Genomic DNA, 115,343 nt, shown 5'->3' on the forward strand with positions numbered 1-115,343 from the left:
TGGGTATAATGCACATCCCTTACTTCAAAACCTGCACGATCTCTTGAGAGTCCTCCGGGTCCTAAAGCATTAAGACGCCTTTTATGCGTCAATTCAGCTAAAGGATTAACCTGATCCATAAATTGTGAAAGCTGACTAGTTGCAAAAAATTCTTTAACAGCAGAAACAATAGGCTTAACACTTATTAATTCTTGGGGTTTAAGATTAAACACTTCTTTATTAGACATTCTATCTTTTGCAATTTTCTCTACCCTTGACATTGCGCCTTTATATATATTTGTAAGCAATTCACCAACAGAACGAACTCTTCTATTTCCAAGATGATCAATATCATCAAGAACATCATGACCATCATATATTCTTAAAAGATGAGATATCGTATTTACTATATCTGTCATAGTAAGAACTGAGGTCGTTAAGTCATTAAGACCAAACTTCTTAGAAAGCTTATATCGTCCCACATGACCAAGATCATATCTCTTCTCTGAAAAAAACACAGTTCTTAAATCATTCTCAGCATTATCAATGGATATTGGCTCTCCAGGTAAAAGCACACTATAAACCGCAAGCATCACAGCTTCCCTTGAAAGCTCCTTAAATCCATCCTTTAAAGAAAAATAAGCATCTTCCTTCTCGAAACAGTTCAAAATAACATCAGAACTGATAAAATGTTTCCCAGGAACACTATCATATCCATCAAAATCAATAAGGTCTATTTCTTTTACCCCATTTTGCAAGAAATCTTCAATATCTTGCAAAGTTATTTTATCACCTGCACGATAAGTCATATTTTCTTTTATGGTAATGTTTACTGCTAAATATTGCCCTGTAATTTCTCTTTTAGTATCTTCATTTACTTCAATTTTTTTAATCTTATAAAAAGTTTCAATTATCTTTTCTCTAGTATCAAGACCTAAAGCTCTTAAGAAAAGAGTAACAAGTATTCTTTTTTTTCTGTCTATCTTAACATAAAGGTAATCTTTTTTTGAATCAATCTCAAATTCCAACCAAGAACCACGATAAGGAATAATACGAGCATAATATAAGTCTTTTTCCTTGTAAAAAACAACCCCAGGAGATCTATGAATCTGCGACACAATTACTCTCTCAGCACCATTAACAATAAAAGTTCCTCTATCAGTCATTAAAGGAATAGTCCCCATATAGACATCTTTTTGTCTTATCTCTCCTGTTGTTAGAAACTGCAAATTTAATCTTATTTTTAAAACCGCCTCATAACTTTGGCCCTTTCTTTTGCATTCCTTTTCAGTAAAACTAAGAGAATCATATTCAACATAGTATTTCTCATATTCAAGCGCAACTTCACCATTGCTACTTTTCATAGGAAAAACATCCCTAAAAACAGATTCAAGGCCTTCATTAAGCAAAGGTTTATTATTCTTTAATCTATCAAGCTGCAAAAATTTTTCATAAGAATTCAATTGTATTTCTATTAGGTTAGGTAAGTCTAAGATTTCTTCGGCTTTTCCTTGTCCTAGATGAACCCTTTTTATCATTAAAAGACTCCTTTTTTAAGACACAATAAACCACATGCCACTAAAATGACATGTGGAATAACAAATCTGGCATATTTTTAATGTTTTATTTAATTTCAACTTTTGCACCAACTGTTTCTAGTTTTTTCTTTATATCCTCAGCATCTGCTTTTGAAACACCTTCCTTAACTGCCTTAGGTGCAGCTTCAACTAAAGCTTTAGCCTCTCCAAGTCCAAGTCCAGTAACAGCTCTTACTTCTTTAATAACGTTTATTTTACTATCTCCAAAAGACATAAGCATTACATCAAATTCAGTTTGTTCTTCAGCATCAACTGAAGCAGGCCCAGATCCAGCAGCAACAGCAACTGCAGCAGCAGTAACTCCAAATTTTTCCTCAATAGCTGTTATAAGCTCAACGACTTCAGATGTCTTGGCTTCCTCAAGCCATGTTAAAATATCTTCTTTACTTAGTGCCATATTAACTTAACTCCTTTCATTTACATTATTTCAAACAGTGATAGCATGCACCGTATTAAGACTAACACTGTTCTGATTAAACTTTAACATCTTTAACATCAGACAAAGCCTTTAAAGTTCTTGCAAGTTTTGAAATTGGTGCTTTAAGCACACTCATAAACAAAGAAATAGATTCCTTTTTAGTAGGAAGTTTACTATACGCATTAAGTTTAGCTTCATCATAAACCTCTCCTAAAACAAAACCTCCCTTAACTTTTAAAGAGCTAGTTTTAACAAACTCATAAAAAATTTTTGCAATCACATTAGCCTCATCAACAGCGGTAACAACAGCTGTTGGTCCTAAAAGATAAGAATCAAGACCTTCCATATGTTTATCTTTTAGAACTCGCTTCATTATATTATTTTTTACAACCTTTAATTCACCCTTCTCATTTTCAACTCTATTTCTCAACTCAGTAAGCGTTGCTACTGTTAAACCCCTGTAATCTAGAAAAAAAACACTATCCTTACCATCTAAAAACTCTTTCAACAAATTAAACATTTCAACCTTTTTAGGATTTATCTTTGCATGCATAATTCAACTCCTAAACAAAATCAATCTTCACAGAAGGTCCCATGGTAGATGACATATACACACTATCCACAAAAGTACCTTTTAAATCGCTTGGGCGTCTTTTAAGTAATTCCTTAATAAATTCATCATAATTTTCCTTCACCTTATTGTTATCCATAGAAGACTTACCAACAGAAAAATTGATAACACCATTTTTATTTGCCCTAAACTCTGTACGTCCCTTCTTAAGACTAGCTATTGTACCCTTTAAATCATTTGTAATCGTTTGTGTCTTAGGATTTGGCATTAAACCTCTCTTACCTAATATAGGACCAAGCTTCCCCACATCTTTCATCATATCAGGTGTTGCAACAACAACATCAAAATCACTAAAACCACCTTTAACCTTATTAATAAGATCATCATCTCCAACATAAGCAGCACCAGCTTCCCTTGCTTCCTCAGCTTTATCACCCTTTGCAAAAACAAGTATTCGCTTTTCTCTCATAAACTGATTTGGCAAAACAACTGTATCTCTAACTGTATGATTCTTCTTTAAATTGAGATTAACAGATACATCTATAGTTTCATCAAATTTAACAAATTTGATCTCTTTTAATAAAGAGATTGCATCATCTATGCTGTAAGATTTAAGCTTATCTACCTTAGATAAAGCCTGAATATATTTTTTTCCACTCTTAGCCATTATTTTTCCACCTCAACACCCATAGAACGAGCACTTCCTGCAATGATTTTAAATGCAGCAAGTTCAGTTTTTGCATTTAAATCAGGCATTTTAACCCTTGCAATTTCCATTACTTTTTCTTTTGATATAGTTCCAACCTTTTCTGTATTTGATTTTTTAGAACCTGTCTCTATACCAACAGCCTTCTTAATCAAAACTGAAGCCGGAGGAGTTTTTACAATAAATGAAAAACTCTTATCAGCATAAACAGTAATAATAACAGGAACGATAATTCCTGGCTCCATTTTTGCTGTTCTCTCATTAAATTCCTTAACAAACTGAGGCCCACTAATACCATGAGGTCCAAGGGCTTGACCTATTTTAGCTCCTGGAGCAGCTTGAGCAGCTGGAACTTGAAGCTTAACCCAAGCAATTTCTCTTTTTTTCTTAGACATAAATAACTCCTTATGGTAATAACGCCTTTAAGCTCCCATTAATATACCAATTATTAAACTTTCTCTATATGCTGAAAATCAACCTCAACAGGAGTTGATCTCCCAAAAATTTGAACTGCAACCTTCAATTTCTTTTTTTCATAGTCGATAGATCCAATAACACCCTCAAAAGAATCAAAAGGACCTCCTTTAATTCTAACTCTCTCACCTTCTTCAAAATCATAAAGTATAAAAATAGATTTATCTGCCTTAATCTCGCCAGCAAGCATAAAAACACTCTTAACTTCCTCATCACTAATTGGAAAAGGTTTTTGCTCTTTATTAGTACCAACAAAATTGACAACACCGGGTATCTTAATAATATTAGCTACAGTGCTTTTCCACTCCTGTTCAGGCAAATCTAACTCAATGAGAATATAACCCGGCCAAATTCTTCTCTCCCGTATCCGCTTTTTCCCGTTTTTTATCTCTTCTACCCTTTCAATAGGGGCCTTAACATCTAAAACATTACTACCAAAAACGCCCTCACTGATCAAAAGTTTTATCTCTTGTTCTACCTTTCTCTCATACTGAGAAAAAGTCTGTAACACATACCAGGCCCTGGACATAATCTTTCCTTAAAATACATAAGTTATAGCAAGATACATGATATAATCTACTATACCTAAAAAAATAGAAATAAAAACAACCAACCAAAAAACCTGTTTTCCGCTGCCTATTACTTCACCATACTTAGGCCATGTTATTTTTTTAAGTTCCAAAACACTCTCTTTAACAAATTTAAACATTTAAAAGCCTCTCTTTAACAATACAGACAACAGGCCAGGAGGGACTCGAACCCCCAACATGCGGTTTTGGAGACCGCCGTTCTGCCCTTGAACTACTGACCTATCACTTTAATTATTTTATTTTACCTTCTTTATGAAGAGTATGCTTCCTGAGAATTGGACAATACTTCATTAATTCTAATTTTTCTTGTTTATTACGCCTATTCTTAGTAGTCGTATAATTTCTAATTCCTGTTTCCTCACATACTAAAGCTATAAGCTCAACAGCACCTTTACCTTTCTTCTTGCCCATAATAATACTCCTGACTACAAAAAGCCCTCAATCGGATTTGAACCGACGACCGCCACCTTACCATGGTGGTGCTCTACCACCTGAGCTATAAGGGCATTACTTCCCTTTATAATAAACTCTTATATCATGTTAATTTATTATCTTAAAAAAGACAAGCCCCCCAAACTATATTTTCAGACTCTTATTTAATAATAACAAGCTTACCCTCTCTTAAAAGATTAACATTATTTTTATTTGAAAATATCTTATTAATAGAATACTTATCAAGTATGATATCTGAATGATTTTTACCATAAACTCCTTTAGCAATTAACCTTAAAGGATAATTTCCAACTCTATCTTTATTCTTATAAGAGATGTCATTCGTATATTCAAACATCCCCCACTTCCTAAGTGCATCTGGCTCAACCATTTTCTTATCAAAATAAAGCTTAATATCTTCATCATAAATCCTAATAAAAAAAGCATCCGTTAATTTTACAACGCCACCTGAGGAAAATTGATAATCATCACCCGCATAAATAATGATTCCAGTATAAACAAACTGATCAACACTTGTATCCATCAATGGATAAAAAGCCATATAAGGCGTACTATGAGCTATAAACAAGTTCACAAAATCAGGAAAAAGACAAAGCTCATACCTAACAGTTATGCTTTTCAAATCTTCTGAATATTTCGTATATCCTCTCTTTAAAATGCTATCAAGTCCTGAAAAATAAAGTATTAAATGGGGATCAGAATCAAAATAATCCTTAAAAGTATTATCAGAATCAATTATCATTTCAAAAAGAGACTGTCTTATTAAAGTATCCTTAAAATCATTAACACTAAACACTAATCTAGACGTAGAATCAAGCCCAACTCTGCCAAATTTATCCTCATCTACCGGTTTAATAATATCAAAATAAATGATCTTTGTATCCCAATCAATCGTTCTCTTTATGCTAGACTTAGATAAAGAATCATTTACAATAGAGACATTAGAATAAAATAAAAATAAAAAACTCAAAAGTCTACTTAGTAAATTCACATTAAAACTCCCTACTTTTTCCCCAGATAAACACCTATCCAAGCCCAACCATTATTAATTTCTGGATCTTTTGGATAAGAAATTTTTTTAAAGACAAAATACCATTCCCAAATGTGCTCCCAACCACTAGACCCAAGATAAGATATATCATCACTAGAATCAGCCTCAAAACTACTTGCAAACTGTATCCCATTCCTTCGCCTACTTCCAAGCTTAATCATCGTTGTTAAAAAACTGTTTGTATTAATTGAATTGCTTTTACCACCCCTTTGATCCCAACTTTGAATAAAAAAATTATGCTTATCCCTTATACTCAATAATTTTGTGGTATTCCCAGAAAAAATATATCTTTTAACATCTTGAATCAAGTCATTTAAATTTCTATAAATTATAAAATCTGGATTATTATAATAATTAACCTTAGTAATCACACCAGAATAGTCTATTGAATCTATTCTTAAGTCTGACCTTGGAATTGAAAGCAATTTATTATAATAAAAATACGCCTCATCATAATTTTGAATACTCTCTAAACTTAAAGCAAGATTGTAATAATAATTACCCCTATCTGAATTAGTAAGACTTTCTGCATGATCATCAAGCAATAGCTTATAATAACGTATTTTGTGTCCAGCTTCAATATTTAAATTGATAACTCTTTTTGCAATATCTAATTTTACAGAGCTATTTTCATAAATGTAATCATCAAAATTATCAACAACATATCTATAATAGGTAAAAGCCACTAAGTCTTCCTTAATGGAAGAATATATATTACCCATCAAATAAAAATATAAAGGATAATATTCTCTACTCTCATAATGAGCAATTTCTTGATTTACAGACCTTAAAGCATCTTGATAATCTTTATTGCGCATATGAATGTCGACTATCCTATCAACAATAAGAAATCTATCTAAACCTTTTTTACTTGACTCTTCTAAAAGACTTACGAGACTTTGAATTTCGCTCTGCTTAATCTTACAACAGCTAAAAACCAGCATTAGTCCAAACACTTGAATTAATAACTTCATTATTTTTATTATATAATAAAGGTCATGTATAACAAAACATACCTTAGGGTCAATAAAAACTATCAGGATTTTAACATGAATAAAAAATTAATTTATATCTTATTGCTAATATTATTTCTATCTTGTTTTAATAAAAACAACAAATATGGTGTTGTCCTAGACTCAAAAAATAGAGAAAAATTGCCAAATGGATCACTTGTCAAAATAGAAGATGCTAATCAAGAGAAAAAAACAGTAACAATAAACTATAATGGAATAAAATTTATCATACATAAATTTACGATAGAAGAGTTTCAAACAAAAAAAGAAGCAGAAAATTTCAAGCTAAGTATTCAACCATACGTAAACAAATATGCCATAAGTAAAAAAGATCTCTTACCTTTAAGAACATCTCCAGACAGTTATAGAGAAAACATAATATATAGAATTTCGAAAGAATCTATATTGAAAATCATACACATTGGGAAAGACACAGAAGCAGGCTCACTTAAAGGAAAATGGCTATACGTTTTAACAAAAGATGGACACAAAGGTTATGTTTTTGATTATGCACTTGAGGTTTTCGATAATATTACAGGTACAATACTCACAAACCCACTAGATCAAGTCTCACAGAATGACATAATCAATACATTTAATAATATTAAATACTTAAGACCACTTTATTATGAAAAAATGATCGCCTATAACACTTATAACACTAACTTACTAAGAGAAGAGTATGGGTTGTTTTTTACTCCCAAAAATGAAATAATAATCAATATACCCGAATTAAGCTTACATTTTAAATTCGATATCGTTGAGGAAGTAAAACCTAATGGGTTTTTATTTAGATCTAAAACTTCAGAGGAAGATTTTATTCTCTTAACAAAAGAAACTCAAAATTACTACAAGTCAATCATAAAAGTTAAAGAACATAATTTTGAGTCAAAATTCGTTATTATTGAACAAAATGTCGAAAAAATTATCCTTGAATCAAAAAAACAAAATCAAAATCTAATAAATAGATTAATAGCTTATGGAACATTAATAAATACACAATACGGAAATATTGAATTTAAGAGCGATCAAACTTTCATTTGGAAAGTAGACAAAAAAATTTATAATTTTCCAAGTTCTGGAACATTTGAAATAATAGGGCTTAGTCCAAATTTACAAATTTCATATAAAAAAGCTATCAAATTAATGACTAAGGAAAGAGAAAAATATTTTTGTCTACTAGACTATACAGACAATGCCTTACAACTCATATTTATATCTCCTAAAAATGTTAAAGACGATTTAATAATAATTGATGACAAGGATAAAATTGCAGTTATACTGTTTAATAATGCTCAGTCTAATCAAGAGATAATTAAACAACAATCTCAGAAAACTATTTAAAGGTAAAAGTCAATGAAAATAATATTCATACTACTATTAACACAATTTATTACATTCTTAAATGCAAATGAAAACACAAAAATAATAAAAGAATTATCAAAAACAATTTACAATCTTAGCAATAAAGAATATGAAATAGATAAAGCAAAGCTAGACAGTTTTATAGAGTCAATAGATCTAAATAATACCAATATTTTAAAAGAGTTACAAAAAATAAAAAATGATTTTCTAATCACATCTGTATACTTCCAAAATATAAAGGGTACTTTAATAGCCCTAAACCTCTCAGCAGAAATAAATTTTCAATACAAAATATCTCCGCTATCAATTTCAATAATCAATAATGATTTTCAGACTACCAAAACATTAATAGACTACGGAATTAAAATCAACCAAATAGACGAAACAGAATATCCATCAATATTTTGGGCAATATACCTAAACAATGAAAAAATATTTAATCTTTTAAAAGAAAAAGGAGCCGACTTAAGCCTTGCTCTCAAAAATGGAAAAACACCTATACAAGCTGCAATAGAAATTGAAAATATTAATTTAATTGAGCTACTACTTAAAAAAAATGCTTATATTAAAGATAAATACAAAAAAGAAATTAAGAATTTAAAAAATAAAAATATAAAAGATATTCTAAAAAAGTACAAAATAATATAAAATGATTAATATTAACTTGACATTTTAATATTTTTATCTTTATCAAAAAACTCCTTATATACAAAAGATTTCTTACTAAACTCCTCCTTTAAATCTTTATAAAAAAGAGCATTGCAACACATTATTCCGCGAACCATCTTCTCAATTTTTTGAATTACTTTGCTTTCTTTATCTAACCAAAGAAAATAGTCATCTAAAAAGAAATTTTTAACATTACTTTTCTTAATAAATTTAAAATAGTATTCATAATACTGACTGGTTATCCCTGTTTTCATCCACCTAAAAGATGCTTGATCTTTTACAAGTTTCCAAAAAAAATCTCCAATACCTAAAATGATAGCTTTTCTTAAATCTTTAGCATACATAGGTATTAATACTTTACCTTGTCCCTTAGCTCGATTTTTGATATCAACAGGCTCCAACAAATTCCCCTCTCACCATAAGATGATATTAATATAAAATAAGAAACAATCCTTAATAAATCTCCTTTATAATTTTTATAAAAAATTCTAGGCTGAATATTTTCAATTTCTCTAACAAGCTGAATGACTCTTTTTCTACTACCAAAAAACTGGGAATCTGCAATCACATTATTTTAATAATATTGAAAAGCGATTACCCTTAGGTCCAATAGTGAGCTTATTAACCTCCATTAAAGAGCCAATCTCTTCAACTGCAATAGCAAAAGAATTAGGCATATCAATTCCTTGAATTTTATCTTTAATTTCAATAAACTCCTTATTTGCCTTCTCAATCTGAGACATTAAAGATACAATCTCCTTGTTAGCTTTTACAAACTTATCAATGTAGTAAGAAGCAAAATTTAAAGGTTTTAAAATATCATCAGAATAAATTTTGCTTACTGTACATTCATCTATAAATATTTCATCATTAAATGACGTTTCAACAAATAAAAATTTAAACATACTCTCTTGATTAGCAATAGCTTCAACCATTACCTTATCACTTTTATTAAGCGTACTCTTTGCAAAATCAATATTGGCCAAAAACCTTTCTCGCTTATTAAACAATATCCTCTTCATGTCGCAATCTTTAATGCGTTCCATCGATTCATCAGTCGCAATCTTTCTTAATTTCAATTCATTAACGCCATAAATCCATTCATCAAAATAGATAAATGGTTAATTATAATTATTGTCCCAAATGATCCTGGAAATTAAAGACTTAAGTTTACTGCCAAGAGCATTTGGAAGAAGTTGGAAGAAGTGCAGCAAATTTCAATAAAACTTTCTGTTCAATTGTCAAATTCAAAATATTTTCGGCTATTGATTTTAAAAATCTCCAATAAATATTAATTATTTGTCTATATTTGGCAATCTTGTCACCTTCTTACACTGACTGTGAACTTAAATAATCTAACAATGCTTTATGAAGCCTAAAACCAATATCCTTATCACTTGAAATAAAATTTTTATAATAATCATCCGTAAAGAAATTTTTATCATTTTCTTCTAATGAATTAATTTCTGGTAACTTTAAATTCAAATCTGTATTGACTAATTCAGGATACTTATACAAGAACTTTCCTCTCTAAAATCGGACTTACTTATATGTTTTGATAATAAATAATATTACCAAAGTTTATATTTACAAAAAAATCTAGTAAGATTTATTATGCTATAAATACTATTTTTCAAACTCGCAAAGGAACAATTTATGAATACAAAAGTAAAGTTTTCTCTAATTATACCTATTGGAATACTGCTTGGATTATTTTTTCCTTCTGGAGCTTACAACATACTCTCACATATCTTCATAAGATTAGGCTATCTTTCCTTAATTCCTTTTTTAATATTCTCAATTCCACTTGGTATAGAAAACATTATTGAAAATAAAAAATTCAGAAAATTATTTGGAAAAACAATCTATTATGGAATCTTAGTTAACATTATGGGAATAATCATATCAATTGTAATTGCAACAATATATTTACCACAAAGAATTCCAATATTAGACAAAAACATTCAAAATATATATACATTTGATCAAAAAGTATTTCTTGAAACATTTTTCCCAAAAAATATTTTTATAATATTTACAAATAACAATCCAAATCTTTTAAGTATTTATATTGTATCAATAATTATTGGTGCTAGTCTTTATTATGCAAAACAAAAGGGAAGAATTGCTAGAGAACTTATTTTAAGCTTTTCAAATCTTTTTTATCATGCAAACGGGATAGTTGTTAAAATATTACACTTCGGGATTATCTTTATTACAGCAGCATATACTACTAACTTAAAAAATTTTAAAAATTATCAATACTACATAGATAGCATAATTTTTTTATCATTATGGACAATCATTATTATCTTAATAATAATTCCAATGATTAGCTATCGATTAACCAAAAATTTTAAATTATCATATAAGAACATACTAATATCCATCCAAAATATAATATTTGCGGGTTTAACAATGGATGCTTATGCCCCTTATTCTATTTTAATAGAAGATATTAAAAATGAAAGAATAAATATAAAAAAATCGATAATCACAAACATACCAATAATCAACTTTATCTCTAAATCTGGAACAATTTTTATTGCAACAATTTCATTTTTTATTATTTTAAAATCTTACTCTAGCTTGCCTATATCAATTTACGAAATAAGTTATATGAGCATATTGGCATTTCTTTTTATTTTCGCATTCCCACATATACCAAACAGTTTGATTTATATAATTACAATGCTATGCTCAACTTATACAAAAGGAATTGAACTTAGCCACTCTAACATAATTCCAATACTTCCAATTTTAACATCTCTAGCTTTAATGATCGATTTCACCTCTAATATTGCAATAATACAAATAATAGATTCCAATGAATTAAAAGATACCTAATGTTTAGTTTTTAAATAAACTAAACATTAATAAGATCTTGCAAATAAAACAAGATGTTTGGCTGTTGTATTGCAATAAATACAAGTTAGATTATTTAAAGACCTATTTTGAAAATCTTCAGGAATGCATCGTATTGTAGCTTTTGTATCATTTTTAATAATCTCTTCACACACTTCATTTCCACACCATGAAGAAAGTACAAATCCTAAATGCTCATTGATATAAGTCTTAAAAGTGTCATAGTCATTCTCTTTAAACCCAATAATTTCTTTGGTATGCAAATTTCTAAACTCTAATGCTCTATTAAATAATTCACATTGCATAGTTTCAAGTTCATGTCTCATTTTTAATGGCAACGCTTTAACTGATACTTGATACTTAGAGTTTTTATCTTGATCCCTTCTTGCAACAGTGACACAGTCCATAAGAATATCATTAGAACCTACCTCAATTCGTATTGGGATTCCTTTAAGTTCCACAGCAGCAAATCTAAATCCTGGCGAATTTTTGATATCTCTATCAAGCTCAACTCTAAACTTTGCTTCTTTTAAGATATTAAAAATAGTAGTAGAATACTCAATAATTTTTTTATTAACTTCATCATCTCTTTTAAAAATAGGAACAATAATAATTTCAATTGGTGCTATCTTTGGTGGCAATATTAAACCCTTACTATCAGAATGAACCATAATCAATGCTCCAATTAACCTAGTCGAAACTCCCCAACTAGTAGCAAAAACATAATCCATCTCACCTTTCTTATTTTGGAACTTAACATCAAAAGCCTTGGCAAAATTTAATCCCAAATAATGAGATGTTCCTGCTTGCAAAGCTTTCTTATCTTGCATTAATGCTTCAATTGTGTAAGTAGACACAGCACCTGCAAATTTTTCTCTTTCTGTCTTTTGTCCACAAAATACAGGAATAGCTAAGTAATCTTCAATAAACCGCTTATAAAGGTTTAAAATAAACAAAGTCTCTTCCAAAGCTTCTCCAGCGGTTTCATGTGCAGTATGACCTTCTTGCCATAAAAATTCAGTGGTACGAAGGAATGGTCTTGTTCTTTTTTCCCAACGAACAATATTTGCCCATTGATTTATTTTAACAGGCAAATCTCTATAAGATTTTATCCATTTGCTATACATGTTCCAAATAATTGTCTCAGAAGTGGGTCTTAAAACCAAAGGCTCTGCTAATTCTTCACCACCAGCAGTTGTTATAACAGCAAGTTCCGGTGAGAATCCCTTAACATGTTCTTTTTCTCTCTCCAAAAACTCATAAGGAATAAGCAATGGGAAATATGCATTCTCATGCCCTGTTTCTTTAAATTTATTATCAAGTATGCTCTTAATTTGTTCCCAAATAGCATACCCATAAGGCATAATAACCATACAACCTTTAATAGGACTATAATCAACAAGTTTTGCCTTTTGTACTATATCTAAGTACCACTTATAAAATTCCTCTTCCTTTGAAGAAATAAAATTACCCATAAACCTCACCCTTTTTGAAAAATTTGAAAAATTCATCATTATAGACAAAATGTCATTAATTTATAAAATAAAAAGAGATTCTTTGCTCTTAAAGGCAAATCGTATTGTTTCTTATACTAATTATCCAAATCAATGCTATTTAGATCTCTAATATGAATATCGTAATCTTTAACTAATAAGAAAATAGTAAAATCACCAAATAAAGATCATACATTAAAATGTATCTTTAAAAACCATGCGAAAGAGCAAAGAGTAGCCTTATCAACCTGCAAATCAAATCTATACTTAAATTTATATTTATATTAAAAATATGTCAAATATATTTTTAATATAAATCTTTGCTCTAATATTTATTTTTATAAGTTACAAAAATATGTCTGTATTTCACAATAGATGTTTGAAAAAAATGTGCAGAAAAATATTTATGGGTTTAACTTTAATGGTATACCAAAAATTGACATCAATTAAAACAAATCCAATTTTTATAACTCAAAATCATTAAAAACATGTTGGGATAAAAAAATTTTTTACATTTTATGAAAAATAATTTTAAAAATTGTGCACATCTAATCGAACATAAGTTGAAGGAGAATTTATGAAGACATTGTTAAAACTGATTATGGTTTTTTTAACAAGTTTATCTGTTGCGACAACAATTAATACATCAAATCTTAATAAAATATTAAATAAGCAACAAACCCAATTTAGATCATTTGGAATAGGGTTTGGAATTGGCAACCCTATCACTAATATCATAATTAATTTCCCATATGTAGACATAGATATTGGATATGGGGGCTTTAATGGATTACATCCTAACAATTTCATACCTTATATTGTTTTTGGAACTGATATCCTACTTAAAGAAGAAATTTATCAGAGTATAATGCTCACCGGTGGGCTTGGCATAGGTATCGACTTGTCTCAAATAAAACCAGACGAACAAAATAGTTCAAACATAAAACAAGAAAATACTCAAGACAAACAAGAAGAATTTTCAATAGCCTCATCTAACAATAGGTTAGGAATTGTGTTTAGACTTCCTATTATATTAGAATACAGTTTTTTGACAAATGTTGTAATAGGCTTCAAAGCTATAACAACAATTGGAGGAACAATGATATTTCAACCTACATCAATGGAAGGAATAAGATTTGGATTTTTTGGTTTTGGATTCATAAAAATATACATTTAAAGGAAAATTGATGAAAAACAATACTCAAAAAATATTTATATTATTGTTAATATTTAATTTACACCATTTTGCGTTCTCCAAATCTAATAATAATTATTCCATCAGATGCAAACAAGAAGATGATGGAACAACCTGTATCACAAATGATAAACCTATCATTGAAGAACCTAAACTTACCCTTGAAGAGCCTAAATCCATCTTTGAAGAACCTAAACCACAAATCATTACAAATTTTCACGCAATACAAAGGGAAAAAAATCCTTACTCATTTGCAGCGGGAATAGGAACTGGGAATCCTCTTATCAATCTTTTAATCTCAGTTCCATATGTAGACATAGATATTGGATATGGTAGTTTCTTATACTTTAATCCTACAAATTTTAAGCCTTACAATTTAATTGCCATCGATCTAATTTTTAAACAACAAATAGGAGAATATTTAATAGTTGGAGGAGGCGTTGGAATTGGAACAGACTGGTCCCAAGCAAATTTAACTTCCCTTGGAACTACACAAGCCTCTCCTTATGATAGGATAGGAATAGTAACCAGATTACCTTTATCAATAGAACATAAAATTATAAAAAATTTATCATTAGGATTTAAAGTTTATCCTACACTTGGTCCAACAATATTTCTCACAAAACCAAAAATAGTATTTGAAGGGATAAGATTTAAATTCTTCGCAATCGGGTTTATTAGAGTTTTCATGTAAATGATAGTTCCTTACTAAAACCAAAAGACTAACTTCTCATTATAAAGAAAGTGCAATAAAAACTTCTCCATTTCCACAAATTAATAATTTTTCATCACAATTTCCTATAAATACGCTTTCACCCCTCTTAAGGCAAACTCCATTATTAATCTGAATTTCTCCATTCATAACCAACAATATCATTACACCATCCTTTTTAAAGCAGATCTTTTCATTTATATTTCTTTGAAATAAACTTAAATTAGTATCTGGAAGCTTAAATACATTAAAACCATCAATTTCCTTACCCCTCAATAATGAAAATACTCCCTCTTCAAATCTACCAACCTTAAGCATCTCATCTTTGTCAATATATTTAGTAGTAAGACCTGCCCTAATCACATTGTCAGAATTAGTCATAAGTTCAAGACAATCACCCTGAAGATAAGCATGAACTTCTTGACTCTCTGTATAAAGTACTTCACCTGGACTTAATTTAAAAATATACATCCCTAAAAATACCAAAAGACCAATATCTGCCCCATAAATCTTATAAATTTCATTAAACCAATAAGCTCTAAAATCATTTATGAAACTTAAATTTTTTTTCACTCGACTAATAGCATCCTCAATTTCAAACTTTTGCAAACTAAATATAATTTTTATAAATTCTTTATGGGTTGCAAAATGAAAATCTAATTTCAATTTTTTATATATACTCTTGATTTCAAAAATAGGAAGAAATCCCTTAAGAGCATAAAAATCACTTAATGCATAAACAAGTTCTATCTTTGGATTTTTATCCTTATAAATTCGCTTAGAATCATTAATATCTATCCCCTTATCATTCTCAAGTTCAAAGCCTTTTAAAGCAATATCTTTTGAAGGATGTATTTGAATTGATAAAGGCTTTTGAGCTGAGAGAACTTTCAATAAAAATGATAATTCACTCTCACAGCCCAAAAGCTCTTTATGATTTCCTAAAAAATCACAAAGAGAAACGTACTGACCATCAACTAATATTTTACTAGAAAATGTCTTATGTGCTCCAAGCCACATCTCAGCTTTAGGCAACCCATCTTCTCTTTGTCCCAAAAGAGAAGGGATGAAACTAGTTCCACCCCAATCATATTCCTTAATTTTATTTTTCATCAAAAATATATTATCAGATCTCATTTAGATTCCTTCACTTTTAAAGATTTTAGAAAAATAACCAAACTTGTTGCAACGGCAACACCAACGGCTATTGCAATAATAAAGCCCAATTTGTTATCAACAACAGGAAGAACTATTGGCCCTCCATGCGGAGCATGGTCTGCAACACCCAAAAATGCCGCAATGATACTTGCAACAGCACCTCCAAGCACTATTGAAGGCAACACCCTCGCCGGATCACTGACAGCAAAAGGAATAGCACCTTCACTAATACCAATAAACGAAATTAAGAACGATATTTTTCCAGACTCTCGCTCTTCCTCTTCAAATAATTTAGGCATAATTAGAGTAGCAAGCCCCATAGCCATAGGAGGAACAGGAATAGCTGATGCAACCATACCCATTATTTGTGGAACTTGGGGAATCATACCAACACCAAAAAGAAATGCAACTTTATTAAAAGGCCCTCCCATATCAATTGCTACCATAGCACCAAGTATTAATCCAAGAAATAATTTCCCTATAATACCATAAGTTTCTGAATTATTTTGAAGAGATTTAAGGCCATTCTCAAGCAATGCCATGAATTGGCCAATATAAACACCTACATAAATCATGAAAAATCCAACAATAACAGTACTTATTAACGGAATTACAAATATAGGCATCACGGGTCTAAGCCATTCAGGAATCTTTCTCTTTGCTATCCATTTAGCAACAAAACCCGCCATAAACCCTACAAGTATTGCCCCTAAAAATCCTGCTTTAACATCTCTGGCAAGCACACCCCCCACAAGACCTGGTGCAAGACCTGGTTTATCGGCAATTGCCATAGCAATAAACCCTGAAAGTATTGGCAACATCATGCCAAAAGCCACACCACCAATATCTGTAATTGTTTTATAAAAAGGATATTTATCAAAATTTGGACCATCAGAACCAATCCCTGCCAAAGATATACCAAGCGCTATTAAAATACCACCACTTGCCACAATTGGAATCATAGGAGAGACACCACTCATTAAGTACTTATAAAAACCAGTTCTACTACTACCAGACTTATCTTTAATAGAATGAACATTTTTATAATTCAATATGGGAGCACTAAATGCTTCTTTAATAACATTTTCTACATTGTTGATAGCCTTTGCAGTTGAGACCTTATAAACTCTCTTGCCATCAAATCTTTCTTCATCAACATCCTTATCCACCGCAAGTATTATAACATCAGCGTCTTTAATCTCTATCTCTGTTAAAGGATTATCAATACCAATAGAACCTTGGGTCTCAACTTTAAGGATGTACCCTTGTCTCTTAGCCTCAACTTCGAGCTTTTTAGCAGCAATATATGTATGAGCAATTCCCACAGGACAAGCACAAACAGCCACTATTTTTTCTGATTTAGAAACACTTGTGGTATCATCTGTAGATGACCTCTCAACATTTTCTATATAAGAATAAATTTCATCGGTACTCTTCATAACTTTTAATATATTTTTAAAATCATCACTCTCAAATAATTTGGCTATGAAAGCTATCGACTTAATATGATCATTACCTTGTTGACTTTTTGACATACAAATTAAAAATATTAAATTAACAGGGGGATTATCATCAGACCATTTTATGCCATCGCCTTTTATGTAAAGCAATGAAATAAAACTTGATTTAACAACATCTCCTATAAAATGTGGAATAGCAACTCCATTTTCCCAAGATGTATCACCAATATTTTCTCTCTCAAATAATCCCTGAAGGAATCTTGTTTTATCATGAGTATAACCTCTTTTACTCACTTGATCAACTAAAAAATTAATTGCTTCTTCCTTAGAATTTATTTTATCAGATATAAAAATAAGCTCCTTTTTTAAAAATTTTAAAAACATAACCTTAAACCTCCTAAATACTTAAATTAATTCTATCATAATACAAACATTAAACACCAATTCCCTCCTCTTCTTTATTTTCAAATTATTTTATATTATTTAAATGAATTTAATTATGAAAAAACTAATCGAATTTTGCTTTTTATTGCTATGTGCCAGCTTATATTCTTCAAATAATGAGGGACACAAAAAAAATGAAATAAATAATAAAAAAAGTATATTATTAAAAGAAAAATCAACTAATCATGAAAATGATTTTTTCTCAGTAAAGAGAGGATTTATCTATTCAACAGGAACAGGACTTGGAACAGGATTTTTTTTAAATTCAAAAGTTAATCACATAATATTTAGACCTTATTACATATTTGCCATCAACAATTTTGATTTTCTGGTTGTTTGTATGATCCTAATGATTAAAGAATATAACATCTCTAAAAAAGTTAAATATTCAAGCTCTTACATTGGCACAGGAATAAACTGGCATATCATAAATTTGTCTAAAAAAATGAAATATTTATCTTCTACCACGGGTATTGGGGGACGACTTTACCTTTCAACAAACTTAATAGGGGATTTCAAATTCTATGACAAATTACCTTATGTAATAGAACCATATATATTTTTTGAATTCTCTACAAAAAAAGCTACACCTTACTTAAACATATATTCAAAAATTGAGTGCTTATTTCTTGATACATTCAATATTTCTTTTGATTTCGGAATCAGATATAATCTTAAAAACAGCAACGAGGTAAACTCATGAACAAAAGACTAAAAATTTTATTCTGTTTTTACATATTAATCTTATTGGGCTTTTTATTCTTATATCAAAATCCTAAAATCTTAAATAACATAAAAGAAATAGCCTACAATTATTTAAGCAAACTCAAAGATAAAATTTACGAACCCGAAATCTCAACTGAATTAAAAGAAGAATACCTCTTACCAAAAGGATATCTTACTACCCAAGTAATACATAAAAAATACTACTCTTTAGGGTATGCTGAGAGTGCAAGACAATCAGAATGGGTAGCCTACCAATTAAAAAGAGAAATGGTTGAATTAGCTTTAACCTTGCTTAGAGAAAAAAAAATAACGAGAAGTAAAAATTTTTTCGAAGACCAAGATATTAAGGGAATTGCTCCCAAACTAAGTGATTACCTAAAAAGCGGATATGATAGAGGGCATATCGTCAGTTCTGCTGATATGTCTTTTTCCAAAGATGCAATGCTAGATACCTATTTTCTCTCAAATATATCTCCTCAACAAAGAGAATTCAACTCAGGAATCTGGCTCAAACTTGAACAATTAGTTAGAAAATGGGCTATCTTAAAAGAAAAAATTTATATTGTTAGTGCAGGAATTTTAACAGAAAATAAAGGATTTATTGGAAAGAATAAAATTCTAGTCCCAAAAAATTTTTATAAAATAGTGCTATCATTAAACAATAACAACTTTTATGATATATTGGCTTTTATCATTCCAAATGCAAAGGCTCAAGACTTAGAACTTAGAAATTACGTTGTAAACGTTAATTTAATTGAAGAAAAAACTAAAATAAATTTCTTTGCAAAACTTGATGCTGAAATAAAAAAAATAATTAAAATGAAAAAAGACGTACGTTCTTGGAAATTCAGATGAAAACACTCTTTGCAAAACTAAATATTTTCCTGTTAACAACCTTTGTTTTAGGAATAATTGTTATATCAATATTCATGTATTATATAAACTTTAATATAAACTTCTATACCTATATTATTAAAATATATAATAAGAATTTATTGATTTTAGTCAATAAATTTTTTATTTTCAGCATTGGAATCATAGGATCTATTTGGACATGCATCAATTATAAAAGAACAAATAATATACAATTCGTATTCTTTTATTGTTTCATTCTTTCATATATACTTGAACCTATTTCAATTTTTAAATATTATTTTTTAAGTAATATATTAAGCCTAGAATTTTATTATTTTATGAAATTTTATCACTTAATAACCGTATTTTCATTACTAAATTTATTCTTCTTAAGCCTATATATATGTGATTTTCAAATAAAATCAATAACCTACGCTATTTACTTAATTTTCACCTTTGCAATGGTCTATAACTCTTTAGCCCCTATTAATGCATATGAATACACAAAGGATTTTCTCTCTCCAACAGCAAACAATAGATTTTATGTTTATTTGTTTTTATTACTAATACCTATAAACTTTTTAGTATCATGCTTAAGGAAAAAAAACCTAAGCTACTTTTTACTTTTTATATCAATATCACTAATAGTATCAGGAATTTATCTCAATTTTATAGAAATAACCTATGCATTCATACCAATCTCAATAGGAGCACCAATGTACTTAAAAGAATCAGGAAAAGTTTTCTTCTATTGGCTATAAAACTTAAGCAATCAATACAAAAGATAAAGTCGCTACACCTAAAGGCAAAAATAAATTATCGTATTTTTCAAAATCAAAAAGCTCCACAAGCACAGCCCCCATACCAACAACTGATGCTATTATAAAGTTCGGAAAGAAGTAATAACAAACAATAAAAGCAACCAAAAAAACAGCAACACTACCTGAGAATGTTTTATTATTTACAAGTTTAAAAGATGGTATTAGTTTCCCAACAAGACTTGCAAGACCATCTCCAAGACATGCGGAAAATATCCCAATATAACTAAAAGGCTTATCTATAAGAAAATAAGTACAAAAAATACTCACTACCAAAAATATTGGGGAGAGAGATATTTTATACGAAGATACCTCCCTAGACTTTATTATTATTTCTGATATACCTCTTAAAAAGAATAAATTTATTTCCATGATTCTAAATATTTCCAAAATTAAATATGCAAACATAAAAAATAGACTAGATACAAGACCTACCCAAAAATTTAACTTATAAAAGAATAAAAATACTAAAGTAGAAATATGAAAAAATTTTCTATAAAGCTCATATTTAACATTTTCGTTATAAAAAACTTGATCAAACATTAACTAATTTTCCTTAAAATAATATTAAACTTCAAAAAAGAATTTGGTTTTATAACGTTACCAATACTTCTCTCTCCATAAGCAAGGTTTGGTGGAATTATTACTACCCTCTCCTCTTCCTCGCACATATCTGACAACATTACGTCCCAACCTTCAATCACTTGACCACTCCCAACCACAAACTCTATTGGCTTGCCTCTGTCAATTGAACTGTCAAATTTTATTCCACTTAGTAAAAATCCCTCATAGTCTACTTTTACAATATTGCCACTTTTAACATTTTTGACATTTCCTTGTTTATTTATCTTATATAAGATACCACTTTCATCTTTTTGAAAATCTTTGTAATCTTTGTCAATTATTTCAAGTTGAAAAGCCATGTATTTTTTAACCTCAGCAATCTTCTTTGCCTCATAACTTTTTTTTAATTTTAAAAATTCTTCATTGTCAACTTTAAAAGCTTTTGCATCCTCACCAACACGAATAATCCTTACTTTCTCTATTTTATCTCCTTGACGTATATTATGAACTGTATCCATTCCCGCAACTACCTTACCAAAAATTGAGTGCTTAAGATCAAGATAAGTAAGATTATCTGCAAGAGTAATAAAAAACTGACTCCCATTGGTATCAGGACCTGAATTAGCCATAGAAACAATTCCTGGTTCATTATGACTCAAATTTTTGTTTAATTCATCGGGAAAAACATACCCAGGACCTCCAGTACCCGTTCCGGTAGGATCTCCTGTCTGAATAACAAATTCATCAACAACCCTATGAAAAATAATATTTTCAAAATAAGGCTGACTTGTAACAGAATTTTTAATAGTACCTTCACTAAGACCAATAAAATTCATGACTGTCAGAGGTGCAATTTTATAGTAAAGTTCAATCTCTATATTTCCTTTATTTGTATCAATTAATGCAAATATCCCTTTTTTTTCCACTAAATCTTTCCCTTTGCTATCACAAGTTATTAGCATTAAAATCAATAAAAAATATAATAAACATCTCTTCACAAATGTATTCCTTAAATTAATATTTAAATTAAGCTATCAGTTCTAATTGTACAATTTTTCCACAAAAATTGTATAATTAATTAGTCATTTATACTAATTAAGTAATAGTATTTATTAAGGAAATTTACAAAATTTGGATCTTATAAATGTTAAATATTAGCAATGAACTTCTTCTGAAATTCTGCAATTTTATATATGAAAATAGCGGAATTCGATTTGATGAAAAAAATAAAGTTGTATTACAAGGCCGAATTAATGATGCAATACATGAGCTTGAAAATATCAATACTCCAGAACAATTATATGACTTAATAAATTCGGACAAATTTCAAAAAGAATATTTCTTAGATCTAGTTACTACTAATCTAACACGATTCTTTAGAAATGAAGCCCATTTTGCAACTTTTGAAAGATTTATAATTCCAAAATTAATAAACATTAAAACTCAAGAGGGCAAAAATAGAATTATTATATGGTCTGCTGGATGCTCAACTGGAGAAGAACCATATTCACTGGCATTTGTTCTTAAACACAATCTTCCAAAGAATTTTGACTTTATTATTATTGCCTCCGATTTAAGTTTAAAATCTCTAATGATAGCAAAAGAAGGTTATTATTCTGTAAAAAAATGCGAACACATCCCAATACAATATAAAATATATATCAAACCTCACATGAATGGTTACAAGGTAATAGATGATATAAAAAAACACATACGATTTGACTATCATAACTTAAATTTTGAAAGTGGCTTTTCAGAAATGGACGTTATTTTTTGCCGTAATGTACTCATATATTTCGATGAAAAGTCTAAAATAAGGGTCTTAAAAAAATTTTATTCCTCTATGGCTATGAAAAGTTATTTATTTATTGGTCATTCAGAATCCCTTTTTGGTCTCAATCTTCCTTTTAAATTTTTAAGAACACCCTGGGCCATAATATATGAAAAGGATGATAAGGATGTTCCCAAAAAAAAGTTTCAGTTCAAAAACAAATACAAATTATAATTTGATATAAACAGACCCATAGGAGCAAAACAGAAATGCAAATAAAAATTTATGTACTCGTCATTGAAGCTTCTTCTGTTAATAGAAAGACTATATCAGACATTATAAATTCATCTTTAAAGCTTGAAGTTATTGCAACTGCAGCCAACACAGACTTCGCCCTTAAAAAACTTAAAAAACACCCAGATGTAATACTACTCAGTTTAGAAGAAGAAACAACCAAAGAAATTACTCTCATAAAAAAAAAGGAAAATATAAACAACAAGCTCCCTGTTATTATCCTCTCATCAAACAAAGACATAGCAAAAAATGCTATCTTAAAAGGTGCTGATGACTTTATAATAAAAACTGATAACAAATTAGAAAGCATAAAAGATAAAATTATTGATTTACTCTCAATTTACGGCAATAAAACCATAACAAACAAAATCATAACTGACATCAATTTCAAATTCAAAACAAATCAATATTTGATAAATAACAAAGTCAACGAAGAAAATTCAAATACAACAAAAGCAACAGATAAAAATGAAAATACAAACCTTAATCAAGAAAAAATAATAGATGAAAAAGATTTAAAAAAACTTAAAAACAGAAAATTTGAAATAGTTGTTATTGGAATATCTACAGGAGGCCCTGCGGCACTAAAGACAATACTACCAGAAATTCCTAAAAATTTTCCTTTACCAATAATAATTGTTCAACATATGCCAAAAGGATTTACAACAGAATTCGCAAAAAGTCTTAACAATATTTGCAACTTAACTGTCAAAGAAACAAGTAATAAAGAAATACTTCAAAAAGGATTCATATACATAAGTTCTGGGGGATACCATACAAGAATTAATAAAATAAACGAAAACTATCAAATAGAAGTCTTCGATGCTGAGAATGTAAATGGACACAAACCTTCTATAGGAGTACTCTTTAAGTCAATATCAGAAAATGTGAAAGACAAAGCAATAGCTTTAATAATGACTGGAATGGGAAGTGATGGCTCTAGAGAAATTGGAGAGATTAAAAAAGCTGGTGGATTAACTATTGCACAAGATGAGAAAAGTTCAGTGGTTTTTGGAATGCCCAAAATAGCAATAGAAGAAAATAATATAGACTATATAGTTTCAATAAGTCATGTGGTAAAATTATTAAAAGCCATTCTTCTTGATGGTTAAATTTTTAAAGACAAGGATCGCATTTGGACATCAAAAAAGAGAATACTGAAGATTGTTTTTTACACGTTAGCACTCTTGACACAGACCATGACAAAATATATGTACTAGGAACAGCACATGTATCAAAAAAAAGTTCACAAGACACAGTTACTTTAATCGAAACATTAAAGCCAGACTTTATTGCCGTTGAACTTGATGAGGCTCGTTACCACGCAATCCTAAAGACAGATGAAAACGAAAAATGGCGCAATTTAGATATATATAAAGTAATCAAACAAGGAAAAGCATTTTTACTAATAGTACAAATCATTTTAAGTAATTTTCAAAAAAAATTAGCAAAAGAACAAGGAATTAATCCTGGAGAAGAGATGAAAACGGCGATTTTAAAAGCTAAAGAGCACAACATACCGTTAATACTCGCGGACAGAAAAGTTGAGACAACTCTAAAGAGAGCATGGAACTGTGTCCCAACTTTTGAAAAAGTCAAAATAATATCAAGCTTGTTTTCATTCTCAGACGTAAAAGTCACACAAGATGAAATTGAAAAACTCAAAGAACAAGATGTTCTATCAAATATGATGGAAGAACTTGCAAAAGAAATTCCTACTGTAAAAAAAGTTTTAATTGATGAAAGAGATGAATTTATAGCAAGTAAAATACTTGAGGGTTCAGGAACAATTCTTGCAGTTGTTGGAGCTGGTCATGTAAAGGGCATAATAGCAAATTTAAAAGAAATTAAAGAAAACAAAAAGATTGTCAACATTGACAATCTCAATACCATACCTAAAAATACTTTCTCGGTGAGTAAATTAATATCTTACTTTATAGCAATCTCAATTGTCATACTGATGGCAAGTTCATTCTACTTTAAAGGCTTTGATTTTGCATACAAAAATTTAGAGTTTTGGATAATATGTAACTCTTTATTTGCGGGTCTTGCTGCTCTTTTACTAAGAGCTAATATTATAACGATAATAACAGCATCAATTGGTGCTCCAATATTTTCCCTAATTCCATTTATTGGAACAGGTATGGTTGCAGGTCTTGTTGAAGCTTACATAAATAAACCAAAAATAAAAGATTTTGAAAAACTACAAGAAGATTTGGAAAACATAAAAGGATATTTTAAGAACAAAGTTACAAAAATTTTATTAATAGTATTTTTCGTAAACATTGGGTCTGCAATTGGAACAATTGTTGGATTTAAATTCTTGTTAAATATCTTTAGCTAAACCAAAAAGAAAAATAAGAGCATACAGGAGTTACATTATGAAACTTGTTTTTTTAGGACCTCCGGGTTCTGGAAAAGGCACAATTGCCAAGATCTTATCAGGCAAACTAAATTACTATCATATTTCAACAGGAGACCTATTTAGAGCAAACATATCAAATGCTACACCTCTTGGTAAGGAAATCAAACAAATAGTTGAAAATGGACAATTAGTACCCGACTCAATTACAATCAAAATTGTTGAAGATAAAATTAATACCCTTGCAAATAAGGATAATTTTATTCTTGACGGATTTCCTAGAAACATCAATCAAGCTAAAGCTCTAGATACGTTCTTGCAAAATATTCAAATAATAAACTTTTTACTTGATGAAGCGATACTAATAAAAAGGCTTTCTGGAAGAAGAATATGTCAATCCTGCGGCGGAATATTTAACATATATACACTTCCTACAAAAGAAAAGGGTATTTGTGATCTTTGCAAAGGAAGCCTTTACCAACGAAAAGATGACGTAGAAGAGTCTTTAAAAATCAGACTTCAAGAATATCATTTACAGACAAAACCTCTAATAGATTTTTACTCAAAAAACAACAGGCTTAATAACATAAATGCATCAAAGGATATTGATGGAGTAGAAAAAAGCTTAATAGAAATAATATCAAAGTATTAAAAAATATTAATTTAAAATAATAATGATAATTATTTATAAATAATTTATATTTAAAAAAAATAAGGTATAATGTGAGAAAGTATTTTATGGAAGAAAAAATTTATATGATAAAAAAACTATTCATGGTATTGATATTTTTACAGACTATCTTAATCTATTCAAAAGAAAATCAAGATGAAATGGGATATTTTTATGTCAACTCTCAAATGGCTTATTATCCACCACATGCACTAGGAACTTCAGGAAGCAAATTTTCTCCAAGCTTCATATCCCCTCAATTTAAATCAGTATCACCAAACAATCAGATTTCACCTAGTTCTTGGGGAAGTATAAAACTAATATCAAATTTAGGTTACTATAAATTTTTTAAAATCTTAAAAAATCCCGATCCACATTCACTTTTACTTCAAAACACTGGAATAGACGTTGATTTTAAAATCGGACTCTCACCTGTTGTTGCACTACTTAAAGGAAACATCGGTTTCACTCCCATTGCATTTATTAATCTATATACAGGAATTGAAATTGGAATAGGTTGGCAAGGATTTGGATTTAAAGGTATTGGGATACACGTGGGCAATGGGCGATACTCAAGTAAACCTGAACTTTATTCTGAGGTAACAATGGGAGGTAGGCTACAATTTGATCTAAATGCTGTGTTTGGTGGAGACTGGACTCACATTATTACAGTAGTTGGAAATAATATTCTTCATATAAAAAATCCACATGCTAAGGACAATCAACTTTGGAAATATAAAGCTGATGAAGGTAAAAATATAAATGGATTTACAATAAACCCTTATGCACTCCTAGCTTACAAAATGCCAATACCTCTTAATATAATTGGGCTGTTATACGAAGGCCAAACATACATTGGACATGCAAGAAACGTAAGCACAACACAAAATCAAGGATGGGGCAGTGATTTCTTTTATCACAATTTCTCCCTTATTTCAAAAATTGAAATCATAGAAAATTTAACACTAGACATGCAATTCAAATTCTCAACAGCACCCATTTACACAGTAAACACAATGGGAATGGCCGATATCTCAAAAAGAATAAGTACAAATAATTCATATATTTACTACGATTCTATTGGATTTTCTTTAACTTATAAGATCTAACTTTAATATTTACATTGATTGCGACCAGAAATCTTAGCTTCATATAATTTGTCATCAGCAAGTTTAATAATATTGGTAAAATTGGAATCATAAGGAATTTGTTCAGCAAGACCAATTGAAACTGTAACAAAATTAGAAATATTACTGTACTCATGAACTATTTCCAAATTCCTAATATCTTCAATTAAAATACTAACAATCTTAATCACTTCGTTCAAACTCTTATTTACAGAAAATAAAATAAATTCCTCACCACCATAACGAGCAATATCTATCTTATATTTAATGGCAATTTTATTCAAACTCTTTGCAATCAACCTAAGACATTCATCACCATTGGTATGTCCATAGTTATCATTATATTTTTTAAAATAATCAATATCTAACATTCCCACAATAACGTTCTTTTTATGCTCCAAAGCTTGCATCCAAGACTTAGCAAACTTATCTGTAAAAAACCTTCTATTAGGAATTTGAGTTAGACCATCAATTCTTGCAAGATTCTTAAAATAGTCCCTAAGTCTTTTAAGCTCAAGATGGGTTTTAATTCTTGCATCAATTATCCTGCCATTAAAAGGTTTTAAAATATAATCCACCCCACCAACACTAAATCCTTCAAGTTGAGCATCAGTAGAATCGCTTGAACTGATAAAGATTACAGGAATATCTTTAGTCTCAGGATCATTTTTAAGCCTTTTGCAAACCTCATAACCGCTAACATCTGGAAGCAATACATCAAGAAGGATCAAATCAGGACTAGCAATCTCAACCTGTTTTAAAGCATCAAACCCATTTAATGCAACCCTAATCTCATACTTATGTTGCAATATATCTATTAATAAATCTAAATTTGTGGGTGTATCATCCACAAGTAGCAATTTCTGAGGTTCAACTGAAATTTCCTCAAAATTATCCAAAATCATACCCTTAGTCATGACTTCCCTATTTATCTAAGATTCATCATACGTTTAACAATATTAGCGCTCTCTTTGAAATTATATACTCTTAAATATTTAATAAGAGAATCAAATAATATAATATTATTGTCATCTAAACTATACCTTTTAAGCACCTCAAGCACTTCCTTATATTCTTTTGGATTTCTATCTTCTATGCCATTTAAAAGCTTTTGCATAAGACTCAAAAATTCATCATTGCTTTTAAATTTTAATTTTTCCTGATCGTAAGTTTCGATAACATCTAAAATCTGCTCCCTTATGTTCTTAATAAGTACAATCAAACCCTTACGCGCTTCAGAATACAATATTTTTAATTCATGTATTGAACCTGTATTTATCTCAATCTGTTTAAAATTCCCAAATAAGTTACTACGCATATTACCAAGAGCTCCAGCTATTGAATGTACTAATTCTTTTACTAATTTTATATTATTTAAATTAAAAGCCTCATCCAAATCACGTATCAAACTATCGCTCATGTCAACAAATCCCCTGCATAAATCAACATACATATCATATGAGATATTTAAATCTTTTAAAGCATTATTAATATCTAAATTGGGTAAATTAGAAAACCCATCGAATGTCTTATCTGCTATAATTTTATTATCTTCAACCTCAATATGTAAATATTTTTTTAATATATACTTAATCGAACTAATGTGTATCGGTTTCGCAAGATAATCATTCATTCCATTTTTTAAACACCTATCTTTATATTCTCTTAATGCATGTGCAGTAACAGCTATTAATACACATGGATTTAAGTTATTCTGACTTTCAAATTTGCGTATTTCTTTAGATACCGTCAATCCATCACAATTTGGCATTCTTATATCAATAAAAGCCATATCATATTTATTAGTTTTTAAGAATTCAATAGCCTTAACACCATCATCAACAATATCAATAGAATCTTCTTTGACACCTATAACAATCAAAACATTTTTTAAAATCTTTTGATTAATTTCATTATCCTCAGCTATTAAGATACCAACATTATTTTTAAGCTTAAGAGCATTAGACTCATTTATTATTGGAACATCTACAATTGCACCATTTTTAATCCAATCAGAATAAAAATCCCACCTTTGAAAAGGTTTTTGCATGTATTCATATTTAAAATCAATGATCTCATCACTCTTTAAACAATAAAACACAAAAACTATTCTTACATTAGAATTCAAACTTTCAATCTTCTCAGCAAACTTAAGACCTTCTTGTAAACCAAAATCGTCGACATTTATAAAAACAAAATCATAATAAGGATACCTATAAAAGGCCTTATAAGCATGCTCATAAGAATAAAAATAATGTATATCCTTATAATCAAATATCTTACTTATGTCCCTTAATACTTCAACGGTCTTTTTACTTAAAAATAAACTTAAAATCTTTTTATTTGTCACCAATTCCAATTTATTTACTTCTTTATCTTTAATCTTATGACCTAAAACAAAAGGCAACATAAATGAAAAAGTTGTTCCCTTGCCTACCTCACTCTCAACTGCGATACCAGGACCGCCCATTAAACTAACAAGCTTCCTAGATATTGCAAGTCCAAGACCGCTTCCCTCATACTTTTTTGAATCAGAATCATTGCCTTGTCTAAATAACCCAAATATTACAGGTATATTACTTTTTTTAATTCCTTTACCAGTATCAGTCACTTTAAACTCAATAGTAATTATTTTATTACCATCATTATCTTCTGTACTACAGATGGAATCATAGTTTAAAACTATGATTCCATCTGTAGTAAATTTAAAAGAATTTCCTATTAAATTAATCAGTACCCTCTTAAGTCTAGCTCTATCCCCTATTAAGTAATTTTCTAAATCTGATTTTGAATAAAAAATTAAATCAATATTTTGTTTTGCACTTTGCGACTGAAAACCTTTCAAAACACATTCAATTTCATGCTCCAAATCTATTTCATTATTGTCAATATAGATTTCATTCATATCTATTTTAGAGATATACAATATTTCATCAATTAAAGAGAGTAATGAAATAGATGAATAATTTATCATCTGCACATACTCTTTTTGCACACCCAAAAGATCAGTATTTTCCAAAAGTTCAGTAGCTGCTATTATGCCATTAATGGGGGTACGAATATCATGGCTCATACTTGCTAAAAAAATAGTTTTGGCAGCAATAGCATTCTCAATAACCTTTTTCTCACTGATTGCAGAAGAATACATTTTTTTCCTAAATCCTATCTCCTTCCACAAATTAAATAGGCAAAACATAAAAATAGTAAAAACAAACATACCCATGGTTAATACTGCTATACCAGACTTTTTTAGCCTTAGATCTTTAAAACTTTCATGAACATTGAATACCCAATCATCAAAATATAATTTATTATTAACATTTGTACGAAATAAAATCTTTTGTATAATTCTTCTTAAAATATAATCCTGGTTATAAACTGCAATATTTAAATCAAATGTTAGATTCGGAACAGTAAAAATTTTCTTAATATCCCTAATATTTAAGTCTTCAAAATTAATAGTAGCAGTATATTCATCGCTAACAATCCCACTAACCTTGCCCCTATAGAGAAGATCCAAAGCATCTGTAAAGCTATCCACTTGCACCAGTCGTGTGCCTATTTTGGTTTCCAATTTTTTGGTATACAAAAACTTAAGTACCGCAATACTATTAAACGACCTAGAAGTAAATAGTCTAGTTTTATTTGAAAAAAGATGTAGTGGAATTCCTGATACTGCTTTGATGTTAAAAATATAATCTGAATTCGCATCATCTAAATTAGCAGACAATATATCTATTTTCCCTAATTTCATTAATTCTTCAATATCTCTCTCATGCACACTTATAATATTGAAATCCAAATTTGTCAATCTTTTTATTTTCTTAATTAACCACTCATTTACTCCCTTATAACGACCCGAATTAAAATAATCAATAGGATACCAATCTTTAACAGCAAGGGTTAACCTATTATTGTTTTGTAACCAAATTTTTTCCTCAATATTAAAGTTACCGCTATTTATATGCCCATAAAAATTATTTTGATAATCTTCAATCTCATCTTGTCCAAGCCAATTTTTACCTATTTGTAACAAAGTGTCGAATAAAATGTTTTCTGTCAACGCATTAAGCATATATGAAAACAATTGCAATCTCTTATTATTAACAGCTAATACCAAAAATTTACCTTTACTTAAACTTGAATCCTGAAATTTCAATATATTATTGTATCCGTGCAATTTTAATAAATAGTTTACGGTAATTGAATTTTCTACAAATCCATACGAATGATTGACTATATCTAAAAAATTATTTACTATGTCTGTATTTTTATCTAATTGAATATCATTTAAACTTAAACCAATAACTTGTGAATTTATAACTTTATTACTATTTTTAGCATTTGTAAAATACAAATTAAAATTAAGTGAACATATCGGAGCAGTTGCTTTATACTTTTTAGAAGTCAAAATATTATCATCTTCAATAATTCCACCCCAAACAGACACATCCTTATCATCCAGGCTTCCTTTAATGCTCTCCTTTGGAAATCCTACAAATTTAACTGAAAAACCATATTCTCTAGCAAGAGTATTCCACAAATCAACTAAAATGCCTGCAAATTGACCTTTAGAATTAATAAAACTAAAAGGGGGATAATCATTATATATTCCAACATCCAGCTTAAATAAAAAATCGAATTCTTTAAAAGAAGCATATTCCTCTCTAGAGAGAGATTGCATATAACTTAAAAGATCAACATTTAAGTCTCTTAGTTGACTAATAGCATTCTTGCTAATAGCAGCTCTTATGCCAAAACTATAAAAATACTCAGAATTAAAAACTTTCATAAAAGATGGATAAAAAGAACTATACCATACACAAGATAATGACTTATAACTCCCATATACTAAATCAATCTTATTACCTCTTAATGCCAAGAGTAATTTTTCAGTATCTGGAAATAAAAAAATATTATCATTATGACCATGAAATCTTAAAATATCTTCATATATAGTATTCTTTACAACACCTACACGTAATTCGTTTGAAAAAAATAAATTGGAAGGTTTTTGCTCTTTTTCTGAATCATAAATCAATGCGGTTACACATTTGCCAATCTCATTCTTAAAATAAAGGTATTCATTTAAGTCTGAATTATAAGTTAATCCCAAATAAACTACATCATCTTCAATTTTATCTTTATTAAGATAATCAATAGCTTCTATACTAATGTCATAATCATTATCTTGTGCCCACTTGTCTAGAAGATAAAAAATCATACCAACCATTTTATTTTCTTGATTTTTATAATAAAGCGGATAATATTGATCTACAAGTTTAAATTTCAAGGTTTCTTTAGCGGGTAAACTGACATGAGAGACAAAAAATAAAAACAAAAATAAACTTAAACCACGCATAATTCATAATATATGTCTAATACATATTAAATATATCAAAATGCAAACAAAAAAACCCTGGCAATAACCTACTCTCCCGCGAACTCGCAGTACCATCAGCGAATAAGAGCTTAACTTCTGTGTTCGGAATGATAACAGGTGTTTCCTCTTTTCTTTAATCACCAGGGTATATAAGGAAGACAAAAATATGGTCAAAGATTTGGGTAATTAGTATTAGTCAGCTTAATATATTACTATACTTACACTTCTAACCTATCAACCTGGTATTCTCCCAGGACCCTAATAGGATATCTCATCTTGAGGAAGGCTTCCCACTTAGATGCTTTCAGCGGTTATCCCTTCCGAACGTAGCTACCCAGCACTTACCCTTGGCAGGATAACTGGTACACTAGAGGTTCGTCCATCTCGGTCCTCTCGTACTAGAGATAGCTCCTCTCAAATATCCAACGCTTGTGGCAGATAGGGACCAAACTGTCTCACGACGTTCTGAACCCAGCTCGCGTACCGCTTTAAATGGCGAACAGCCATACCCTTAGGACCTGCTCCAGCCCTAGGATGCGATGAGCCGACATCGAGGTGCCAAACCCTTCCGTCGATGTGAACTCTTGGGAAGGATAAGCCTGTTATCCCCGGAGTACCTTTTATTCGTTAAGTGACGGTGCTTCCACTCGCTACCGCCAGATCACTAAGACCTACTTTCGTATCTGCTCGACTTGTCAGTCTCACAGTTAAGCTACCTTATGCCTTTACACTTACAGAGTGATTTCCAACCACTCTAAGGTAACCTTTGCGCACCTCCGTTACTCTTTGGGAGGCGACCGCCCCAGTCAAACTACCCACCTGGCACTCTCCTCATATCACTATGAGTTAGAAACTTAATTAAACAAGGGTGGTATTTCAAGTGCGACTCCACTATCCCTAACGAGATAGCTTCAAAGTCTCCCACCTATCCTACACATATTTAATCAAACCTCAATACCAAGCTATAGTAAAGGTTCACGGGGTCTTTCCGTCTAACCACAAGTAATCGGCATCTTCACCGATACTTCAATTTCACCGAGCTCCACGTTGAGACAGCGTCCAAATCGTTACACCATTCGTGCGGGTCGGAACTTACCCGACAAGGAATTTCGCTACCTTAGGACCGTTATAGTTACGGCCGCCGTTTACTGGGGCTTAAATTCAATGCCTCGCTTTTACACTAACATCTCCTCTTAACCTTCCAGCACCGGGCAGGTGTCAGTCCCTATACTTCTCTTTACAGATTTGCAGAGACCTGTGTTTTTGGTAAACAGTCGTTCGGACCATTTTTATGCTACCTAATCTCTTAGGTCATACTTATCCCGAAGTTACGTATGTATTTTGCAGAGTTCCTTAACGTGGATTCTCTCGCGCGCCTTAGAATTTTCATCCCACCTACCTGTGTCGGTTTGCGGTACGGTCCCTTATAGCCTAACCTTAGAAGTTATTTCTTGGCACCTTGACTACCTACATTTCATGTTGCCTAAACAACACTCATCATCACATCTCAGCTCTTTTAGCGGATTTTCCTACTAAAATCAACACCTTAATGCTTAAACTAGGACTACCATCGCCTAGCAGTAGTTAACCTCATGCGTCACTCCAATCGAAACTATAAGAGGTACGGGAATATTAACCCGTTTCCCATCGACTTCACTTTTCAGCTTTGCCTTAGGGGCCGACTAACCCTGGGAAGACGACCTTCACCCAGGAAACCTTAGGTTTTCGGCGAATGGGGATCTCACCCATTTTTTCGTTACTCATACCTGCATTCTCACTTCTGATACCTCCATCAAACTTCTCAGTTTAACTTCTCAGGCTTACAGAACGCTCCTCTACCATTCTAACATAAATTAGAATCCAAAGCTTCGGTAATGTGTTTAGCCCCGTTACATTATCGGCGCTTAAGTACTCGACCAGTGAGCTATTACGCACTCTTTAAAGGTATGGCTGCTTCTAAGCCAACCTCCTGGATGTTTACGTACCTAAACCTCCTTTTCCACTTAACACATTTCTGAGACCTTAGCTGTTGATCTGGGTTGTTTCCCTCTCGACTATGGACCTTATCGCCCATAGTCTCACTCCTATTCATCATACAATAGCATTCGGAGTTTAACTGAGTTTGGTACCCTTTGACAGGCCCTAGCTCAATTAGTGCTCTACCTCTATTGCACTAAAATAAGGCTGAACTTAAATCCATTTCGAGGAGAACCAGCTATATCCGAGTTTGTTTAGCCTTTCACTCCTATTCACAGCTCATCCCTGCCTTTTTAAACAGACTAGGGTTCGGCCCTCCACTTGGTTTTACCCAAGCTTCAGCCTGGCCATAAATAGATCACTCGGCTTCGGGTCTACCACATCTAACTAAATCGCCCGTTTAAGACTCGCTTTCGCTCAGGCTCCAGCACTACAATGCCTTAACCTTGCTAGACATGATAACTCGCAGGTTCATTATGCAAAAGGCACGCCATCACCATGAATAATCATGGCTTTGACTGCTTGTAAGTCCACGGTTTCAGTTCTATTTCACTCCCCTCCCGGGGTTCTTTTCACCTTTCCCTCACGGTACTCTTCACTATCGGTAGCTTTATAGTATTTAGCCTTGGAGAGTGGTCTCCCCAGATTCAGACAAGGTTTCTCGTGTCCCGTCCTACTTAGGAACATCTTTAAGAAGATATTTACATTTAAATTACAGGGCTATCACCTTCTTTGGCTAACTTTTCCAAGTTATTCTTCTATATAAATATTTTGTAACTTCTCAGCTTATTGCAGACTAAGCTTCAAGCGTCCTACAACCCTCTAAATGCAATGCTCTGCAGCTTGACACATTTAAAGTTTAGGCTACTCCCCTTTCGTTCGCCACTACTTAGGGAATCTCTTTGATTTCTTTTCCTCAGGGTACTTAGATGGTTCACTTCCCCTGGTATAGCCTTTACTACATACGCAGTAAATAATTAGCATCTAGCTAATTGGATTACTCCATTCGGTGACCTTGGGATCATAAAATGTTTGCTTCTCCCCCAAGCTTTTCGCAGCTTACCACGACCTTCTTCGCCTTAAAGCTCCTAGGCATTCACCATAGACTCTTTATTACTTTGACCATATTTTTATCTTCCATCTCTAACTTGCCAATCGTTTATACAATATAGAATAATATATACTTTTCACTTTACTATGTCAATACCATTATTACACTTTTTATTAAATAATTTTTCCAATAATTAAAGGACACAAAAAAAATACCAGATTAATTGTTAATACGAAAAATAATCATACAATTTACACACAAAATGACCATGAAAACACATAATTCAGGAAATAAGCAAATAAAATACTTATCTTAGACAAAGTAAAGCAAATATTAAAAACCCAAATGATTTAGATAAAATATAAGAAAAAGATTAATTAAAATTGAATGTCAAGATTAAAAAACTCAATTAAAAACTTTGCAACTCCATCTTCATCATTATTGAATTTTGTAACCTCGTTGTTTGATAAATTATTCTTAACAAACTTGTTTGCATTTTTCATGAGAATACCTTTTCCAGCATTTTTTAACATCTCATAATCATTGCCATTATCTCCAAATGCTAAAATAGCATCAATAGAAATACATTCAAATAAAGCAATACTTTTAATAGCATTATATTTACTAGCATCAATATTTGTAATTTCTAAAAGATCATTAGCAGAATAAAATATACTTATATCTTTAAAATTTTTATCTCTGATTTTATTTGCAAAGTCTTCAAGCTTAGAAAAATCATGAGAATAATAAACTATTTTAGAACAAGAATCTATCTCAAGTTCAGATAAATCAGTAATAATAGGTTGTATTCCTAAATTTTCAATAAAATAATTCATAATTGGACTTCTAATCTCTCTATCAGAATACCAATCATTAAGAGTATAAAGATTAATATCAATATCCCCTCGCTTTACTTTAAGAAGTTCTCTTACTATATCATAATTAATCTTATATCTCAAAATCAGATTATTTTTTAAAAATATCTCAGCACCATTAGCCGTTACAATATAACTCTCATCAATTTGCAAATCTTTAAGTTGCATTAAAACATCCTTAATTTCATATAACCTCCTACCAGTAGCAACAATTATATGAAAATCATTCTTTAATCTTAAAAGTACTTTAAGAGTCAATGGCGCAATTTCATGATTGTTATTAAGCAATGTTCCATCAAGATCAAAAACCAACATCTTATACTTTTCACAATTGGCATTCATTATAACATCCTCTTTTTAAATAAATGATATCACATTAAACTCATGACTTATAATCTCTAACTTGAATTAAATTAATAAAAAAAATATAATAATTAATGTCAAAAGTTGAAGAGAGAGTTAAATGAAAAGCTGAATGAGTGATAAAATTTCAACTTTATTCACGGAAGAAAAAATAAAAAGCAAAATTAAAGATCTAGCGCAAAACATTAAAAACTATTATGAAGATAAAAACAATGTGGTTTTTATATCACTTCTTAAAGGCTCTTTTATATTTTTTGCAGATATTACAAGAGAAATTGGATTAAACGTAAAAATAGATTTCCTTCAAGCTTCAAGTTATAAAAATAAAACTCTCTCTTCATTAAATGTACTAATAAAAAAAGATATCGATATTAATATACAAAATAGTTACGTAATCATCTTTGATGATATCATAGATACTGGGCTTACATACAAAAAAATCGTTGAGCACTTAAAAACCAAAAATCCTAAAGAGATTAAAATTTGTACTCTTTTTAACAAACCATCCAGAAGATTAATAGAATTAAAGATAGACTATGCGGGATTTGAAATTGAAAATGATTTCATAGTTGGATATGGCATTGACTTTAATGAACAACACAGAACTTTAAAGAATGTAGCAAAAATAAGTAAATAGGAGATATAAATGTCAATTTATGCAGTTATTGGAACTCAATGGGGTGATGAGGGTAAGGGAAAAATTATAGACTTTCTCTCATCAAAGATAGATTATGTTGTAAGGTTTAATGGAGGAAATAACGCCGGGCATACAATTGTTGTCAATAATAAAAAATTCATCTTTAATTTATTACCATCAGGTGTTTTGCAAGGAGCAAAATGTATACTTGGACCTGGTGTAGTAATTGATCCCTTAATTTTAATTAAAGAACTTGAAGCTCTCAAGCATAATAACATAAAGACAGAAATATTCATAAGTGATAAAGCGCATATAATAATGCCTTACCATATTAAACTTGACGAGCTTAATGAACAAAAAAAGGGTGTTTACAAAATCGGAACTACAAAACGAGGAATTGGACCTTGTTATGCTGATAAAATTAACAGAACAGGCATAAGAGCTGTTGACTTACTTGACATTAAAATTTTTGAAAGAAAATTAAAAATAAATTTAGATGAAAAAAATGAAATTATAGAAAAAATATACAACCATAAACCTTTTAATTATGATGATATTTTAAGTAAATATAAAAAATGTATAGCAATACTCCAATATGCAATCACAAATACAGAAGAAATATTAAATCAGGCCATAAATTCAGGAAAAATTATCTTAATAGAAGGTGCTCAAGGCACAATGCTTGACATTGAACATGGAACATTTCCATTCGTAACATCAAGCAATACATTAATCACAGCAACAACAGGCTGTGGTATTCCTATTTCAAAAATCAAGGAAAAGATTGGTATAGTAAAAGCATTTTCATCAAGAGTTGGGTCAGGACCGTTTGTAACCGAAATTTTAGGTCCTATTGGGGATAAAATTAGAGAAAAAGGACAAGAATATGGCTCAACAACAAACAGACCGAGAAGAATTGGTTGGCTTGATCTCTTAACAATAAAAAAATCAATAAGCCTTAACGAACTAAACCATTTAGCCCTAACTAAATTAGACATACTAAATAATATTGAAGACCTTAAAATTTGCACAGCTTATGAATTTAAAGGCAAAATATATGACTATATACCTACTTCGTGTGAAATACTCGAGAATGTTAAACCTGTATACAAAGTCTTTAAAGGATTTAAACAAAATATCAGAAATATTAGCCATTACGAAGATTTGCCTATTGAAGCTAAAAAGTATATTGAATTTATAGAAAGAGAAGTAGGGGTACAAATTTCAATTTTATCTCTTGGAGCAGAGAGAGAAAAAACCATTTTTAGGAATCAAAAGTGGATAAATATATAAACCCGTTAAAATCAAGATATGCAAGCAAAGAAATGCTTTACATTTTTTCACCAAAATTCAAGTACACCACATGGAGAAAGTTGTGGTACAACTTAGCTTTAGTGCAAAAAGAATTGGGAATAAACATTAGTAATAAACAACTCAATAAACTATCCAAACACATAGAAAACATTGATTTCGAACTTGTAAAAAAATATGAGTCAAAATTCCAGCATGAAGTTATGGCACATCTTTATGCTTATGCCGATTTGGCTGGTGATGATGCTAGAAAAATTCTACACCTTGGTGTCACAAGTGCATATTTAATGGATAACACAGACTTAGTCCAAATCAAAGAAGCTTTATTGCTCATTGAGAATAAACTGATAAAACTAATTAACACTTTAAAAAAATTCTCAATAAAGCATAAAAACCTGGTAACACTTGCATATACACATCTACAAGAAGCACAATTAACAACTCTTGGAAAAAGAAGTAGCTTATGGCTTCAAAGTCTAATTTTTGACTTTGAAGAACTTAAGTTCATTATGTCCAACATGTGCTTTAGAGGGGTAAAGGGAACGGTTGGAAATCAAAGTAGCTTTAAAGAATTGTTTGCGTCTAACTTTGAAAAGGTAAAAGATCTAGATATCAATATTGCAAAAAAAATGGGATTTGACAAAGTTTATAAAATAACTAGTCAAACTTATGATCGCAAATTTGACTCATCCATATTAAATTTTTTAAGCAACCTAGCTCAAAGTGCACATAAGATTACTAATGACATCAGATTCATGCAACATCTTAAAGAAATTGAAGAACATTTTGAACCACACCAAATAGGTTCATCCGCAATGCCTTACAAAAGAAATCCTATCTATAGCGAAAGAATAGCTTCCCTTGCCAAGTTTATAATGAGCCTACAATCAAGTGGTGGTTTTATAGCAGCAACTCAATGGCTTGAGAGAACTCTAGATGATTCAGCCTGCAAAAGGCTCAATATTCCTCAAGCATTCTTAGCTGCTGATGCTACCTTAATATTACTAAGTAAAGTATTTAATAATATCAGAGTAAATAAAAAAATGATTGAAAAACACGTTAAAACAGAAATGCCATTTATATTAACAGAAGACATATTGATGAAAGCAACAAAAAATGGAGGTGATAGACAAATATTACATGAAAAGATAAGAATTTATTCAATGCAAGTAAAAGAAAATATTTATTCAGGGACAACTGAGAACGACTTAATTAAATTAATCCTTAATGACCAAAATTTTAAATTAACATCTAAAGACATAGATGAAATCTTAAATCCAAATGAAAATATAGGTTTTGCCTCACACCAAGTTGAAAACTTTATTACAGAAATAATCGATCCTATTCTTGAAAAAAATAAGGAAAATTAATATTTAGAAATATATTTATTGTCCCTTATGTAAAATCGCCAAAGCTTATTCGCATATTCTTCACCTGAATAATCAACATTTATTCTTTTTGAGCATGACACTTCAAAATTAAAAGATAAACCTCTTTTCAAAAAAAGTTCACCATTATTAATAAGATCAACTTTATTAAATTTTAAATCTATATTTAAAAACTTAGCAAGCTTGCCAGGCCCATTAGTAAATATCCCATCAATTTTTGGCGAAATAAGCTCAACACCTCTTATTAAAACAGCATGGGGACTATGTTCATTAGATGCCACAACGTTTAACATGTAATACATGCCATAAATCATATAAACATAAGCATATCCCCCAATATTATACATGGCACTGGTACGACTTGTCCTTCTTCCCCCATAAGCATGACAAGCTTTGTCCATTACACCCATATAAGCTTCCGTCTCAACAATTCTTGAAATAATTTCTTTGTCACCTATTTTCCTAACAAGCAAATGTCCAAGCAAAGACTTAGCCACAGTCACAGCATCTTGCATAAAAAATTCTCTATCCATCAGTACAATTCTAAACCAAAACAAAAATCAAATTCAAAACTTATTACAATTGAAAAAAACGTTAAATAAAAATTGCAAATAACAGATAACTATCATGAAAAAAAAACTATATATTGACAAATACAACAAAGTTAAATAGAATCTTAAAGGGTAAGAATATTTAAGGGATCATAGCTCAGGTGGTTAGAGCGCAGGTCTGATAAACCTGAGGTCGGAGGTTCAACTCCTCCTGGTCCCAATTGATTAAACTCAACCCCTCTTAAGCATTTAATAATCTCAACAAAATAATTAAAGATGCATTTCTGATGCTTCAACCAAGCTTGCCGTATGCAATAAAAATTTGTCAGGTCTATTTAAATTTATCACTAAAACCATCAAAACAACAAGTAATATAAAACCATGACCTGAAATATCAAACCATATATTATATTTATTCACTCAAAACAAATAAGAACATCAAATATCTTAAAATTTGCATGAAATAAAATTATTTCCTACAAGCTAAAAAATTTTAAAATAACTTAAATAAAATAATTCAAAAAAATAAATAAGTAACACCCTTATTTTTTATATTGCTTATCTTGTAAATGAGAATTTTATCTGAGTAAATTATTAAATTTAAAAAAATTCTTAAACAAAAAAATATTCTATCTGGAAATCAAAATTTTAATAGGATTTTTTTAATTCTTGAAGCTAGCTTTCAATTGATACAACAAAAGTTACTCTTTAAAAGCCATAACCTCCATTTATTCATTCACTTTTACAATAAACAAATGGAGGTTAAGGGATTCGAACCCTTGACCCCCGGCTTGCAAAGCCGATGCTCTAAACCAACTGAGCTAAACCCCCCAAAAAAAGTCTCTGAAAAGACAAAGGAAGAGTTAAAATAATAATTTGCCTTATAATAATTTCTTTCTCTTAGAAAGGAGGTGATCCAGCCACACTTTCCAGTACGGCTACCTTGTTACGACTTCACCCCCCTCACTAAACATACCTTAGATACCTTCCTCCCTTGCAGGTTAGAATAATAGCTTCGGGTATCCTCAACTCGGGTGGTGTGACGGGCGGTGTGTACAAGGCCCGAGAACGTATTCACCGTATCATTCTGATATACGATTACTAGCGATTCCAACTTCATGAAGTCGAGTTTCAGACTTCAATCTGGACTGAGACCTGCTTTATGCGTTTTGCTTCACATCACTGTTTCGCATCGCTTTGTACAGGCCATTGTAGCACGTGTGTAGCCCAGGACATAAGGGCCATGATGATTTGACGTCATCCCCACCTTCCTCCGGCTTATCACCGGCAGTCTCGTCTGAGTCCCCATCTTTACATGCTGGTAACAGACAATAAGGGTTGCGCTCGTTGCGGGACTTAACCCAACACCTCACAGCACGAGCTGACGACAACCATGCAGCACCTGTATACAGACCCCAAACGGGGAATAGTTATCTCTAACTACATCCTGTATATGTCAAGCCCTGGTAAGGTTCCTCGCGTATCATCGAATTAAACCACATGCTCCACCGCTTGTGCGGGCCCCCGTCAATTCCTTTGAGTTTCACTCTTGCGAGCATACTCCCCAGGCGGCACACTTAACACGTTAGCTTCGGTACTAACCTTTCGATTAACACCAAGTGTGCATCGTTTACAGCGTAGACTACCAGGGTATCTAATCCTGTTCGCTCCCTACGCTTTCGTGACTCAGCGTCAGTCTTGACCTAGAAGTTCGCCTTCGCCTCTGGTATTCTTCCTGATATCAACAGATTCCACCCTTACACCAGGAATTCTAACTTCCCCTATCAGACTCTAGTCATGCAGTTTCCAGCATAGTTCCACAGTTGAGCTGTGGTATTTTACGCATAGACTTACATATCCGCCTACTCACCCTTTACGCCCAATAATCCCGAACAACGCTCGCCCCTTACGTATTACCGCGGCTGCTGGCACGTAATTAGCCGGGGCTTATTCATAAATTAACGTCATCACCTTGTCATTTCCTACAAAGCTTATTCCTCATTTATAAAAGAACTTTACAATCTTTCGACCTTCTTCGTTCACGCAGTGTCGCTCCGTCAGGCTTTCGCCCATTGCGGAAGATTCTTAGCTGCTGCCTCCCGTAGGAGTCTGGACCGTATCTCAGTTCCAGTGTGACCGTTCACCCTCTCAGGCCGGTTACTTATCATAGCCTTGGTAGGCTCTTACCCTACCAACTAGCTAATAAGACGCAGACTCATCTACAAGCGAAGCTTTAAAGGCTTCCTTTCATCAATTAACATCTCAATTGACCTTATTCGGTATTAGCTACTATTTCTAATAGTTATCCCCATCTCATAGGTAGATTATCCACGCGTTACTCACCCGTTCGCCACTGAATGTATTGCTACATTCCGTCTGACTTGCATGCTTAAGACGCACTGCCAGCGTTAGTTCTAAGCCAGGATCAAACTCTTCGTTATTTTTATTTCTTTACTTTTAAAATTAACAGGTTATTTATTTTATTTGGCTCTTAAACCTTACTTAACTCTTCCCTTCTCTTTTCTTCCAATTCTTAATATCAACTCTTATCACTTTATAACATACGTTACACTTTGTCAATACTTAATATTCATTTTTTTATACTATCTATTTTTTAACCGACTGTCTCCATGACCTTCTCTTTTGCTATCTCGCACTAACCGCCTAACAACACCTAACACACTCTCTATACCTTCATATCCATTATAATAATTCTCTCTTAAATTTGCTCCCAAAACATGCTGAAATCCGGCTTTCTTAGCTGCAATAACCTTACTCTCAATATTAGAGGATGCCTTAATTTTTCCTGAAAGAGAAATTTCACCTGTAAAGATTAAATCTTGATTTATAATAACATTGGTTTTGGCAGAAAATAATGCAACCAAAACAGCAAGTTCAATTTCTATATCATCCATCCTAAGCCCCCCAGAAACATTCACATATATATCATCATTATTAAAACTGAGATTCAAATATTTACTAAGAACAGCTAAGATTCTTGATATTTTCTTAGAATCTATTTTTTCTGAAAAAATTCTAGGAATATTCATGCCTGTCCTTGTGATTAAAGCCTGTATTTCAACAAATAAAACTCGACTCCCCTCATTAATGATCCCAATAGCAATCCCTGAAGATATTTCTTCCTTTTTCTCCAAAAAAATAGAAGAGGGATCCTTAATCTCAACAAGCCCCAAACCCGTCATTTCAAAAATACCTACTTCATTAATAGCACCAAACCTATTTTTAGTAGCTCTAAGCATACGTAACGATTTTTCTGCCTCTTCAAAATAAAAAACAGAATCTACCATATGCTCTATTACTTTTGGTCCTGCTAAAATACCATCCTTCGTAATATGTCCCACTAAACATAAAGTTATATTCTTACCTCTTGCCCACTCTATAAGCTTATAAACACAATGCTTTAATTGAGCAACCCCTCCAAGCCCGCCTTGAACTTCTTTTGAATGCAAAGTTTGAATAGAATCGACAACAATAAAGTCAAGTTCAATATTTGCAAGCATTTTGATTAAAGAATCAACATTTATCTCATTAGTTATCAATATATCAGAAGAAATCCTCAGTCTATTTGCCCTTAATTTAATTTGTGGAATTGATTCTTCACCTGCAAGATAAAGCACATTTTTGTCAGAAAGTGAAAGAATACTAGAAATTTGAAGTAAAAAAGTTGATTTCCCAATGCCAGGCTCTCCTGATATCAAAATTGCACTACCAATTACAATGCCAGCACCAAGAACTCTATCAAATTCTTCAATGCCTGTTAAATGTCTAACATTATCAACCTGTTTAAAATCTCTTAAAGAAAAAATTTCATTTTTTGATTTACTTAAATCCCCCTCATAACCTGATTTAAATTCAGAATAAAGTTCTAAACTTTCCCAACTAAAACACTCAGGACATTTTCCAAGCCACTTTAAAGATTTATACCCACAATTTAAACATTTGTAAATTTCCTTATCCCTATTTTTTATCATAAAACGTCAATAGGTAAACCTCTCTTAATTTGGACAAGTGATAAATCCGTCTTTAAAACTTATGTCCCATCTTGAATTTTCAATATTAAAAAAAATGTTTAAAACCTTTATCATTGTTCTTAAACTCACTGTAAAAATTGTTAAACCAATTCCTTCAAGGTCTAAATACTCTCGCTAAATTTATCACAATTTGCAAAATATATAGCACCAGAATACATTAATTATACACAAAATTATACAAATCAGACTCTTACCTGTTCTTAAACATATATTTGAAAATTTTTTGAATAATCATAACCTCTTTCATAAGGTACTTCCGATTAATCATAATTTATAAACAATCAATAATACCCATTAATACATTTTTTCTCATCTTGTAAAACAATTTTAACTTTTAGACTTCCTGCTAACCAAAACCGTAAATTCTCCCTTACTTTTATTATTCTCTTCAAAATATTCCTTAAGTTCTAAAGGTTTACCAATTTTATATTCCTCATATAATTTTGTCATCTCACGACCAACAAGAACATTAGCATCCAAATTTACTAAAGAAATTTCAAATAATAACTTCAAAATTCTATGACTGGATTCAAGAAGAACAAATGCATCACCTCTATGATAAAGTTCCTCAATCCTTTTGATCCTTTTAATTCCTTTGTTTGGCAAAAATCCTTCAAATACTACAACTTTATCTTTAAAAGGATTTACACTAATAACTGTATTCAAAGAACTAACACCCGGAATAGGAGAAACTTTATGTCCATTTTTAAATGCCGCATCAACAAGCAAACCACCAGGATCGCTAAGACAAGGAGTGCCCGCATCACTAACGAAAGCTACGCTTTTTCCATTAGACAAGTATTCTAATAACAAACCAATTCTCTTATGCTCTATTATAGCATTACAAGAAATTAATTTTTTAACTATACCATAATGAGATAAAAGTCTCTTAGCAACTCTCGTATCTTCAGCAAATACAACATCAACTAATCTTAAAATATCAATTGCACGATATGTAATATCACCTAAATTACCTATAGGTGTTCCCACAATGTATAACACATAATCTCCTTAAAATTTAAAATACAGCTTACCTAACATGCATTAAACTTAATACTGCATAAAAATAATAAATAATATTTAATATTCCAATTTTCGTGAATTTCATTCATAAGAAAAAATTTCACATAAATTAATCATTCTCAAAGTACCCTTACTTTAATAAAAGTACTTGGTTTTTATATCTCCATATAAAAAAATATTTATTTTTATGCTATATTTATATTATTATTTAATTTTAACAACTGAAAACTAAAAGGCGGTAAAGTTTTATGTTTAAACTCATTAAAAAGATCTTTATAATCTATTTTCTATGCATCACACTTACTGGACTTACCATGGTTTTCATCGACAGTAAATTTTCTGAAAGACAAACTATCCAAGATGGTAAAAGTAAAATTATCAAACATGTAATTGATCCAAATTTAATTATGCTTACCTCTGCTATTGGAGGATTTTTGGGAATTTATTCCGGAATATGGTTTTTTGATCATGGAAAAAATAATTTCTACTTAAGCTGGGGAAGCCTAATAATATTAATATACAATATAGGACTAATCATTTCTGTATATTCCAAATCAAAAAACAAATAAATTCAAATTTTAAGAATTACTTACAATAATTCCTCTTTTAATCAGGTACTTATAAACTTCCTCTGGATTTTCTAAGCTTTCAATCAAGTTCTCAGTTTTATCATTTATTTTCTCTACTAACCTTTTAAAGGTTACTCTTATTCCTCTACTTTCCAAAAAGTCCTTTGCCGGTTGAGAAATAACACCTGCCTGAACATTTTGAAGTCCAATATTGTAAATAATAACAGCAGCGGCCTTGCCTACAACTTTATCATAAATTTCTAAACCTTCTTTATTTTGAATGTATTTATTAATAAAATTATCAACCTCCAAGAGGGGTTTTAAACCTCTTTCCATATTAGAGTAAAGTATTCTATGTTCCTTAAACAATTTTAATGTAGGATTTAACCCTGATATCATTTCTAACACCTCTTAAAGACTTGCACTCAGAATTTAAAAAAAACAATTATTAATAATAATAAACATAAATTAAAAATACTTCAACATAAAAAAGATGATATATTATTAAATTAAATGATGCTAATTCCTAAAGAAAATATTTATTCAAAAATTGAAGTAAAAAAATCAATTTTCTTATCATATATTTTTCATGTAGAGAAAAAAGAAGAAATAAATAAAATATTAAAAGAATATAAATTGAAATTTAAAAATGCAACTCATGTTATCTATGGATTTAGAATTGGCAATTCAAATTCATTTATAAACGGAATGAACGATGACAAAGAACCACGATTAACAGCTGGAAAACCTACGCTAGAAGCCATATTAAACAAAAATTTAACAGACACCTTAATTATTACAGTACGCTATTTTGGAGGAACTCTGCTTGGAAAACAGGGTTTAATTAAAGCATATTCCAAAGCAGCACAAGAAGTAATCAACAAATCAAATCTAACAGAAAAGAAAGAAATGGAAACATTATGCCTTAACCTAAACTATAACCAATATAATTTACTCATACGAACAAAAAACAAGATGGGAATTAAAATTACAGACGCAAAATTCCTAGATAAAATAAACACTACAATAAAATTTAACATAAAAGACAAAAAAAATATCATAACATTTTTACAAGCAAATTCTCTGCTCTAATTTGATTTAATTAAGTTATAGACATAACTTAATTAAACTCTATACACATTAAGCATTTAGAATGACTAAATGCTTAATGTGTATTGTCTAGTTTTTTCTAAAAAGAATTTTATATATACTATTATCATTTTCATATTTATGTTCTACAATAGAATATTATTATATATACATTAATTAAGAGAAAATTGTTATGAAAATAATATCCATTATTAATCAAAAAGGTGGTGTTGGTAAGACAACCAGTGCTATAAATATTGCCTATTCAATCACATTGCTTAATAAAAAAGCTCTTCTAATAGACATTGACTCACAAGGTAATACCAGTAGCGGGGTTAATATTTTAAAAAAAGAAGATACAAATTCAAGTTATGAACTTATCTATAAAAAACAAAAAATTACACCTATTAAAAATTTTAACTTGGATATAATTCCTTCAAGTCTTAAGCTAGCACTACTTGAAAAAGAATTAATACATGAAATTGCAAGAGAAAATTTTCTAAAAAATGCTTTAGAACAATATAAACAAGATGACTATGATTTTATCATTCTTGATTGTCCTCCTACTCTCTCAATACTTACAATAAATGCCCTTGTTGCAAGTAAATATCTTTTAATACCAATAGAAACAGAATTTTTTGCATTTGAAGGAATCAATCAATTATTAGATACAATAACTGCTGTCAAACAGATAAATCAAGAACTAGAGATTACTGGTATATTTATCAATAAATATGATATTAGAAACAAAAGCAAAGAAAAATATATTGATTATCTAAAAAAAGTATTCAAAGAAAAATTTTTAAATACCAAAATAAGAAAAAATATAAGTATTTCCAAATCTCAAGAAGAAAACATACCAGTATATATGTATAACAAAGAAAGTAATGCAGCAAAGGACTTTTTAGAGCTTACAAAAGAAATAATAGAAAAAATCAAAGGATAAAAATGTCAGACAATTTAGACACTTTAATGGCTTTAATGGGCCAAAAGTTAAAAAATAATGTAAAAAACGAAAAAACTTTGGCAAAACAAGAATTAATTATAATTCAAAACAAAAGTTTTAAATATGAAAAATTGGATAAAGAAATAGCCGATTTTTTAAAAATGAAGCAATACGAGATTTTCAACATATTCAATAATACCTACACAGAAATTGGAAGAATACTAAAAGAGGCACAAGAAAAACTACGTGGAAATAACCAATATGACGGTCTTTTTTACAAATGGTTTACCAGTATGGGATTTAAAAAAGATAAAGTTTACTCATTGATATCAAGATATGAATTGCTTGTCGAAAATTCCGATAAGCAATTCATAATAAACAATTTACCACTATCACTCTCATATGAAATTTCTAAAAAATCTTGTCCTACTCATTTAAAAATGGAAGTTCTCAATGGAAAAATAAAATCTTTAAAAGAATTTAAATCACGTTATCAAAAAGATGAACATAACAAAAAAAATCTTGAAATAAACTTTAATAAAACACAACTTAACAGAGAAGACATTATAAAATTAATAGAACTACTCTTACAAGAATTAGAAAACATTAAAAACATTAAATTAGATAAAATAGAAAATAAAAAAGAATTTTTGATTATTTTAAAAGACATACGACAAAAAATAAATCTCATAAAAAAAATTACTTAATACTCTCAAAAATAGAAATAATTCTTTTTAAATCAGAAGATGTAAAATAACTTATTTCGATCTTTCCTTTTTCTTTGCTTCCCTTAATACTTATTTTAGTTTGTATTCTGCTTATTAAAAATTCTTTAACACTATTTAAAAAAGGATCTCTTGAGATTTCTGATTTATCATTAATAGGTTTATAAAAATTTTTAACATAATTTTCTGTTTCTCTAACGGACAATTTTTTTTTAATGATTAAAAGATAAAGCCCATACCTATCCTGACTATCCTTTAACGACAATAAAACCTTAGCATGACCCAATGATATTTCTTTTTTATGTAAAGAATTTAATATTTCCTGTTCAAGATCCAAAATTCGAACTAGATTAGCAACGTGAGACCTATTTTTACCTATCTTTTCAGATAAAGCTCTTTGAGTCAAAGAATGCTTATCCATAAGATTTTTATAAGCATACGCCTCTTCAACAGGGGTTAAATTTTCCCTTTGAATATTTTCAATTAAAGACATAAAATCTTTATTCTTTTTAGTTGTCTCTATCTCTATAATAGAGATTTGCCTCATACCAGCTAATTTAGCAGCTCTAAATCTTCGCTCACCTATTACTAGGTGATATCTACCATTATCATGAAAAACAACAATGGGTTGTAATATTCCATTTTCTCTTATAGAGATACTTAATTCCTCAAGCTCAGCAAGATTAATAGACTTTCTAGGTTGCGACTTATCTACATCTACAAGATTAATATCTACCATTTTAAAAGTCTCACTCATTTTATCAAAAACCTCCTTGTAATAATACAAAATTTTATAAAGTTGTTCTATGTCAATTTCAACTAAAAAAATAACCCCCAAAAAAAAAGAATGTTCCACGTAGAACATTCCAACAATACAAATAACATTCATTGATCATTTAATAAATTTTGAAACAGACATTAATTTATCCTCATCAAGAGATAACACTTGCATTCCCCTAGCATCCTTACCTTGTTCAGATATTTTGTCAACCAATGTTCGTAAAACTTTTGAAGTCTTACTTACAAGTAATATTTCATCATCCTGTGCAACTGTAATAGCATCAACAACTGCACCTGCCTTTTCATCGGATTTCTTATAGCAAGTATAACCAGTAGCTCCTCTTTTAAGCTCAGTCACTCTAGATATTTCTAATCTCTTTCCATATCCATTCTCAGAAACAATTAAAAGATGGGAGCCTTGTTTTGCTGATAACACCTTAATAAGCATATCACCCTCTCTTACTTTCATACCAGACACACCCTGAGTCCCTCTGTGTGTAAGCCTAATATCATTTGAATTAAATGTAAAAGCATTGCCCTTCTTAGAAATACAAATAATTTTATCATTCTTAGAAACAATCTCAGCACTTGTAACAAAATCCTTATCATCCAGTTTAATGACAATAACGCCTCTTGATTTAACTGTTTTAAAGCCCTCTGTTTCAATACGAGCTATTTTCCCATTTGCTGTTGTTATTAATAAGTAATTATCCAGAGATAACTCATTGCAATTTTTAATAGCCAATATCTCTTCTGTTTCTCCCAAATTAATAAGCTCACGAATATTTTGTCCCTTTGAAGTTCTAGAAGAATCCTTAATTCCATAAGCATTAATTACATAAAGCTTCCCTTCATTTGAAATCATAAGTAAAAAGTCATGGGTATTTACACATAAAGCAATATTAACTTGATCTTTATCTTGTAAGTCAAAAGAACCAAGGCCCTTCCCACCTATACCTTGAAGTTTATACTCATCTTGTAAGATTCTTTTAATGAAACCCTGCTTTGTAAGAATAACAATAACATTTTCCCTCTGCATTAAATCTGACATACTAGTTTTTAAAACCTCCTCATCATAAATTATTTTTGTTCGGCGCTCATCGCCAAATTTTAAACTTAAATTAATAATCTCTTCCCTTACAATATTAACAACTCGCTCTGGACTGACAAGAATATCTTCATAATCTTTTATTAAATCCAAAACAATTTTAAACTCTTCTTCAAGTTTCTCTATCTCAAGCGATGTTAATTTCTGTAACTTCATATCCAATATAGAATTAGCTTGAATTTCTGATAAATTAAATTCCTTAATAATACATTCTTTAGCATCTTTTACAAGTCTAGAAAATCTTATTATTTCTATTACCCTATCAATATGTCTTAAGGAAATATTTAATCCTTCAAGAATATGAGCCTTGTCTCTTGCCTTTTTTAAGTCAAACTCTACCCGCCTTCTAACAATTTCCTTTCTATGATCAATAAATTCAGATATAAGTTCTTTTAAATTTAATTGTTTTGGAATACCATTAACAAGAGCCAAGTTATTTATGCTAAAATTTTTCCTCAGTTCAGTATATTCATAAAGCAAATTCATAACAACATGAGGATCAAAACCTTTTTTAATTTCAAGAACAATTCTAATACCTTCACGGTCAGATTCATCCCTTATATCAGATATACCTTCAAGCTTTTCTTCTTTTATTAAGAATGCAATTTTCATAAGCAAGGAAGATTTGTTAACAGCATAAGGTATTTGTGTAATTATAATAGCAATATGATCTTCTCTCTTTTCTTCAATATGATACCGAGATCGAATAACAACACTGCCCTTCCCCGTCGTATAAGCCTTAACTAAACTCTCATTATAAATAATTTCAGCATAAGTAGGAAAATCTGGTCCTTTAACTATTGCAATTAAATCATACACAGAAACACTATCATGATTTAACATATAAACTATGGCGTCACAAATTTCTCTCAAATTATGCGGAGCCATATTTGTTGCCATTCCAACAGCAATGCCACTAGAACCGTTAACCAAGAGAAATGGAAAAGCAGCTGGTAAAACTTCAGGCTCAAGCAAAGAATCATCATAATTGGCTCTAAAATCAACAGTTTGCCTATCGATATCTTTAACAAGCTCTTCAGCTATTTTTGCCATTCGAGCTTCAGTATACCTCATAGCAGCAGGAGGGTCTCCATCAATAGAACCAAAATTTCCCTGTCCGCTTACTATAGGATATCTTAACGAAAAATCCTGTGCAAGTCTTACAAGTGCTTCATAAATTGACTGATCACCATGAGGATGATATTTACCAAGAACATCTCCAACAATTCTTCCAGCCTTCTTAAATGCTTTATCAGCCCTAAGTCCCATTTCATGCATTGAATAAAGGATTCTTCTGTGAACAGGTTTAAGACCATCTCTCACATCAGGAAGGGCTCTTGAAACAATAACAGACATTGCATAATTTAAATACGAGGTTTTAACTTCATCTTCTATTTTTATATTTAATATTTGCTCTTTATCTTCTTCAATTGCCATTAATGCTCCAATCACACATCAAGATTTACTACATCAAGCGCATTCTGCTCAATAAATTCTCTTCTAGGCTCAACATCATCTCCCATAAGAGTAACAAAAATATTCTCAGCCTGTATAGCATCATCTATCTCTATTAATTTCATTTTTCTAGTAGCAGGATTCATAGTGGTTTCCCAAAGTTGTGTAGGATTCATTTCTCCAAGCCCCTTATACCTTTGAAGACTAATTTTATCCCTTTTGCCAATCTCGATAGAGCTTAAAAAAACTTCCTTTTCCGAATCATCATAAAAATAATGAACACTATTTTCATACTTAATTTTATAAAGAGGTGGCATAGCTATATATACATGTCCATTATCAATTAACTCCCTCATGTAACGAAAGAAAAAAGTAAGAAGCAATGTTCGAATATGAGACCCATCAACATCGGCATCAGCCATAATAATAATTTTATGATAACGAAGTTTTTCAATATAAAAATTCTTTCCAACTCCAGCACCAAGAGATGCAATTATTGGAATAAGCTTATCATTTGTAATAACCTTATCTTCCCGTGTTTTTTCAACATTAAGCATTTTACCCCACAATGGCAAGATAGCTTGATAAAACCTATCTCTTCCCATTTTTGCACTTCCTCCTGCAGAATCTCCTTCCACAATATAAATTTCCCTTTCAACCGGGTTTTTAGATGCACAATCTGCCAATTTGCCAGGCAATGCCAAGCTTTCAAATGCACTTTTTTTTCTCTCAGACTCTCTTGCCTTTCTTGCAGCCTCACGAGCACGAGCAGCTCTTATTGCCTTATTAAGAATAATATCTACCTCTAAAAGATTATTACCAATAACTTTCAAAAGCTCATTATGTACAATAGTTTCAACAATTTTTTTTATATAAGAATTTCCCAATTTCCCTTTAGTTTGACCTTCAAATTGAGGTTCTGGAACCTTAATAGAAATTACCGCTGTTAAACCCTCCTTAAAATCATCTAATGTAAGATTTGGAACATCTTTTTTGCTTATCTTTGAATCCTTAAAAGCTTCACTCATTGCCTTTAAGAAGCCACTCTTAAAACCAGCAACATGAGTTCCTCCTTCTCTAGTATTAATATTGTTTACAAACGATAAAATATTATCAGAATACCCTTCAGTCCACTTAAGTCCAACACTAACAATAACATCATCATAAGTTCCTTCAATAAAATAGGGCTCACTTTGAATATTTTTGCTATTATTTGTTATAAAATCTACAAAAGCTTTTATTCCACCTTCAAAATAAAATTCTAAAAATCTCTCTTTTCCCAATCTCTTATCTTCAATTGAAATTCGTATCTTATCATTTAAAAATGCAAGTTCCCTCAATCTCTTTGATAAAGTTTCAAAATCATACTCCAAGGTTTCAAAAATCTCAGAATCAGCTAAAAAAGTAACTTTAGTACCCCTATTAGAACTTACCCCAACAATCTCAACCTCAGATGTTGGAATACCCCTGGAATAAGTCTGCTTAAAAAAATTTCCATCCCTGCTCACAACAACTTCTAAAAAAGATGATAAAGCATTAACAACCGAAATCCCAACCCCATGAAGGCCACCAGAAACCTTATAAGTACCTTTATTAAATTTTCCTCCAGAATGTAGCTTAGTCAAAACAAGTTCAAGAGCACTAATTCCTTCCTCTTCATGAATATCTGTAGGAATTCCTCTACCATTATCATTGACTGTTACAGAATTATCTGAATTTATAACAACTTCTATTTTATCGCAAAAACCCGCTAAAGCCTCGTCAATACTATTGTCAACCACTTCATAAACCAAGTGATGCAATCCATTAATTGAAACGGATCCAATATACATACCAGGCCTTTTTCTAACAGCTTCAAGGCCCTTTAACACTTGAATATTACTAGCAACATAACTCATAAACCTTCCACACAATTAATCATAATATATGATATAAGCAAATTTTACATTAAAAACAATATAATATCTATTAAATAACACAAATTACAAGACACATTCAACTTGACTTAAAACCAATAAAATTTCAAGACCCACAAATAGTTAAGATAATGTTCCAGTTCATTATTATACTATATACTTATACATACACAATACTAATAATCAAAAAGATATAATGATAAAAAGCCAAAATTGACGAGGATAAAATATGCAAGAGGGAAAAAACATATGGAGCTTAATTTTAGCAGCAATAAGGAAAGAACTTTCTGAAGAAGAATTTTACATATGGTTTGAAAATCTATATTTCATAGATGCAACTGATGAGAGTATAAAAATATCTGCTCCAAATTCTTTTCATAAAAACCAAGTAGAAAAAAGATTTTCCAAAAGAATAAAAGAAATTCTCACTGAAAAAGGCCATAATACGATTAATGTTGAATTTATAAATCCACCAAAAGAACCTAAGACTCATAGCATGGAATTAAAAAACACTTCACTCAAAGACATTTCCATACAACAAGATTCACCCGAAAAAAGAACAATACTTAACACTCATACAAAGAACATAATAGAACATACAAAACACTACGTTATAAAAGAAGACATTCATACAAAATATAGAAATCCTTTTCTTAAAAAGAAATACACATTTGAAAACTTCATTATAGGTCCAAATAATAAACTTGCATATAATGCAAGCTTATCAATCGCAAAAAATCCTGGTAAAAAATACAATCCATGTCTAATTTATGGTGGAGTTGGTCTTGGCAAAACACATTTACTCCAAAGTATAGGAAACAAAATAGAAGAATTACATAAAGAATTTAAAATACTTTACGTAACTGCTGAAAATTTTTTAAATGAATTTGTAGAAAGTATAAAAACAAATGAAACAAAAAGATTTAAGAAAAAATACCGACACCTAGATATGTTATTAATAGATGATATTCATGATTTACAAAAAAAAGAAGGTATACAAGAAGAGCTTTTTCACACTTTCAATGCTCTTTATGAAGACAATAAACAAATGGTATTTACATGCGACAGACAACCCTCAGAACTCATCAATTTTACAGATAGATTAAAAAGCAGATTTACAAGGGGACTCAATGTCGACATATCAAAACCAAACTTTGAATTAAGAGTGGCAATTATAGAAAAAAAAGCAGAAGAAGATGGAATAAAAGTTCCAAAAAACATCCTCAACTTAGTTGCTAAAAAAGTTACAACAAATATAAGAGATCTTGAAGCTGCTGTAACAAAATTAAAAGCTCACATAGACCTTGAAGATATAGAAATCGACACTAGCATAGTAGACAAAATAATTAAAGAGATAATAGCTTATGAAAACGATAAAACAAATACAAATAACACAATTAACATTGAAAGTATAAAAAAAGTTATCTTAAGGGAATTAAAACTTACAAATAAAGACATTGAAGGCAACAGCAAAAAACCTGAAATCACAAAAGCAAGACACATTTATGCTTATCTTCTGAGGAATTTTACAGAGCTTTCAACAATTGAAATAGGTAAAATCATTGGGGGAAAAACCCATTCAACAGTGCTTTATTCGATAAATAAGATAGATAAAGAGAGAAACAATGACCTAGAAATTAACAATTTAATCATAGAACTTATGAACAAAATCAACAAAAACTAGCAAAATATATAAAATTCAAAATATTTTTGAACAAATTAAACAAATAATTCATCAAAAAACACAAACAATTAAACATATATTATTCCTTATAAAATAAAGAAATAAATAGAATTAAACAATTAGACAGCCCCCTACTAATACAACTATATAAAATATAATAAAAAAACACGTACAATAAACCGAACAAGATTTGCATTAATGAAAGCCAAAAAATGATAATATAATAAAAGGAGGTAAAACATTGAACGAAAAATTTATACTGTGCGACACAGAACAGATTTCGAACGAGATTGACAAAGCCAAAAGTATAATTTTAAATAGGAACATAAATGACATTTGGAGTGCAATATTACTCGAAGTAAAAAATTCCAACCTCAAGATAAAGGCAACAGATAGGAATATCTTTTTTGAAAGCACAATTCCAATTGTTTCAGCAGAAAATTTTAAAGTATTAATCAATGCTTCAAACTTTTCAAATGCAGTAAAAGCACTAAATTTGTACAATGAGCTAAAAATAAAATTTATGGAAGATGAAAGCAAATTAAGCATTATTGGTGAATCAGAAAATAAGAATGATAATTTCATAAATGATCATTTAAGTGAGCCAACTTTTTCTAGTGAAGAGATTGAAATTTACAATTATGACATAAATGAAGAGATTTACAATTTAACAGTTGAGTTAACCCAAAGGGAATTTAAGAAAATTATAAACAAAGTCTCATTTTCAGCCTCACATGATGAGTCCAAGAACGTTTTAAATGGAATTTATTTTACAAAGGACAAAAACTCTGCATTGACATTTGTTTCCACCAATTCGCATAGACTGTCTGTATATAAAACAGATTTAATATTTGAGGAGGATATCAATTTTATTGTTCCTGTCAAAATGGTTAATCTTCTAAGGCAGATGATGGTAGGAGAAGGTATTATAAAGCTCAAGATCTCTGATAAAAAATTTTATGTTGAATTCAATAATTATAAAATAGTTTGCAGTCTGATAAATGGAAACTATCCTGACTATGAAAGTATCATACCAAATGAACAACAGAACAAAGCATTAATCGATGTTAGCATTTTAAAAGATAGGCTCTCAAGGGTAAGTTCTTACACAGACAAAAGGTCTAAAAAAGTTATTCTGAATTTTGCAGGCAATCAACTAAGACTTATGGCAGAAGATCCAATTACAGGAAGAAAGGGTGAATTTTTTGTACAAAGTCCTAATTATGATTATGAAGGGAGCGAGGAAGTTGTAGCTATTAATAGTGCTTATTTTACTGAAGCAATGGGTGTATTTGATACTTCAAAGTTAGAGATAAAATTCAGTGGAGGAGGTATATTGAAATTAAGTGACCCTGCGAATTTTGGTTTCATTCATTTGATAATGCCCATGGTATTAAATTAAAATTCTTTTTTATTGGCAAAGATGATAAAGAAAGTAGAGTTCTTTAATTTTAAGAATATAGAGAATCGGGTCATTAATTTTGATTTTAATAATATTTATTTTTGCGGAGAGAATGGTTCAGGTAAGACTAATATTCTTGATGCTATTTATTGTCTTGCTTTTGCATCGTCTTTTTTAGTTCGTACTGATAGAGAACTTATTACATATGGCAAGACCGAATTTTATTTAAAGTGTTTCTATAATACTGAAGGAAAGGCTGGAGAAATTGGTTTGTCCTTAAGAAATGGGAAAAAAGAAATAAAGGTTAACAATAGCATTGTAAAAGATAGAAAAAATTTGATATTGAACATTCCATCAGTTATTTTCTCAAATTATGATACTGACTTTATCATTGGAGCTCCTGCTAAGAAGAGATGGTTTTTTGATCAGGCAATAAGTCTTGTTTCTTTAAGTTATTTAGATTCTCTTAGGAAATATCGAAAGATTTTACAGCAAAGAAATTTGATTTTAAGACAAGGCAATAAAGATTTACTTAAAGTTTATAATGAAACTTTTGTTGATTTTGCTTTTGAGATAACAAAAATGAGGGAAAATTTTATCAAGCATTTTTATGAGTTTTTTAAGTACTATTATTCTTTTATTTTTGATGTTTCTTATAGTTTAGAGATTAAATATTTACCTTCTGTGAAATGTTCTAAAAGGGATGAATTTTTGCAGACTTTGCTTTTAAAAGAACAAGATGAACTTTACAGTGAAAGTACTTTAATGGGTCCACACAGAGATTTATATGAGATATTAAGTGGTGAGAGAGTATTTACTCATCATTCTTCGACAGGACAAATCAGGGCACTTGCTTTGATTTATAGACTTATTCAGGTCATTATGTTTAATAAGCAATTTGGTATAGCTCCCATTTTGCTTTTTGATGATGTATTTTTGGAATTGGATAGTGTGAGAAGAAAGAGAATCTTTGATATCCTACCGAAAGATTCTCAATGCTTCTTTACGTTTTTAGATGACTGTTATGATATTAAACAAGACAGTAAGTTTATAGTATACAGGATTAAGAATGGAAGATTTCAGCTTTAAAAAAGCCGCTGATGTACTTAAAGAATATTTAAATACGGATATATGTGCTAATGAAAAGCTAAATGCCAGTTTTATATTGTCTAAAAATTGGCAAATTATATTTAAAGATCTTGCAGATAGAGTAAAATTATTGAATTTGAAGGATAATAAAATATTATTTGTTGCTGTTAAGAATTCAAGTGTTTTATATACTGTTTCTCTTAATAGATCAAAAATAATAAAATTAATAAAGGAGTCTACAGGTCTTGAAATATTGGATATAAAGGTTTTGATAAGATGATTTTGTTGACAATTGTATTTGTATAATATAATATTGTAGTGTTTAACTTATATCTTATGACTAAAGAATGTTTTTAATTGGAGGGCTTTTTTGAAGAGGACTTATCAGCCGAGTCGGGTTAAGAGAAACAGGAAATTTGGGTTTAGGGCTAGGATGAAAACTAAGGGTGGAAGACTTATTCTTGCCAGAAGAAGGGCTAAGGGAAGATCAAAATTAACTGTTTCTGATGAAAAAAAGAAATATTAGCATAAAATCAAAGGTAGAAATTCAGGAGCTTTTTAAAAAAGGTAGATTTATTAGGATAGAAGGAATTAACATATTTTATGAGTTTACAAGCTTATCAATCTCTAGAATGATTGTTACTTTTCCTAAAGTTTTTAAAGGTGCTGTTAAGAGAAATCGTGTTCGGAGAATTTTTAAGGAATGTTTTAGGAAACAGTTAGCTTTACTTAAAAATAGGTATGTTGACTTTATTTTCGTAGTTTATCCTCAAAGAGTAGATGTTAGTTATTATGAAGTTGATACTATGTTAAAGAATATAATTGTGCATGTCATGAAGAGGAAAGTGTGAGTCAGAGTAAAAGAATTTTGAGAGCTATTTATTTGTCTTTATTTTTTATTGGTATTTTTATGCTTGTTGATGATGTCTTTTTCTCTAGAAAATCCCCTTCTGTAATGGAGAGAGAGATTGGATTTAATTTAGATAGAGATTTTGATGTTGAGCATCATTCAATTGATGAAAATGATACTTTAAGTTTAAGTGCTAATTCTAAAGAAATTGGTGTTGAGACTGGCATATATTATGCTACTTTTTCGACATTTGGAGGTAATTTAGTTTCTCTAAAGCTTAAAGATCATTTAAATTTAGAGAGGAATCCAACAGAAATGGTTAAGGTTAATATGGACAGGGGAGGTCTTTTTTATATTACCTTTGATAACTTAACTAAAAGTTTGTTTTCATATGACAAAATAAATGATTATACACATGAGTTTAAGACCAAGTTTGAATATAATGACAAATATTATGAGTATATAAAGAGATATACATTTTCAAGCAAAGATGAATATTTAATCAAGCTTGAAATTTTTTTAAATAATGTTGATGCTAATGATAATTTTGATATTGATTTTTATAAATTTGTATTAAGTTCTGATATTGAAAATTTAAGTGAGAGAGGTAAACTGCAATATAATAATTATTTATCTCAGAGTATTTATTATGATACTAAGCTTAGATATGGTAAGGATGGTTTAAGTGTTATTAAGCCTAAGTGGGTTGGTTCAAGCACTAAATATTTTGAAGTTTTAGTTTCAAAAGAAAATATGAATGTTGAATTCAAACAAGAAAATAAAGTTTTAAAGACTTTTGTTTTAAACAAAATAGGTGACATTAGTTTTAGTGATACCTTTTATATTTATGCAGGTCCTAGAGATAATGGATATTTAGATATTTTTAATGAAAATAATCTAAATAGTTTTGGTTTATCTAATGTTGAATTTGGAATGTCTGTAGAGAAAAGCTTGTTATACTTTATTCAAGTTCCTATGCAATTAATAATGCAAATTTTTTATGATGTTATTCCTAATTGGGGACTTTCAATAATTTTTTTGACAATTGTTGTAAGAATACTTATATTTCCTTTGACTTTTAAGAGTTTTAGGGCTACAGCAGAACTTTCTAAGTTACAGCCAAAAATGAAAGAGATACAAGTAAAATTTAAAAATGATCCCAAAAGATTAAATGAAGAAATGGGTAAACTTTATAGGGAAGAAGGTGTTAATCCTCTTGGAGGATGCTTGCCTATTCTTTTACAACTACCTGTGTTTTTTGCTCTTTATGGGCTTGTAAATAATTTCTTTTTGCTAAGGGGGGCTAGTTTTATTCCAGGTTGGATTGATGATTTGTCAATTGGTGATAGCATATATTATTTTGGGTATAAAGTTTTTGTATGGACTGATATTAGAATTTTACCTTTTATTATGATGATTACTCAGTTATTATCTACAATAATTAGTTCTAATGTTAGTTTTAAAAATCTTGGATCACAACAGAAATTTTTATATTTTGGTATGCCTATTATGTTTTTTTTCATACTTTATGATATGCCATCAGGACTTTTAATCTATTGGATTACAACCAATATTTTTACTATTTTGCAACAATACTATATAAAGATGAATGTATCTGAAAGGAGGAACAGATGAGTTATGAATTTTATGGAAAAACAGAACAAGAAGCAATTAAAAAGGCAATGAGAGATCTTGATTTAAGAGAAGGTGAGTTTGATGTAGAGATTTTGGATAAGGAAAAGGTTGGATTTTTATTTAAAAAAGAGATGATTAAGATAAAAGTGTCTCCTCATGTGAAAGAGGACACACTAAAGTCTGAGGCTCAGATTAATGAAGGTATTTGTGATAAGGTTTTGGATTTTATTAAAGAAATGATAAATAAAATGGGTTATTGTGTTGATTTAAAGATTGAATCTAGAGAAGGTGAGTATATTAAGATTTCTATTGATACAGACAGTCCAAATATCTTGATTGGAAGAGAAGGAAGAAATTTAGATGCTTTGCAGCTTTTGGCAAATGTTTACATGTCTAGGCTTATTGGAGACAATGGTATTTTTAATAGGATAGTATTAGATATTGAGGATTATAGAGAAAGATTTAAATCAAGATTTATTAATTTGGCAATCAATTCTTTGCATAAGGTTAAAAGGAGTAGACGTTCTATTCTTTTGCCAACAATGAATCCTTTTGAGAGAAGAATTATTCATACTACTTTGAATCGTTATAGTGATATTAAAACAGAGAGTGAGGGAGATGGAAATTTAAAGCGAGTTAGAATTTCTTATGTTAGGAGTAGTAAATATAATAATAACTTTCGTAGTTATCAAAAAAGGGACTCTAATGTTAGGAAATAAGGTTTTTTCTTTCTATATATTGTAAACCGATGATTTATATTCATATGTTTAGATTTTACTTGAGCGACTGATATTTAATTGGTCTATATTTTGTAGTTATGGGGATTAGAATAATAAATTTATTATTTATTTAATTTAAGGGGATTATTGTATGAGAGTATTTTTAACGGGTATTGCAGGATTTATTGGATTCCATGTTGCCAAGAGGCTTGCTGATAATGGACATGAAGTTTTAGGTGTTGATGTTTTAAATGATTATTATGAACCTAATCTGAAATATGAGAGATTAGAAGTTTTAGGGTTCGATCGTAAGAATATAGGTAGTAGAAAAATTATTCAAAGTAATAAATATAATAATTTAAGTTTTATTTATCTTGATATTTTAGATAAAGATAAAGTCTTATCTCTTTTTTCTGATTATAAATTTACGCATGTTTGTCATTTGGCAGCTCAGGCCGGTATTAGAGATAGTATTGAAAATCCCGATAGTTATATTTCAGTTAATATTGTTGGGTTTTTTAATGTGTTGGATGCATGCAGAATACATAAAAGTCATATTGAGCATTTTGTTTATGCCTCAACATCTGCAGTGTATGGAATAAATAAAAAGATGCCTTCAGATGAGGATAGCATTACAGATCATCCTTTAAATTTATATGCAGCTAGCAAAAAGTCTAATGAAGTTATAGCTCATGCTTACAGTTCATCTTTTAATATTCCAACAACAGGATTAAGATTTTTTACGGTTTATGGGCCTTATGGCCGACCTGATATGGCATTATATTTATTTGCAGATGGGATTATAAAACAAACCCCCATTAATGTTTTTAATAATGGGGATATGGCTAGAGACTTTACGTATGTAGATGATGTTGCAGATGGTGTTTATAGTGTACTTAAAAAACCAGCGGAGAGTGATGTTAATTTTGATGTACAAAATCCCAATTCTTCAAGCTCCCTTGCTCCTTATAAGATATATAATATAGGTACGGGACATGCTACTGAGCTTTTGGAGTTTATTAATGAACTTGAAACAAATCTTGGAAATAAAGCTTGTAAAAATTTTTTACCTATGCAAAAAGCAGATGTTGTGAAAAGCTGTTGTAATATTTCAAAACTTAAAAATGATTTTGCTTATGAGTCCTTAATCTCTATTAAGGAGGGGATAAAAAAATTTGCAAATTGGTATAAATCTAAGATAGTTGAGTAGTATATTGTTCTGTATTTGTTTGTTTTTTGAATTTTTGTTTTTTTAGATTAGGGTCAGTTTTAGGTTTTAAGGTATATAATATAAGATATATGTCATTTTATGAGGAAGGAGGTATTATAGGTGGGTGTGTTAGATAAGATTAAGCCTGGAGTGGTTTATGGTAAGGAGCTACATACTTTATATGAAATATGTAAGAGTGAAGGATTTGCTATTCCTGCAATTAATTGTGTAGGTACAAATTCAATTAATGCTGTTTTGGAAGCAGCAAAAGAAGTTAATTCTCCTATTATGATACAGTTTTCAAATAGTGGTTCTGCTTTTATTTGTGGTAAGGGACTCAAGGTCGAAAAACCTCAGGGGACTTCTATCCTTGGAGCCATTTCTGGTGCTATGCATGTTCATTTGCTAGCAGAACATTATGGAGTGCCTGTTGTTCTTCATACAGATCATTGCGCAAAAAAATTAATTCCTTGGGTTGAGGGGCTTTTGGAGTATGGAGAGAAATATTATCAAGAGCATAAACGTCCTTTGTTTTCTTCACATATGTTAGATTTGTCTGAAGAGCCAATTAAAGAAAATATTGAAATATCAAAAAAGTTCTTAGAGAGAATGTCTAAAATTGAGATGTTTCTGGAAATTGAGCTTGGAATTACTGGTGGTGAGGAAGACGGTGTTGATAATTCAGATAGGGAGCAACATGAGTTATTTTCAACCCCTGAAGATATTTATTATGGATATTCTGAACTTATGAAAGTTAGTCCTAATTTCCAGATTGCAGCAGCTTTTGGAAATGTTCATGGAGTTTATAAGCCTGGAAATGTTCAGCTTACCCCTAAAGTATTAAGAGATGGACAAAATTATGTTATATCAAAGACTATATCAAAGACTAATTCAAGTGATCCAAAGCCTGTTTCATATGTGTTTCATGGGGGTTCTGGCTCTACAATAGAAGAGATTCATGAAGCACTCTCTTATGGTGTTGTTAAAATGAACATTGATACAGATACTCAGTGGGCTGCTTGGGAAGGCATATTGAATTATTATAAGAATAATGAAAATAGATTACAAGGGCAACTTGGTGATGGTAGTAATGCTGATGTTCCAAACAAAAAGTTTTATGATCCAAGAGTGTGGCTTAGAGAATCTGAGATTAGCATTAAGGAACGTGTAAAACTTGCTTGCAAGAGTCTTAATAATATTAATAGAAATTGAGACAAGTATAATTAAAAATTTGAACTTTGTCGCCTTATAAGGGCGACTTTTTCATTTTTGTGTATTTTATTATACATAACTGGACTTATTATTGCATTTAAATGTTAAGTTTATTCCCATCATCATTATACTTATTATTTATTTATGATATTTATTGAATATTTGTTTAAAATTATTGAATATTTGTTTAATATTTAAATAGAATGTTTTTTTGTATGAGCTTTTATATAAATTGATAAAAAGGGGTTTTATATGTTATTAACAAATTATAAGAAAAATTTTCTGGATTTTTTGAATGATGATTTTGATTTTATGAGTCCTAAAGGTGTTCATGATATTCCAGTTAATATTAAGGATGAGGGCAAATCATTTATTCTTGAAGCTTACTTACCGGGGATAAAAAAAGATGATATATCAATTTCAATTAAAAATGATTATTTGACAATAAGTTATGAGAGTAAGGATGAATCAGAAGAGAAACATGATAAGTACTTAAGAGTAGAGAGAAGAGATATCTCTTTTGCAAGAAGTTTTAGATTATCTGGGAATATTGATCAAGATAAAATTAAATCAGAACTAAAAAATGGTGTTTTGCATATTAAGCTTCCTAAGAAAGCGGAAGTTATTGAGAAAATCCAAGAGAAAAAGATTGCGATTGAATAAGTTTGGTGCAAGGATGCTTTGGCATCCTTAATTTTTATAATCTTCAGTTGTCAAATTTAGTTCTCTTAGTTGTTCGTTTGGAACCTTTGAAGGAGATTTGTCAAGTGGGCTTGCTGCGAATGAATTTTTTGGGAAAAGTATTACATCTTTTATTGAACTTGAGTGTGTCATTATCATTAAAAGCCTATCAATTCCAATGGCTATTCCACCATGAATAGGAGCTCCATATTCTAATGCTTTTAAAAAGAAACCAAATCTCTCTTCTGCTATTGTGTCTTTAAATCCCACTATGTTAAAAATTCTTTGTTGAAGTTCTCTTGTATGAACTCTGATTGATCCTGAACCAAGTTCCATGCCGTTTAATACAAGATCATAAACTTCTCCTAAGACTTTACTTGGATTGCTTTCTAAAGTATCGATATATTTTTGTTGGGGAAGTGAGAACATATGATGGGCTGCTTTATAGTTTTTTGTGTCTTCATCGTACTCAAATAGGGGAAAATCATAAATCCATAGAAATTCAAATGTATTTTTGTTTGTAAGGTTTAGTTCATTTGCAATTTTGATTCTAATTTGTCCCATAGCTTTGCAAGCAGTTTCCCATGAATCAGCTATAAAAAATATTATGTCGTTGTTTTCAAGTGAGTAAGCTTGAAATAAAGTTTGTTTTATTTTATTTAAAAATTTGGCAATGCCCCCTACAAATTCATTATTTTCTATTTTTGCAAAATAAAGACCACTTGTTTTGTAAATCTTGGCATGTTCTTCTAAATTGTTAATTTTACTTCTTGAAAAATTATGAGCTTGATTTTTTATTATAAGTGCTTTTATTGTGCCTTGATTTTGTAATATATCTTTAAAAACATTAAATGAGGATTGCTTAAAATATTTACCCATGTCTTGTATTAATAATTCATACCTAGTGTCTGGTTTGTCGCTTCCATATGTATTCATTGCATGTTTGTAAGTCATTCTTTTAAATTTTTTTGGTAAACTAATGTTTAATGTGTTTTTAAAAATGGTGAAGATAAGATTTTCCATTAATTTAAATATATTTTCCTTCTTTATAAAGCTCATTTCAATGTCAAGTTGTGTGAATTCTGGTTGTCTGTCACCTCTTGAGTCTTCATCTCTGTAGCATCTAGCTATTTGAAAGTATTTGTCAAGTCCAGCTATCATTGTGAGTTGCTTATAAATTTGTGGTGATTGTGGTAGTGCATAAAAGTGCCCTTTATGTATTCTTGATGGGACAAGAAAATCTCTTGCGCCTTCTGGGGTTGATTTGACAAATGTTGGGGTTTCTAATTCTAAGAAGTCTTTTTTTGTTAAGTAATTTCTAATTGTATGTGTTACTTTGCTTCTTAATATTATTTTTTGTTTTTGCTCTTCACGTCTTAAATCTAAATATCTATATTCAAGTTTTGCATTTTCATTTGCATTATTGTTATCTTTGATCATAAAGGGCAGTTCATTACATCTTGAAATTATATTTATATTCTCTGCAAGTATTTCAAATGCCCCTGTTCTCATTTCTTTGTTTACGAGATTTGAAGGTCTTAGTTCTAATTTCCCTTGGACTTTAATGCAGTATTCCATCTTTATTTGAGATGTTATCTTTAAAAGCTTCTCGTCATTTACAAGTACCTGTGCTTCATCATATCTATCTCTAAGATTAATAAAGGTAACTTTTCCATGGTGTCTTATTTTTTTTACCCAAGCATTGATTTCTATCTTTTGGTTTATAAGTTTATCGTTTATTTGATTGCATTTAATGGTCTTGAACATAATTTATCCTACTATTATATTATAAATTTCTTTATCGGTTTTAGCTTTAAGCATTTCCTTTTTATTAGAATCAACCTTACCCACAATCGATGCTAAAATGCGTGGATAATTAACATGTTCTTTTGCTGGATATAGTATTAATATAAATATATGACTTAAATTTTTATCAGTGGCATTAAAGTCAATTCCATCATGACTGATACCAATGGCAATATGCATTTTTGTAATTAAATTGGTTTTTAAATGAGGTATTGCAAATCCTTCTTTAAGGGCTGTGGTTATTAGCTTTTCTCTTTCCATTAAGTCTTGTAATATTATTTCTTTGTCAATTTCAATTTTTATTACACCTAATAATTCTCTTAATACTTCGGTTTTATTTGTTGCTTTTAATTCTAAAATAATGTTTTCTTTTTTAATTCTTTTATTTAGAGCGATGTTACTGCGTATTTTATCATAATTGATTGAGTAGTTTAATTTTTGTGCCTTTACAGAAACAGTTTTAACTTCTTCAGTTATTCTCTCTAAGTTTAGAATAGTTTCTCTAAATAAATCTTGTATGATGATTAAGTGTTTATTTGGACATTCAAATGTAATCTTGCTTCCCTCTCTTTTTATGGATAGTGAAATGTCATTGTATCTTGCGTTTATGTATTGTGAGAAGTCATTTTTTATTTGTTGGGTGAAAAATCCCTCTTTCCTTAATTCATTTTTTAATTCCCATACAAGTATTTTTGTTAGGTTGTTATATTTGAATGATACTGTGATTTGAGTATTTTGCTCTGTTTTAATTTCTTTCTTTAATCCATTTTTATTTATTTGGAATAGAATATTTATTATTGGTGTTACAATGATTGTTGGCAAGAAAACTATGATTATTGTTATTCCAAATATTTTTTGACTTATAAATTCAGAAGAGAGTGCTAAGTTTGCAATAATTAATGATATCTCTCCTCTTGGAACCATTCCAAAAGCTATTCTTAGTGCCCCTAGCTTGTTAAATCCTAAAAAACATGATGGGATGAAACAATATATGAGTTTTGTTGCTATGGCTATGAGGCTGAGCAGAGTTCCAAGAATTAAGACTTCTTTTGATAATATTACATTAATGTCGGCCATAAGCCCTATTGATGTAAAGAATATTGGAATAAAAAACCTTTCAAATATTGTTAATTTATCTTGGATTACACATACAATATCCGTTTTTGACATGGCAAGTCCAAATATGTAAGCTCCAATTACAAATGACATTCCTAAGTTTTGAAAAAAGCTTGCAACAATAAAAGTAAAAGTAATAGTTATAACTGTTGCTAGAGTAACACTATTGAAGCTTTTTAGTAATTTTGAAATTGGTTCTGATAACAAGATCAATATGAATGTTAAACAAAACCAAATTAGTATGTTCTTAATTGTGGCTGTAATTGAGATTGCGATATCAAGATCTGATAGTGATCTTGATATCGTTATTACACTTGTGAGCATGATCATTGAGAGGACATCATCAATTATTGAAGTTGATATTATTGTAACTCCTTCTGATGTACTCATTTTTTTCTTAGCTGAGAGTATGCTTGCAGCAATTCCTGCAGAAGAAGGTGTTGCAATAATCCCTATAAAAAGAGCTGTAGGACTTATTAATTGTACATCAAATAAAATGGTAGATATTAGTGCAAAACTTGTAAAAGTACCAATAACTTCCGTTATTCCTATTAGTCCCCCACGTGGTAAGAATTTAAGGAATAATTTTAAATCTGTTTCAAGACCCGCCATAAATAGTAGGATAATTGAGGCTATTGTTGATATTGCAAATATTTCTTCATTTATTAAGTAATGATCGCTAACACTAATGATTCCTAGTGGAAATAATAAAGGTATTTTAATCTTGCCAAGAAATGTTGGACTTAAAAGTATGCCCGCTGTTATTTGTCCTATTACTTTTGGGATTCCGAATTTGCTTACTAAATTGCCAAGTAGACTGGCTGATATTACAATGATTGCTAAACTCATTATGAAAGAAGAAATTTTGGCGTCAATATTATGGCTTGTGTCTTTCATATAGTCTGCCATTCCAAATGAAAGAATAGGATTTATGATAAATAATATTTTGTATAAAATTTTCTTGTTCATTTTTGAATCTCTTTTTTAAAGTTTGATTTTAATAGTTCTGATAGTATATCAATGATTTCAGTTTCTTTTTTTCCATTTGCTATGATTTTTATTTTTTCTTTATATATAACCCCAAGTATCATAATTTCAACTGTAGATTTGGCATCAGCTTCTCTTCCATCTTCTGTAACTAATTTTACATTACAATAAGGATATTTGCTTGCAAGTTCTGCAATCATGCTTGATGGCCTTGAATGGAGACCTTCTTTGTTATTTATCTCAATTGTTATTGCTTGCATTTAATTTGACTTATTCATTTTACTGTATCTTTTTTATTTTTTTCTTTGTTTGCTGTATTTTGCAGTCTTTCTACTAATCTTTCTATTAAAGCATATAATTCTTTGCCATGTTCTGTAATATGTATTATTTTCCCCCAATTAAAGTGAAGGTGAGCATCTATATCAAAGATATCGTTTTCTTTTTTTATTGTAATTTTGAGACTTTCTGAATTTTGTTTAATATGTGTCCCAAGTTTTTCTAATTTTTTTATAATAAAATCTTTTGTATGATCGCTTAAATGATAATTAATGGCTTGTATTTTAGGTTCCATAAATTTCTCCTTGAAATTTTAATTTATTCCTACATTTATTGATAGTTCTTTTTGAAATGGTGATTCCTTTAGATTTTAGTATATCAGAAATTTGATTATCTACCATATTTTTATTTTGTTACAATGTTTTCTTTATTATTAGTTTAATGCTTGATTTTGAAAATTCATTTGTTTTAACATTTCTGGCTGAATTAAATAGTTTGCTAATTGAGATTGTGCCCCAGTCGAATTTTAAGTATTTATTTTTTTATTGTTCTTGATATAATTGATTTTTTCAGATATATCAGCTAATTTTATTAATTTTAAGTCCTTAAAGCTTCTTCGTAGGAATTCTTTTTGCAGTGTATATGTTGCTATTCTTATTTATTTAGTATTTTATCTATGTATTTTAAAGATTCAATTAACCATTTTGATTGTTTATATTTTTTCAAATCTTTAACTTCTTTTTTAAAGATATTGACTTTTTTAATTTTTATCCTCAGTTTATTGTCTTTACTTATAACAATTGTATCTGGTTCAATATAGTCATTTGTATTATTTTTGTCTTTGAACTTGAATGTGATATTGGGGTTAAGCTTAAGTTGAATTGTGTTAAGAGCATCGTTTAAATCTTAAGTGCTGATGTTAAGCTTTTCTTTTAGCTTATTTTGAGTATTTTTAAGTAAATCTGATCTTTCAAGAATTTTAATTGTATTTGTATCTAATTTATGATATTTTGCTTGTAATATTAATGATTTTATGATGTTAGATACACCAATTTCTATTGGATTAAATTGTTGAATTAGTTTGATCATTTTATTTATTTGATGCTGAGATTCTTTTTTGAAGAAGTCATAAGGGTTTGTTTAGATTATTTATTATGATTGCTCCTATGTTAGTCTCAACTTTACTGAGTTTTTGAATTTGTAGTTGTGGTAAGCAATGTTCTTTAAGAGAAAGTTTTGGTGATGTTTTAGCCGGTGCAATTTCATAGTTGTGCTTTATTATTATCATTTTTGTAGAAAATGTTTCTAAATTTATAAGTTTTTAGTGTCTCAAAAAATGTTTTTGAATCTATTTGAAGGCATGCGTTATTTTCAATTTCGTCTAATATAATTTTTATTAATTCTTGTTTGTCAAGACCTAGAATTTTGATTATATTAATTTGTGTTAATTTTAAGTTTTGTTTAAGCATCTTTACATAAAAATGTATAATATTCCACTAGATATGATTAGTATTGCAGGGGTGATGTTTTTGTAAAATAATAAAATTATTAAGTTTAATCCTGCAATTGCAAAGCTTTTTAAAAATTCTGTACCATTGTAGCTTATTTTTAAAAATATACTTTCAAATAGAATAATTATTGTCATTATCCATAATGCTATAATTACAGGTCTTAAGCTTTTAAGATAATAATTTAAGAAATTTATCTTATGTAGTGTTAATGTTATAAAGGTAATAATTAATATGGGTGCCGTTATTAGAGCTATTGTGGCAATTATTGCACCAGTAATGCCAGCTATTTTGGTGCCAACATATGTTGCTATATTGGTAGCAACAGGACCCGGAGTAATTCTAGATATTGTAATGATATTGATGAATTCTTCTTTTGTTATCCATCCCTTGTTATCAATGATTTCTTTATTGATAATTGTTGCAATTCCGTTTCCTCCACCGAAATTTAAAATTCCTATTTTGAAAAATGTAATGAATAAATTTATTAGAATCAAATTTATACCTTTTTTTGAAAGAATATTTTTTGTATTGTATATGTTAGAGAACATATAAATAGAACAGTTATCAGTATATATGATATATCTATATTAAACTTATATAGTGTATATGTTATTAATAAGCATGTTATCCATTTTGTTATTGATTGTTTTAGCATTTTTTTTGAAAATTCAAGTATGATTATTGACATTATTATTGTTGATGATATTTTTGCACCTTCAAGGAATTTTTGAGCGTAGATGTTATTTGAGTTTAAATTTACATAAAGGGCTATCATTGTGATTACTAATATGGATGGTAGGATTCCAGCGATAGTTAACATAATTGCTCCTTTAAATCCTTTAAGTTTTTTACCAATTAGGAATGCAAAATTGATTGCTGTTACCCCGGGAACTACGTTTGATGTTGCAAGTATTTCATTAAACTCTTTATCAGATATTAGCTTTTTTTTATTGACAATTATTTTTTTAAGTTCAGATATTATTAATAATCCCCCACCAATTGTGATTGTCGTTATTTTTAGTACAAGATAAAATAATGTTAGTAATTCATATGGTGTTTTTTTTGTTTTATCCATGCATCTTTTGTCCTAACTTTAAAGAGTATGTGGATTAAATTACATTGTATCACAGTAACTATATAATATTTATTAGTATAAGTGCTTTTGTATATTAATTTTTTGTTTTAGTGATATGTTTTTTAAAGATTGTATTTTTCTTTTATTTTTTTGTACTATAACCATAGTAGCTTATGGATAAACAGTCAAAAACGTTCAGTGTTTTTAGAGAAATATTTGTTTTTCAGGATTATGTCAATGAAATTTTTGAAATGGTAATAGTTTATGGATTAAAGGTTTTTGTAGCGCTGGTAGTATGGTGTGTTTCAAGGTTTTTTGTCAAAAGGGTAGGTAGGCTTTTTTTTAGTGCTTTTGAAAAATCCAAGTTAGAGACAAAATTAGATTCTACTATTCTTAATTTTTTTAAGTCATTTTTTAAAGTGATGATAGATATGGTATTAATTTTGATGATTTTACCTTATCTTGGTGTTTCTACAACTTCTATTTTTGCTATATTTGGATCTTTAGGTCTTGCGGTTGGTCTTGCTGCTCAAGGGATTTTATCTGACTTTGTTAGCGGGTTTGTTGTTTTAAATTCCAGTTTTTTTAAAATTGGTGATTACATTAGCTGTGATGATGTTGAGGGTGAAGTAAATGATATTCATATATTTTTTACTACACTTCAAACGGTAGATGGTAAAATTATTAAGATTCCAAATAGTAAGTTTACAGATACATCGGTTACTAATTTTTCTACAAATCCTGAAAGGAGGATTGCATTCGATTTTCAAGTACCTTATGACACAGATATTGGTTCTCTTAAAAGTAGAATAGAAAATTTGGCATTTTCCTTTAATAAGGAACAATATGGTATTAATAAGCCCAGTGTTGTTGTAAAGGAATATACCCCTTATTACATAGTCATGCAAGTGAGATCTTTTGTAAAAACCGAGTTTTTTTGGGATTTTCAATATTTCATAGCAGAAAATATTAAAGGTATTTTAGATGATATGGGAATAAAATTTCCCATTCATAACGTGAATTTTAGCAAATTACGTTAATATTTTTTATTTTTAATGATTTCATAATAATACTGTTCAATTTTTTCTACAAAAAATGAGCTTGAAAACATCATAGATGTTTCTTCTGTATTTTTTTTAAAAGTTTGTAATTTTTCTTCGTTTTCTATTATTTCTTTTATATATTTGTACAAATTCTCATAATCATCTATTAAGAATCCATTTTTTCCTTGCTGAATTACATCTTTGTATATTATGTCATTAATAAGTACCGCAGGTATGCCAGCCGTTAATGCCTCAATTGTTGTCATTGGATATACTTCGCTTCTTGATAGACTTGCAAATACATCAGATATTTTATAATAGTAATACATTTCTTCCCATGGGATTGTTCCAATGAGTATTATTTGTTTTTCAAGTTCATATTGCTTTCTAAATCGCCTTATCTTAGTTTCTTCTTTTCCCTTTCCTATGAGAATGAGCTTGCAATTTTTGTTCTCAATTAGAAGTTTTTTTAAATGTTTCATTAATAAGCATATATTTTTTTCTTCATTTATTCTTCCAACAAAGATTATGATTTTATCGTTTTTACTTATTCCATGTTTGGTTAAAATCTCTTGTCTTTTTTCTTGACTTAGGTCTTTTATGAAAATTTTTCTGTCTACTCCATTTGGAATTATTTTATAGTCAGCATTTGTTGCAAGATGAAAATATTTGTCATGTGACTTAATTGATGGATAAATGAAGTGATGGATTTGGTCATAAAATTTTTTCATCATTTTATCTGGATTAGTTAAATATTTAAAAATTCCTAAGTAATGTAGATAATAATTCCACATTGTATGGTTTGTATGAACTATTGGAATATTGTGTTGTAGTGCTAATTTTTTCCCGATTTTTCCCATAGTGAATTCCGAATGTGTATGAATGATTTCGGGTTGATATTCTTGTATTATCTTTTTTATTCTTGTTTTGTTTGGGAATGCTATTTTGGCATCTACTGTCTGGTTCAATTTAATTGAGAAACATCTGTAAATATGATCTTCTTGTAAATCTGTTTTTTGAGATTGTGGACAGAAAATATAAACACTGTGACCTTTTCTTTCAAAACCTTCTTTAATTTGTTTTATAGATGTTGCTACTCCATTTTTATCTGGAAGATATGTATCTGTAAATATTGCAATTTTCATATTTTATCCTAATAATTGAAGTATAACATATTTATTATTTGGATTATAATATTATTTAAATGAAAGAAATTTATTTACTTTTAGGCAAAGAACAGGGATTAAAGGAAGCTTATTTAAATAATATTTTTAGTAAGTTAAATGCTGATAATATATGTGTTACTAAGCTTTTTATGTCAGAATTGTCATCAATAGAGCTTTCTGAACGGCTTTTAACCAATTCTTTTTTTTCTAAAGAGGAAGTATTTATTATTTATGAGTCTGAAAATTTAAAAAATAAAAAGGATTTAGAGTTGGTTTATAGTACAATCTTAAAATCTTTAAATAAGATTATTATTTTTGTTTCTAATGAAAAATCGATTAGTTTTGATCCTAAAGGTTCTTTGAATCTAGTTAAGAAAACTTTTTATGAGCTATCTGATACTGATAAATTTTTATTTGTAAAGAAAAGTTTTTTTAAACTTGGAATTAAAATTACAGATAAGGCCATACATTTAATGCTTTTTATGTTAGATGCAGATACTAAGATCTTGCAGTTTTATGTAAATTCCTTTGCTCTTATGATTAAAAATAAGACCATTGATGAACATGATGTAAATTCTTGGCTTAGTTTTATGCGTCCCGAAAACCCTTTTTCCTTATTTGAATCAATTTTGAAAAAGGATATGGAGTATGCTTTAGTTAAGATTAAATCCATCCTGGAGCAAGGAGAAGATTTGGTTAATATTGTAATGAGTCTTGGTTGGCAGTTTAAAAAATTTTTAAAGGTCAAAATAGATTGTGAGAGTTTGCATGACATTCCATCTGTCTTTAAAAAGCATAAAATATTTGTCTCATTAGAGAAAGTTTATAAGATAGGACTTAAAAATTACTCGATTTTTGATATCAAATTTATTTTGAAACTTTTACATAAGTTTGATTTATATGCAAGAATCTATGGTAAAAATATGCATTTGAATTTATCATATTTTATGATATTAGTTTTATTAAGTCAGGATGATACTATACTTGATAATTTTTCTTCTAAATTTAAATTTACTAATGTTTTGTAATTGTTATTGTCTTTGTAAGACAGTGTGTGAGAGCTTTTAAGACTTTTTTTAGTATTGTTAATCTTTAACCGTTATTTTTTAGTAGTATGAAATGTTAAATTAAGACTCTATGGAATGAGTATTTTTCAAATTTTGATCTTCTGAGAATTTTTTTATTTTTTTAGCCATTTTGATGTTGATTTTCATTTTTTGAGCTATTTCATCTTCGTTTAAGAGAAATATATCTTTATATGTTCCAAGCGTTTTTAAAATATTTTTGGCTTTTTTTTCTCCAATTCCTTCTATTTTACTGTAATTCAATTTTATATTTTTGCGTAGTTTTCTATTAAAGCTATTTGCTTTTCTGTGAGATTCATCTCGAACATTTTGTAATATTTTAAGAGCGGGATTTCCTTTTGGGAGTTTAATGCCTTGTGTTTTGTTTGGTAAAAATATTGTTTCTTCTTGTTTTGCTAGAGCACAAATAGTGACTTTGTCTTCAATTTTTAATCCTTTTAAAATGGAGTAAGCAGCATTTAATTGACCTTTTCCTCCATCGATTAAGATTAAGTTGGGTAATTCTAATTGCTCGTTAATTAGTTTTGTGTATCTCCTTGATATAATTTCTTTTATTGCCTTAAAGTCATCAATTTCACCATCATTTAGTGAATTGATTTTATAACCTCTGTATCCATCTTTAAAGGGTTTGCCCATTTTAAAGGTAACAAGTGATGCTACTGTTTTATATCCATTAAGATGAGCAATATCAAAGCCTTCAATTGTTTTTGGTAGTTTTGTCATTTCAAGAATGATCTTTAATTTTTCTAGTGCTTTATTTTTTTCATTATTGTATGCTTTTAATGCGATTTCTGCGTTGGAAATTGCCATTTCCATTATCTTTATGGCGTCTTTGGTTTCTTCATAAACTATTTCAGTGTTTGTACTTTTAAGTTCATTTATTAGTTTTGTAATATCTTCAGTTTCAATCTTTTTAAAGATACATATTTTATCAGGTACTATCATATTTAAAGATGTATAGTACTGTGTTATAAATTCTGCTATTAGCTCCTCCTCTTCATATATACTTTCATCAAAATTTATGTCTTTTTCTACTAGTTTGCCGTCTTTGTATTTAAATATTACTATTACATTTAAATTGTCGGTTTTATGAATGTATATATAGTCTGTGCTAAGTTTATTTATTTTTGTAATTATTTGTGTTTGACTTATTTCAATTAATGATCTTTTAGTTTCTTTTAACTTTATTGCTGATTCAAAATCTTCCCTTTTAATTACCTCTTTCATTTTTATTTCAATTTCATCTAAAAGTTTAGATATGTTTCCATTTAAGATATGTCTTATTTTGTTTACTTCTTCTTTGTATTGTTCTTCAAGATCATTCCTGTAACATATCCCAAGACATTGACCCATGTGAAAATAAAGACATGGGTTTTTTGATTTTTTTTTGCATTTTCTAGTTTTAAATGTTTTGTTGATGAGGTTTAGTACTAAGTCTAAGTGTTTTGCATTAACGTATGGACCGAAGTATTCACTTCCGTCATTTATTATTTTCCTAGTTTTAAAGACTTTTGGGTATTTTTCGCAAGTTATTCTGATCATAGGATACCCTTTGTCGTCTTTTAATTTGATATTATAGTCTGGTTTGTGCTCCTTGATTAAGTTGCACTCTAAGAGTAGAGCTTCATATTCACTGTTTGTGGTAATTACTTCTATATTTACTACGTTTCTCATTAGTATTTTTGTTTTAAGACTGATTTTTTCTAGAAAGTAGTTTTTTAATCTTGATCTTAAATTTTTTGCTTTTCCAATGTATAGTATCTTGTTGTCTTGTGAGTACATTTTATAACAGCCACTTGTTGTTGGAAATTCTTGTACTTTTTTGTGTAGACAATTTAAATGTTCTCTCATGTTGTATCTATTATTGTTTTTAAGTAATCATTTTTATTTTTGTGATATAATATTATATCATATTTGGGTTATTGTATATTTTTGATTTTTTTACGTTGAAAAAGATAAAGGTCTATAATGAGATTAATTTTTATATTTGCGCTATTTTGTTTGTGTCTTTATAGTGTTTTTTCTCAGGAACTTAAATTGATTCTTGATGCTAAAGATGGATTTAAATTTATTCAGGAAGCTCATAACATTAGCTTTACGAGAGGTGATAGAGGTGTCCTTGGAATTTATTTGGATAGGCATAAGGGGTTTTTAGATTTTAATAATGTTGATTTTAGATTAGAAATAGAAAAGGATAGTATTGTTAAGGATGCTGCTTTAAACTATTCTGTTGATTCAAATAATGCAAAAATTTCAAATTCTTTTCATAATATTGCAGGCAATTCTTTAATTTTTTATTCAAGTCGAAATACCATTAAGCTTAAACCATTAACAAAAAAGGCTTTTTTCTGTTCAGGTAATGTAATTTCTGATTTTACTATTCAGTTTTGGGCATACCGTTCTACTTCTGTTACTGGAGAAGTTATTGTAAGTTGGAACGGGTATAAAAATATTAAAGGTGTTTGGCTAGATCAAGCTATTCGGTTAGAGAGTGAAGGCGGAACTTTCGTTTGGAATTTTAATAATGTGTTTTTAAATGATAATGGAGAACCTATTAAGATTAAGCTTAGGAGTGATGATGATTTTATTCCAAAAGAGTGGCATTTACATACTGTAAGGTATAGGCAAAAAGATGGGTTACTGGAATATTTAATAGATTCTAAACCGCAGGCCATAGAGTATGTTACTGCTGATAAGAGAGAAGGTTTTGGTTATTTGTTAAATATTGGTAATTTTATTGATTTTACATTGGGACAATATTTTACAGGGGCTATTGAGAATTTTGAAATTCATAAAAGTTTTGAAGAAGTACATAATGCTTTCTTTTCAAGAGATAAGGGATATATTATTACAGAACCAATCAAGCTATCTAAAGATTATTCTCAAATTTTATCTGTAGAATTTGATACTGTGAAGCCAAAAGATACAGATATTTTTTATTATTATAGATTGGATAATAAGATGTTTTATGGAACAGATAAGAATGGAAAAATAAAAAGGAATTTAACAGGAGATTGGATTCATTTTGATCCTAAAAATGGATTTCCTAAATTTGATGTATCAAAATATATTCAAATTAAGGTCGAACTTTATCCAAGCGGTGATCCTGTAGACAGTCCATCTCTTTATAGCATGATTCTTACTTACATACCTGAGGCCGCACCTTTTCCTCCTCTAATAACAAAAGCTGTCCCAGGAGCTGGTGAGATATTGATTGAATGGTTCCCCGTTATTAGTAGTAATGTTGGTGGCTATTATATTTATATTGGCGTTAGTCCTGGTAATTATCATGATAAAGCTGGAAATATTTTGACATCTCCTATTGATGTTGGTAATCAGACTTCTTTTAGAATTACAGGTCTTGAGAATGGAAGGCTTTATTATATTAGTGTTGCTTCTTATAATTTAGACAAGAGTGTTAATGAGGCGTCTTTTTCGAAAGAAATTTCCGTGAGACCTATGGAGTTTTTTAAGCAGTATGAATAGTATTGATTTTGAAAAAGCCTTAGAGCTTTATAAGAATGGTGATCTTAAGAACGCGCTTTTAAATCTGGATGTTTTTGATGATAGTTTTGATTCTCTAGCTCTTAAATCTCTTATTTATTTTAGACTTAAGGATTATAAGGCACTCCTATATGTATTAGATACTTATCCTGTTTTAAGTGAGTATCGTTTTTTAATTAAACTCTTACATTATGGTAAGTTTGAGGATCAGAAAAGTGAATTGAGTTATTTCCAAAATTATAATCTTGGTGTTTTTTATTTTGGATTGAAAGATTATGCAAAGTCTTTGAGTTATTTTTTAAAATCTAGCCAGCAACATCCTAGCTTGATTCAGGCTATTAATAATGCTGCTATTTTGCTTGAGATACTGGGCAGAAAAGATGAAGCTACCCAAATGCTTATTAAAGCTGTTGATGTGGATAAGAATAATGCTCTTGTTAAATTGAATGTTTGGTTTTTAAAAAATAATTGTATATTTAATAGTGCTAAACCATTTGAGATAGATGAGAGCTTTAAAGAGGCTAATCTTTCTCTTGTTGTTAATTATTTGATGTATTATTTTTATTCTATTGGAGAGATAAGTAGTGCGATTAAACTTTCTGAGAGGTTTTTAACAGATTCAAATTATTCTAAATATATTTGGCATAATAGAGCAACTATTTTGCATAAAATAGGTAATATGACGCAAGCCACTAAATCTTATGTAAAAGCTATTTTAAATTTTCCTAATATCTATACAATATATAATATGCATATTGCTACAATAGAGCTTTTGAATTTTTCTCCTAAAAGATCTATTGATAGAATGTTGTTAGATTATCCTAATATGGATTCAGTGTGTTTTTACGCGTTTTTGTTTTTTTTAAGAAATCGTGAACTTGAAGATGCTTATTTTTATATAAAAAAGCTTTGTGAAATTAAACCAGATACTTATTCTAAATTTTTAAATCTACTTGAATCCAGAGAAGATATTTTGATTGAAGAACTCCTAGATGAATTTGCAATGGTTTTGAAGGGAAGGTGGACGTTGGAATATTTGTTCTTTATTGACAATTCTTTGAATTTAAAAGATCCTGTTTTTGTTTTTGATTATGATACTAGACTTTGTCCATATATTTGGAAAATTAAGGATGAACATATTGAACTTAGAGCTAATAACAATGAGGTAGAAATTACTAAGAAGATTTTTTCAGATGAACTTATGCAAGTTAAATTGGATGTTGCAATTAAAGAGATTAGGGATTTAATCGAAGCTTATAGGGATTTTAAGATCAATTGTTAAGATTTAAAGTTGTTTTTTTTGTTGACAATGTAATGACTCTAATATACTATTTATTAGTATGGCTGCAAGGAGAGATGCCAGAGTGGCCGAATGGGGCTTCCTGCTAAGAAGTTGTCCTTTTAAAAAGGGGACCATGGGTTCGAATCCCATTCTCTCCGTAAGAGTTTTTGTTAAGGGTTATCTTGACAAAGATTTCTTTAGTTTATTAGTATGATAATACCTTGGGAGAGGTGGCAGAGTGGTTTAATGCTACGGTCTTGAAAACCGTCGTAGGTTTAGCCTACCGTGAGTTCGAATCTCACCCTCTCCGTTGCTTATTTTATTATGAGAACATTTAACAATCAGTTTTCGGTATTATTATCGATTGGAAAAATAAATTCAATTTTTCCATCTACTCGTGGTCGTATTGTGAGTGCGTCATAAAAGATTACCACATTATTGTTTTTAAAGTAATATTTATATTGTTTGAAAGCTTTTTCAAATTCTTCTTCAAATTTAGATTTATTATTAGAATACATATCAGAATATATACCAAATTTTTTAAAATCTGTCTCTACCTGTGTCCTTAGTACTTGCATCAAAGAGTCTAATTGATCTTTTGAAATTATATCTGAGAGTTTTATTTTTTCTTTTCCTCTTAGATTAATTGGATGATATGTTGTAATTCCATTTGCATCATACTTGTCTATTGTGTATTGACTGTATAGAATTGATGTTATTTTAAGGTCTGGGCTTTTAAATATTTCAAAGTCAGAATAATAAAAAGATTCATAGTTATAGTTTTTTGATTTTTTTGTTTTAAGAGATTCGATTTTATTAGTTTTCCATTCTTTTATAAGCTTTTCAAAGCCAAGTTCTAGACCTTCTGTAATGGGAGTTTGGGCGTCTATGTGAAAAATATTATTATCTTCATCAGTTATGGTTTCTTTGATAATTTTTTTTTCAATATTAATTTCAGTATTTTCTATTTTTTGTGTATGTTTTGTGCATGATATTATTAGTAAAAATGTTGCTATTATGGTTGGAAGTTTAATTGTCATTTATTGCTCCTTTTTAGAGATGAATTAATGTTTTAATTTTGAATAATATTTTTGATTATTTATTATAAATTTGATTTTATTGTAATAAATAATAATTTTTATTACAATTGAGATTAAATGTTTGTTTGTGCCCATAGCTCAGCTGGATAGAGCATTAGATTGCGGTTCTGAAGGTCAGAGGTTCAAATCCTCTTGGGCACGGAAAGTTATTGGTTTTGGAGAGATGGCCGAGCGGCTTAAGGCGCACGCTTGGAAAGCGTGTATACATGAAAATGTATCATGGGTTCGAATCCCATTTTCTCCGATTCCTAGGATCCGCACTATTGAGTGTTGCCTAATCCCGTCAGGACTGGAAGGTAGCAGCGGTAAGTAATTACTCAATGAGTGCGCAAATCTTAGGATAAATTTGTTTTAGTTAAATAGGCAAATATGCTTTTATAAAATTAATACTTGATCATAGGTATTGATATATATATTATCAAATAATAATTTTTATTGTTTGAATGCTTTTGATTTTGTGTAATTTAAGGTTTAAGTAAGATTTTTGTTAGTATATGGGGAGATGGGATGATATCTGCGAGAGGTACTGCCATTAAGAGGCGTCCCAGAGATTTGAATTCTCTTGAGGGGCAAGATTTTGTTGTTGAAACCTTAAAACATTCAATAGAAAATAATAAGATAGCAAATGCTTATATATTTTCAGGACCACGAGGAGTTGGTAAGACTTCTTCCGCAAGGGCTTTTGCACGATGTTTGAACTGTAAAATAGGGCCAACAATTATGCCTTGTGATATGTGTTTCAGTTGTAAATCCATTGATAATGATAATAAGCTTGATATTATTGAGATTGATGGTGCTTCAAATACTTCTGTTCAAGATGTTAAACAAATTAAAGAAGAGATAATGTTTCCTCCTGTTAGTTCTAGATATAGGGTTTATATTATTGATGAAGTGCATATGCTTTCAAATTCTGCTTTCAATGCTCTTTTAAAAACAATTGAAGAACCTCCCAGTTATATTGTTTTTATTTTTGCTACGACAGAGGTACACAAGCTTCCAGATACAATAAAGAGCAGGTGTCAACATTTTAATTTTAGACTTTTGCCTTTGGATAAGGTTTATGAAATGTTAAAACATGTTTGTCTTGAAGATAACATTAAATATGAAGATGAAGCTTTAAGGTGGATTGCTTATAAGAGTGGAGGAAGTGTACGGGATGCTTATACTCTCTTTGATCAGATTGTGTCATTAAGTAATTCCGATATACAATTTGAACGGATCAGATCTAAGATGGGGTTTACTAGTAGTGAGTTTTTAGAAAAATTGGCACTAAGCATTCTTAATGATGATTTAAAAGAATTGCTTTGTATTTTAGATGCTGTTTTTTTAACCGGGATTTCATGTGAGCAATTACTTCTTGATACGATTGAGTTTTTTAGAGAGATATTATTTCTAAAATTAGGTATTAAAAATCTTATGTTTATTGGTATTAAACCTGAGAGTTTAAAAGAAAAATTGTTAAGTTTTGACTTGAAGCATGTTGAGAGAAGTATTAGTGTACTACTTGAAACTTATAGGGATTTGCAGTTTTCAGTGAATCCTAAATATGAACTTGAGATTAATTTTATTAAGATACTTAGACTTAAAGATTACGTGTCCAGTCATGTTTTAATTAAGCAAATTCAAGATATTGAAACTAAGGTGCTTGATGAGGTTAGTTTGAATTTAAATGATACTGATTTCGATACGTATGTAGAACCAAAATTAGGAAATATCTCTTCAGTAGAGCCAGTAGAATTGGGTCTTGATAAAACTGAGACTGCATTAAAGACTGAAGTTAAAGCCTCTACTCATCTTGACCTTAATGGTGATGATATTGATGAAATTTTTATAGAAACAAAAGATAATTTTGATAAGGTGGATGATAATGATAAAATTAAAGAAAGTTTTGTTTATTTAGTATCTAAGTATGTTCAAACTTTAGTATATTCAGGAGAGGTTTTGATTGACAATGATGTGCTTTATTATAAAATTTTTAGTGGATTTGAGTATAATCAGCTGCAAGCCTATCAGAATGAGATAAGAGCTGAATTTTGTAAAGAATTTCCTAGATTAAATGTTGTATTTCAAAAACAGTTTAAGGATGATGATGATGAGTTTGATAGTAAGGTACTAAAAATTAAAAACATTTTTGGAGCAAGTGAGGTAAAGTAATAGGATATGGCAGTAAATCCATTAGATTTTTTAAAGAATATGTCAGGTTTTAAGGATAATATTGATAATTTTAAAAAAGAAATATCTCAAATTGTTGTTTGTGGCAGAGCAGGAAGCGATGTTGTCGTTGTTGAGATGAATGGAGAATTTGTTGTTAAGAAAGTTGTAATTAAGGAAGAATTTTTTAGTGATTTAGATAATGAGGCACTTGAGCATATGATAAAATCGGCTTTTAATGATGCTATTTCTAAGGTTAAGGAAGAGATAAAGTCAAAAACAATGGGTTCTATTCCATTTGGGATTTAAGATTTGATTATACAAGATTTAATTGTTTTACTTTCTAAGTTGCCAGGTATAGGTAGAAAGACAGCAGTACGAATGGTTTATGATATTTTGTATAATGGTGAAGAGTATTCAAGAGCTCTGGGACAAATTTTAATCGGGTTTCATTCTAGTATAAGAAAATGTAAAAATTGTCATAATCTTGCTGAGGGAGAATTTTGTAATATTTGTATGGATTTAAGTAGATGTAAAGATATGATTTGTATTGTGGAGATGCCGCAAGACTTAGAGGTTATTGAGTCTACTAGAGAATATGATGGATTGTATTTTGTGCTTCATGGTCATCTTGATCCTTTAAGAGATATTGGTCCAAATAGGCTAAATCTTGATAAATTAGAAAATTATGTTAGGGAAGTTGGGGCTCAAGAAGTGATTATTGCTACAGAATTCAGTATTGAAGGGGATGTAACTGCAAATTATATTAGTGGCATTTTAAAAAATTTAGGTATTAATGTTACAAGAATAGCATCTGGTCTGCCTGCTGGAGGTAGTATTAGTAATGCAGATAAAATTACTACTCTGAGGGCTTTGCGTTTAAGACTTAAGATGTAAGCTTAGGTATTTATTTTTATAACTTTTAATAAGTGTTTCAATTGATTTTTTTTCTATTATTGAAGTGTTAGTTTTAATTTTCCAGTTTGTAGTTTCAGATATTAAATTTATTTGTAGGTATGTCTTTTTTTAAGCTTAATAACACAGTAAGATACTTTTACATGTTTTTATATCGATGTATTAATTTTTAAAAATTAAATTTTTTAAAAAATTGTTTTTTTCGATATTTTTTTATTTATTTTTTTGAAATTTATGTTTATACACTTAATAAGTTATGTCTTATAATTAACTTGAATTGTATTGAAAACATTGGGAGGTTTTTATGTCTACTTTAATACAAAGAACTTTATGTATTATTAAACCTGATGGCGTTAGGAGGGGGTTAATTGGTAATGTGATTTCTAGATTTGAAAGGACGGGACTGAAAATTGTGGCTGCTAAGATGATTTTAGTTAATAGAGAAATGGCTGAAACACATTATTTATATGATGATATTGCTGTAAGACATGGTGAGTTTGTTTGGCAGTCTTTGATTAATTTTATAATAAGTTCTCCAGTTTTTGTGTTTGTTGTTGAAGGTGTTGAAGCTGTTGAAGTTGTTAGAAAATTTTGTGGCTCTACAGAACCAAAGATGGCTTCTCCTGGGACAATTAGGGGTGATTTTGCTTATCATAGTTTTAACTATGCGAATGAGAAGGAGTTTTCAGTTTATAACGTAATTCATGCTTCTGCTAATGTTGATGATGCTCTTCGTGAAGTATCCCTTTGGTTTAAAGAAAATGAAATTTTAACTTATAAAAGGGACGATGAGTTTGAACATTATTATGGTTAATGTTGATATGAACATTGCAATACGGCCTATCTTGAAATGGGCTGGTGGTAAGAAAAATTTGTTGAGCTCTATTTTAGATAATATTCCTCTTGCTTTTAATAATTATATCGAACCTTTTGTAGGTGGAGGAGCATTGTTTTTTGCTTTGAATGTAAAAAATTCAATTATTAATGATATAAATTCTAATTTGATTAATTTTTATAGGGAAATTGCCTATAATTTAGATGATTTTCTATTAGAAATTGAGAAATATAATAATGCTCCTTTAACTAAGGAGTATTATGTTCATATTAGAAATAGTTTTAATAATGAGAATTTGACTAATTTAGAAAAGGCATGTATTTTTCTTTATTTAAATAAAACTTGTTATAATGGTCTTTATAGGGAAAATGGTAATGGAAAGTTTAATACTCCTTTTGGTAAACATAAGAAAATTAGTCTTTATGAAATTAAAAATTTACAATTGGCTTCTAAGCTTTTACGGGAGGTTAAGGTTTTAAATCTAGATTTTTTTTGTTTACTTGATTTTATAAAAAAGGATGATTTTGTTTATCTTGATCCACCTTATATTCCTTATTCCAAAACAAGTAATTTTACAAGTTATAGTAAGTATGGATTTGATTTTAGAATGCATGAAAAATTATTACAATTTTGTGACAAAATAGACAAGAAAGGGGCTAAATTCTTACTTTCAAATTCGAATACCGCATCTAGTCTTGAACTATATAAAAACTATAATGTTACTTTTGTTGATGCGAAAAGATTTATTAATTCAAATCCAATTAGACGTGGCAGTATAAGAGAAATTTTAGTGAAGAATTTTTAGGAGTATTGCATAATTGTTGTAGTATTCGTGAGTAGTCATAAAGACGAACTGTTTTAAAGAAAAGCAGAAATTTATATGTTGTGATTAGTTTATATTATAGGTTTTTTAGATTTAACTGGTGTGGATAATAATTACTTAAATCTGATTAGTGAGAGTCTTGTTGAGGTTTTGATATTTATTTTTTTCAATTGTAAAGCTTAAAATATATCTTTTTTATGAGCTTGTGTAAGGATTTGTATGATGAGATTTGCTTTGTTTTATTTTTTGTCGATTTTGCTTTTCTTAAATTGTACTTTCGATTACGATGAGCATTCTGGTAGAGCAGGCGCTGCAAAAGAAACCCCTTCAATACAAATATTGGGAATTAGTTATCATAATGTTGTAGGTGGAAAGAAGCAAACTATATTGGAAGCTTTAAGCTTTAATTACTTTAATTATTACAAGATTTATAAAATTGATAATGGAAGATTTTTGTATCATGCTTTGGAAAATCGGATTTCAGGTAGATTTAATAGTTTAGAAGGCTTACATGTTACTAAAGATTTAGATATAAAGGATTCTGTGGAGTTAAAAATAGAAGATGTGAATAACTATTATCTTATTAATACCAATAGGCTTTTATGGAAAGATAATGAAAAAAAACTATTATCCCCTCCAAATGAGTTAGTGTTTATTAGGTTTGATGAGAGTAATATAACTGGAAAGGGTTTTTCATATTTTTTGAAGAATAATAATTTTTATTTTTATTCTGGTATTGAGGGACTTGTAAAATGAGAAGTTTAGTTATCTGTTTGGTTTGTATTTATTTTTTAAGTAGTTATGCACAAGATGAAAAGAGCTTCAATAAGTCTTCTAAATTGAAAACCGAAGGAGATGCACAGAAAAAGAATGAATTTACTTTTAGAGCGGATTTTTCACATGGTATTTTTTCTTCTGTTTATAGGAGAGTTATTTTAAAAGGAAATCCTGAGGTGATTTCCTCTGATTTTAAGCTTAGAGCTGATGAGATTGAAATTTATGGTGAAGGTAGTGCTTATATTGAGGCCCGTGGCAATGTTTATTATGAGGATTATGTAAATAAAATGAATGTTAAGTCACAATTTTTATTTGTTAATAGAAAATTAGATAATTTTTATCTTCAAAAAGGTGTTGAGCTTGAAGATTTGGAAAATGAACTTATTGTTAAAGCCGAACGAATAGAAGGTAGTCGTAAGACAAGTGTTTATATTATGCAGTATTCTGTTAAGATATATAAAGGTGATATTTTTGCACGAGCTGAAAACGGGATTTATAAAAAAGAAGACAAAGAGATTGTTCTTGAAGGTATTCCAGTGATTTATCAAGATGATAATTATTATTCTGCTTCAAGGATAATTTTTAATACAGAAACCAAAAAATATAATCTTGAGGGTGATGTTGAAGGTAAATTTACTCAAGTGGAGGGAGATGTTCCTCAACAAAAAAAGTAGCATAAAGTCAATCAAAGAGAAGCTTAGCCTTGACACTGTTACTAATATTGTTCTTAAGGCAGATAATGTTGTTAAGAGATATGGAAAAAAATTAGCAGTTAATGGTGTGACCATTGATGTTCATCGAGGTGAAGTTGTAGGTTTGCTTGGTCCAAATGGTGCTGGGAAAACTACAACATTTTATACTATTGTAGGTTTTATTAAGGCTAATAGTGGACGTGTTTTGATAAATAGTCATGATATTTCTGGTCTTAACATGTATGAGCGTGCACGGCTAGGAATTGTGTACTTGCCACAAGAACCGTCTATTTTTAGGGAACTTACAGTTGAAGATAATATTTTAATTGCTCTTGAGAGGCGAGAAGATTTATCTCAAACTGAGCGTAAAATGGAACTTGTAAATCTGCTTAAAGACTTTGAAATCAAGAGAATACAACATCAAAAGGCTTATACTCTCTCTGGTGGAGAGAGAAGGCGGACTGAAATAGCTAGGGCTTTAGCAGTGAGTCCATATTTTTTATTGCTTGATGAGCCTTTTGCAGGTATTGATCCTATTGCTATTGGAGATATAAAAGATATAATAAGGATTTTGAAGAGCAAGAATATTGGAGTTTTAATTACCGATCATAATGTGAGAGATGCTTTTGATATAATAGATAGGGCTTATATTATTTATCAAGGTCAGGTGCTTGATGAGGGAAATGTTGATTATATTATAAATAGTGAAAAAGCCAAAAAGCTTTATTTAGGTGAAGAATTTAGATTATGAGAGTAGTAGAGAATGAATTTTATTATGAGTTTGAATTAGATCCTAGCATTAAATTGATCTATACTAAAAAGCCTTTTGATTTAAATATAAGAGATATTAGTATTGATAATTTAAGTTTTATTCCTAAAGATAAAAAAGTCAAATATTTAAAACAGTTACATACGAATGTTGTTTATGAAGTTTCTGATGATTTTGTTAATTTTCAGGAGGGAGATGGACTTGTCTCTTCTTCCTGCAATGTTGCCCTTCTTGCTTACTATGCCGATTGTCTTCCAATATATATATTTGACAAATCAAAAAAATATATCGGACTTGCTCATAGTGGGTATAAGGGTAGTTTTAAGCTCATTATTTTGAAAATGTTATTTATGTTTGAGAGTATGGGTTCAAATTTTGAGGATTTGAAAATTGTATTTGGGCCTTATAATAGGTTGTGTTGTTATGAGGTTTCATCAGAGTTTTTATCAGAAATAAATTTAAAATTTAGTAAAAAGTTATTAGATATGTCTTTTTATAAAAAGGATGATAAAATATATTTTGACAATGCCAATTTTAATTTGGGATTGATTTCTAATTTTAATTTAGATGTTGAGGATTCAGGTTTGTGTACTTATTGTAATTGCAGTCTTTATTCTCATAGAAAATTTAAGGGCAAGAGAAGTTACGCTGCAATTTGGAGAACTTAATTTGACTGTTAAAGAATTATCGTTGAATTTGGATGAAATATTTAAAGTAAAGGATTACAGAAGTATAGACAAGAGTCTTAATGGACTTCAAGTGGGTAATTTAGAACTTGAGGTTAAAAGAGTTGCTTTTGCTGTTGATGCAAGTATGGCAACTTTAAGAGAAGCAAAAGATTATGATTTTTTAATAACTCATCATGGTATTTTTTGGTCAAAATCGGAAAAAATTGTTTCTGGAATATATGAAAAAGTTAAATGGCTTATTGATAATGATTTATCACTTTACTGTGTGCATTTACCTATGGATGCTCATCCTGTTTATTCTCATAGCAGAGTATTGTCTGATTTTTTTGGGTTTTATAATCCTATTCCCTTTGCAAATTATAAGGGGATTAATTTAGGTATTATTTCTATTGCTGGTTTTAATTTTTCTGAGATTTTAAAAAAAATTGAAATTCATAATAAACATATTCTTTATTACAAAAATTTTAAGGAATATGTTGAAAAGGTAGCTATTGTTAGTGGTTCTGGGTATTCTTTTTTTGAGGAGTCATTAGAACATGGTGTTGATTTGTTTATAACAGGGGATACCTCTCATCAGATATATTCTTTAGCTGAAGAGTATGGTGTGAATTTGATATTTGCTGGTCATTATTTTACCGAAACATTTGGCTTAATAAAATTGATGGAATATTTTAGAAATCAGGAAAAGTTAGAGGTTAATTTTATTTTAAAAAATACTAATTTATAAGGATTTCATATGAATATAAATAGAAGCAGATTAATTAACAATTTTATATTTATCTCTATTTTAGTTTTTTTTGATCAGTGGTCTAAGTATTTAGTTGTTAAATATATCAGAATTGGAACTGAGTATTTATCTTTTTTTGGAGATTTTTTTAAAATAATACATGTAAGAAATACTGGTGTTTTATTTTCAATAGGTTCTAATATTGATCCTAGCTTGAAGAATTTATTTTTTCTTATAATTCCTATTATTATTTTGATTTTTGTTTTTTCTTTTGCTTTGAAAGAAACTAATAGAATAGCTAGAATTGCTCTTGTATTGATTTTATCTGGTGGTATTGGGAATATTATCGATAGATTTTTTAGACCGTTAGGGGTTGTAGATTTTTTGGATGTGAAATTTTTCGGTATTTTTGGACTTCAGAGATGGCCAACTTTTAACTTTGCAGACAGTTATGTTGTTATAGGAATAACTTTGTTTATAATTTACGATTTGTTTGCCAAAAATCAAAGTACCAATTTATGAAAATTTTATACTTTATTTTATGTTCATTAATTAATTTGTCTTTAATGTTTTTGGTTTTTTTTCTTGAATTTTTTTGTATTGCTAAACTAAATATTATTGTTTCGTCTGTTTTTCAGTTTGTTTTAGTTTTTTTTATGATTATTATTGCAATTGTGATAAGCTATGTTTTATCAAGTATTATTTTAAAAAATATTATTTCTAAGTTTTTTAATCTGGATAAATAAAGAGAGAGGCTTTCGTGAGTTTGCGGATTTTGATTGCTGGGGAGGTTGTAGGTAAGCCTGGCATTGTTGTGATAAAGAACTTTTTATCTTCTTTTAAACAAAAAAAGGGAATTGATTTTGTGATATCTGGTAATAATTTTACTACAGGGTTTCGCGGTCTGTGTAAGAGACATGCATTTTTGCTAAAAAAGTATGGTGTAGACGTTTTAACTTTAGGAGAAAATGCGTTTGTAAGAGCTGGACTAAGTGATGAACTTGATAAATATAATTTTATTTTAAAACCTTTAAATTGTCCTACTAAATTAAAAGGTTACTCTTATTTTATTTACAGTGTTAGTGGTAGTAAGGTTGCTGTAATTAGACTTGTTGGACAGACGGGAATTACAAAATATAATTTTAATAATCCTTTTTTTGCTTTTGATTATTTTTATGAAAAAATTAAGTTACACACTAATAATATAATTGTGCTTTTTGATTCAAATACTACAGCTGAGGTTAATGCTATGTTTTTTTATCTAAAATCTAGAGTTAGTGCTTGTTTAGGTATTGGTAAGAGAATATTAACAGCAGATCTTAGGATTTTTGATAGTACTGCGGTTATTACTGATCTTGGTAGAGTTGGTAGTCTAAATAGTGTTATTGGATACGAGCCTAAATTTGAGATAGATAAATTCTTAAGAGGTTTTTTGAATAATCGATTTACTGAATCCTGGGATGGACTTGGCTTTAATGGTGTTATAGTTGATATTGATAATGGTAAAGCTGTTAAGGTTGAAATTGTAAGAGAATATATCGATTTTGATGGCTATCTTGAGAATAGTAATGATGTTTAAAGAGATATTTTTGATTTTCTAAAATGTATTTTATGTATACAAGTTTTGTTTAGTGTGGAGGTAATAATGTATAACTATCTTGTAGAGGGTGGTTTTAAAATAGGTGGAAAGATAACAGCTAGTGGAAATAAGAATGCGGCTTTGCCTTGCATTACAGCGACATTACTTACAGATGAGGAAGTTATTTTAGAAAATATTCCAGATATTAAAGATGTAGAAGTTATTTTAAGCATTTTAAAGGATATAGGGGCTGAAGTATTAAGGGAAGGTGATATTCTTAAAATTAAGGCTTTAAATGTTGTGAAGACCGAGATAGATTCTTCCTTGACGGATTTAATTAGGGCCTCAATTTTGTTTTTGGGGCCTATGATTGCTAGATGTGGTAAAATCGACATTGCTCCTCCTGGTGGAGATGTTATTGGTAAGAGACGTCTTGATACTCATTTTTATGGACTTGGCAAGCTTGGTGCTAGGTTGATAGAGGGTGAACGGATTGTTTTGGAAATAGATAAGTTAGTTGGTGCTTATATGTTTTTAGATGAGGCATCAGTTACTGCTACTGAAAATATTATTATGGCTGCTGTTCTTGCTTTTGGTGAGACTGTAATAATTAATGCTGCATGTGAACCGCATGTGCAAGATTTGTGTAACATGTTGAATTCTATGGGTGCTGATATTTCTGGTATTGGTTCTAATGTTCTTAGAATAAAGGGTGTAAAAAAATTAAGTGGTACTAGATTTCGTATAGGTGCTGATTTCATGCAGGTAGGTTCCTTAATTAGTCTTTCTGCATTAACGGGTGGTGAGCTTGAGATTAATAAAGCTGATCCTAAAAATTTTGTTTTAATAAGTCATGTATATTCAAGGCTTGGCATTAATTTTGAGTATGACAATGAAAATATATATGTCAAAGAAAAACAGGATTTGAAGGTGAAATTGGATTTTGGGGGACATGTTCCCAAAATTGATGATGGGCCCTGGCCAGCTTTTCCAACAGATCTTATGAGTATAATGATAGTAACTGCGACTCAAGTTTACGGAACTGTTCTTATTTTTGAGAAAATGTTTGAATCAAGAATGTTTTTTGTAGACAAGCTTATTAAAATGGGTGCTCAGATCGTCCTTTGTGATCCCCATCGTGTGGTGGTCACAGGAAAAACCATTCTTAAAGGAAGTAATGTATCTTCTCCTGATGTTAGGGCTGGCATGTCTTTGCTTATTGCAGCTCTTTGTGCTGAAGGTGAGAGTCGTATTCAAAATGTTTATCAAATTGAAAGAGGATATGAGGATGTTGTTGTCAAGTTAGGTGCTTTAGGAGCAAAGATTACGAGAGTGGAAGAGAGGTGAAAAATTTTATTTTTATTTGATTATAGACAAGATAAAAAAATGTTATTGTTAGTATTATCCAGATTTATGGATTAGTCTATGTGTTTTGCATTGCAAAATACAGTGTTTTATGCATTTGTATATCTTTGGTGTTTATGGAAGAAGAAAGTTTTTTCATAATTTTCTTAATCTGTTTTATTTATTTTTATAAAGTTCAATAAAACATTTTTTTTATAGAATTTGACAATTTATCAGTATAATAAAATCCAAGGTGTGTTCTTTATGTTATTAAGTAGAACTAAAACGAGGGAATTAATATTAGAAGGCAATTTATATCGAGTGCTTTTAGTTATTAGTTTTCCTATCGTGATAACTAATGTTCTTCAGGCTTTTTATGAGCTTGTAGATATGTTTTATGTTGGGAAACTTGGAGTTATGCCACTTGCCGCATTATCTCTTACTGGTCCTATTAATTTCTTTATTATGGTTTTTGCTATGGGAATGGCTATAGGAAGTGTATCATTAATGTCTAGATGTATTGGAGAAGAGACTTTTTCTAAGTTTTCAAAATATGCAGGGCAATTAATTTTTTTAAATTTTGTATTGTCTTTGTTTGTTGCAGTTTTAGTTTTAGTCTTTATAGATTCAATTTTAGATATTATGAATGTAAGTGGTGAACTTAGAGAACTTACAAAATCTTATTTTTATGTCGTAATCTATGCGATACCAGTAATGTTTCTAAGTGTTTCCGTTGTGTACATATTAAATGCTCAAGGAGAGACTGTCATTGCAATGATGCTGATTTTGGTTGCAAATGTTATTAATTTTATTCTTGATCCAATTTTAATGTTTACTTTTGGTTTAGGTATTGCCGGTGCTGCTTGGTCTACTCTTTTTTCAAAATTAATGACAGTTTTTTCTTATTTTTTTTTAACTTATAGACTAAATTGCGGACTTAAAGTGCGTTTAAGAGACATTGCTCCAGATATTATTATAATAAAAAATATTATTAATTTGGGATTGCCGGCAATTTTTGGACAGATGATGGCTTCCCTGTCGTTTTTAATTTTTAATTACATTGTAATTCAAATCAGCTCAAAGTTTTTAGCTGCTTATGGTATGGCTAATAATATTATTTCTTTTTTACTTCTTCCTGGAATGAGTATTGGTACTGGAATTATTGCGATTGTTGGACAAAATCTTGGTGCAAAGAATATTAGCAGGGTAGAAGATATTTTAAAAAAGGGATTTTTTGTTACCTTGATAATAATGATCACAGTTACATCATTTTTAATATCTTTTAAAGAGATTATAATAGAAACTTTTACAAATGATTTGGAAGTTGTTGGTTATGCTAATAGTTATTTTTTATTGGCATCGATTGGAGCTGTTGGATTTGGATTGCAACAAGTTTTTTTTGGAGGATTGATAGGAGCAGGCTTTACAAAGCTTGTTATGATTGTTATCTGTATTCGTCTTTGGATTATTCGTTTGCCAGCTGTGTTTATTTTGCAATATTTTGGATTTATGGAAGATTCGTTGGGATATGCTTTTATAATTTCAAATTATGTGGCTTTGATTATCTTGTTGTGTTTGACTTTTACTAAATATTGGGCGAAGGCACAATAAGATCGATGTTCAAATTCGGATTGGTTCATTTTACGTTCGTTTTATGTTAATCTTATTAGGAATCAAGAGTAGATAAATTGGTTTTGGTAAGTAGAGAAATTATACAAAATTGACCATTAATAGATCTTGATAAATTAATCTTGTTTTAAAAATATATAAAATATGTTTTTTTGTCTCTTATTGGTATTGATTTTTAATTTAAAGGTTTTTTCTTCTCCTGCTTTAAGGCCTTCTTTAATTATATGGCCGGTTTTATTTCCTTTCTTAAAAATTGCTAATGAATTTTGCTTTATAGCTATTTTTTTGTTATTTTTAAGAGTAATGATTAATTCGTTTTTATTGTTAGTATGAAATTTTACGATTTCAATCTTTTTTGTATCTTTTTTTATGCTAATAATATGAGTAATCTCTCTGCTAATTTCTTTTGATTTAACAGAACTGTTTTTTATACATGATGTAGTTATGGATACAATGAATATTGTAAAAATATTTAATAGTCTTTTTTCCAAATTGTGTTGTGACATATTGTTATTTTATTGTAACCTTTTTAATGATAAGCATGAAATGATTGGTAGATTTTAGTATTCATGTCATTTTTTTTCTTAAAATTTAAATTATCTTTATGATTGTCAATTGTTTATTTGTGCAATGTTGCTTATTTTTAATTTTTTTATATTAACATGTTAAATGTATTGACTATATTCTAAATAATATGTAAACTAATGGAGTTATTAAGGATTCTTTTAGAAAAACACGGAAATCGGGTCAATTTCTAAAAAGTTATGTTTTTTGTAAATATAGTAGTTTTACTTAATGTGTAATTATTGTATCTTTTTATAAAGAAACAAAATAAGATTCTTAACAATAAGAGTTTTGAAGAATAGATAAAGATTTAGATTACAAATTTTGGGAGGTGATTCATGGCTAAGGAAGTCTTTCAGAGAACAAAACCGCATATGAATGTGGGCACAATAGGGCATGTTGACCATGGTAAAACAACATTAACCGCTGCTATTAGTATTTATTGTTCAAAGGTAAATAAAGATGCTAAGGCGCTTAAATATGAAGATATTGATAATGCGCCCGAAGAGAAGGCAAGAGGAATAACAATAAATGCCAGACATATTGAGTATGAAACTGCGGGCATGCATTATGCTCACGTTGATTGTCCTGGCCACGCTGACTATATTAAAAATATGATTACAGGTGCAGCTCAGATGGATGCTGCGGTATTGTTGGTTGCTGCTGATAGTGGAGCAGAACCTCAGACAAAAGAGCATTTACTTCTTGCTCAGCGAATGGGGATAAATAAAATAATAGTATTTTTAAATAAACTAGATTTGGCAGATCCTGAGCTTGTTGAACTTGTTGAAGTTGAAGTTTTAGAGCTTGTTGAAAAATATGGATTTCCTGGTGATACACCAATAGTAAAGGGTTCAGCTTTTGGAGCTATGTCAAATCCTGATGATCCTGAAGCTACAAAATGCATAAAGGAACTTCTTGAAACTATGGATAATTATTTTGATCTTCCCCAAAGAGATATTGATAAACCATTTTTGCTTGCTGTTGAAGATGTTTTCTCTATCTCTGGACGTGGTACTGTTGCTACTGGTCGTATTGAGAGAGGTGTTATTAAAGTTGGACAAGAAGTTGAAATCGTTGGAATTAGAGAAACTAGGAAGACAACCGTTACTGGTGTTGAAATGTTTCAAAAGATTCTTGAGCAAGGTCAAGCAGGGGATAATGTTGGTCTTTTGTTAAGAGGTGTTGATAAAAAGGATATTGAGAGAGGTCAGGTTATTGCTGCTATTGGTACAATTACTCCTCATAAGAAGTTTAAGGCTTCTATATATTGTCTAACTAAGGAAGAAGGCGGAAGACATAAACCATTCTTTTCAGGATATAGACCACAGTTTTTCTTTAGAACAACAGATGTTACAGGTATGGTTAGCTTAGAGGGCAAAGAAATGGTTATGCCAGGGGATAATGTTGACATTGTTGTTGAACTTATATCTTCAATAGCTATGGATAAGAATGTTGAATTTGCTGTTAGAGAAGGCGGTAGAACTGTTGCTTCAGGAAGAATTCTTGAAATATTGGAATAGTGTAGGGTTTAGAGGTTTGTATATCTCTAAAGTTTAGGAGAATAAATTGATTACTAAAGATAAGATACGGGTAAGACTTTTTAGTTTTGATGTTAAGATATTAGATCAGAGTGCTGAGTCTATTGTTAGGGCTGTTCAAAAATCTAAGGCACAAATTAAAGGTCCTATTCCTTTGCCGACAAAGATAAAAAAATATACTGTTTTGCGTTCTCCTCATGTTAATAAAAAATCAAGAGAACAGTTTGAAATGAGAACTCATAAGAGGCTTATTGATATTTTAGAGCCTACTTCTGCTTTGATGGACTCTTTAATGAAATTAGAGCTTCCTGCAGGAGTGGAGGTTGATATTAAGCAGTAAATAGATTTTTTAAGTTATGAATTTGAGGTGTTTTAATGTTGGGATTGATTGGAAAAAAAGTTGGCATGACGCAGGTCTTTCAAGGCAATGGAGTTGTGGTGCCTGTTACGGTGATAGAATTTGAGCCCAATTATGTTATAGGAAAAAAAACGGTAGAAAGAGATGGATATGATGCTCTGATAATGGGTTCTGTCGATCTTAGGAGTTCTAAAATTTCAAAGCCTATAAGAGGTCAGTATAAAAACTTAGAGAATGTTGAACCTAAGAGATATGTGATAGAATTTAAGGGTCTTAAAGGTTATGATGCTGGCGATGAAATCGGACTTGATGCTTTTAGGGAGATTAAGTATGTGGATATTACTGGTACTACTAAGGGTAAAGGTTTTCAAGGGGCTATGAAGAGGCATAATTTTAGTGGTGGTCCATCTTCTCATGGTTCTAAGTTTCATAGACATCTTGGTGGTACAGGTCAAGCTACTACACCTGCTAGAACCTTTAAGGGAACTAAAATGGCTGGCAGAATGGGTGGAGAGCAACAAACTATTCAAAATCTTGAAGTTGTTTTTATTGATGAAGAGAAAAGAGCCATTTTGGTAAAAGGAGCTGTGCCAGGGATTAAGGGTTCTTTTGTTATTGTTAAAAAGGCGAAAAAAGTGGGTGTTTAGTATGGAAAGAAAAGTTTTTTCTAAGGATGGACAAGAACTTCGAACTATAAATTTAGAGGAAGGAGTTTTTAATATAGATATTAGTTATGGTTCTATATATAATGCTATTAATAATGAACTAGCCAATCTTAGGGTTGGAACAGCTTCAACTAAAACTAGGTCTGAGGTTAGGGGTAGTTCAAAGAAACCTTGGAAACAAAAGGGTACAGGACGTGCTAGGGTTGGTACTAAGAGAAATCCTGTTTGGGTTGGTGGAGGTGTAGCTTTAGGGCCAAAACCAAGAGACTATAGTTATAAGCTTCCAAAAAAAGTTAAACGGCTTGCTTTTAGATCTGTTCTTAGTCTGTGTGTATCTGTAGAAGATAGATTAAAAATTGTTGAAAATTTTACTATTGAATCAGGAAAGACAAAAGATCTTGCTTTAATAATGAAAAATTTTATAAAGATTAATGGTAAAACAGTAATTTTATTGGGTAATGATGATCAAATGGTTAAAAGAGCAGGAAAAAATATAAGAGATTTAAAGATTTTATCTTTTAATAGACTTAGAGTTGTTGATTTATTTTATGCTAAAAATTTAATAGCACTTGAGTCTGCTATTAATGGACTTAATGAGCTTTATGTTAAATAAAAGGGATAGTAAGGATGAGTTATGAAAGCTTATGATATAATAATTTCGCCTATGCTTACTGAGAAAACTAATATTCAAAGAGAGAATATGAATGTTTATGCTTTTAAGGTTAGGAAGCAAGCAAATAAAAAAGAGATTGGCGCTGCGATTAAAGAGCTTTTTAATGTTACTCCAATATCATGTAATTTGCTTAATGTTAAGAGCAAGGTTAAAATGGTTGTGTCAAGGAAAGGTTATCCTATTGGTAAGGGAAAAACTTCTTCATGGAAAAAGGCGTACGTTTATCTTAAAAAAGAAGATAAGATAGATATTTTTTAGTGGTTTTGGAGAAAAATATGGGTATTAAGACTTATAAGCCAAAAACTTCATCTTTACGTTATAAGACAACTTTATCTTTTGATGAGTTAAGTAAGGGTAATAGTCCTTTGAAGTCTTTAACTAGAGGGAAGGTATCTAGGGCTGGAAGAGATTCTTCTGGAAGAATTAGTGTTAGAAGAAGAGGTGGAGGACATAAAAGACGGTATAGAGAGATTGACTTTGGCAGAAGGGATAAGTTTGGTATACCTGCTCGAGTTGTGTCTATTGAGTATGATCCAAATAGAAGTTCTAATATAGCTTTGCTTGTTTACAGAGATGGGGATAAAAGATATATTATTGCTCCTAAAGGAATTAAAGTCGGTGATATTTTGGAGAGTGGTCCAAATGCTCCAATAAGGATTGGCAATGCTTTGCCACTTGAGGACATTCCTATTGGTAAAGCAGTGCATAACATTGAGCTTAATATTGGAAAAGGTGGACAGCTTGTAAGAGGTGCTGGAGGCTATGCGATGGTGCTTGCTTCTAAGGGAGATTATGTAACAGTTAAGCTTCCATCAGGTGAGATGCGAATGATCTTTAAAAAATGCATAGCGACTCTTGGAGAAGTTGGCAATGAAGATTATATAAATGTTTCTATTGGTAAAGCTGGTAAGAGTAGATGGCTTGGTAAAAGGCCTAAGGTAAGAGGTGTTGCGATGAATCCTATCGACCATCCACATGGAGGTGGGGAGGGTAAAACTTCTGGTGGTCGTCATCCTGTATCTCCTTGGGGACAGCCAACTAAGGGATATAAGACTCGTAAGAAAAATAAGTACTCAGATAAATTTATCATTAAAAGAAGAAATAATTAGGAGTGTGTAGTGGCAAGATCTATTAAAAAAGGACCTTTTATAGAAAAGAGTCTTTATCAAAAAGTTTTAGCCTCTTCTGGCAGAGAGAAAAGGGTGGTAATTAAAACCTATTCTAGAGCCTCAACAATAATTCCTGAGATGGTAAGTCTTACTATATCTGTTTACAATGGGAAGTCTTTTATTCCTGTGTATATTACTGAAGATCTTGTTGGGCATAAGCTTGGGGAATTTTCACCTACAAGAATTTTTAGGGGACATGCTAAATCAGATAAGAAGGGAAGGAAGTAGAGTTTATGTTTGTAAATAGAAGATATACTGCAAGAGGCAAAAATTTGCCATCTTCTCCAAAAAAAGTAAGGCCTATAGCCGATAATATACGAGGTAAGCCTTACAGTGAAGCTGTTGCGATACTTTGTTCTATGCCCAATAAATGTGCTAAACTTTTAGGTAAGGTGGTCAAATCAGCCGCATCGAATGCTATGTATCATAACAGAAAACTTTCTGAAGATATGATTTTTATAAAAACAGTCATGGTAGACGATGGGCGAAGGCGTAGGAGCGTTTGGCCTAGAGCTAGAGGTAGAGCAGATAGGCTTGTTAACAGAAGTTGTCATATTTTTGTTGAAGTTTATGAAAAGATGTATGGTGGAGAATAAGATATGGGTCAAAAAGTACATCCTTACAGTTTAAGAATTAAGATCAATAGGGATTGGAAATCAAAGTGGTATTTTGATAAAAAGTTATATTCTGAGATTCTTCACGAAGATTTCTTAATAAGACGGGAAACTATGAAGTTTCTTAAAGGAATTAGGTTTGATATTTCTGATATAGAGATTATTAGAAATAATCTTCAAAGAGTAACAGTAATAATTTCCACTCCAAGACCTGGTTCTGTTATTGGTGTTAAGGGCGCCAATCTTGAAAAAATTGGACAATTATTAACTAGAAAAATATCTAAAAAAATTAATATTAAAATAAAAGAGATTAAGAAGCCAGAATTTGATGCGCAAATTGTTGCTAATGGAATAGCAAAGCAACTAGAAAATAGAGCTTCTTATAGAAAACTTTTAAAGTCTTCACTTTTATCTTCTATTTCCAAAGGTGTTCAAGGTGTAAAAATTAAAGTTTCAGGCAGGCTTGGTGGGGCTGAGATTGCCAGAAGTTTTGAAGTTAAAGAAGGACGTATTCCTTTACATACTCTTAGAGCTAATATAGATTATGGTTTTGCCGAAGCTCAGACAACTTATGGTGTTATTGGTGTTAAAGTTTGGTTGTTTAAGGGAGAAGTTTTAGGAAAACAGACTAATTCAGATGCTGGTCAGGTAATTAACAAAAAAACTTCGAGAGAAAAGAGTGAGCATTTTGACAAAAATAGAGTAGATGATAAGAGTAAAAAAGTTGTCAATGACGATAAATTTTCTAAAAAAAAATTAGAATTTGGATCTAAATCCAATAGTAGTTTTAAAAAGAAAAATGGTTCTGATGTCTAGAATCTTTAAGGAGCGTTAAATGTTAAGTCCTAGAAAGGTTAAATATAGGAAGAAGCAAAGAGGAAGACTTTCTGGAGAGGCTCAGAAGGGTAACGAGATATCTTTTGGAGAATATGGACTTGTTTCTCTTGAGACATATTTTATTACTGCACGGCAGATTGAAGCAGCTCGTGTTGCTATGACACGTAGAGTTAAGAGGGGAGGTAAAGTTTGGATCAGAATATTTCCAGATGTGCCTTATACTAAAAAGCCAGCTGAAACGAGAATGGGTAAAGGTAAGGGAGGTGTTGATCATTGGAATGCTCCTGTTAAGCTTGGAACCGTTATGTTTGAGATGGCTGGAGTGCCTAGAGAACTTGCTGAGGCAGCTATGATGCTTGCCAGTTCTAAGCTCCCGGTTAAAACTACATTTGTGGTAAGGCGAGATTTGAGGTGAGTTATGTCGAAAAAATTTAGGGATCTTACTCTTGAAGATATGAAAGCTAAGGGATTGGCTTTAAAAAAAGAATATATGGACTTAAGATTTAAGGCTGTGGTTGGTCATGTTGAGAATCCTTTAAAAAAAAGAGAGCTGAGGCGAGATATTGCAAGGCTTAAAACAATAGTTCATGAATATGAAATAGGTATTAGGAAGGTTTAAGTTTTATGGCAAGGGAAAATAAGAAAGAGCTAATTGGAAAGGTTGTTAGTGATAAGATGAGTAAAACAATAGTTGTTGAAATTGTTCAAAGAAAAATGCATCCTATCTATCATAAGTACTTAAAAGTTAGCAGAAGAGTAAAGGCTCATGATGAGAGAGAAGAATCAAAACTTGGAGATAAGGTAAAGATTATTGAATCCAGGCCGATTAGTAAAGAAAAAAGATGGATGCTTGTTGAAGTCTTGGAGAAGTCAAAATAATTTCAGTTATTTTTGTAGAGGAGATTAATTATGGTACAGATGCAGACATATTTAACGGTTGCTGACAATACGGGCGGTAAGATAGCAGAGTGCATAAAAGTTCTTGGTGGAAGTAAAAAACGATCTGCTAGGGTTGGAGACATAATAGTTATTGCTGTGAAGCAAGCAATTCCCAATTCACCTATTAAGAAAGGCGAGGTACATAAAGCCGTAGTTGTTAGGACCTCAAAAGAGATAAGACGGAAGAACGGGACTTATGTTAGATTTGATGATAATGCATGTGTTATACTTGATGCTAACTTGAATCCAAGAGGTAAGAGAGTTTTTGGACCTGTTGCAAGAGAGCTAAGGGATGCTAATTTTATGAAAGTTGTCTCATTGGCTTCAGAGGTGATATAAGGGGCTATTTATGAAGACGAAGTTGAAAGTAGGCGATAATGTAAAAATTCTTTGTGGTAAGGATAGAGGTAAAACGGGTGAGGTTGTTAGCATAGATAGGAAAAATCTTAAGGTTATTGTTAAGTCTTGTAATATGGTTAAGAAGGTTGTCAAGGCAAGAACTCCTCAAGAAAAGAGCAAGATAATTGATAAGGAAGCACCTATAGATATTTCAAATGTAATGTTATTTTCAAGTGGTATAGCTTCAAGAATAGGGTTTAAATTTGAAAATAATGAAAAAAAGAGATACCTTAAAAAGAATGGGGAGAATGTTTAGCTTATGAGTTATGTTCCTGCGTTAAAAAAGCATTATAAAGATAATATTATAAAAGAGCTTGTTAGTGAGTTCCAATATAAATCTATTATGCAAGCTCCAAAAATAGAAAAAATTATTGTTTCTATGGGAGTTGGTGATGCTGTTAAAAATAAAAAGCTTTTAGATTCAGCTGTTTATGAGCTTAGCCAAATCACTGGTCAACGGGCTGTTAAGACAAAGGCCAAAAAAGCCATTGCTGGGTTTAAGATTAGACAAGGTCAAGCGATAGGCGCTAAGGTTACTCTTCGCGGTGATATTATGTATGAGTTTTTATATAAACTTATTAATTTGGCGTTACCTCGTGTTAAAGATTTTAGAGGTGTAAATGGCAATGCATTTGATGGCAATGGTAATTACTCTTTTGGAATAGCAGAGCAAATAATATTTTCTGAGATAGATTATGATAAAATAGAGAGGATATCTGGCTTGAATGTTACAATAGTAACTACGGCTTTAAACGACAGAGAGGGTAAAGCTTTGCTTTCGAAGTTTGGTATGCCATTTAGTAATTAAAGGAGTTTTTATTTATGGCTAAAAAATCAATGATAGTTAAGGCCTTACGAAAGCCAAAATATAAAACGAGACAAAAAAATAGATGTAAGTTATGTGGGCGTCCAAAGGGGTATATGAGAGATTTTGGTATGTGTCGTATATGCTTTAGGAATCATACATCTGCAGGATTAATTCCTGGTGTCTCAAAATCAAGCTGGTAAGGAGAATTTATGGCTGTTACGCATTCAGTGGGAGATATGTTAACTAAGATAAGAAATGCAAGTAGGGTTAAGCATGAGTCTGTAGACTTAAAGATGTCTAAAATAAATAAATCTATCTTAGACATTCTGAAGGAAGAAGGATATATTAAGAATTATAATATCTTTGATAAGAAAGGCATTTCTTTTATTAAGGCAATACTAAATTATGATAATAAGAGAAATCCGGCTATAAATAGAATAGATGCTATTTCGACTCCTGGTAGAAAAGTTTATTCTTCATACAAAAATATGCCAAGGATAAAGAATGGGTATGGCATATTAATAGTGTCTTCTTCAAAAGGTGTTATTACTGGCAAGCAAGCCAAAGATAATAAAGTAGGTGGTGAGCTAATTTGCTCAGTTTGGTAAGGTTAAGAGGTAGGTAAATATGTCACGTATTGGTAAACTTCCTATAAAGATAGTTGATTCTGTGAAGGTTGATATTAAAGACAACATAGTAACAGTTGAAGGCAAGAGAGGCAAATTAAGCCAAGAACTAAAGAGTAGCATTAAGGTTAGAGTTAAGGATAGTAATATTATTGTTGAGCGTTCTTTTGACGATAAACAGACAAGAGCTTTTCATGGACTTTATAGAAGTTTAATTTCTAATATGGTTAAGGGAGTATCTGATGGATTTTCAAAATCTCTTACTATTAGTGGTATAGGGTACAGGGTTGAGCAACAAGGAACAAGTCTTTTTTTTAACTTAGGATATTCAACTCAATTTGAGTATGTGATTCCCGAAGGAATTAATATTCGACTTGATGGTAATACCAAAATTGCTGTTGAGGGTATAGATAAGTGTAGCGTTGGACAGGTTGCTGCTGAGATTAGAGGTTTGAGAGTGCCTGAACCATATAAGGGTAAAGGAATTAAATATGATAATGAAGTAATCAGACGCAAAGTAGGGAAATCAGGAGTAAAAAAATAGGTTTTAGGTGAGTATTTATGAAAAAAGTAAAAGAAGCTGAAAAAAGAAATATAAAGCGTAAAAAGAGAATAAGAGATAGAATTGGATTTGGTGTTGCAGATAGGCCTAGGGTTACAGTTTTTAAGTCCAATAAATATTTTTATGTTCAAGTCATTGATGATGTGGCGGGTCATACTCTTGCAAGTGTTTCTACTATTGAAAAAGATCTTAAATTGAACAAAAATATTGATGATATAAGGAAACTTGGCGAAGTTCTTGCAAAGAAACTTAAAGATAAAAACATAAATAAACTTATTTTTGATAGAAATGGTTATAAATATCATGGTCTTATTGCAAGTTTTGCAACTTCTTTGCGTGAAGCCGGTATTGATGTTTAGGGGGAATTATAGTGGAATCTCAAGTTCATAAAAAGCAAATAGAGAAATTGATATCATTAAGTAGGGTGACTAAAGTTGTAAAGGGTGGAAGAAGGTTTTCTTTTTCTGCTTTTATGGTTGTTGGTGATGGCGAAGGTCAAGTTGGCTGGGGATTTGGTAAGGCCAATGATGCTAGTGATGCAATAAAGAAGAGTTTAGCGAGTGCTAGAAAAAATTTAAGGGTTATTCCTATTAAAAAGGGCACTCTTCCTCATATGATCATTGGGGATTTTAAAAAAGCCAAAGTTTTAATTAAGCCAGCAACTCAAGGTACTGGTATTATTGCAGGTGGACCTGTTCGTGCTGTCATGGAAGCTTTGGGAGTTCATGATATTTTAAGTAAATCTCTTGGTTCAAATAATTCTATGAATGTGGTAAAGGCGACTTTTAAAGCATTTGACTTGGTTTTAGATGCTAGAAAAGTAGCAAAAATAAGAGGTAAAACTTTAAGGACTTTATGGGGTTAGTTTATGATTAAGAGAAAATTGCGACTTCAGCTTAAAAAGATTAGGTTTAAAGCCTCAAGATCTAGGTTGAAGAATAAGGCTTTTATTAAAAAGATGAAAAATAATAGAGAAATTCTTATTAAGAGCGATATTAAGATCGAGGTTGAGCTTAAGAGAAGTCTTATTGGGAAATTAGACAGTAAGGTTAAGACATTGAAAGCTTTGGGTCTTAAGAGAATAGGAGATAAAAAAGTTCATATTTTAAACAAGTCTCTTCAAGGGATGCTTAATAGTGTAATTAGCATGGTTTTATTAAGTGAGGTAAAGAATGATTAAGCTAAGGAGACCTTTAGGAGCTAATAAGTCTCGAAAAATTGTTGGTAGAGGGCCAGGTTCTGGTCTTGGGAAGACCTCTGGGAGAGGACAAAAGGGACAAAAAGCTAGAAATAATTCGCCAAGGATTGGTTTTGAAGGAGGACAAACGCCTCTTTATAGAAGACTTCCAATAAGAGGTTTTTCCAATCATGATTATAAGGTAAAGTATGAGATTGTAGGACTTGGGGATATAGATAGAAAATTTGAGGATGGAGATTTAGTCAATTATAATACTTTGTTACAAAAAGGGCTTATAAGTAAGAATAAAAAAAATATCAAGATTTTGGCTAATGGCGAGCTTACTAAGAAAGTGAATTTTGAAGTTTCGCGTATTTCAAAGTCTGCTGAAAAATTGGCAACGAAAATTGGTTGCAGTATTAAATTGGTTTAAAATGGTAGTGAAATGAAAGGTTTGTTTTTTAATTTATTTACAATTAAGGATTTAAGGAGCAAATTTTTATTTACTCTGTTTATTCTTTTTATTTTTAGAGTTGGCTCTTACTTGCCAATACCAGGGATAGATCCTGTGGCGCTTAGAAGTTATTTTAAATCCCAGTCAGATTTTTCAATTACTAATTATTTTGATTTTTTTTCAGGTGGTGCTTTTAGTAATTTTTCTATATTTATGCTTAGCATAGGTCCTTATATTTCAGCATCAATTATTATTCAGCTTCTTGTTTATTCTTTTCCTTCTCTTAAAAAGATACAAGAAGGGGATAATGGAAGAAAAAAAATAAAAAAATACACAAAATATTTAACAATTGTTGCGGCTGTAGCCCAAGGATATGCCACTAGTCTTTATGCTAAAAGCATTCCAGGTGCACTTAATATGCCTTTTTATAGATATATTTTTATTGCTATTTTAACAGTTACAACAGGCACATTTGTTCTTTTGTGGCTTGGTGAACAAATTAATCAGAGAGGAATTGGGAATGGTGTATCTTTAATAATTTTTTCAGGAATAGTGGTTAGACTTCAAGCGGCTTTATTTAATCTTTTTCAGAGCATGCGAGATCCATCTCAAAATGTTAATCCTGTCTTTGTGATACTGGTATTAAGTGTGTTTATTTTGGTTGTTATATTGATCATATATGAATATAAGGCGCAAAGACGAATTGCTATTCATTATGCTAGAGCAAATTCAAGGAATACAGTTAGTTCATATTTACCAATTAAGCTTAATCCGTCAGGTGTTTTGCCTGTTATTTTTGCATCTGTGCTTATTACCTTGCCTTTGCAAATTTTGAGTGGATTTGCTGGAACTTCTGTTCTCTCAAGACAAATTTTATCTTATTTAAGACCTAATGGGCTTTATTATACTTTGTTGAATGTAGTCTTAATAATAGGTTTTACATATTTTTATTCAAAGATACAATTAAGTCCAAAAGATATAAGTAATAATATTCGCAAAAATGGGGGAACTATTCCAGGTATAAAGGCGGATGAGATGGAGGGTTATTTAGATAGAATTATGAATAGAACATTATTTTCAGGTTCTATTTTTTTATCTATTATTGCAATTATTCCGTTTTTAGTGCAGAATATTTTTAGATTTCCTTATGATGTCTCAAGGATTATGGGTAGTTCTTCACTCCTTATTATGGTAGGAGTAGCTCTTGATACATTAATTCAGATTGATGCATATTTAAAGACTCAAGGATTATCTCGTGGGCCTGGCAAAAAGTATGCTTTTTTGCAGAAAATTTAGGAGTAATTTATGAAAGTTAGGGTAAGTGTAAAGCCAATTTGTGAAAAATGTAAAGTGATAAAGAGAAAAGGTGTTTTAAGAATTATTTGTGATAATCTTAAACATAAACAAAGACAAAAATAAGGGGAAAAAATGGCTAGGATAGCAGGAATAGATTTGCCAAATAACAAACAACTTCAAATAGCTCTTACGTCTATTTATGGTATAGGAAGAGCTAGAGCTTTAGAAATTTGCAGAAAAACAGATATTTTACCAGAAAAAAGAGCTAAAGATTTGGATAATGATGAAGTTAATAAGCTTAGAAAAATAATTGAAAGTGATTATGTTGTTGAGGGAAAGCTTAGAAGTGAGTTAGCTATGTCTATTAAGAGGCTTATGGATATTGCATGTTATAGAGGCCTTAGACATAGAAAAGGTTTACCCTTAAGAGGTCAAAGAACTAAAACTAATGCAAGAACCAGGAAGGGAAAGAGAAAGACTGTGGCTAATAAGAAGATGGCTGCTAAATAAAGTTATTTTGCTTATGGAGGAGAGATAAGTTTGAGTGCAAAAGTATCAACTAATAAAAAAAAGGTAAAAAAAAATATTGGTGAAGGCAATGTTTATATACAGGCTACTTTTAATAATACCATCGTAACTGTATCAGACATAAGAGGAAATACTTTAGCTTGGGCAAGTGCAGGTGGAATGGGTTTTAAGGGTGCTAAAAAATCGACTCCTTATGCTGCTCAGATGACTGCAGAATCGGCTTTAGGTAAAGTTAAGGATTTTGGTATTAATTATGTTCATGTTTTTGTTAAAGGTCCGGGAATTGGTAGAGAGTCTGCCATACGAACTGTTGGATCAACAGGTATAATTGTTAAATCAATCTCAGATGTTACTCCAATACCGCATAATGGGTGTAGACCTAAGAAAACTAGACGAGTTTAGTTAGAGGAGCTATTGATGTCTTTAGGAAAGCTTTTGAAAGATTTTACTATACCTGATAGGATTGAGTTTGTAAGAGGAGAAGATGATAGTTCTTATGGAAAATTTATAATGTATCCTTTTGAGAAAGGTTTTGGTGTTACTATTGGGAACACTTTAAGGCGAGTTTTGCTATCTTCTATTGAAGGGTATGCTATTTCTGCTATGAGGATTCAGTCTAATCAAGGTGGGTCTTTAAAGATTGTTTCAAGTGAATTTGATTTAATACCAGGTGTTGTAGAGGATACTCTTGAAGTAATTGCTAATATTAAGAATATTCACTTAAAATTAGATGAGGGAGTTAATAGTACTACAATAAGTCTTTCTGTTAATGGAAAAGATACTAATGTTTTAAAGGCAGTTCATCTTGAAAGAGAGGGTGTTGAAGTTTTTAATAAAGATTTAGTTATTGCTACGCTTTCAAGTGAGGCAAATTTGGATTTTGAATTTCAAATCAATTATGGGAGAGGTTATGTTTCTTCTGAACAGAATGCTAAATATTTAGAAGAAGTTAATACCATTGCACTTGATTCTATATTTTCTCCAATAGAAAAGGTTACATATTCTGTTGAAGATACTAGAGTTGGACAGAGGTCTGATTATGATAAACTTGTTATGGAAATTTGGACAACAGGTGTAATTAGTGCTAAAGACGCAATTAAAAAAGCGGCTTCTATAGTGAGGGACTTTTTGCTTCCATTGGTTAATTTTGAAGATAAGGTTGTACATTCTGTTGAGAATTCTGAACTTAGAGATTCCGATATACTTAGCATAAATATTGAGAAATTAAATTTATCTGTTAGATCTCTGAATTGTTTAACCAAGGAAAATGTTAAGACTTTAGGAGAACTTATTAGCAAAAGTGCAGAGGATCTTTCGAAGGCAAGGAACTTTGGGAAAAAAAGTTTGGAAGAAATAATTGAAAAGCTTAACACTTATGGATTATTTTTGGGAATGTCTAAGGCAGAAGCTCTAAAAATATTGAATAAAAACGATAAAATATCTCATTAGAAGGGAGATCATTGTTATATGAAGACTAAGGTAGGATTTAATAGGTTAGATAGAAAGTCAAGTCATAGAAAGGCGCTTTTAAGAAATATGGTAATTTCTCTTTTTAGGCATGAAAAAATAATTTCTACTAAAGCAAAATTGAGTGAAGTTAAGAGATTTGCTGAAAAATTAATTACTAGGGCTAAAGTTGATAGCGTGCATAATAGAAGAGAAGTATCAAAGTTTATACATGATAAATATATTCTGAATAAATTATTTACTAGGATTTCCCCTATCTTTAAAGAAAGAAAGGGTGGGTATACTAGGGTTATTAAGCTAGGACAAAGGTATGGGGATGCAGCTGAAATGGCAATTCTTGAACTAGTTGATAAAACCTTAGAAGAAAAGCAATAGTCTTACGTATTAAATATATCCTTCTAAAGGGTTTATATTTAATTGGTTTGGTAGAATAGGGGGTAAATTGTATGTCATATATTACTTTTTCTTCTATTCTTGCTGGTGTTTTAGGTATTGTATTAGGTTTTTTAATAAGAATTATTTTAGGTAGATTTTCTTTATTAAATTTAGATAAAAAGCTAAAGAAAGTACAAGAAGAGGCAATCGTAGAGATAGAAAATGAAAAAAAACGAGTTATTTCACATGCAAAAGCTCAAATGCTTAAAGAGAAGAACCAGCAGGATAGGGAAATAAGGGAGCGAAAAAATGAGGTTTTTAATTTAGAGAGAAGGTTATTACAAAGAGAAGAGACTTTAGATAAAAGAATATCAGCTCTTGATAAGCAGCAAAGTAGGATTGATTTTAAGCTTAAGGAATTTGAGCAAAAAGAAAAAATCATACGAGATAAGGAATTATCTCTTGTTAAAAAGTTAGAAAATATTGCTGGTCTTACAAAAGAAGAAGCAAAAAAGATTGTAATTGAAAAAGTTGAAAATGAATCCAAGAGAGATGCTCAAATAATTATTAATAAAAGTGAGCAAGAGGCTCAGCTTTTAGCAGATAAGGTAGCTAAAGATATATTAGTCTCTACTATGCAACGTATAGTAACAGAGGTCAGCTCTGAGTTTACAGTTACTTCTGTTGAGCTGCCTAATGATGAGATGAAAGGTAGAATTATTGGTAAAGAAGGACGTAATATCAGGGTTCTTGAAACATTAATAGGTGCAGATATTATTATTGATGATACTCCTGAGGCTGTTGTTATATCGTGTTTTGATCCAGTAAGAAAGGAGATAGCAAAAAGGACCCTTGAAAGACTCGTTGCAGATGGGAGAATTCATCCTGCAAGAATTGAAGAAATTGTTTATAGTGTTACTAATGAGATCAATAATATTATTCTTGAGGAAGGTGAAAAGGCAGTATTTGATTTAAATATACATGGATTTGACAAAAGGCTTATTAGAGGTCTTGGAAGGCTTTACTTTAGAAGCAGTTATGGTCAAAACGTTCTAAGTCATTCAAAAGAAACAGCAATAATCGGAGAAATTTTAGCTAAAGAAATGAAATTAGATCCTGTTGTTGTCAAGAGAGCATGTCTTTTGCATGATATTGGAAAGGGTATGGAAAGTATTTCTGAGAATAGTGAGGGGCATGCTATTACGGGTGCTGAGCTTGCTCAGAGTTGTGGAGAGAGCGATATTGTTGTTAATGCTATTGCTGCACATCATAATGAAATAAAGCCTGAAAGTTTTGAGGCTATCGTCGTTCAAATAGCTGATGCTATTTCTGCATCTCGTCCTGGTGCAAGACGTGAAAGTTTGAACAATTATATAAATAGACTTAAGAGACTTGAAGAGATTGCATATGGATTTGAGGGTGTTCAAAAGTGTTATGCAATTCAGGCAGGTCGTGAAGTTAGAATCATCGTTGACAATTTATTAATTAATGATGAAAAAGCTACTATGCTTGCAAGAGATATTGCAAAGAAAATAGAAGTTGAGATGAGATATCCTGGTAAAATAAAAGTTACTATTATTCGTGAAACTAGAGTTATTGAGTATGCAAGATAACGGTGTGATTAGAGCGTTAATAATTGGAGATGTCATAGGTAATGGGGGTCTTAAAAAGGTTTTTTTTAATCTTAAAAATCTTAAAGAGAAATATAATATAGATTTGACAATTGTCAACGGGGAAAATTCTTCAGGTGGTTTTGGAATTACTCCAGAGATAGCAGAAAATCTTTTTAAGGCAGGTGTGAATGTTATTACTACAGGTAATCATGTTTATGCAGATCATAGTATAAGGGAATATTTGGATAAACAGGAGTATATTTTAAGACCAAATAATTTTTCAGATCTTCTTGAAGGACATGGGTATTGTATTTTAAATGTTAAAAATGAAAAAGTTGCTGTTATAAATATTCAGGGATTTGTAGGAATGACTTTCATTGTTAAAAATCCTTTTGAAAATATAAAGAAAGTTGTTAACATGATTAGAAATAAAGTTAAAACTATTTTTGTTGATTTTCATGCTGAGAGTAATTATGAGAAAGAGAGTTTTGGATATTTTTTGAACGGATTGGTAACTGGAGTTGTTGGTACGCATACACATATAATGACGCAAGATGAGAGAATTTTAGATAAGGGGACTGCTTATATTAGTGATCTTGGGATGACAGGTAGTTTGAATTCTGTAATAGGGTTTAATCCCGAGATTTCTCTTAAAGGATTACTTGAATATGTGGCTTTACGAACAGAAACTGTTGAAGAGGATGTGATTATACAGGGCGTTGTTATTACTTCTCATTTAAAAACAGGACGTGCTTTGAAAATTGAAAGAATACAGAAATAGTTTATTAAATGTACTTTGCAAGAATTATCCAGGTTTAACAAGAGAAGAACTTAGAATTTTAATTTTGACCGGCAGGGTGTATGTCAATTCTCACAAAGAAAGAAATCCTAAGGTTTTGCTGTTAAGAAATAGTAAAATAAACTTAATAGAGAGTGAGTCTAGGCAATTTGTTTCAAGAGGAGGTCATAAACTTTTTGAATCTTTAGAAACATTTAAAATTACAGTTAAAGATAAAATCTGTATAGATGTTGGTGCTTCAACAGGTGGTTTTACAGATTGTCTTTTGCAAGAAGGTGCAAAGTTAGTCTATGCAGTTGATGTTGGATTTAATCAGCTATCTTATAAGTTAAGAGTTGACCCAAGGGTTAAAGTTTTTGAAAAGACTAATATTTTTGCTATTAAACAATTTGACATACAACCTAATTTAGCCGTTATTGATGTTTCTTTTAGATCTGTAATTAGTATATGTGCAAATTTAATTGATAAACTTTCTGATAAGCTTATCGTTGTTCTTGTTAAACCTCAATTTGAGCTTAAAGGATTAAATTTAGATATAAAAGATTTTAATGGTGTAGTTGGAAAGAGATATCTAAGTAAGATATTAAATAAGGTAATTAAAAAGTTTTATGATAATAATCTACAAATTAAAAATATATTAAAACTTGCAACCAAAGGACGGAAAGGAAATCAAGAATTTATGTTTTTGGTTGTTAAAGATAATTCAATGAATCTTATGCAATCTCTTGCCCTTCTTGATGATATTAATTTTTAATATTTTGCGAGTTTTTTGTTATCTAAGATTCCTGAAAAGTCTAAATTTAAATCTTCAAGTATTATTGGGTTGTTTTCAACTTTTAAAGTTATTCCGTTGATTCCTTGAATTTCAAGACATGTTAAAATAATTTGCTTGACCTGATTAATTGTTCCTTCTACTCCAAAACTATTTTCATAAAATTCTTTAGATAAATTTATGTGAGCAATTCCATCATTTATACTTAAGTTTAATACTTTGGTGTTGATAGGAATTAAACTTAAGAAATTATTTTTAAGTTCATATTCATTAGGACCGTTAATTAGTGCTTTTAATGTTTCTTTGAGAATGTTTTTATCATATTGAATGGTTCGCTTAATCCATTGTTTTAAAAAATGTCCCTCAGCGGTAACTTTTATAAAATATAGTTTAACTTCTTTTTTGTTTTTTAAGTATTTTTGTTCTTGATATTTAAATTCTTCTTCAATTTTTTGTATTTCAGGTGGCTTTATTAAAAATTTTTCATTGTTAAGTATTTTAATAGTTTCATTTTTTGTATTCTCTAGTTTTGCTTCTATCTTATTAGGTTTTGATTGGCTAAATTCAAAATTGTCATTATTGTTAATTTGTTCATTGAATATGTTTTTAATGAGTGAATTTTTAATTATTAGTAATAAGCAGAGTCCTGTTAAGAATATTGCAAATAATACTAAAAATATATCTATTTGATTAAAGCTACTTGTTTTTCGTTTACTATTTCTTTTTTTCCTTATCAATTGGACGTCCGTTTATAATTGGCATAAAGCTGTAATATCTGATATTATAATAGAAAAACATACATAAGGAAAGAGGCAGTTTAGCTTTGATTGGTTCTAAAGTTCAAGATTATAAAAGTGTTCTTATTGTTGGAAGACCAAATGTTGGGAAGTCTACTTTATTTAATAAGCTTTTAAGCTCAAATAGAAGTATTACTGATGAAATTTATGGAGTTACTAGGGATTTGATAAAAGAGATTTGTACAGTAGATTCTTATAAATTTTATTTGATTGATGCTGGTGGATTTACCCTTTTAAGGGATGAACTTAGTAGAGTTGTGGTTAATAAAGTTATAAGCTTGCTTGATAGCATTGATTTGATCTTGTTTGTTTTAGATGTAAATGAAATTTTATCAGAAGATTATGAGCTTATTGAGAGGTTAAGAAAATATAGTGATAAGATAGTCTTGGTGTTAAATAAAATAGATAGTCATCATAAGCAAGCCTTAACTTATGAATTTCAAAATTTAGGTTTTCAAAAGAGCTTTTTAGTTAGTGCGACTCATGGAAAAGGAGTGAATAGCTTAAGAATTTTTTTGAAAAATTCAGTAGGCAAATTGGCAATTGATGATAATGTTGATGTTAAGATTGGCCTTATAGGGAAGCCAAATTCAGGCAAATCTACTCTTATTAATTTTTTAGCAGGACGTGAAGTTTCAATTGTGTCTCGGGTTGCTGGGACTACAAGGGATTTTGTTAAAGCAAGATTTCAAAGGAATGGTAAAACATTTGAGCTTATTGATACTGCTGGAATAAGGCGGCGAGCAAGGGTAAATGAACTTATTGAACATTATTCTGTAAGTAGAGCTTTAAGAGTAATTGATATGGTAGATATTGTCTTTTTATTAGTTGATGTTAAAGAAGACTTAACGGCGCAAGATAAGAAAATTGCTCATTATGCAACTAAACGGGGTAAAGGGATTATTATTGTGTTTACCAAGTGGGATCTTGTAAAATCAAAAAGCGGTTATTTTGAGGCTTTAAAAAATCGTGTTAAGTTTTTTTTCCCAATTTTAAATTTTTCTCCCATATTAAGAATATCTGCTCATAAAAGAGAGGGGGTAGATAATCTTTTTAAAGAAGCAATTAAATTAAAAAAACAACTTGAACTTAAAATAAGTACTGCTGATTTGAATAAGATGTTGAGTTTATGGATTAAGGATTATCATTTGAATGCTTCACATAAAGTGAAATATATAACTCAGATTAGTGTTAATCCTGTTAAGTTTATTTTATTTGCGAATAAAATAACTAATTTTCCAAATTCTTATTATAATTATTTAGTAAATAATATTCGTAAAATTGGTTATTATAATATTCCAATTTTAATAGAACTGAGAGAAAAAACAAGAGACTTAAAGTGAGATATATATTTTTATTTTTGATAGTTGCTAATCTGAATCCCTTTGCATTTGAGAATTTTTTTTATGATTTTAGTGTTAGAGCAAATTATGCAAAATATTTTAATTCGAGGAATACTGCTTTTAAGATAAAACCCCAAAAATATTATATTTCAGATGATTATTATGTTGAAGTATCAAATTCAATATTGGGAGATTATGCTTACTATTCTTTTTTTAATCGGAAAAATGGTGCGTCTTATATTTTTCCAGGCTCTTATGTAATTAAAGTTGGAAGATATGGTATTGAACAGATAAAGATATTTTTTCTAAATAGAGCAGATACTTTTATTAGAATAAAGGCAGGTGATGTTCATTCAAGTGCTGATTTTTATTTAATTAATACTTTCATTTATAAAGATATTAAATTGCCTTTTAAAATTAGTGATATTGCTACTGGTTCTTTTTTAGAAATAGTTAAATATATTAGTAATTTTATTGATTTTGAACTTTTTAGACCTAGATCCCTTGAAGCTTATGATAATATTTCTAATATTGTTGACAGCCTGAGAGCCTTTTTAAAGGTTTCTCCTTTAATATTTGAAGTACATGATGGAGCAATGAATGAACTAGGTGAAATGGTGTATATTAGAACGGGTGAACCTCAAAGAGAACCTATAGGATTTAATTGTTCTGGATTTGGTAAATGGGTAGCAGATTCAATGTATAAGGCAATGACAGGAAAGCTTTTAAAAATAAAGGATCTTAAAGTTAAGCATATTGGAATTAGAGGTAATAGTTTTACGAAGTATTATGAATTTAGTAGGGATCCATTTTTTGGACTTGATTGGACTCGTAATATTGCCTATAAACTTAAAAATGTTGATGCTAATCTAGACTTATCTAGGGTTAAGGAGTTAGATGTAAATAATATTGGTTTTCTTAAGTATATTGAAAACCGTGGATATGAGATTGATAATTTAGAGTTTATTTTGTATTATTTAGCTGTTAAGGAGCCTGGTCATATG

At 30.1% G+C, this 115,343-nt stretch carries 122 protein-coding genes, 8 tRNA genes, 3 rRNA genes, 1 other RNA gene and 1 pseudogene (2 of these 135 running past the window's edge); 88 read left to right on the forward strand and 47 right to left on the reverse strand.

Annotation, left to right across the window (positions count from 1 at the left end; genetic code table 11):
- The 12 genes from rpoB to bvRMA01_RS01955 form a co-directional block, all read right to left on the reverse strand.
- Positions 1-1,517, reverse strand: partial view of a DNA-directed RNA polymerase subunit beta gene (gene rpoB, locus bvRMA01_RS01900; protein WP_247031791.1) — the 5' end (the start) only. It extends 1,951 nt beyond the left edge of the window; the window shows 1,517 of its 3,468 coding nt (coding positions 1-1,517); its start codon is at positions 1,515-1,517; its stop codon lies beyond the left edge, outside the window.
- An 85-nt stretch (positions 1,518-1,602) separates the two neighbouring features.
- Positions 1,603-1,974 (reverse strand): 50S ribosomal protein L7/L12, encoded by a 372-nt coding sequence (rplL, locus tag bvRMA01_RS01905; protein WP_247031793.1) that lies wholly within the window; start codon positions 1,972-1,974, stop codon positions 1,603-1,605.
- Positions 1,975-2,050: 76 nt separating this feature from the next.
- The gene (gene rplJ, locus bvRMA01_RS01910; RefSeq protein WP_247031795.1) at positions 2,051-2,548 is read right to left on the reverse strand and encodes a 50S ribosomal protein L10; all 498 of its coding nucleotides are present in this window, start codon (positions 2,546-2,548) and stop codon (positions 2,051-2,053) included.
- A gap of 10 nt (positions 2,549-2,558) precedes the next feature.
- Complete coding sequence (gene rplA, locus bvRMA01_RS01915; RefSeq protein WP_247031797.1) at positions 2,559-3,233, reverse strand: 50S ribosomal protein L1; 675 nt, start codon at positions 3,231-3,233, stop codon at positions 2,559-2,561.
- Positions 3,233-3,667 (reverse strand): 50S ribosomal protein L11, encoded by a 435-nt coding sequence (gene rplK, locus bvRMA01_RS01920; protein WP_247031799.1) that lies wholly within the window; start codon positions 3,665-3,667, stop codon positions 3,233-3,235. Before rplK ends, rplA begins: the two co-directional genes overlap by 1 nt.
- A gap of 53 nt (positions 3,668-3,720) precedes the next feature.
- Positions 3,721-4,275 (reverse strand): transcription termination/antitermination protein NusG, encoded by a 555-nt coding sequence (gene nusG / locus bvRMA01_RS01925; protein WP_011772343.1) that lies wholly within the window; start codon positions 4,273-4,275, stop codon positions 3,721-3,723.
- Positions 4,276-4,284: 9 nt separating this feature from the next.
- Positions 4,285-4,455, reverse strand: coding sequence for a preprotein translocase subunit SecE (gene secE / locus bvRMA01_RS01930; RefSeq protein ID WP_011772344.1), 171 nt, complete (start codon positions 4,453-4,455; stop codon positions 4,285-4,287).
- Between the two features lie 30 nt (positions 4,456-4,485).
- Positions 4,486-4,557 (reverse strand) — tRNA-Trp (locus bvRMA01_RS01935).
- A gap of 10 nt (positions 4,558-4,567) precedes the next feature.
- Positions 4,568-4,747 carry a 50S ribosomal protein L33 gene (gene rpmG, locus bvRMA01_RS01940; protein WP_011772345.1) on the reverse strand — a complete coding sequence of 60 codons (180 nt, stop codon included), beginning with the start codon at positions 4,745-4,747 and terminating at the stop codon, positions 4,568-4,570.
- 22 nt (positions 4,748-4,769) lie between these two features.
- Positions 4,770-4,842 (reverse strand) — tRNA-Thr (locus tag bvRMA01_RS01945).
- 86 nt (positions 4,843-4,928) lie between these two features.
- Complete coding sequence (locus bvRMA01_RS01950) at positions 4,929-5,780, reverse strand: hypothetical protein (RefSeq protein ID WP_247031801.1); 852 nt, start codon at positions 5,778-5,780, stop codon at positions 4,929-4,931.
- Between the two features lie 11 nt (positions 5,781-5,791).
- On the reverse strand, positions 5,792-6,814 hold the full coding sequence (locus bvRMA01_RS01955) for a tetratricopeptide repeat protein (protein WP_247031803.1): 1,023 nt from the start codon (positions 6,812-6,814) through the stop codon (positions 5,792-5,794).
- Positions 6,815-6,889: 75 nt separating this feature from the next.
- On the opposite strand from bvRMA01_RS01955, the gene bvRMA01_RS01960 reads away from it, so the two are divergent.
- A complete protein-coding gene (locus bvRMA01_RS01960) occupies positions 6,890-8,197 on the forward strand; it encodes a hypothetical protein (protein WP_247031804.1) in 1,308 nt (435 codons plus the stop codon).
- Positions 8,198-8,209: 12 nt separating this feature from the next.
- The gene (locus tag bvRMA01_RS01965) at positions 8,210-8,866 is read left to right on the forward strand and encodes an ankyrin repeat domain-containing protein (protein ID WP_247031806.1); all 657 of its coding nucleotides are present in this window, start codon (positions 8,210-8,212) and stop codon (positions 8,864-8,866) included.
- 11 nt (positions 8,867-8,877) lie between these two features.
- Here bvRMA01_RS01965 and bvRMA01_RS06250 read toward each other — a convergent pair.
- A pseudogene (locus bvRMA01_RS06250) lies at positions 8,878-10,405 on the reverse strand (hypothetical protein).
- Between the two features lie 138 nt (positions 10,406-10,543).
- Between bvRMA01_RS06250 and bvRMA01_RS01985 the strand changes: the two are divergent.
- Positions 10,544-11,734 carry a dicarboxylate/amino acid:cation symporter gene (locus tag bvRMA01_RS01985; RefSeq protein WP_247031814.1) on the forward strand — a complete coding sequence of 397 codons (1,191 nt, stop codon included), beginning with the start codon at positions 10,544-10,546 and terminating at the stop codon, positions 11,732-11,734.
- 26 nt (positions 11,735-11,760) lie between these two features.
- Here bvRMA01_RS01985 and proS read toward each other — a convergent pair whose 3' ends face one another.
- Entirely contained in the window at positions 11,761-13,227 is a 1,467-nt protein-coding gene (proS, locus tag bvRMA01_RS01990) for a proline--tRNA ligase (protein ID WP_247031816.1), read from the reverse strand.
- A gap of 595 nt (positions 13,228-13,822) precedes the next feature.
- On the opposite strand from proS, the gene bvRMA01_RS01995 reads away from it, so the two are divergent.
- Both bvRMA01_RS01995 and bvRMA01_RS02000 read left to right on the forward strand, forming a co-directional pair.
- Positions 13,823-14,422 carry a BAPKO_0422 family outer member beta-barrel protein gene (locus bvRMA01_RS01995; protein WP_247031818.1) on the forward strand — a complete coding sequence of 200 codons (600 nt, stop codon included), beginning with the start codon at positions 13,823-13,825 and terminating at the stop codon, positions 14,420-14,422.
- 10 nt (positions 14,423-14,432) lie between these two features.
- Positions 14,433-15,134: a DUF3996 domain-containing protein gene (locus bvRMA01_RS02000; RefSeq protein WP_247031820.1), complete on the forward strand. Its 702-nt coding sequence runs from the start codon at positions 14,433-14,435 to the stop codon at positions 15,132-15,134.
- 39 nt (positions 15,135-15,173) lie between these two features.
- On the opposite strand, the gene manA is transcribed toward bvRMA01_RS02000, so the two are convergent.
- Together manA and bvRMA01_RS02010 are read right to left on the reverse strand one after the other, a co-directional pair.
- Positions 15,174-16,289: a mannose-6-phosphate isomerase, class I gene (manA, locus tag bvRMA01_RS02005; RefSeq protein WP_247031822.1), complete on the reverse strand. Its 1,116-nt coding sequence runs from the start codon at positions 16,287-16,289 to the stop codon at positions 15,174-15,176.
- The gene (locus bvRMA01_RS02010) at positions 16,286-18,154 is read right to left on the reverse strand and encodes a fructose-specific PTS transporter subunit EIIC (protein ID WP_247031824.1); all 1,869 of its coding nucleotides are present in this window, start codon (positions 18,152-18,154) and stop codon (positions 16,286-16,288) included. Before bvRMA01_RS02010 ends, manA begins: the two co-directional genes overlap by 4 nt.
- Before the next feature lie 115 nt (positions 18,155-18,269).
- Here bvRMA01_RS02010 and bvRMA01_RS02015 point away from each other — a divergent pair, with 115 nt between their 5' ends.
- The 3 genes from bvRMA01_RS02015 to bvRMA01_RS06255 are packed head-to-tail and all read left to right on the forward strand — an operon-like array spanning position 18,270 to position 20,556.
- Positions 18,270-18,917, forward strand: a complete 648-nt coding sequence (locus bvRMA01_RS02015) for a hypothetical protein (RefSeq protein ID WP_041178472.1) — start codon at positions 18,270-18,272, stop codon at positions 18,915-18,917.
- On the forward strand, positions 18,914-19,795 hold the full coding sequence (locus tag bvRMA01_RS02020) for a DNA/RNA non-specific endonuclease (RefSeq protein WP_247031826.1): 882 nt from the start codon (positions 18,914-18,916) through the stop codon (positions 19,793-19,795). The genes bvRMA01_RS02015 and bvRMA01_RS02020 overlap by 4 nt, the downstream gene beginning before the upstream one ends.
- Positions 19,792-20,556 carry a hypothetical protein gene (locus bvRMA01_RS06255; RefSeq protein ID WP_330730018.1) on the forward strand — a complete coding sequence of 255 codons (765 nt, stop codon included), beginning with the start codon at positions 19,792-19,794 and terminating at the stop codon, positions 20,554-20,556. Before bvRMA01_RS02020 ends, bvRMA01_RS06255 begins: the two co-directional genes overlap by 4 nt.
- Before the next feature lie 3 nt (positions 20,557-20,559).
- On the opposite strand, the gene bvRMA01_RS02025 is transcribed toward bvRMA01_RS06255, so the two are convergent.
- Positions 20,560-21,156 (reverse strand): diacylglycerol/polyprenol kinase family protein, encoded by a 597-nt coding sequence (locus bvRMA01_RS02025; RefSeq protein ID WP_011772359.1) that lies wholly within the window; start codon positions 21,154-21,156, stop codon positions 20,560-20,562.
- Complete coding sequence (locus bvRMA01_RS02030) at positions 21,156-22,139, reverse strand: peptidylprolyl isomerase (RefSeq protein ID WP_247031828.1); 984 nt, start codon at positions 22,137-22,139, stop codon at positions 21,156-21,158. Before bvRMA01_RS02030 ends, bvRMA01_RS02025 begins: the two co-directional genes overlap by 1 nt.
- Before the next feature lie 182 nt (positions 22,140-22,321).
- Between bvRMA01_RS02030 and bvRMA01_RS02035 the strand changes: the two genes are divergently transcribed.
- The 5 genes from bvRMA01_RS02035 (at position 22,322) to bvRMA01_RS02055 (ending at position 27,383) form a co-directional block, all read left to right on the forward strand.
- Complete coding sequence (locus tag bvRMA01_RS02035) at positions 22,322-23,182, forward strand: CheR family methyltransferase (protein WP_247031830.1); 861 nt, start codon at positions 22,322-22,324, stop codon at positions 23,180-23,182.
- Between the two features lie 35 nt (positions 23,183-23,217).
- Positions 23,218-24,354: a chemotaxis protein CheB gene (locus bvRMA01_RS02040; RefSeq protein WP_247031832.1), complete on the forward strand. Its 1,137-nt coding sequence runs from the start codon at positions 23,218-23,220 to the stop codon at positions 24,352-24,354.
- A 23-nt stretch (positions 24,355-24,377) separates the two neighbouring features.
- A complete protein-coding gene (locus bvRMA01_RS02045; RefSeq protein ID WP_247031834.1) occupies positions 24,378-25,586 on the forward strand; it encodes a TraB/GumN family protein in 1,209 nt (402 codons plus the stop codon).
- A 37-nt stretch (positions 25,587-25,623) separates the two neighbouring features.
- Positions 25,624-26,256 carry an adenylate kinase gene (locus tag bvRMA01_RS02050; RefSeq protein WP_011772364.1) on the forward strand — a complete coding sequence of 211 codons (633 nt, stop codon included), beginning with the start codon at positions 25,624-25,626 and terminating at the stop codon, positions 26,254-26,256.
- A gap of 104 nt (positions 26,257-26,360) precedes the next feature.
- The gene (locus bvRMA01_RS02055; RefSeq protein WP_247032401.1) at positions 26,361-27,383 is read left to right on the forward strand and encodes a hypothetical protein; all 1,023 of its coding nucleotides are present in this window, start codon (positions 26,361-26,363) and stop codon (positions 27,381-27,383) included.
- Positions 27,384-27,385: 2 nt separating this feature from the next.
- Here bvRMA01_RS02055 and bvRMA01_RS02060 read toward each other — a convergent pair whose 3' ends face one another.
- The 5 genes from bvRMA01_RS02060 to bvRMA01_RS02080 all read right to left on the reverse strand — a co-directional run bounded on the left by bvRMA01_RS02060 (position 27,386) and on the right by bvRMA01_RS02080 (position 37,029).
- Positions 27,386-28,318: a GGDEF domain-containing response regulator gene (locus bvRMA01_RS02060; protein WP_011772366.1), complete on the reverse strand. Its 933-nt coding sequence runs from the start codon at positions 28,316-28,318 to the stop codon at positions 27,386-27,388.
- Positions 28,319-28,329: 11 nt separating this feature from the next.
- Positions 28,330-32,763 (reverse strand): response regulator, encoded by a 4,434-nt coding sequence (locus bvRMA01_RS02065; RefSeq protein WP_247031836.1) that lies wholly within the window; start codon positions 32,761-32,763, stop codon positions 28,330-28,332.
- Between the two features lie 55 nt (positions 32,764-32,818).
- A 5S ribosomal RNA gene (gene rrf / locus bvRMA01_RS02070) occupies positions 32,819-32,929 on the reverse strand.
- Positions 32,930-32,950: 21 nt separating this feature from the next.
- Positions 32,951-35,885, reverse strand: a 23S ribosomal RNA gene (locus bvRMA01_RS02075).
- A gap of 304 nt (positions 35,886-36,189) precedes the next feature.
- A complete protein-coding gene (locus tag bvRMA01_RS02080; RefSeq protein WP_247031838.1) occupies positions 36,190-37,029 on the reverse strand; it encodes a Cof-type HAD-IIB family hydrolase in 840 nt (279 codons plus the stop codon).
- 133 nt (positions 37,030-37,162) lie between these two features.
- On the opposite strand from bvRMA01_RS02080, the gene hpt reads away from it, so the two are divergent.
- From hpt to purB, 3 genes are read left to right on the forward strand one after another with little or no spacing between them, the layout of a single operon-like run.
- Complete coding sequence (gene hpt / locus bvRMA01_RS02085; protein WP_247031840.1) at positions 37,163-37,687, forward strand: hypoxanthine phosphoribosyltransferase; 525 nt, start codon at positions 37,163-37,165, stop codon at positions 37,685-37,687.
- 9 nt (positions 37,688-37,696) lie between these two features.
- Entirely contained in the window at positions 37,697-38,980 is a 1,284-nt protein-coding gene (locus bvRMA01_RS02090; protein WP_247031842.1) for an adenylosuccinate synthase, read from the forward strand.
- Positions 38,965-40,368, forward strand: a complete 1,404-nt coding sequence (gene purB, locus bvRMA01_RS02095) for an adenylosuccinate lyase (protein ID WP_283847421.1) — start codon at positions 38,965-38,967, stop codon at positions 40,366-40,368. Before bvRMA01_RS02090 ends, purB begins: the two co-directional genes overlap by 16 nt.
- On the opposite strand, the gene bvRMA01_RS02100 is transcribed toward purB, so the two are convergent.
- Entirely contained in the window at positions 40,365-40,919 is a 555-nt protein-coding gene (locus bvRMA01_RS02100; protein WP_247031844.1) for a DNA-3-methyladenine glycosylase, read from the reverse strand. The genes purB and bvRMA01_RS02100 overlap by 4 nt on opposite strands.
- A 164-nt stretch (positions 40,920-41,083) precedes the next feature.
- Here bvRMA01_RS02100 and bvRMA01_RS02105 point away from each other — a divergent pair.
- Positions 41,084-41,157 (forward strand) — tRNA-Ile (locus tag bvRMA01_RS02105).
- A gap of 50 nt (positions 41,158-41,207) precedes the next feature.
- Here bvRMA01_RS02105 and bvRMA01_RS02110 read toward each other — a convergent pair.
- From bvRMA01_RS02110 to rsmI, 5 genes are all read right to left on the reverse strand, one after another.
- On the reverse strand, positions 41,208-41,357 hold the full coding sequence (locus bvRMA01_RS02110) for a hypothetical protein (protein ID WP_247031846.1): 150 nt from the start codon (positions 41,355-41,357) through the stop codon (positions 41,208-41,210).
- Between the two features lie 336 nt (positions 41,358-41,693).
- Positions 41,694-41,768, reverse strand: a tRNA-Ala gene (locus bvRMA01_RS02115).
- A gap of 73 nt (positions 41,769-41,841) precedes the next feature.
- Positions 41,842-43,378, reverse strand: a 16S ribosomal RNA gene (locus bvRMA01_RS02120).
- 162 nt (positions 43,379-43,540) lie between these two features.
- The gene (gene radA, locus bvRMA01_RS02125; RefSeq protein WP_247031848.1) at positions 43,541-44,929 is read right to left on the reverse strand and encodes a DNA repair protein RadA; all 1,389 of its coding nucleotides are present in this window, start codon (positions 44,927-44,929) and stop codon (positions 43,541-43,543) included.
- A 387-nt stretch (positions 44,930-45,316) separates the two neighbouring features.
- On the reverse strand, positions 45,317-45,991 hold the full coding sequence (rsmI, locus tag bvRMA01_RS02130; protein ID WP_247031850.1) for a 16S rRNA (cytidine(1402)-2'-O)-methyltransferase: 675 nt from the start codon (positions 45,989-45,991) through the stop codon (positions 45,317-45,319).
- Positions 45,992-46,260: 269 nt separating this feature from the next.
- Between rsmI and bvRMA01_RS02135 the strand changes: the two genes are divergently transcribed.
- Positions 46,261-46,581 (forward strand): hypothetical protein, encoded by a 321-nt coding sequence (locus bvRMA01_RS02135; RefSeq protein ID WP_247031852.1) that lies wholly within the window; start codon positions 46,261-46,263, stop codon positions 46,579-46,581.
- 9 nt (positions 46,582-46,590) lie between these two features.
- On the opposite strand, the gene bvRMA01_RS02140 is transcribed toward bvRMA01_RS02135, so the two are convergent.
- Positions 46,591-46,980, reverse strand: a complete 390-nt coding sequence (locus bvRMA01_RS02140) for a DUF1893 domain-containing protein (protein ID WP_041178474.1) — start codon at positions 46,978-46,980, stop codon at positions 46,591-46,593.
- 114 nt (positions 46,981-47,094) lie between these two features.
- Here bvRMA01_RS02140 and bvRMA01_RS02145 point away from each other — a divergent pair, with 114 nt between their 5' ends.
- The 3 genes from bvRMA01_RS02145 to bvRMA01_RS02155 all read left to right on the forward strand — a co-directional run bounded on the left by bvRMA01_RS02145 (position 47,095) and on the right by bvRMA01_RS02155 (position 49,323).
- The gene (locus bvRMA01_RS02145) at positions 47,095-47,673 is read left to right on the forward strand and encodes a YigZ family protein (protein WP_247031854.1); all 579 of its coding nucleotides are present in this window, start codon (positions 47,095-47,097) and stop codon (positions 47,671-47,673) included.
- 190 nt (positions 47,674-47,863) lie between these two features.
- On the forward strand, positions 47,864-48,616 hold the full coding sequence (locus bvRMA01_RS02150) for a ParA family protein (protein WP_247031856.1): 753 nt from the start codon (positions 47,864-47,866) through the stop codon (positions 48,614-48,616).
- Between the two features lie 2 nt (positions 48,617-48,618).
- A complete protein-coding gene (locus bvRMA01_RS02155; RefSeq protein WP_247031858.1) occupies positions 48,619-49,323 on the forward strand; it encodes a hypothetical protein in 705 nt (234 codons plus the stop codon).
- On the opposite strand, the gene bvRMA01_RS02160 is transcribed toward bvRMA01_RS02155, so the two are convergent.
- The 3 genes from bvRMA01_RS02160 to gyrB all read right to left on the reverse strand — a co-directional run bounded on the left by bvRMA01_RS02160 (position 49,316) and on the right by gyrB (position 54,582).
- Positions 49,316-50,098, reverse strand: a complete 783-nt coding sequence (locus bvRMA01_RS02160) for a ParB/RepB/Spo0J family partition protein (protein ID WP_247032403.1) — start codon at positions 50,096-50,098, stop codon at positions 49,316-49,318. The genes bvRMA01_RS02155 and bvRMA01_RS02160 overlap by 8 nt on opposite strands.
- A 135-nt stretch (positions 50,099-50,233) precedes the next feature.
- Positions 50,234-52,666 (reverse strand): DNA topoisomerase (ATP-hydrolyzing) subunit A, encoded by a 2,433-nt coding sequence (gene gyrA / locus bvRMA01_RS02165; RefSeq protein WP_247031861.1) that lies wholly within the window; start codon positions 52,664-52,666, stop codon positions 50,234-50,236.
- 11 nt (positions 52,667-52,677) lie between these two features.
- Complete coding sequence (gyrB, locus tag bvRMA01_RS02170) at positions 52,678-54,582, reverse strand: DNA topoisomerase (ATP-hydrolyzing) subunit B (protein ID WP_247031863.1); 1,905 nt, start codon at positions 54,580-54,582, stop codon at positions 52,678-52,680.
- Positions 54,583-54,829: 247 nt separating this feature from the next.
- Here gyrB and dnaA point away from each other — a divergent pair, with 247 nt between their 5' ends.
- The 11 genes from dnaA to bvRMA01_RS02225 all read left to right on the forward strand — a co-directional run bounded on the left by dnaA (position 54,830) and on the right by bvRMA01_RS02225 (position 65,064).
- The gene (dnaA, locus tag bvRMA01_RS02175) at positions 54,830-56,284 is read left to right on the forward strand and encodes a chromosomal replication initiator protein DnaA (RefSeq protein ID WP_247031865.1); all 1,455 of its coding nucleotides are present in this window, start codon (positions 54,830-54,832) and stop codon (positions 56,282-56,284) included.
- 241 nt (positions 56,285-56,525) lie between these two features.
- Positions 56,526-57,686: a DNA polymerase III subunit beta gene (gene dnaN / locus bvRMA01_RS02180; RefSeq protein ID WP_247031868.1), complete on the forward strand. Its 1,161-nt coding sequence runs from the start codon at positions 56,526-56,528 to the stop codon at positions 57,684-57,686.
- A 21-nt stretch (positions 57,687-57,707) separates the two neighbouring features.
- Positions 57,708-58,775 (forward strand): DNA replication/repair protein RecF, encoded by a 1,068-nt coding sequence (recF, locus tag bvRMA01_RS02185; RefSeq protein ID WP_247032404.1) that lies wholly within the window; start codon positions 57,708-57,710, stop codon positions 58,773-58,775.
- Positions 58,756-59,055: a DciA family protein gene (locus bvRMA01_RS02190; protein ID WP_011772386.1), complete on the forward strand. Its 300-nt coding sequence runs from the start codon at positions 58,756-58,758 to the stop codon at positions 59,053-59,055. Before recF ends, bvRMA01_RS02190 begins: the two co-directional genes overlap by 20 nt.
- A 90-nt stretch (positions 59,056-59,145) precedes the next feature.
- Complete coding sequence (rpmH, locus tag bvRMA01_RS02195; RefSeq protein ID WP_011772387.1) at positions 59,146-59,301, forward strand: 50S ribosomal protein L34; 156 nt, start codon at positions 59,146-59,148, stop codon at positions 59,299-59,301.
- A complete protein-coding gene (gene rnpA / locus bvRMA01_RS02200) occupies positions 59,282-59,626 on the forward strand; it encodes a ribonuclease P protein component (RefSeq protein ID WP_247031870.1) in 345 nt (114 codons plus the stop codon). Before rpmH ends, rnpA begins: the two co-directional genes overlap by 20 nt.
- Positions 59,623-61,260: a membrane protein insertase YidC gene (gene yidC / locus bvRMA01_RS02205; protein WP_247031872.1), complete on the forward strand. Its 1,638-nt coding sequence runs from the start codon at positions 59,623-59,625 to the stop codon at positions 61,258-61,260. Before rnpA ends, yidC begins: the two co-directional genes overlap by 4 nt.
- Positions 61,257-61,979, forward strand: a complete 723-nt coding sequence (gene jag / locus bvRMA01_RS02210) for an RNA-binding cell elongation regulator Jag/EloR (RefSeq protein WP_011772390.1) — start codon at positions 61,257-61,259, stop codon at positions 61,977-61,979. The genes yidC and jag overlap by 4 nt, the downstream gene beginning before the upstream one ends.
- Before the next feature lie 151 nt (positions 61,980-62,130).
- Positions 62,131-63,189 (forward strand): NAD-dependent epimerase/dehydratase family protein, encoded by a 1,059-nt coding sequence (locus bvRMA01_RS02215; protein ID WP_247031874.1) that lies wholly within the window; start codon positions 62,131-62,133, stop codon positions 63,187-63,189.
- A gap of 120 nt (positions 63,190-63,309) precedes the next feature.
- A complete protein-coding gene (gene fbaA, locus bvRMA01_RS02220; protein ID WP_247031876.1) occupies positions 63,310-64,401 on the forward strand; it encodes a class II fructose-bisphosphate aldolase in 1,092 nt (363 codons plus the stop codon).
- Between the two features lie 252 nt (positions 64,402-64,653).
- The gene (locus tag bvRMA01_RS02225) at positions 64,654-65,064 is read left to right on the forward strand and encodes an Hsp20/alpha crystallin family protein (protein ID WP_011772393.1); all 411 of its coding nucleotides are present in this window, start codon (positions 64,654-64,656) and stop codon (positions 65,062-65,064) included.
- 27 nt (positions 65,065-65,091) lie between these two features.
- Here bvRMA01_RS02225 and aspS read toward each other — a convergent pair whose 3' ends face one another.
- The 9 genes from aspS to bvRMA01_RS02275 form a co-directional block, all read right to left on the reverse strand.
- Complete coding sequence (gene aspS, locus bvRMA01_RS02230; protein ID WP_247031878.1) at positions 65,092-66,849, reverse strand: aspartate--tRNA ligase; 1,758 nt, start codon at positions 66,847-66,849, stop codon at positions 65,092-65,094.
- A gap of 3 nt (positions 66,850-66,852) precedes the next feature.
- Complete coding sequence (locus bvRMA01_RS02235) at positions 66,853-68,913, reverse strand: cation:proton antiporter domain-containing protein (protein WP_433996718.1); 2,061 nt, start codon at positions 68,911-68,913, stop codon at positions 66,853-66,855.
- Positions 68,914-68,969: 56 nt separating this feature from the next.
- Positions 68,970-69,251: an HPr family phosphocarrier protein gene (locus tag bvRMA01_RS02240; RefSeq protein WP_011772396.1), complete on the reverse strand. Its 282-nt coding sequence runs from the start codon at positions 69,249-69,251 to the stop codon at positions 68,970-68,972.
- A 14-nt stretch (positions 69,252-69,265) separates the two neighbouring features.
- Complete coding sequence (locus bvRMA01_RS02245) at positions 69,266-69,562, reverse strand: HPF/RaiA family ribosome-associated protein (protein ID WP_011772397.1); 297 nt, start codon at positions 69,560-69,562, stop codon at positions 69,266-69,268.
- The gene (locus bvRMA01_RS02250) at positions 69,552-69,668 is read right to left on the reverse strand and encodes a hypothetical protein (RefSeq protein ID WP_247031882.1); all 117 of its coding nucleotides are present in this window, start codon (positions 69,666-69,668) and stop codon (positions 69,552-69,554) included. The genes bvRMA01_RS02245 and bvRMA01_RS02250 overlap by 11 nt, the downstream gene beginning before the upstream one ends.
- Before the next feature lie 505 nt (positions 69,669-70,173).
- Positions 70,174-70,356, reverse strand: coding sequence for a hypothetical protein (locus tag bvRMA01_RS02255; RefSeq protein ID WP_240390438.1), 183 nt, complete (start codon positions 70,354-70,356; stop codon positions 70,174-70,176).
- A gap of 37 nt (positions 70,357-70,393) precedes the next feature.
- Positions 70,394-70,555 carry a hypothetical protein gene (locus bvRMA01_RS02260; protein WP_247032427.1) on the reverse strand — a complete coding sequence of 54 codons (162 nt, stop codon included), beginning with the start codon at positions 70,553-70,555 and terminating at the stop codon, positions 70,394-70,396.
- 183 nt (positions 70,556-70,738) lie between these two features.
- A complete protein-coding gene (locus tag bvRMA01_RS02270; protein ID WP_247031887.1) occupies positions 70,739-71,272 on the reverse strand; it encodes a chromate transporter in 534 nt (177 codons plus the stop codon).
- A 2-nt stretch (positions 71,273-71,274) separates the two neighbouring features.
- Positions 71,275-71,853, reverse strand: coding sequence for a chromate transporter (locus bvRMA01_RS02275; RefSeq protein WP_247031889.1), 579 nt, complete (start codon positions 71,851-71,853; stop codon positions 71,275-71,277).
- A 173-nt stretch (positions 71,854-72,026) separates the two neighbouring features.
- On the opposite strand from bvRMA01_RS02275, the gene bvRMA01_RS02280 reads away from it, so the two are divergent.
- Complete coding sequence (locus bvRMA01_RS02280) at positions 72,027-72,893, forward strand: mechanosensitive ion channel family protein (RefSeq protein ID WP_247031891.1); 867 nt, start codon at positions 72,027-72,029, stop codon at positions 72,891-72,893.
- On the opposite strand, the gene bvRMA01_RS02285 is transcribed toward bvRMA01_RS02280, so the two are convergent.
- The gene (locus bvRMA01_RS02285) at positions 72,890-74,041 is read right to left on the reverse strand and encodes a glycosyltransferase (protein WP_247031893.1); all 1,152 of its coding nucleotides are present in this window, start codon (positions 74,039-74,041) and stop codon (positions 72,890-72,892) included. The two genes, bvRMA01_RS02280 and bvRMA01_RS02285, sit on opposite strands and share 4 nt — an antisense overlap.
- A 59-nt stretch (positions 74,042-74,100) precedes the next feature.
- On the opposite strand from bvRMA01_RS02285, the gene holA reads away from it, so the two are divergent.
- Positions 74,101-75,090, forward strand: a complete 990-nt coding sequence (gene holA, locus bvRMA01_RS02290; protein WP_247031895.1) for a DNA polymerase III subunit delta — start codon at positions 74,101-74,103, stop codon at positions 75,088-75,090.
- Positions 75,091-75,189: 99 nt separating this feature from the next.
- Here holA and uvrC read toward each other — a convergent pair whose 3' ends face one another.
- Positions 75,190-76,998 carry an excinuclease ABC subunit UvrC gene (uvrC, locus tag bvRMA01_RS02295; protein ID WP_247031897.1) on the reverse strand — a complete coding sequence of 603 codons (1,809 nt, stop codon included), beginning with the start codon at positions 76,996-76,998 and terminating at the stop codon, positions 75,190-75,192.
- Positions 76,999-77,115: 117 nt separating this feature from the next.
- Between uvrC and bvRMA01_RS02300 the strand changes: the two genes are divergently transcribed.
- From bvRMA01_RS02300 to bvRMA01_RS02315, 4 genes are all read left to right on the forward strand, one after another.
- Positions 77,116-78,633, forward strand: coding sequence for a fibronectin type III domain-containing protein (locus bvRMA01_RS02300; RefSeq protein WP_247031899.1), 1,518 nt, complete (start codon positions 77,116-77,118; stop codon positions 78,631-78,633).
- A complete protein-coding gene (locus bvRMA01_RS02305; protein ID WP_247031901.1) occupies positions 78,626-79,933 on the forward strand; it encodes a tetratricopeptide repeat protein in 1,308 nt (435 codons plus the stop codon). Before bvRMA01_RS02300 ends, bvRMA01_RS02305 begins: the two co-directional genes overlap by 8 nt.
- A gap of 68 nt (positions 79,934-80,001) precedes the next feature.
- Positions 80,002-80,091 (forward strand) — tRNA-Ser (locus bvRMA01_RS02310).
- A 66-nt stretch (positions 80,092-80,157) separates the two neighbouring features.
- Positions 80,158-80,243, forward strand: a tRNA-Ser gene (locus bvRMA01_RS02315).
- Between the two features lie 31 nt (positions 80,244-80,274).
- On the opposite strand, the gene bvRMA01_RS02320 is transcribed toward bvRMA01_RS02315, so the two are convergent.
- Positions 80,275-80,973 carry a DUF3298 domain-containing protein gene (locus bvRMA01_RS02320; protein ID WP_247031903.1) on the reverse strand — a complete coding sequence of 233 codons (699 nt, stop codon included), beginning with the start codon at positions 80,971-80,973 and terminating at the stop codon, positions 80,275-80,277.
- 127 nt (positions 80,974-81,100) lie between these two features.
- On the opposite strand from bvRMA01_RS02320, the gene bvRMA01_RS02325 reads away from it, so the two are divergent.
- From bvRMA01_RS02325 to bvRMA01_RS02405, 17 genes are all read left to right on the forward strand, one after another.
- Positions 81,101-81,174 (forward strand) — tRNA-Arg (locus bvRMA01_RS02325).
- Between the two features lie 16 nt (positions 81,175-81,190).
- Positions 81,191-81,277 (forward strand) — tRNA-Ser (locus bvRMA01_RS02330).
- A 2-nt stretch (positions 81,278-81,279) separates the two neighbouring features.
- Positions 81,280-81,377: signal recognition particle sRNA small type (ffs, locus tag bvRMA01_RS02335), an RNA gene on the forward strand.
- Between the two features lie 163 nt (positions 81,378-81,540).
- Positions 81,541-83,187 (forward strand): DNA polymerase III subunit gamma/tau, encoded by a 1,647-nt coding sequence (dnaX, locus tag bvRMA01_RS02340; RefSeq protein WP_247031905.1) that lies wholly within the window; start codon positions 81,541-81,543, stop codon positions 83,185-83,187.
- A gap of 6 nt (positions 83,188-83,193) precedes the next feature.
- Positions 83,194-83,493 (forward strand): YbaB/EbfC family nucleoid-associated protein, encoded by a 300-nt coding sequence (locus bvRMA01_RS02345; protein WP_011772408.1) that lies wholly within the window; start codon positions 83,194-83,196, stop codon positions 83,491-83,493.
- Positions 83,494-83,496: 3 nt separating this feature from the next.
- Complete coding sequence (gene recR, locus bvRMA01_RS02350) at positions 83,497-84,081, forward strand: recombination mediator RecR (RefSeq protein ID WP_011772409.1); 585 nt, start codon at positions 83,497-83,499, stop codon at positions 84,079-84,081.
- A gap of 322 nt (positions 84,082-84,403) precedes the next feature.
- Complete coding sequence (locus tag bvRMA01_RS02355; protein ID WP_011772410.1) at positions 84,404-84,913, forward strand: nucleoside-diphosphate kinase; 510 nt, start codon at positions 84,404-84,406, stop codon at positions 84,911-84,913.
- Positions 84,888-85,739 carry a DNA adenine methylase gene (locus tag bvRMA01_RS02360; RefSeq protein ID WP_011772411.1) on the forward strand — a complete coding sequence of 284 codons (852 nt, stop codon included), beginning with the start codon at positions 84,888-84,890 and terminating at the stop codon, positions 85,737-85,739. The genes bvRMA01_RS02355 and bvRMA01_RS02360 overlap by 26 nt, the downstream gene beginning before the upstream one ends.
- Positions 85,740-85,976: 237 nt before the next feature.
- Positions 85,977-86,513, forward strand: coding sequence for a hypothetical protein (locus tag bvRMA01_RS02365; protein WP_247031907.1), 537 nt, complete (start codon positions 85,977-85,979; stop codon positions 86,511-86,513).
- Positions 86,510-87,208: an LptA/OstA family protein gene (locus bvRMA01_RS02370; protein WP_247031909.1), complete on the forward strand. Its 699-nt coding sequence runs from the start codon at positions 86,510-86,512 to the stop codon at positions 87,206-87,208. The genes bvRMA01_RS02365 and bvRMA01_RS02370 overlap by 4 nt, the downstream gene beginning before the upstream one ends.
- Entirely contained in the window at positions 87,186-87,977 is a 792-nt protein-coding gene (gene lptB / locus bvRMA01_RS02375) for an LPS export ABC transporter ATP-binding protein (protein WP_247031911.1), read from the forward strand. Before bvRMA01_RS02370 ends, lptB begins: the two co-directional genes overlap by 23 nt.
- Positions 87,974-88,663 (forward strand): peptidoglycan editing factor PgeF, encoded by a 690-nt coding sequence (gene pgeF / locus bvRMA01_RS02380; protein ID WP_247031913.1) that lies wholly within the window; start codon positions 87,974-87,976, stop codon positions 88,661-88,663. The genes lptB and pgeF overlap by 4 nt, the downstream gene beginning before the upstream one ends.
- A gap of 1 nt (position 88,664) precedes the next feature.
- Complete coding sequence (locus bvRMA01_RS02385) at positions 88,665-89,411, forward strand: Nif3-like dinuclear metal center hexameric protein (RefSeq protein WP_247032405.1); 747 nt, start codon at positions 88,665-88,667, stop codon at positions 89,409-89,411.
- 9 nt (positions 89,412-89,420) lie between these two features.
- Complete coding sequence (gene lspA / locus bvRMA01_RS02390) at positions 89,421-89,933, forward strand: signal peptidase II (protein ID WP_011772417.1); 513 nt, start codon at positions 89,421-89,423, stop codon at positions 89,931-89,933.
- A 238-nt stretch (positions 89,934-90,171) separates the two neighbouring features.
- Positions 90,172-90,990, forward strand: a complete 819-nt coding sequence (locus tag bvRMA01_RS02395) for a TIGR00282 family metallophosphoesterase (protein WP_011772419.1) — start codon at positions 90,172-90,174, stop codon at positions 90,988-90,990.
- Between the two features lie 66 nt (positions 90,991-91,056).
- The gene (gene murA / locus bvRMA01_RS02400) at positions 91,057-92,337 is read left to right on the forward strand and encodes a UDP-N-acetylglucosamine 1-carboxyvinyltransferase (RefSeq protein WP_247031915.1); all 1,281 of its coding nucleotides are present in this window, start codon (positions 91,057-91,059) and stop codon (positions 92,335-92,337) included.
- Between the two features lie 261 nt (positions 92,338-92,598).
- Entirely contained in the window at positions 92,599-93,945 is a 1,347-nt protein-coding gene (locus tag bvRMA01_RS02405; RefSeq protein WP_247031917.1) for an MATE family efflux transporter, read from the forward strand.
- A gap of 134 nt (positions 93,946-94,079) precedes the next feature.
- Here bvRMA01_RS02405 and bvRMA01_RS02410 read toward each other — a convergent pair whose 3' ends face one another.
- Positions 94,080-94,454 carry a hypothetical protein gene (locus tag bvRMA01_RS02410; protein WP_433996712.1) on the reverse strand — a complete coding sequence of 125 codons (375 nt, stop codon included), beginning with the start codon at positions 94,452-94,454 and terminating at the stop codon, positions 94,080-94,082.
- Positions 94,455-94,865: 411 nt separating this feature from the next.
- Here bvRMA01_RS02410 and tuf point away from each other — a divergent pair, with 411 nt between their 5' ends.
- From tuf to bvRMA01_RS02565, 31 genes are all read left to right on the forward strand, one after another.
- Positions 94,866-96,050: an elongation factor Tu gene (gene tuf / locus bvRMA01_RS02415; RefSeq protein WP_011772423.1), complete on the forward strand. Its 1,185-nt coding sequence runs from the start codon at positions 94,866-94,868 to the stop codon at positions 96,048-96,050.
- Positions 96,051-96,096: 46 nt separating this feature from the next.
- Positions 96,097-96,408, forward strand: coding sequence for a 30S ribosomal protein S10 (gene rpsJ, locus bvRMA01_RS02420; protein ID WP_011772424.1), 312 nt, complete (start codon positions 96,097-96,099; stop codon positions 96,406-96,408).
- A 35-nt stretch (positions 96,409-96,443) separates the two neighbouring features.
- Positions 96,444-97,073, forward strand: coding sequence for a 50S ribosomal protein L3 (rplC, locus tag bvRMA01_RS02425; protein WP_247031922.1), 630 nt, complete (start codon positions 96,444-96,446; stop codon positions 97,071-97,073).
- A gap of 1 nt (position 97,074) precedes the next feature.
- The gene (rplD, locus tag bvRMA01_RS02430; RefSeq protein WP_041178484.1) at positions 97,075-97,704 is read left to right on the forward strand and encodes a 50S ribosomal protein L4; all 630 of its coding nucleotides are present in this window, start codon (positions 97,075-97,077) and stop codon (positions 97,702-97,704) included.
- Positions 97,705-97,725: 21 nt separating this feature from the next.
- Positions 97,726-98,022, forward strand: a complete 297-nt coding sequence (gene rplW, locus bvRMA01_RS02435; RefSeq protein WP_011772427.1) for a 50S ribosomal protein L23 — start codon at positions 97,726-97,728, stop codon at positions 98,020-98,022.
- Between the two features lie 17 nt (positions 98,023-98,039).
- Positions 98,040-98,873, forward strand: a complete 834-nt coding sequence (rplB, locus tag bvRMA01_RS02440; RefSeq protein WP_247031924.1) for a 50S ribosomal protein L2 — start codon at positions 98,040-98,042, stop codon at positions 98,871-98,873.
- Between the two features lie 9 nt (positions 98,874-98,882).
- Positions 98,883-99,161: a 30S ribosomal protein S19 gene (gene rpsS, locus bvRMA01_RS02445; RefSeq protein WP_011772429.1), complete on the forward strand. Its 279-nt coding sequence runs from the start codon at positions 98,883-98,885 to the stop codon at positions 99,159-99,161.
- 5 nt (positions 99,162-99,166) lie between these two features.
- Positions 99,167-99,529 (forward strand): 50S ribosomal protein L22, encoded by a 363-nt coding sequence (gene rplV, locus bvRMA01_RS02450; RefSeq protein ID WP_247031926.1) that lies wholly within the window; start codon positions 99,167-99,169, stop codon positions 99,527-99,529.
- Between the two features lie 3 nt (positions 99,530-99,532).
- Positions 99,533-100,363: a 30S ribosomal protein S3 gene (gene rpsC / locus bvRMA01_RS02455; RefSeq protein WP_247031928.1), complete on the forward strand. Its 831-nt coding sequence runs from the start codon at positions 99,533-99,535 to the stop codon at positions 100,361-100,363.
- 19 nt (positions 100,364-100,382) lie between these two features.
- Positions 100,383-100,799, forward strand: a complete 417-nt coding sequence (rplP, locus tag bvRMA01_RS02460) for a 50S ribosomal protein L16 (protein ID WP_011772432.1) — start codon at positions 100,383-100,385, stop codon at positions 100,797-100,799.
- Between the two features lie 3 nt (positions 100,800-100,802).
- Positions 100,803-101,003: a 50S ribosomal protein L29 gene (rpmC, locus tag bvRMA01_RS02465; protein ID WP_247031930.1), complete on the forward strand. Its 201-nt coding sequence runs from the start codon at positions 100,803-100,805 to the stop codon at positions 101,001-101,003.
- Positions 101,004-101,008: 5 nt separating this feature from the next.
- Entirely contained in the window at positions 101,009-101,263 is a 255-nt protein-coding gene (gene rpsQ / locus bvRMA01_RS02470) for a 30S ribosomal protein S17 (protein ID WP_011772434.1), read from the forward strand.
- Positions 101,264-101,293: 30 nt separating this feature from the next.
- A complete protein-coding gene (rplN, locus tag bvRMA01_RS02475; protein WP_011772435.1) occupies positions 101,294-101,662 on the forward strand; it encodes a 50S ribosomal protein L14 in 369 nt (122 codons plus the stop codon).
- A 10-nt stretch (positions 101,663-101,672) separates the two neighbouring features.
- Positions 101,673-101,978: a 50S ribosomal protein L24 gene (gene rplX, locus bvRMA01_RS02480; protein ID WP_011772436.1), complete on the forward strand. Its 306-nt coding sequence runs from the start codon at positions 101,673-101,675 to the stop codon at positions 101,976-101,978.
- Between the two features lie 3 nt (positions 101,979-101,981).
- Positions 101,982-102,530 carry a 50S ribosomal protein L5 gene (rplE, locus tag bvRMA01_RS02485; protein ID WP_247031932.1) on the forward strand — a complete coding sequence of 183 codons (549 nt, stop codon included), beginning with the start codon at positions 101,982-101,984 and terminating at the stop codon, positions 102,528-102,530.
- A gap of 14 nt (positions 102,531-102,544) precedes the next feature.
- The gene (locus bvRMA01_RS02490; protein ID WP_247031934.1) at positions 102,545-102,730 is read left to right on the forward strand and encodes a type Z 30S ribosomal protein S14; all 186 of its coding nucleotides are present in this window, start codon (positions 102,545-102,547) and stop codon (positions 102,728-102,730) included.
- A gap of 9 nt (positions 102,731-102,739) precedes the next feature.
- Entirely contained in the window at positions 102,740-103,138 is a 399-nt protein-coding gene (rpsH, locus tag bvRMA01_RS02495; protein WP_011772439.1) for a 30S ribosomal protein S8, read from the forward strand.
- Between the two features lie 19 nt (positions 103,139-103,157).
- Positions 103,158-103,700, forward strand: coding sequence for a 50S ribosomal protein L6 (gene rplF, locus bvRMA01_RS02500; RefSeq protein WP_247031936.1), 543 nt, complete (start codon positions 103,158-103,160; stop codon positions 103,698-103,700).
- Between the two features lie 17 nt (positions 103,701-103,717).
- On the forward strand, positions 103,718-104,077 hold the full coding sequence (gene rplR / locus bvRMA01_RS02505; protein ID WP_011772441.1) for a 50S ribosomal protein L18: 360 nt from the start codon (positions 103,718-103,720) through the stop codon (positions 104,075-104,077).
- A gap of 11 nt (positions 104,078-104,088) precedes the next feature.
- Positions 104,089-104,583, forward strand: coding sequence for a 30S ribosomal protein S5 (gene rpsE / locus bvRMA01_RS02510; protein ID WP_247031939.1), 495 nt, complete (start codon positions 104,089-104,091; stop codon positions 104,581-104,583).
- Positions 104,584-104,586: 3 nt separating this feature from the next.
- Entirely contained in the window at positions 104,587-104,898 is a 312-nt protein-coding gene (rpmD, locus tag bvRMA01_RS02515; protein WP_011772443.1) for a 50S ribosomal protein L30, read from the forward strand.
- A complete protein-coding gene (gene rplO / locus bvRMA01_RS02520) occupies positions 104,891-105,328 on the forward strand; it encodes a 50S ribosomal protein L15 (protein ID WP_011772444.1) in 438 nt (145 codons plus the stop codon). The genes rpmD and rplO overlap by 8 nt, the downstream gene beginning before the upstream one ends.
- A 12-nt stretch (positions 105,329-105,340) precedes the next feature.
- Complete coding sequence (gene secY, locus bvRMA01_RS02525) at positions 105,341-106,645, forward strand: preprotein translocase subunit SecY (RefSeq protein ID WP_247031941.1); 1,305 nt, start codon at positions 105,341-105,343, stop codon at positions 106,643-106,645.
- Positions 106,646-106,654: 9 nt separating this feature from the next.
- Positions 106,655-106,768, forward strand: coding sequence for a 50S ribosomal protein L36 (rpmJ, locus tag bvRMA01_RS02530; RefSeq protein WP_002557090.1), 114 nt, complete (start codon positions 106,655-106,657; stop codon positions 106,766-106,768).
- A gap of 9 nt (positions 106,769-106,777) precedes the next feature.
- Entirely contained in the window at positions 106,778-107,155 is a 378-nt protein-coding gene (rpsM, locus tag bvRMA01_RS02535) for a 30S ribosomal protein S13 (RefSeq protein ID WP_011772446.1), read from the forward strand.
- 30 nt (positions 107,156-107,185) lie between these two features.
- Positions 107,186-107,575: a 30S ribosomal protein S11 gene (gene rpsK / locus bvRMA01_RS02540; protein WP_011772447.1), complete on the forward strand. Its 390-nt coding sequence runs from the start codon at positions 107,186-107,188 to the stop codon at positions 107,573-107,575.
- Between the two features lie 15 nt (positions 107,576-107,590).
- Positions 107,591-108,622 (forward strand): DNA-directed RNA polymerase subunit alpha, encoded by a 1,032-nt coding sequence (locus bvRMA01_RS02545; RefSeq protein ID WP_041178486.1) that lies wholly within the window; start codon positions 107,591-107,593, stop codon positions 108,620-108,622.
- 18 nt (positions 108,623-108,640) lie between these two features.
- Positions 108,641-109,015: a 50S ribosomal protein L17 gene (gene rplQ / locus bvRMA01_RS02550; protein WP_247031951.1), complete on the forward strand. Its 375-nt coding sequence runs from the start codon at positions 108,641-108,643 to the stop codon at positions 109,013-109,015.
- A gap of 71 nt (positions 109,016-109,086) precedes the next feature.
- Positions 109,087-110,628 carry a ribonuclease Y gene (gene rny / locus bvRMA01_RS02555; protein ID WP_119024172.1) on the forward strand — a complete coding sequence of 514 codons (1,542 nt, stop codon included), beginning with the start codon at positions 109,087-109,089 and terminating at the stop codon, positions 110,626-110,628.
- The gene (locus tag bvRMA01_RS02560) at positions 110,618-111,409 is read left to right on the forward strand and encodes a TIGR00282 family metallophosphoesterase (RefSeq protein WP_247031953.1); all 792 of its coding nucleotides are present in this window, start codon (positions 110,618-110,620) and stop codon (positions 111,407-111,409) included. The genes rny and bvRMA01_RS02560 overlap by 11 nt, the downstream gene beginning before the upstream one ends.
- Positions 111,390-112,181 (forward strand): TlyA family RNA methyltransferase, encoded by a 792-nt coding sequence (locus tag bvRMA01_RS02565; RefSeq protein WP_011772452.1) that lies wholly within the window; start codon positions 111,390-111,392, stop codon positions 112,179-112,181. Before bvRMA01_RS02560 ends, bvRMA01_RS02565 begins: the two co-directional genes overlap by 20 nt.
- Here the strand turns inward: bvRMA01_RS02565 and bvRMA01_RS02570 are convergent.
- Positions 112,178-112,936, reverse strand: a complete 759-nt coding sequence (locus bvRMA01_RS02570) for a GerMN domain-containing protein (RefSeq protein ID WP_011772453.1) — start codon at positions 112,934-112,936, stop codon at positions 112,178-112,180. The genes bvRMA01_RS02565 and bvRMA01_RS02570 overlap by 4 nt on opposite strands.
- Before the next feature lie 86 nt (positions 112,937-113,022).
- Between bvRMA01_RS02570 and der the strand changes: the two genes are divergently transcribed.
- A complete protein-coding gene (gene der, locus bvRMA01_RS02575) occupies positions 113,023-114,339 on the forward strand; it encodes a ribosome biogenesis GTPase Der (RefSeq protein WP_247031955.1) in 1,317 nt (438 codons plus the stop codon).
- Positions 114,336-115,343, forward strand: partial view of a hypothetical protein gene (locus tag bvRMA01_RS02580; RefSeq protein ID WP_247031957.1) — the 5' portion only. Its footprint extends 252 nt past the window's final position; only the first 1,008 of its 1,260 coding nucleotides appear in the window; the start codon lies at positions 114,336-114,338; its stop codon lies beyond the right edge, outside the window. Before der ends, bvRMA01_RS02580 begins: the two co-directional genes overlap by 4 nt.

The sequence above is a fragment of the Borrelia venezuelensis genome (assembly GCF_023035835.1).
GTDB lineage: Bacteria > Spirochaetota > Spirochaetia > Borreliales > Borreliaceae > Borrelia > Borrelia turicatae.

Coding starts and splice junctions, on each gene's coding strand:
- murA (WP_247031915.1), top strand. CDS start 91,057: ATGTATAACTATCTTGTAGAGGGTGGTTTTAAAATAGGTGGAAAGATA.
- rpmJ (WP_002557090.1), top strand. CDS start 106,655: ATGAAAGTTAGGGTAAGTGTAAAGCCAATTTGTGAAAAATGTAAAGTG.
- bvRMA01_RS02010 (WP_247031824.1), bottom strand. CDS start 18,154: ATGTTTTTAAAATTTTTAAAAAAGGAGCTTATTTTTATATCTGATAAA.
- bvRMA01_RS02030 (WP_247031828.1), bottom strand. CDS start 22,139: ATGCTAATAACTTGTGATAGCAAAGGGAAAGATTTAGTGGAAAAAAAA.
- bvRMA01_RS01955 (WP_247031803.1), bottom strand. CDS start 6,814: ATGAAGTTATTAATTCAAGTGTTTGGACTAATGCTGGTTTTTAGCTGT.
- bvRMA01_RS02135 (WP_247031852.1), top strand. CDS start 46,261: ATGTTTAAACTCATTAAAAAGATCTTTATAATCTATTTTCTATGCATC.
- bvRMA01_RS02370 (WP_247031909.1), top strand. CDS start 86,510: ATGAGAAGTTTAGTTATCTGTTTGGTTTGTATTTATTTTTTAAGTAGT.
- secE (WP_011772344.1), bottom strand. CDS start 4,455: ATGTTTAAATTTGTTAAAGAGAGTGTTTTGGAACTTAAAAAAATAACA.
- rpmD (WP_011772443.1), top strand. CDS start 104,587: ATGATTAAGAGAAAATTGCGACTTCAGCTTAAAAAGATTAGGTTTAAA.
- bvRMA01_RS02145 (WP_247031854.1), top strand. CDS start 47,095: ATGATGCTAATTCCTAAAGAAAATATTTATTCAAAAATTGAAGTAAAA.
- dnaX (WP_247031905.1), top strand. CDS start 81,541: ATGATATCTGCGAGAGGTACTGCCATTAAGAGGCGTCCCAGAGATTTG.
- bvRMA01_RS06255 (WP_330730018.1), top strand. CDS start 19,792: ATGAAAACACTCTTTGCAAAACTAAATATTTTCCTGTTAACAACCTTT.
- bvRMA01_RS02355 (WP_011772410.1), top strand. CDS start 84,404: ATGTCTACTTTAATACAAAGAACTTTATGTATTATTAAACCTGATGGC.
- rplK (WP_247031799.1), bottom strand. CDS start 3,667: ATGTCTAAGAAAAAAAGAGAAATTGCTTGGGTTAAGCTTCAAGTTCCA.
- bvRMA01_RS02560 (WP_247031953.1), top strand. CDS start 110,618: ATGCAAGATAACGGTGTGATTAGAGCGTTAATAATTGGAGATGTCATA.
- bvRMA01_RS02280 (WP_247031891.1), top strand. CDS start 72,027: ATGGATAAACAGTCAAAAACGTTCAGTGTTTTTAGAGAAATATTTGTT.
- recF (WP_247032404.1), top strand. CDS start 57,708: ATGATAAAGAAAGTAGAGTTCTTTAATTTTAAGAATATAGAGAATCGG.
- rplE (WP_247031932.1), top strand. CDS start 101,982: ATGAGTTATGTTCCTGCGTTAAAAAAGCATTATAAAGATAATATTATA.
- bvRMA01_RS01995 (WP_247031818.1), top strand. CDS start 13,823: ATGAAGACATTGTTAAAACTGATTATGGTTTTTTTAACAAGTTTATCT.
- bvRMA01_RS02405 (WP_247031917.1), top strand. CDS start 92,599: ATGTTATTAAGTAGAACTAAAACGAGGGAATTAATATTAGAAGGCAAT.
- bvRMA01_RS02360 (WP_011772411.1), top strand. CDS start 84,888: ATGAGTTTGAACATTATTATGGTTAATGTTGATATGAACATTGCAATA.
- bvRMA01_RS02260 (WP_247032427.1), bottom strand. CDS start 70,555: ATGATAATAATAAAGCACAACTATGAAATTGCACCGGCTAAAACATCA.
- rplA (WP_247031797.1), bottom strand. CDS start 3,233: ATGGCTAAGAGTGGAAAAAAATATATTCAGGCTTTATCTAAGGTAGAT.
- bvRMA01_RS02100 (WP_247031844.1), bottom strand. CDS start 40,919: ATGGATAGAGAATTTTTTATGCAAGATGCTGTGACTGTGGCTAAGTCT.
- bvRMA01_RS02080 (WP_247031838.1), bottom strand. CDS start 37,029: ATGAATGCCAATTGTGAAAAGTATAAGATGTTGGTTTTTGATCTTGAT.
- bvRMA01_RS02365 (WP_247031907.1), top strand. CDS start 85,977: ATGATGAGATTTGCTTTGTTTTATTTTTTGTCGATTTTGCTTTTCTTA.
- rnpA (WP_247031870.1), top strand. CDS start 59,282: ATGAAAAAAAGAAATATTAGCATAAAATCAAAGGTAGAAATTCAGGAG.
- bvRMA01_RS02275 (WP_247031889.1), bottom strand. CDS start 71,853: ATGGATAAAACAAAAAAAACACCATATGAATTACTAACATTATTTTAT.
- lptB (WP_247031911.1), top strand. CDS start 87,186: ATGTTCCTCAACAAAAAAAGTAGCATAAAGTCAATCAAAGAGAAGCTT.
- rplR (WP_011772441.1), top strand. CDS start 103,718: ATGAAAAAAGTAAAAGAAGCTGAAAAAAGAAATATAAAGCGTAAAAAG.
- tuf (WP_011772423.1), top strand. CDS start 94,866: ATGGCTAAGGAAGTCTTTCAGAGAACAAAACCGCATATGAATGTGGGC.
- bvRMA01_RS01985 (WP_247031814.1), top strand. CDS start 10,544: ATGAATACAAAAGTAAAGTTTTCTCTAATTATACCTATTGGAATACTG.
- bvRMA01_RS02235 (WP_433996718.1), bottom strand. CDS start 68,913: ATGGCAGACTATATGAAAGACACAAGCCATAATATTGACGCCAAAATT.
- dnaA (WP_247031865.1), top strand. CDS start 54,830: ATGCAAGAGGGAAAAAACATATGGAGCTTAATTTTAGCAGCAATAAGG.
- bvRMA01_RS02285 (WP_247031893.1), bottom strand. CDS start 74,041: ATGAAAATTGCAATATTTACAGATACATATCTTCCAGATAAAAATGGA.
- rplQ (WP_247031951.1), top strand. CDS start 108,641: ATGAAGACTAAGGTAGGATTTAATAGGTTAGATAGAAAGTCAAGTCAT.
- rpsM (WP_011772446.1), top strand. CDS start 106,778: ATGGCTAGGATAGCAGGAATAGATTTGCCAAATAACAAACAACTTCAA.
- rplP (WP_011772432.1), top strand. CDS start 100,383: ATGTTAAGTCCTAGAAAGGTTAAATATAGGAAGAAGCAAAGAGGAAGA.
- aspS (WP_247031878.1), bottom strand. CDS start 66,849: ATGTTCAAGACCATTAAATGCAATCAAATAAACGATAAACTTATAAAC.
- rpmC (WP_247031930.1), top strand. CDS start 100,803: ATGTCGAAAAAATTTAGGGATCTTACTCTTGAAGATATGAAAGCTAAG.
- secY (WP_247031941.1), top strand. CDS start 105,341: ATGAAAGGTTTGTTTTTTAATTTATTTACAATTAAGGATTTAAGGAGC.
- bvRMA01_RS02225 (WP_011772393.1), top strand. CDS start 64,654: ATGTTATTAACAAATTATAAGAAAAATTTTCTGGATTTTTTGAATGAT.
- bvRMA01_RS02150 (WP_247031856.1), top strand. CDS start 47,864: ATGAAAATAATATCCATTATTAATCAAAAAGGTGGTGTTGGTAAGACA.
- bvRMA01_RS02000 (WP_247031820.1), top strand. CDS start 14,433: ATGAAAAACAATACTCAAAAAATATTTATATTATTGTTAATATTTAAT.
- bvRMA01_RS02300 (WP_247031899.1), top strand. CDS start 77,116: ATGAGATTAATTTTTATATTTGCGCTATTTTGTTTGTGTCTTTATAGT.
- bvRMA01_RS02040 (WP_247031832.1), top strand. CDS start 23,218: ATGCAAATAAAAATTTATGTACTCGTCATTGAAGCTTCTTCTGTTAAT.
- radA (WP_247031848.1), bottom strand. CDS start 44,929: ATGATAAAAAATAGGGATAAGGAAATTTACAAATGTTTAAATTGTGGG.
- rpsH (WP_011772439.1), top strand. CDS start 102,740: ATGGCTGTTACGCATTCAGTGGGAGATATGTTAACTAAGATAAGAAAT.
- nusG (WP_011772343.1), bottom strand. CDS start 4,275: ATGTCCAGGGCCTGGTATGTGTTACAGACTTTTTCTCAGTATGAGAGA.
- bvRMA01_RS02015 (WP_041178472.1), top strand. CDS start 18,270: ATGAAAAAACTAATCGAATTTTGCTTTTTATTGCTATGTGCCAGCTTA.
- bvRMA01_RS02140 (WP_041178474.1), bottom strand. CDS start 46,980: ATGATATCAGGGTTAAATCCTACATTAAAATTGTTTAAGGAACATAGA.
- lspA (WP_011772417.1), top strand. CDS start 89,421: ATGAATATAAATAGAAGCAGATTAATTAACAATTTTATATTTATCTCT.
- bvRMA01_RS02155 (WP_247031858.1), top strand. CDS start 48,619: ATGTCAGACAATTTAGACACTTTAATGGCTTTAATGGGCCAAAAGTTA.
- rplL (WP_247031793.1), bottom strand. CDS start 1,974: ATGGCACTAAGTAAAGAAGATATTTTAACATGGCTTGAGGAAGCCAAG.
- gyrA (WP_247031861.1), bottom strand. CDS start 52,666: ATGGCAATTGAAGAAGATAAAGAGCAAATATTAAATATAAAAATAGAA.
- rpsC (WP_247031928.1), top strand. CDS start 99,533: ATGGGTCAAAAAGTACATCCTTACAGTTTAAGAATTAAGATCAATAGG.
- manA (WP_247031822.1), bottom strand. CDS start 16,289: ATGAGATCTGATAATATATTTTTGATGAAAAATAAAATTAAGGAATAT.
- bvRMA01_RS02490 (WP_247031934.1), top strand. CDS start 102,545: ATGGCTAAAAAATCAATGATAGTTAAGGCCTTACGAAAGCCAAAATAT.
- bvRMA01_RS01960 (WP_247031804.1), top strand. CDS start 6,890: ATGAATAAAAAATTAATTTATATCTTATTGCTAATATTATTTCTATCT.
- rplN (WP_011772435.1), top strand. CDS start 101,294: ATGGTACAGATGCAGACATATTTAACGGTTGCTGACAATACGGGCGGT.
- rplJ (WP_247031795.1), bottom strand. CDS start 2,548: ATGCATGCAAAGATAAATCCTAAAAAGGTTGAAATGTTTAATTTGTTG.
- bvRMA01_RS02025 (WP_011772359.1), bottom strand. CDS start 21,156: ATGTTTGATCAAGTTTTTTATAACGAAAATGTTAAATATGAGCTTTAT.
- bvRMA01_RS02060 (WP_011772366.1), bottom strand. CDS start 28,318: ATGACTAAGGGTATGATTTTGGATAATTTTGAGGAAATTTCAGTTGAA.
- rplC (WP_247031922.1), top strand. CDS start 96,444: ATGTTGGGATTGATTGGAAAAAAAGTTGGCATGACGCAGGTCTTTCAA.
- gyrB (WP_247031863.1), bottom strand. CDS start 54,582: ATGAGTTATGTTGCTAGTAATATTCAAGTGTTAAAGGGCCTTGAAGCT.
- bvRMA01_RS02050 (WP_011772364.1), top strand. CDS start 25,624: ATGAAACTTGTTTTTTTAGGACCTCCGGGTTCTGGAAAAGGCACAATT.
- rplB (WP_247031924.1), top strand. CDS start 98,040: ATGGGTATTAAGACTTATAAGCCAAAAACTTCATCTTTACGTTATAAG.
- pgeF (WP_247031913.1), top strand. CDS start 87,974: ATGAGAGTAGTAGAGAATGAATTTTATTATGAGTTTGAATTAGATCCT.
- rplD (WP_041178484.1), top strand. CDS start 97,075: ATGGAAAGAAAAGTTTTTTCTAAGGATGGACAAGAACTTCGAACTATA.
- bvRMA01_RS02240 (WP_011772396.1), bottom strand. CDS start 69,251: ATGCAAGCAATAACAATTGAGATAAATAACAAAGAAGGTCTCCATTCA.
- uvrC (WP_247031897.1), bottom strand. CDS start 76,998: ATGAGAGAACATTTAAATTGTCTACACAAAAAAGTACAAGAATTTCCA.
- bvRMA01_RS02020 (WP_247031826.1), top strand. CDS start 18,914: ATGAACAAAAGACTAAAAATTTTATTCTGTTTTTACATATTAATCTTA.
- jag (WP_011772390.1), top strand. CDS start 61,257: ATGAGTTATGAATTTTATGGAAAAACAGAACAAGAAGCAATTAAAAAG.
- hpt (WP_247031840.1), top strand. CDS start 37,163: ATGAGTGATAAAATTTCAACTTTATTCACGGAAGAAAAAATAAAAAGC.
- rny (WP_119024172.1), top strand. CDS start 109,087: ATGTCATATATTACTTTTTCTTCTATTCTTGCTGGTGTTTTAGGTATT.
- rplW (WP_011772427.1), top strand. CDS start 97,726: ATGAAAGCTTATGATATAATAATTTCGCCTATGCTTACTGAGAAAACT.
- bvRMA01_RS02245 (WP_011772397.1), bottom strand. CDS start 69,562: ATGGAACCTAAAATACAAGCCATTAATTATCATTTAAGCGATCATACA.
- proS (WP_247031816.1), bottom strand. CDS start 13,227: ATGGGTAATTTTATTTCTTCAAAGGAAGAGGAATTTTATAAGTGGTAC.
- bvRMA01_RS02090 (WP_247031842.1), top strand. CDS start 37,697: ATGTCAATTTATGCAGTTATTGGAACTCAATGGGGTGATGAGGGTAAG.
- holA (WP_247031895.1), top strand. CDS start 74,101: ATGAAAGAAATTTATTTACTTTTAGGCAAAGAACAGGGATTAAAGGAA.
- bvRMA01_RS02255 (WP_240390438.1), bottom strand. CDS start 70,356: ATGATCAAACTAATTCAACAATTTAATCCAATAGAAATTGGTGTATCT.
- rpmG (WP_011772345.1), bottom strand. CDS start 4,747: ATGGGCAAGAAGAAAGGTAAAGGTGCTGTTGAGCTTATAGCTTTAGTA.
- bvRMA01_RS02545 (WP_041178486.1), top strand. CDS start 107,591: ATGTCTTTAGGAAAGCTTTTGAAAGATTTTACTATACCTGATAGGATT.
- rplV (WP_247031926.1), top strand. CDS start 99,167: ATGTTTGTAAATAGAAGATATACTGCAAGAGGCAAAAATTTGCCATCT.
- bvRMA01_RS02250 (WP_247031882.1), bottom strand. CDS start 69,668: ATGGTAGATAATCAAATTTCTGATATACTAAAATCTAAAGGAATCACC.
- rplF (WP_247031936.1), top strand. CDS start 103,158: ATGTCACGTATTGGTAAACTTCCTATAAAGATAGTTGATTCTGTGAAG.
- bvRMA01_RS02345 (WP_011772408.1), top strand. CDS start 83,194: ATGGCAGTAAATCCATTAGATTTTTTAAAGAATATGTCAGGTTTTAAG.
- bvRMA01_RS02320 (WP_247031903.1), bottom strand. CDS start 80,973: ATGACAATTAAACTTCCAACCATAATAGCAACATTTTTACTAATAATA.
- rplO (WP_011772444.1), top strand. CDS start 104,891: ATGATTAAGCTAAGGAGACCTTTAGGAGCTAATAAGTCTCGAAAAATT.
- rplX (WP_011772436.1), top strand. CDS start 101,673: ATGAAGACGAAGTTGAAAGTAGGCGATAATGTAAAAATTCTTTGTGGT.
- bvRMA01_RS02190 (WP_011772386.1), top strand. CDS start 58,756: ATGGAAGATTTCAGCTTTAAAAAAGCCGCTGATGTACTTAAAGAATAT.
- rpsQ (WP_011772434.1), top strand. CDS start 101,009: ATGGCAAGGGAAAATAAGAAAGAGCTAATTGGAAAGGTTGTTAGTGAT.
- bvRMA01_RS02215 (WP_247031874.1), top strand. CDS start 62,131: ATGAGAGTATTTTTAACGGGTATTGCAGGATTTATTGGATTCCATGTT.
- bvRMA01_RS02160 (WP_247032403.1), bottom strand. CDS start 50,098: ATGAGTGAGACTTTTAAAATGGTAGATATTAATCTTGTAGATGTAGAT.
- bvRMA01_RS01965 (WP_247031806.1), top strand. CDS start 8,210: ATGAAAATAATATTCATACTACTATTAACACAATTTATTACATTCTTA.
- bvRMA01_RS02305 (WP_247031901.1), top strand. CDS start 78,626: ATGAATAGTATTGATTTTGAAAAAGCCTTAGAGCTTTATAAGAATGGT.
- bvRMA01_RS02055 (WP_247032401.1), top strand. CDS start 26,361: ATGATAAAAAAACTATTCATGGTATTGATATTTTTACAGACTATCTTA.
- bvRMA01_RS02035 (WP_247031830.1), top strand. CDS start 22,322: ATGTTAAATATTAGCAATGAACTTCTTCTGAAATTCTGCAATTTTATA.
- bvRMA01_RS02065 (WP_247031836.1), bottom strand. CDS start 32,763: ATGCGTGGTTTAAGTTTATTTTTGTTTTTATTTTTTGTCTCTCATGTC.